The organism is Halobacterium sp. NMX12-1 (assembly GCF_040435975.1).
Lineage (GTDB): Archaea > Halobacteriota > Halobacteria > Halobacteriales > Halobacteriaceae > Halobacterium > Halobacterium hubeiense.
On sequence record NZ_CP159204.1, the window covers coordinates 928955 to 1037490 of the forward strand.

113 protein-coding genes, 7 tRNA genes and 1 pseudogene (2 of these 121 running past the window's edge) are annotated in these 108536 nt (G+C 69.5%); 62 read left to right on the forward strand and 59 right to left on the reverse strand.

The genetic code is table 11. The features are described from left to right. Positions 1-696, reverse strand: partial view of a hypothetical protein gene (locus ABSL23_RS06295; protein ID WP_059055466.1) — the 5' portion only. 210 nt of this gene lie to the left of the window's left edge; the window shows 696 of its 906 coding nt (coding positions 1-696); the start codon lies at positions 694-696; the stop codon falls past the left edge of the window. Between the two features lie 81 nt (positions 697-777). Here ABSL23_RS06295 and ABSL23_RS06300 point away from each other — a divergent pair, with 81 nt between their 5' ends. Then, a complete protein-coding gene (locus tag ABSL23_RS06300) occupies positions 778-1071 on the forward strand; it encodes a DUF6432 family protein (protein ID WP_059055468.1) in 294 nt (97 codons plus the stop codon). A 48-nt stretch (positions 1072-1119) separates the two neighbouring features. Beyond that, entirely contained in the window at positions 1120-2202 is a 1083-nt protein-coding gene (locus ABSL23_RS06305; protein WP_353635099.1) for an aminomethyltransferase family protein, read from the forward strand. On the opposite strand, the gene ABSL23_RS06310 is transcribed toward ABSL23_RS06305, so the two are convergent. From ABSL23_RS06310 to uvrA, 3 genes are all read right to left on the reverse strand, one after another. Continuing rightward, complete coding sequence (locus ABSL23_RS06310) at positions 2203-3282, reverse strand: geranylgeranyl reductase family protein (RefSeq protein WP_353635100.1); 1080 nt, start codon at positions 3280-3282, stop codon at positions 2203-2205. 39 nt (positions 3283-3321) lie between these two features. Then, positions 3322-3981: a lactate utilization protein gene (locus tag ABSL23_RS06315; protein WP_353635101.1), complete on the reverse strand. Its 660-nt coding sequence runs from the start codon at positions 3979-3981 to the stop codon at positions 3322-3324. Between the two features lie 105 nt (positions 3982-4086). After that, positions 4087-7056, reverse strand: a complete 2970-nt coding sequence (uvrA, locus tag ABSL23_RS06320) for an excinuclease ABC subunit UvrA (RefSeq protein WP_353635102.1) — start codon at positions 7054-7056, stop codon at positions 4087-4089. 96 nt (positions 7057-7152) lie between these two features. On the opposite strand from uvrA, the gene ABSL23_RS06325 reads away from it, so the two are divergent. After that, positions 7153-7728 carry a hypothetical protein gene (locus ABSL23_RS06325; RefSeq protein ID WP_353635103.1) on the forward strand — a complete coding sequence of 192 codons (576 nt, stop codon included), beginning with the start codon at positions 7153-7155 and terminating at the stop codon, positions 7726-7728. Here the strand turns inward: ABSL23_RS06325 and ABSL23_RS06330 are convergent, their stop codons facing one another. Beyond that, complete coding sequence (locus tag ABSL23_RS06330) at positions 7729-8670, reverse strand: alpha/beta hydrolase (protein WP_353635104.1); 942 nt, start codon at positions 8668-8670, stop codon at positions 7729-7731. Between the two features lie 49 nt (positions 8671-8719). Then, positions 8720-9190 (reverse strand): YbaK/EbsC family protein, encoded by a 471-nt coding sequence (locus tag ABSL23_RS06335; RefSeq protein ID WP_353635105.1) that lies wholly within the window; start codon positions 9188-9190, stop codon positions 8720-8722. 88 nt (positions 9191-9278) lie between these two features. Here ABSL23_RS06335 and ABSL23_RS06340 point away from each other — a divergent pair, with 88 nt between their 5' ends. Further along, a complete protein-coding gene (locus ABSL23_RS06340; RefSeq protein WP_353635106.1) occupies positions 9279-9476 on the forward strand; it encodes a hypothetical protein in 198 nt (65 codons plus the stop codon). A 38-nt stretch (positions 9477-9514) separates the two neighbouring features. Next, entirely contained in the window at positions 9515-9733 is a 219-nt protein-coding gene (locus ABSL23_RS06345) for a hypothetical protein (RefSeq protein ID WP_353635107.1), read from the forward strand. A 43-nt stretch (positions 9734-9776) separates the two neighbouring features. Here the strand turns inward: ABSL23_RS06345 and ABSL23_RS06350 are convergent, their stop codons facing one another. Beyond that, a complete protein-coding gene (locus ABSL23_RS06350; RefSeq protein WP_059055486.1) occupies positions 9777-10517 on the reverse strand; it encodes an SDR family NAD(P)-dependent oxidoreductase in 741 nt (246 codons plus the stop codon). Between the two features lie 60 nt (positions 10518-10577). Between ABSL23_RS06350 and ABSL23_RS06355 the strand changes: the two genes are divergently transcribed. Genes ABSL23_RS06355 through ABSL23_RS06365 form a run of 3 tightly spaced genes read left to right on the forward strand, consistent with a single transcriptional unit; the run spans position 10578 to position 12669 of the window. Then, positions 10578-11030 (forward strand): universal stress protein, encoded by a 453-nt coding sequence (locus ABSL23_RS06355; RefSeq protein WP_059055488.1) that lies wholly within the window; start codon positions 10578-10580, stop codon positions 11028-11030. 1 nt (position 11031) lies between these two features. Further along, on the forward strand, positions 11032-11643 hold the full coding sequence (locus tag ABSL23_RS06360; RefSeq protein ID WP_059055490.1) for an AIM24 family protein: 612 nt from the start codon (positions 11032-11034) through the stop codon (positions 11641-11643). A 57-nt stretch (positions 11644-11700) separates the two neighbouring features. After that, positions 11701-12669: an ROK family protein gene (locus ABSL23_RS06365; RefSeq protein WP_059055491.1), complete on the forward strand. Its 969-nt coding sequence runs from the start codon at positions 11701-11703 to the stop codon at positions 12667-12669. A gap of 46 nt (positions 12670-12715) precedes the next feature. On the opposite strand, the gene ABSL23_RS06370 is transcribed toward ABSL23_RS06365, so the two are convergent. From ABSL23_RS06370 to ABSL23_RS06380, 3 genes are all read right to left on the reverse strand, one after another. Further along, the gene (locus tag ABSL23_RS06370) at positions 12716-13375 is read right to left on the reverse strand and encodes a protein-L-isoaspartate(D-aspartate) O-methyltransferase (protein WP_353635108.1); all 660 of its coding nucleotides are present in this window, start codon (positions 13373-13375) and stop codon (positions 12716-12718) included. Between the two features lie 18 nt (positions 13376-13393). Continuing rightward, positions 13394-14053 carry an HVO_0476 family zinc finger protein gene (locus tag ABSL23_RS06375; protein ID WP_353635109.1) on the reverse strand — a complete coding sequence of 220 codons (660 nt, stop codon included), beginning with the start codon at positions 14051-14053 and terminating at the stop codon, positions 13394-13396. A 307-nt stretch (positions 14054-14360) separates the two neighbouring features. After that, positions 14361-15305: an aminopeptidase gene (locus tag ABSL23_RS06380; RefSeq protein ID WP_353635110.1), complete on the reverse strand. Its 945-nt coding sequence runs from the start codon at positions 15303-15305 to the stop codon at positions 14361-14363. A 119-nt stretch (positions 15306-15424) separates the two neighbouring features. On the opposite strand from ABSL23_RS06380, the gene ABSL23_RS06385 reads away from it, so the two are divergent. From ABSL23_RS06385 to ABSL23_RS06395, 3 genes are all read left to right on the forward strand, one after another. Beyond that, complete coding sequence (locus tag ABSL23_RS06385; RefSeq protein ID WP_353635111.1) at positions 15425-16432, forward strand: type II glyceraldehyde-3-phosphate dehydrogenase; 1008 nt, start codon at positions 15425-15427, stop codon at positions 16430-16432. A gap of 148 nt (positions 16433-16580) precedes the next feature. After that, positions 16581-16934, forward strand: a complete 354-nt coding sequence (locus ABSL23_RS06390) for an SHOCT domain-containing protein (protein ID WP_089649772.1) — start codon at positions 16581-16583, stop codon at positions 16932-16934. A 78-nt stretch (positions 16935-17012) separates the two neighbouring features. Further along, entirely contained in the window at positions 17013-17396 is a 384-nt protein-coding gene (locus ABSL23_RS06395) for an Hsp20/alpha crystallin family protein (RefSeq protein WP_353635112.1), read from the forward strand. Here the strand turns inward: ABSL23_RS06395 and ABSL23_RS06400 are convergent, their stop codons facing one another. Together ABSL23_RS06400 and ABSL23_RS06405 are read right to left on the reverse strand one after the other, a co-directional pair. Further along, positions 17397-18248, reverse strand: coding sequence for a RimK family alpha-L-glutamate ligase (locus ABSL23_RS06400; RefSeq protein ID WP_059055504.1), 852 nt, complete (start codon positions 18246-18248; stop codon positions 17397-17399). It lies immediately after the preceding gene. Positions 18249-18346: 98 nt separating this feature from the next. Continuing rightward, a complete protein-coding gene (locus ABSL23_RS06405) occupies positions 18347-18877 on the reverse strand; it encodes a 50S ribosomal protein L16 (protein ID WP_059055507.1) in 531 nt (176 codons plus the stop codon). Between the two features lie 177 nt (positions 18878-19054). On the opposite strand from ABSL23_RS06405, the gene ABSL23_RS06410 reads away from it, so the two are divergent. The 4 genes from ABSL23_RS06410 (at position 19055) to ABSL23_RS06425 (ending at position 24464) form a co-directional block, all read left to right on the forward strand. Continuing rightward, positions 19055-20278, forward strand: coding sequence for a carboxylate--amine ligase (locus ABSL23_RS06410; RefSeq protein WP_353635113.1), 1224 nt, complete (start codon positions 19055-19057; stop codon positions 20276-20278). Positions 20279-20479: 201 nt separating this feature from the next. Continuing rightward, positions 20480-21826, forward strand: a complete 1347-nt coding sequence (locus ABSL23_RS06415; RefSeq protein ID WP_353635114.1) for an LLM class flavin-dependent oxidoreductase — start codon at positions 20480-20482, stop codon at positions 21824-21826. Between the two features lie 43 nt (positions 21827-21869). Further along, a complete protein-coding gene (locus ABSL23_RS06420; protein WP_353635115.1) occupies positions 21870-23564 on the forward strand; it encodes a DUF87 domain-containing protein in 1695 nt (564 codons plus the stop codon). Positions 23565-23624: 60 nt separating this feature from the next. After that, positions 23625-24464, forward strand: coding sequence for an aldo/keto reductase (locus tag ABSL23_RS06425; protein ID WP_059055515.1), 840 nt, complete (start codon positions 23625-23627; stop codon positions 24462-24464). A 256-nt stretch (positions 24465-24720) separates the two neighbouring features. Here the strand turns inward: ABSL23_RS06425 and ABSL23_RS06430 are convergent, their stop codons facing one another. The 4 genes from ABSL23_RS06430 to ABSL23_RS06445 form a co-directional block, all read right to left on the reverse strand. After that, positions 24721-24915, reverse strand: coding sequence for a cold-shock protein (locus ABSL23_RS06430; protein ID WP_059055516.1), 195 nt, complete (start codon positions 24913-24915; stop codon positions 24721-24723). Between the two features lie 155 nt (positions 24916-25070). Continuing rightward, positions 25071-25727, reverse strand: coding sequence for an HAD family hydrolase (locus ABSL23_RS06435; protein ID WP_059055518.1), 657 nt, complete (start codon positions 25725-25727; stop codon positions 25071-25073). 136 nt (positions 25728-25863) lie between these two features. Beyond that, the gene (locus ABSL23_RS06440) at positions 25864-26235 is read right to left on the reverse strand and encodes a DoxX-like family protein (protein WP_197570642.1); all 372 of its coding nucleotides are present in this window, start codon (positions 26233-26235) and stop codon (positions 25864-25866) included. Between the two features lie 160 nt (positions 26236-26395). Continuing rightward, a tRNA-Phe gene (locus ABSL23_RS06445) sits at positions 26396-26469 on the reverse strand. Positions 26470-26617: 148 nt separating this feature from the next. Here ABSL23_RS06445 and ABSL23_RS06450 point away from each other — a divergent pair. The 6 genes from ABSL23_RS06450 to ABSL23_RS06475 all read left to right on the forward strand — a co-directional run bounded on the left by ABSL23_RS06450 (position 26618) and on the right by ABSL23_RS06475 (position 33150). Next, complete coding sequence (locus ABSL23_RS06450) at positions 26618-28255, forward strand: ABC transporter substrate-binding protein (RefSeq protein WP_059055522.1); 1638 nt, start codon at positions 26618-26620, stop codon at positions 28253-28255. 6 nt (positions 28256-28261) lie between these two features. Beyond that, the gene (locus ABSL23_RS06455) at positions 28262-29266 is read left to right on the forward strand and encodes an ABC transporter permease (protein WP_059055524.1); all 1005 of its coding nucleotides are present in this window, start codon (positions 28262-28264) and stop codon (positions 29264-29266) included. A 43-nt stretch (positions 29267-29309) separates the two neighbouring features. Next, positions 29310-30323 carry an ABC transporter permease gene (locus tag ABSL23_RS06460; RefSeq protein ID WP_059055525.1) on the forward strand — a complete coding sequence of 338 codons (1014 nt, stop codon included), beginning with the start codon at positions 29310-29312 and terminating at the stop codon, positions 30321-30323. Continuing rightward, positions 30320-31492, forward strand: coding sequence for an ABC transporter ATP-binding protein (locus tag ABSL23_RS06465; RefSeq protein ID WP_353635116.1), 1173 nt, complete (start codon positions 30320-30322; stop codon positions 31490-31492). The genes ABSL23_RS06460 and ABSL23_RS06465 overlap by 4 nt, the downstream gene beginning before the upstream one ends. Beyond that, positions 31485-32696 carry an ABC transporter ATP-binding protein gene (locus ABSL23_RS06470; protein WP_353635117.1) on the forward strand — a complete coding sequence of 404 codons (1212 nt, stop codon included), beginning with the start codon at positions 31485-31487 and terminating at the stop codon, positions 32694-32696. The genes ABSL23_RS06465 and ABSL23_RS06470 overlap by 8 nt, the downstream gene beginning before the upstream one ends. A gap of 277 nt (positions 32697-32973) precedes the next feature. Further along, positions 32974-33150 (forward strand): hypothetical protein, encoded by a 177-nt coding sequence (locus ABSL23_RS06475; protein WP_353635118.1) that lies wholly within the window; start codon positions 32974-32976, stop codon positions 33148-33150. A 76-nt stretch (positions 33151-33226) separates the two neighbouring features. Here ABSL23_RS06475 and ABSL23_RS06480 read toward each other — a convergent pair whose 3' ends face one another. Further along, entirely contained in the window at positions 33227-34279 is a 1053-nt protein-coding gene (locus tag ABSL23_RS06480; protein WP_353635119.1) for a hypothetical protein, read from the reverse strand. Between the two features lie 190 nt (positions 34280-34469). Then, a tRNA-Val gene (locus ABSL23_RS06485) sits at positions 34470-34543 on the reverse strand. Positions 34544-34625: 82 nt separating this feature from the next. On the opposite strand from ABSL23_RS06485, the gene ABSL23_RS06490 reads away from it, so the two are divergent. Both ABSL23_RS06490 and ABSL23_RS06495 read left to right on the forward strand, forming a co-directional pair. Further along, complete coding sequence (locus ABSL23_RS06490; protein WP_059055535.1) at positions 34626-35108, forward strand: DUF192 domain-containing protein; 483 nt, start codon at positions 34626-34628, stop codon at positions 35106-35108. Between the two features lie 84 nt (positions 35109-35192). Then, positions 35193-37109 carry an ABC transporter ATP-binding protein gene (locus ABSL23_RS06495; protein ID WP_353635120.1) on the forward strand — a complete coding sequence of 639 codons (1917 nt, stop codon included), beginning with the start codon at positions 35193-35195 and terminating at the stop codon, positions 37107-37109. 13 nt (positions 37110-37122) lie between these two features. On the opposite strand, the gene ABSL23_RS06500 is transcribed toward ABSL23_RS06495, so the two are convergent. Then, positions 37123-37410 carry a hypothetical protein gene (locus tag ABSL23_RS06500; RefSeq protein WP_059055540.1) on the reverse strand — a complete coding sequence of 96 codons (288 nt, stop codon included), beginning with the start codon at positions 37408-37410 and terminating at the stop codon, positions 37123-37125. 98 nt (positions 37411-37508) lie between these two features. Between ABSL23_RS06500 and ABSL23_RS06505 the strand changes: the two genes are divergently transcribed. Further along, positions 37509-38246, forward strand: coding sequence for a creatininase family protein (locus ABSL23_RS06505; RefSeq protein WP_059055542.1), 738 nt, complete (start codon positions 37509-37511; stop codon positions 38244-38246). Here ABSL23_RS06505 and ABSL23_RS06510 read toward each other — a convergent pair whose 3' ends face one another. Next, on the reverse strand, positions 38247-38687 hold the full coding sequence (locus ABSL23_RS06510; RefSeq protein WP_059055544.1) for a DUF5790 family protein: 441 nt from the start codon (positions 38685-38687) through the stop codon (positions 38247-38249). A 69-nt stretch (positions 38688-38756) separates the two neighbouring features. After that, complete coding sequence (locus tag ABSL23_RS06515) at positions 38757-39083, reverse strand: dihydroneopterin aldolase family protein (RefSeq protein WP_353635121.1); 327 nt, start codon at positions 39081-39083, stop codon at positions 38757-38759. A gap of 107 nt (positions 39084-39190) precedes the next feature. Between ABSL23_RS06515 and azf the strand changes: the two genes are divergently transcribed. From azf to ABSL23_RS06530, 3 genes are all read left to right on the forward strand, one after another. Then, on the forward strand, positions 39191-39949 hold the full coding sequence (gene azf, locus ABSL23_RS06520) for an NAD-dependent glucose-6-phosphate dehydrogenase Azf (protein WP_353635122.1): 759 nt from the start codon (positions 39191-39193) through the stop codon (positions 39947-39949). Between the two features lie 138 nt (positions 39950-40087). Then, entirely contained in the window at positions 40088-40897 is an 810-nt protein-coding gene (locus tag ABSL23_RS06525) for a M48 family metalloprotease (protein WP_082687250.1), read from the forward strand. Continuing rightward, positions 40898-41134 carry a hypothetical protein gene (locus ABSL23_RS06530; RefSeq protein ID WP_082687144.1) on the forward strand — a complete coding sequence of 79 codons (237 nt, stop codon included), beginning with the start codon at positions 40898-40900 and terminating at the stop codon, positions 41132-41134. It abuts the gene before it with no gap. On the opposite strand, the gene ABSL23_RS06535 is transcribed toward ABSL23_RS06530, so the two are convergent. From ABSL23_RS06535 to ABSL23_RS06545, 3 genes are all read right to left on the reverse strand, one after another. After that, entirely contained in the window at positions 41131-41742 is a 612-nt protein-coding gene (locus tag ABSL23_RS06535) for a DUF309 domain-containing protein (protein ID WP_353635123.1), read from the reverse strand. The genes ABSL23_RS06530 and ABSL23_RS06535 overlap by 4 nt on opposite strands. Positions 41743-41778: 36 nt before the next feature. Beyond that, positions 41779-42534 (reverse strand): PHP domain-containing protein, encoded by a 756-nt coding sequence (locus tag ABSL23_RS06540; RefSeq protein WP_059055553.1) that lies wholly within the window; start codon positions 42532-42534, stop codon positions 41779-41781. A 205-nt stretch (positions 42535-42739) separates the two neighbouring features. Next, positions 42740-42812, reverse strand: a tRNA-Arg gene (locus ABSL23_RS06545). Between the two features lie 183 nt (positions 42813-42995). Here ABSL23_RS06545 and ABSL23_RS06550 point away from each other — a divergent pair. After that, positions 42996-44414 (forward strand): single-stranded DNA binding protein, encoded by a 1419-nt coding sequence (locus tag ABSL23_RS06550; protein ID WP_353635124.1) that lies wholly within the window; start codon positions 42996-42998, stop codon positions 44412-44414. Here ABSL23_RS06550 and ABSL23_RS06555 read toward each other — a convergent pair. Next, positions 44411-44638, reverse strand: a complete 228-nt coding sequence (locus ABSL23_RS06555) for a hypothetical protein (RefSeq protein WP_353635125.1) — start codon at positions 44636-44638, stop codon at positions 44411-44413. The two genes, ABSL23_RS06550 and ABSL23_RS06555, sit on opposite strands and share 4 nt — an antisense overlap. A gap of 94 nt (positions 44639-44732) precedes the next feature. On the opposite strand from ABSL23_RS06555, the gene ABSL23_RS06560 reads away from it, so the two are divergent. Both ABSL23_RS06560 and ABSL23_RS06565 read left to right on the forward strand, forming a co-directional pair. After that, complete coding sequence (locus tag ABSL23_RS06560; RefSeq protein ID WP_353635126.1) at positions 44733-45164, forward strand: histone; 432 nt, start codon at positions 44733-44735, stop codon at positions 45162-45164. Further along, positions 45161-46168 (forward strand): histone deacetylase, encoded by a 1008-nt coding sequence (locus tag ABSL23_RS06565; protein WP_353635127.1) that lies wholly within the window; start codon positions 45161-45163, stop codon positions 46166-46168. Before ABSL23_RS06560 ends, ABSL23_RS06565 begins: the two co-directional genes overlap by 4 nt. 18 nt (positions 46169-46186) lie before the next feature. Here the strand turns inward: ABSL23_RS06565 and cca are convergent, their stop codons facing one another. Further along, the gene (gene cca / locus ABSL23_RS06570) at positions 46187-47536 is read right to left on the reverse strand and encodes a CCA tRNA nucleotidyltransferase (protein WP_353635128.1); all 1350 of its coding nucleotides are present in this window, start codon (positions 47534-47536) and stop codon (positions 46187-46189) included. A gap of 100 nt (positions 47537-47636) precedes the next feature. Here cca and ABSL23_RS06575 point away from each other — a divergent pair. Together ABSL23_RS06575 and ABSL23_RS06580 are read left to right on the forward strand one after the other, a co-directional pair. Beyond that, a tRNA-Asn gene (locus ABSL23_RS06575) sits at positions 47637-47709 on the forward strand. A 90-nt stretch (positions 47710-47799) separates the two neighbouring features. Beyond that, positions 47800-47909: transfer RNA gene (locus tag ABSL23_RS06580), tRNA-Ile, on the forward strand. A 164-nt stretch (positions 47910-48073) separates the two neighbouring features. On the opposite strand, the gene ABSL23_RS06585 is transcribed toward ABSL23_RS06580, so the two are convergent. The 6 genes from ABSL23_RS06585 to phnD form a co-directional block, all read right to left on the reverse strand. Beyond that, positions 48074-49549: an amidohydrolase family protein gene (locus ABSL23_RS06585; protein WP_059055563.1), complete on the reverse strand. Its 1476-nt coding sequence runs from the start codon at positions 49547-49549 to the stop codon at positions 48074-48076. Between the two features lie 78 nt (positions 49550-49627). After that, positions 49628-50386 carry a helix-turn-helix domain-containing protein gene (locus ABSL23_RS06590; RefSeq protein WP_353635129.1) on the reverse strand — a complete coding sequence of 253 codons (759 nt, stop codon included), beginning with the start codon at positions 50384-50386 and terminating at the stop codon, positions 49628-49630. A gap of 97 nt (positions 50387-50483) precedes the next feature. Continuing rightward, on the reverse strand, positions 50484-51278 hold the full coding sequence (phnE, locus tag ABSL23_RS06595; RefSeq protein ID WP_059055566.1) for a phosphonate ABC transporter, permease protein PhnE: 795 nt from the start codon (positions 51276-51278) through the stop codon (positions 50484-50486). Further along, positions 51278-52078, reverse strand: coding sequence for a phosphonate ABC transporter, permease protein PhnE (gene phnE, locus ABSL23_RS06600; protein ID WP_059055568.1), 801 nt, complete (start codon positions 52076-52078; stop codon positions 51278-51280). Before phnE (ABSL23_RS06600) ends, phnE (ABSL23_RS06595) begins: the two co-directional genes overlap by 1 nt. A 1-nt stretch (position 52079) precedes the next feature. Further along, positions 52080-52916 carry a phosphonate ABC transporter ATP-binding protein gene (gene phnC, locus ABSL23_RS06605; RefSeq protein WP_059055570.1) on the reverse strand — a complete coding sequence of 279 codons (837 nt, stop codon included), beginning with the start codon at positions 52914-52916 and terminating at the stop codon, positions 52080-52082. Next, complete coding sequence (phnD, locus tag ABSL23_RS06610; protein WP_353635361.1) at positions 52913-53935, reverse strand: phosphate/phosphite/phosphonate ABC transporter substrate-binding protein; 1023 nt, start codon at positions 53933-53935, stop codon at positions 52913-52915. The genes phnC and phnD overlap by 4 nt, the downstream gene beginning before the upstream one ends. Positions 53936-54268: 333 nt before the next feature. On the opposite strand from phnD, the gene ABSL23_RS06615 reads away from it, so the two are divergent. From ABSL23_RS06615 to moeB, 3 genes are all read left to right on the forward strand, one after another. Beyond that, on the forward strand, positions 54269-55102 hold the full coding sequence (locus ABSL23_RS06615; protein ID WP_353635130.1) for a hypothetical protein: 834 nt from the start codon (positions 54269-54271) through the stop codon (positions 55100-55102). Positions 55103-55184: 82 nt separating this feature from the next. Next, positions 55185-56036, forward strand: a complete 852-nt coding sequence (locus tag ABSL23_RS06620; protein ID WP_353635131.1) for a hypothetical protein — start codon at positions 55185-55187, stop codon at positions 56034-56036. 187 nt (positions 56037-56223) lie between these two features. Continuing rightward, positions 56224-57039 (forward strand): molybdopterin-synthase adenylyltransferase MoeB, encoded by an 816-nt coding sequence (gene moeB / locus ABSL23_RS06625; protein ID WP_353635132.1) that lies wholly within the window; start codon positions 56224-56226, stop codon positions 57037-57039. 12 nt (positions 57040-57051) lie between these two features. On the opposite strand, the gene ABSL23_RS06630 is transcribed toward moeB, so the two are convergent. Both ABSL23_RS06630 and ABSL23_RS06635 read right to left on the reverse strand, forming a co-directional pair. Further along, the gene (locus tag ABSL23_RS06630) at positions 57052-57930 is read right to left on the reverse strand and encodes an alpha/beta hydrolase (protein WP_353635133.1); all 879 of its coding nucleotides are present in this window, start codon (positions 57928-57930) and stop codon (positions 57052-57054) included. 40 nt (positions 57931-57970) lie between these two features. Continuing rightward, positions 57971-59035, reverse strand: coding sequence for a rod shape-determining protein (locus tag ABSL23_RS06635; RefSeq protein WP_353635134.1), 1065 nt, complete (start codon positions 59033-59035; stop codon positions 57971-57973). A 104-nt stretch (positions 59036-59139) separates the two neighbouring features. Here ABSL23_RS06635 and ABSL23_RS06640 point away from each other — a divergent pair, with 104 nt between their 5' ends. Next, complete coding sequence (locus ABSL23_RS06640) at positions 59140-59544, forward strand: hypothetical protein (protein WP_353635135.1); 405 nt, start codon at positions 59140-59142, stop codon at positions 59542-59544. Here ABSL23_RS06640 and ABSL23_RS06645 read toward each other — a convergent pair whose 3' ends face one another. Together ABSL23_RS06645 and ABSL23_RS06650 are read right to left on the reverse strand one after the other, a co-directional pair. Beyond that, complete coding sequence (locus ABSL23_RS06645) at positions 59545-60930, reverse strand: NAD(P)/FAD-dependent oxidoreductase (protein WP_353635136.1); 1386 nt, start codon at positions 60928-60930, stop codon at positions 59545-59547. Positions 60931-60988: 58 nt separating this feature from the next. Beyond that, entirely contained in the window at positions 60989-61216 is a 228-nt protein-coding gene (locus ABSL23_RS06650; protein ID WP_353635137.1) for a hypothetical protein, read from the reverse strand. 165 nt (positions 61217-61381) lie between these two features. Here ABSL23_RS06650 and ABSL23_RS06655 point away from each other — a divergent pair. Continuing rightward, a pseudogene (locus ABSL23_RS06655) lies at positions 61382-61591 on the forward strand (gamma-glutamyltransferase); the annotation flags it as partial. On the opposite strand, the gene kdgK1 reads toward ABSL23_RS06655, so the two are convergent. The 4 genes from kdgK1 to ABSL23_RS06675 all read right to left on the reverse strand — a co-directional run bounded on the left by kdgK1 (position 61588) and on the right by ABSL23_RS06675 (position 68335). After that, complete coding sequence (kdgK1, locus tag ABSL23_RS06660) at positions 61588-62538, reverse strand: bifunctional 2-dehydro-3-deoxygluconokinase/2-dehydro-3-deoxygalactonokinase (RefSeq protein ID WP_353635138.1); 951 nt, start codon at positions 62536-62538, stop codon at positions 61588-61590. The pseudogene ABSL23_RS06655 and the gene kdgK1 sit on opposite strands and share 4 nt — an antisense overlap. A 24-nt stretch (positions 62539-62562) precedes the next feature. Then, positions 62563-64566 (reverse strand): DNA mismatch repair endonuclease MutL, encoded by a 2004-nt coding sequence (gene mutL, locus ABSL23_RS06665; RefSeq protein ID WP_353635139.1) that lies wholly within the window; start codon positions 64564-64566, stop codon positions 62563-62565. Between the two features lie 40 nt (positions 64567-64606). Further along, positions 64607-67243: a DNA mismatch repair protein MutS gene (mutS, locus tag ABSL23_RS06670; RefSeq protein WP_353635140.1), complete on the reverse strand. Its 2637-nt coding sequence runs from the start codon at positions 67241-67243 to the stop codon at positions 64607-64609. Positions 67244-67312: 69 nt separating this feature from the next. Next, positions 67313-68335: an AIR synthase family protein gene (locus ABSL23_RS06675; protein WP_353635141.1), complete on the reverse strand. Its 1023-nt coding sequence runs from the start codon at positions 68333-68335 to the stop codon at positions 67313-67315. A gap of 117 nt (positions 68336-68452) precedes the next feature. On the opposite strand from ABSL23_RS06675, the gene psmA reads away from it, so the two are divergent. Continuing rightward, positions 68453-69175 carry an archaeal proteasome endopeptidase complex subunit alpha gene (gene psmA, locus ABSL23_RS06680; RefSeq protein WP_059055598.1) on the forward strand — a complete coding sequence of 241 codons (723 nt, stop codon included), beginning with the start codon at positions 68453-68455 and terminating at the stop codon, positions 69173-69175. Between the two features lie 72 nt (positions 69176-69247). After that, the gene (locus ABSL23_RS06685) at positions 69248-69595 is read left to right on the forward strand and encodes a thioredoxin family protein (protein ID WP_059055600.1); all 348 of its coding nucleotides are present in this window, start codon (positions 69248-69250) and stop codon (positions 69593-69595) included. Here the strand turns inward: ABSL23_RS06685 and ABSL23_RS06690 are convergent. Then, a complete protein-coding gene (locus ABSL23_RS06690) occupies positions 69592-70311 on the reverse strand; it encodes a hypothetical protein (protein WP_059055602.1) in 720 nt (239 codons plus the stop codon). The genes ABSL23_RS06685 and ABSL23_RS06690 overlap by 4 nt on opposite strands. A 398-nt stretch (positions 70312-70709) precedes the next feature. Beyond that, on the reverse strand, positions 70710-71336 hold the full coding sequence (locus ABSL23_RS06695) for a DsbA family protein (protein WP_059055604.1): 627 nt from the start codon (positions 71334-71336) through the stop codon (positions 70710-70712). 556 nt (positions 71337-71892) lie between these two features. Here ABSL23_RS06695 and ABSL23_RS06700 point away from each other — a divergent pair. After that, positions 71893-72669 carry an NAD+ synthase gene (locus ABSL23_RS06700; RefSeq protein WP_353635142.1) on the forward strand — a complete coding sequence of 259 codons (777 nt, stop codon included), beginning with the start codon at positions 71893-71895 and terminating at the stop codon, positions 72667-72669. Between the two features lie 45 nt (positions 72670-72714). Next, positions 72715-73416, forward strand: a complete 702-nt coding sequence (gene nucS / locus ABSL23_RS06705) for an endonuclease NucS (protein WP_059055608.1) — start codon at positions 72715-72717, stop codon at positions 73414-73416. On the opposite strand, the gene mutS (ABSL23_RS06710) is transcribed toward nucS, so the two are convergent. Further along, a complete protein-coding gene (gene mutS, locus ABSL23_RS06710; protein ID WP_059055610.1) occupies positions 73417-76002 on the reverse strand; it encodes a DNA mismatch repair protein MutS in 2586 nt (861 codons plus the stop codon). It abuts the gene before it with no gap. A 57-nt stretch (positions 76003-76059) separates the two neighbouring features. After that, the gene (locus ABSL23_RS06715; RefSeq protein WP_059055613.1) at positions 76060-76491 is read right to left on the reverse strand and encodes a CopD family protein; all 432 of its coding nucleotides are present in this window, start codon (positions 76489-76491) and stop codon (positions 76060-76062) included. A gap of 106 nt (positions 76492-76597) precedes the next feature. Here ABSL23_RS06715 and ABSL23_RS06720 point away from each other — a divergent pair, with 106 nt between their 5' ends. Together ABSL23_RS06720 and ABSL23_RS06725 are read left to right on the forward strand one after the other, a co-directional pair. Further along, positions 76598-77581 carry a carbohydrate kinase gene (locus tag ABSL23_RS06720; protein ID WP_059055615.1) on the forward strand — a complete coding sequence of 328 codons (984 nt, stop codon included), beginning with the start codon at positions 76598-76600 and terminating at the stop codon, positions 77579-77581. 32 nt (positions 77582-77613) lie between these two features. Beyond that, on the forward strand, positions 77614-79353 hold the full coding sequence (locus ABSL23_RS06725) for a DNA mismatch repair protein (RefSeq protein WP_059055616.1): 1740 nt from the start codon (positions 77614-77616) through the stop codon (positions 79351-79353). Here ABSL23_RS06725 and ABSL23_RS06730 read toward each other — a convergent pair whose 3' ends face one another. Further along, positions 79354-80010 (reverse strand): DUF2306 domain-containing protein, encoded by a 657-nt coding sequence (locus tag ABSL23_RS06730; protein WP_059055617.1) that lies wholly within the window; start codon positions 80008-80010, stop codon positions 79354-79356. 77 nt (positions 80011-80087) lie between these two features. On the opposite strand from ABSL23_RS06730, the gene ABSL23_RS06735 reads away from it, so the two are divergent. Next, complete coding sequence (locus tag ABSL23_RS06735) at positions 80088-80606, forward strand: DUF21 domain-containing protein (RefSeq protein ID WP_059055620.1); 519 nt, start codon at positions 80088-80090, stop codon at positions 80604-80606. Between the two features lie 45 nt (positions 80607-80651). Here ABSL23_RS06735 and ABSL23_RS06740 read toward each other — a convergent pair whose 3' ends face one another. The 4 genes from ABSL23_RS06740 to ABSL23_RS06755 all read right to left on the reverse strand — a co-directional run bounded on the left by ABSL23_RS06740 (position 80652) and on the right by ABSL23_RS06755 (position 85259). Further along, entirely contained in the window at positions 80652-81242 is a 591-nt protein-coding gene (locus ABSL23_RS06740) for a 50S ribosomal protein L15e (protein WP_059055622.1), read from the reverse strand. Between the two features lie 144 nt (positions 81243-81386). Beyond that, positions 81387-82364: a restriction endonuclease gene (locus ABSL23_RS06745; RefSeq protein ID WP_059055624.1), complete on the reverse strand. Its 978-nt coding sequence runs from the start codon at positions 82362-82364 to the stop codon at positions 81387-81389. Between the two features lie 79 nt (positions 82365-82443). Next, on the reverse strand, positions 82444-83853 hold the full coding sequence (locus ABSL23_RS06750; protein WP_059055627.1) for a BGTF surface domain-containing protein: 1410 nt from the start codon (positions 83851-83853) through the stop codon (positions 82444-82446). 503 nt (positions 83854-84356) lie between these two features. Beyond that, positions 84357-85259: a serine/threonine-protein kinase RIO2 gene (locus ABSL23_RS06755; protein WP_059055630.1), complete on the reverse strand. Its 903-nt coding sequence runs from the start codon at positions 85257-85259 to the stop codon at positions 84357-84359. A 340-nt stretch (positions 85260-85599) separates the two neighbouring features. Here ABSL23_RS06755 and ABSL23_RS06760 point away from each other — a divergent pair, with 340 nt between their 5' ends. After that, positions 85600-86460: a biotin/lipoate A/B protein ligase family protein gene (locus ABSL23_RS06760; RefSeq protein WP_353635143.1), complete on the forward strand. Its 861-nt coding sequence runs from the start codon at positions 85600-85602 to the stop codon at positions 86458-86460. Here ABSL23_RS06760 and ABSL23_RS06765 read toward each other — a convergent pair. Beyond that, on the reverse strand, positions 86457-86990 hold the full coding sequence (locus ABSL23_RS06765) for a redoxin domain-containing protein (RefSeq protein WP_059055635.1): 534 nt from the start codon (positions 86988-86990) through the stop codon (positions 86457-86459). The two genes, ABSL23_RS06760 and ABSL23_RS06765, sit on opposite strands and share 4 nt — an antisense overlap. Before the next feature lie 79 nt (positions 86991-87069). Between ABSL23_RS06765 and ABSL23_RS06770 the strand changes: the two genes are divergently transcribed. Genes ABSL23_RS06770 through ABSL23_RS06780 form a run of 3 tightly spaced genes read left to right on the forward strand, consistent with a single transcriptional unit; the run spans position 87070 to position 89899 of the window. After that, on the forward strand, positions 87070-87900 hold the full coding sequence (locus ABSL23_RS06770) for a deoxyribonuclease IV (RefSeq protein ID WP_059055637.1): 831 nt from the start codon (positions 87070-87072) through the stop codon (positions 87898-87900). 56 nt (positions 87901-87956) lie between these two features. Then, positions 87957-88751, forward strand: a complete 795-nt coding sequence (locus tag ABSL23_RS06775) for a methyltransferase domain-containing protein (protein ID WP_059055638.1) — start codon at positions 87957-87959, stop codon at positions 88749-88751. 56 nt (positions 88752-88807) lie between these two features. Next, positions 88808-89899, forward strand: a complete 1092-nt coding sequence (locus ABSL23_RS06780; protein WP_059055640.1) for an aminopeptidase — start codon at positions 88808-88810, stop codon at positions 89897-89899. A 222-nt stretch (positions 89900-90121) separates the two neighbouring features. Here ABSL23_RS06780 and ABSL23_RS06785 read toward each other — a convergent pair whose 3' ends face one another. Continuing rightward, complete coding sequence (locus ABSL23_RS06785; RefSeq protein WP_059055642.1) at positions 90122-90769, reverse strand: hypothetical protein; 648 nt, start codon at positions 90767-90769, stop codon at positions 90122-90124. A gap of 129 nt (positions 90770-90898) precedes the next feature. On the opposite strand from ABSL23_RS06785, the gene ABSL23_RS06790 reads away from it, so the two are divergent. After that, positions 90899-92284, forward strand: a complete 1386-nt coding sequence (locus ABSL23_RS06790) for an HD domain-containing protein (protein WP_059055644.1) — start codon at positions 90899-90901, stop codon at positions 92282-92284. A gap of 202 nt (positions 92285-92486) precedes the next feature. Further along, positions 92487-93449: a TIGR00269 family protein gene (locus tag ABSL23_RS06795; protein ID WP_059055646.1), complete on the forward strand. Its 963-nt coding sequence runs from the start codon at positions 92487-92489 to the stop codon at positions 93447-93449. A gap of 57 nt (positions 93450-93506) precedes the next feature. On the opposite strand, the gene ftsZ is transcribed toward ABSL23_RS06795, so the two are convergent. From ftsZ to ABSL23_RS06810, 3 genes are all read right to left on the reverse strand, one after another. After that, the gene (gene ftsZ, locus ABSL23_RS06800) at positions 93507-94697 is read right to left on the reverse strand and encodes a cell division protein FtsZ (protein ID WP_059055648.1); all 1191 of its coding nucleotides are present in this window, start codon (positions 94695-94697) and stop codon (positions 93507-93509) included. 2 nt (positions 94698-94699) lie between these two features. Further along, on the reverse strand, positions 94700-94867 hold the full coding sequence (locus tag ABSL23_RS06805; protein WP_058981067.1) for a ribbon-helix-helix domain-containing protein: 168 nt from the start codon (positions 94865-94867) through the stop codon (positions 94700-94702). A gap of 174 nt (positions 94868-95041) precedes the next feature. Continuing rightward, positions 95042-95557 carry a zinc ribbon domain-containing protein gene (locus ABSL23_RS06810; RefSeq protein ID WP_059055650.1) on the reverse strand — a complete coding sequence of 172 codons (516 nt, stop codon included), beginning with the start codon at positions 95555-95557 and terminating at the stop codon, positions 95042-95044. A 120-nt stretch (positions 95558-95677) separates the two neighbouring features. On the opposite strand from ABSL23_RS06810, the gene ABSL23_RS06815 reads away from it, so the two are divergent. Then, positions 95678-95751, forward strand: a tRNA-Tyr gene (locus ABSL23_RS06815). A gap of 108 nt (positions 95752-95859) precedes the next feature. On the opposite strand, the gene ABSL23_RS06820 is transcribed toward ABSL23_RS06815, so the two are convergent. After that, positions 95860-96054 (reverse strand): hypothetical protein, encoded by a 195-nt coding sequence (locus ABSL23_RS06820; RefSeq protein WP_059055652.1) that lies wholly within the window; start codon positions 96052-96054, stop codon positions 95860-95862. Positions 96055-96132: 78 nt separating this feature from the next. Further along, on the reverse strand, positions 96133-97548 hold the full coding sequence (locus ABSL23_RS06825) for a sugar porter family MFS transporter (RefSeq protein ID WP_059055654.1): 1416 nt from the start codon (positions 97546-97548) through the stop codon (positions 96133-96135). A gap of 169 nt (positions 97549-97717) precedes the next feature. Between ABSL23_RS06825 and ABSL23_RS06830 the strand changes: the two genes are divergently transcribed. From ABSL23_RS06830 to ABSL23_RS06855, 6 genes are all read left to right on the forward strand, one after another. Next, positions 97718-98191, forward strand: coding sequence for a hypothetical protein (locus ABSL23_RS06830; protein ID WP_353635144.1), 474 nt, complete (start codon positions 97718-97720; stop codon positions 98189-98191). Then, entirely contained in the window at positions 98184-98960 is a 777-nt protein-coding gene (locus ABSL23_RS06835) for an AAA family ATPase (RefSeq protein ID WP_353635145.1), read from the forward strand. Before ABSL23_RS06830 ends, ABSL23_RS06835 begins: the two co-directional genes overlap by 8 nt. Positions 98961-99650: 690 nt before the next feature. Next, on the forward strand, positions 99651-100601 hold the full coding sequence (locus ABSL23_RS06840) for a DUF4129 domain-containing protein (protein WP_353635146.1): 951 nt from the start codon (positions 99651-99653) through the stop codon (positions 100599-100601). Next, on the forward strand, positions 100601-101176 hold the full coding sequence (locus tag ABSL23_RS06845; protein ID WP_059055663.1) for a hypothetical protein: 576 nt from the start codon (positions 100601-100603) through the stop codon (positions 101174-101176). Before ABSL23_RS06840 ends, ABSL23_RS06845 begins: the two co-directional genes overlap by 1 nt. A 1-nt stretch (position 101177) precedes the next feature. Next, the gene (locus tag ABSL23_RS06850) at positions 101178-102539 is read left to right on the forward strand and encodes a DUF58 domain-containing protein (protein ID WP_256943976.1); all 1362 of its coding nucleotides are present in this window, start codon (positions 101178-101180) and stop codon (positions 102537-102539) included. Further along, positions 102536-103033 (forward strand): hypothetical protein, encoded by a 498-nt coding sequence (locus tag ABSL23_RS06855; protein ID WP_059055665.1) that lies wholly within the window; start codon positions 102536-102538, stop codon positions 103031-103033. Before ABSL23_RS06850 ends, ABSL23_RS06855 begins: the two co-directional genes overlap by 4 nt. Here ABSL23_RS06855 and ABSL23_RS06860 read toward each other — a convergent pair. After that, entirely contained in the window at positions 103015-103983 is a 969-nt protein-coding gene (locus ABSL23_RS06860; protein ID WP_059055667.1) for a MoxR family ATPase, read from the reverse strand. The two genes, ABSL23_RS06855 and ABSL23_RS06860, sit on opposite strands and share 19 nt — an antisense overlap. 101 nt (positions 103984-104084) lie before the next feature. Here ABSL23_RS06860 and ABSL23_RS06865 point away from each other — a divergent pair. Continuing rightward, positions 104085-104169, forward strand: a tRNA-Ser gene (locus tag ABSL23_RS06865). Positions 104170-104729: 560 nt separating this feature from the next. On the opposite strand, the gene ABSL23_RS06870 is transcribed toward ABSL23_RS06865, so the two are convergent. After that, positions 104730-106265: a 2-isopropylmalate synthase gene (locus tag ABSL23_RS06870; RefSeq protein WP_353635362.1), complete on the reverse strand. Its 1536-nt coding sequence runs from the start codon at positions 106263-106265 to the stop codon at positions 104730-104732. A gap of 111 nt (positions 106266-106376) precedes the next feature. Continuing rightward, positions 106377-106724, reverse strand: coding sequence for a DUF192 domain-containing protein (locus ABSL23_RS06875; protein WP_059055671.1), 348 nt, complete (start codon positions 106722-106724; stop codon positions 106377-106379). A gap of 59 nt (positions 106725-106783) precedes the next feature. Here ABSL23_RS06875 and ABSL23_RS06880 point away from each other — a divergent pair, with 59 nt between their 5' ends. The 4 genes in view from ABSL23_RS06880 to ABSL23_RS06895 are tightly spaced (at most 46 nt apart) and all read left to right on the forward strand, a layout consistent with a single transcriptional unit that may run on beyond the window. Further along, entirely contained in the window at positions 106784-107299 is a 516-nt protein-coding gene (locus ABSL23_RS06880) for a hypothetical protein (protein ID WP_059055672.1), read from the forward strand. Between the two features lie 42 nt (positions 107300-107341). Continuing rightward, positions 107342-107779 (forward strand): VOC family protein, encoded by a 438-nt coding sequence (locus ABSL23_RS06885; protein ID WP_059055674.1) that lies wholly within the window; start codon positions 107342-107344, stop codon positions 107777-107779. A gap of 46 nt (positions 107780-107825) precedes the next feature. Beyond that, positions 107826-108377 (forward strand): GMP synthase subunit A, encoded by a 552-nt coding sequence (locus ABSL23_RS06890; RefSeq protein ID WP_059055676.1) that lies wholly within the window; start codon positions 107826-107828, stop codon positions 108375-108377. 4 nt (positions 108378-108381) lie between these two features. Beyond that, a protein-coding gene (locus ABSL23_RS06895) for a DUF2070 family protein (RefSeq protein ID WP_353635147.1) crosses the window boundary here: on the forward strand, positions 108382-108536 show its start. The gene runs 1711 nt beyond the window's last position; 155 of the gene's 1866 nt are visible here — the first part of the coding sequence; its start codon is at positions 108382-108384; the stop codon falls past the right edge of the window.

Here is a 108536-nt window from a genome sequence, read left to right on the forward strand (position 1 = left end):
CGTCGACTCGTCGGTCTCGGTGGCGCTCACTTCCGCGTCGGCGTCCGCGGTCTCGGTCGCGTCGAAGCCCTCGTCCTCGCCGTCGGTGTCCGGCCACTCGCCGCGGTCGCGGTCGAGCGTCGACGCCGACTCCGCCTCGGGCTGGGATTGGGACTGCTCGACGTACTCGGTCTGCGCGCCCGAGTCGGGGTCGCTGCTCGGGCCGGCGTCGACGACTTCCGCGTCGTCCTCGACGGGCTCGGGGTCGGGGTCGGCTTCCGGTTCGGCGGGCTCGTCCCACTGGTCGCTCCCCGGCTCGTCGCTGGCGTCGGCGTCGTCGTCGAGGATGACCGCGTCGTCCTCGTCTGGCTCGCCCGCCAGCGCGTCGTCGGTCTCCATCCCGACTTCGGCCTGCTCGATGGCGTCCGAGGCAGACGTGAACGCGCCCTCGGCGGCGCCGTCGTCGGCGGTGGCTGCGGGTTCGCCGGCCGGCTCCTCGGTCGGCTCCGGCTCCGCGGTCGCGTCGCCGTTGTCGCGGCGCTGTGGCTCCAGCGACCGGACTTCCGTGTTCTCCGTGGTGACCTTCTCGGAGCCGCATCGCGCGCACTCCTTGAGCTCGCGTTCGGTCACGACCACTTCGTCGCCGCGCTCCTCGCGGTCCCGCTCGACGAACGCCTCGCCGTAGTCGTGTCCGAGCAGGGAGCACCTGAGACCCATTAGGACGGCAGTATCCGAGCCAGCGGCAAAAGACTACCGCTCGGGGATACTGCTAAGGCGCCGGCTGCCGTCGGTCCGCGTATGCACGTCAAACCCGAGTACCGCGACCGTCCCGAGACGGAGGTGGCGGTGCTCGACGCGCTCGTCGACCGGCCGGGCGAGGGGATGACGCTGTTCGAGTTGCGCTCGCACGTCGACGCGAGCATCGACGACCTGGAGGACGCGCTCGGCGCGCTGAAGGCCGACGGCCTCATCGACGCCGAGGAGACCGACGGCCGCACCGTCTTCCGGGCCGACGACCGCGTCTTCCCGGACGGCGACGAGACCGAGGAGGCCTCGATTCTGGACGAACTCCGGCGCCGCATCGGGCTGTAGCGGAGGAACCCGGTGGGTTTACCCGCGCGAGCGCCCGACCTACGGACAATGACAGTCGTCAGGGACCTCCACGAGGACCACGGCGCGTCGTTCCGTGACGTCGCGGGCCGCGCGCTCCCCGAGGAGTACGGCCGCCCGGAGCGCACGCACCGCGCGGTGCGCAACGTCGTCGGCGTCACCGAGCACGCCTTCGACGTGGTCGTCGTCACGGGCGAGGACCGCCACGAGTTCGTCGACGACACCGTCACCAACCACGTCCCGACCGAGGACGGCGATGGCGTCTATGCGCTCCTGTTGGACCCGCAGGGCCGGATTCGCGTGGACTGCTACGCGTTCGCCACCGGCGACAGCCTGCTCGTGTTCTTCCCGGCCGGCGAGGGCGAGGCTATCGCCGAGGAGTGGAGCGAGCGGACGTTCGTGCAGGACGTGGACGTGGAGTACGCGACCGACGACTTCGGCGTGTTCGGCGCGCACGGCCCGAAGGCCACGGAGAAGATTGCGAGCGTGCTCGGCGGCGCGAGCCCGCCCGAGGAGCCGCTGACGTTCGTGCGCGGTGCGATGGAGGAGGGCGTCACGGTCATCCGCGACGACGACCTCGCGGGCGAGGAGGGCTACCTCGTCGTCTGCGCGGCCGCCGACGCTGACCCGGTCTTCGAGACGCTGGTCATCCGCGGACTGAACGCCACGCCGTTCGGCCGGCGGACGTGGGAGACGCTCACGCTGGAAGCCGGCACGCCGCTGTTCGAGACGGAACTGGAAGACCGAGTCCCGAACGTGCTCGGCCTCGACAACGCCGTCGACTACGAGAAGGGCTGTTTCGTCGGGCAGGAGGTCGTCTCGAAGGTGAAGAACCGCGGCCGACCCAGCAGTCGGCTGGTTGGCCTCACCGCCGAGGACCTCCCCGAGGCGGGCGCGACAGTCACGCAGGATGGCGACGACGTCGGCGAAGTCACGCGCGCGGTCGTCAGCCCGCTTCGCGACGAACCCATCGCGTTCGCCGAAGTGAACTACGACGTCGAGGGCGGCGACGTGACCGTCGCAACCGACGACGGCGACGCGTCTGGAGAGATTACGGACCTGCCGTTCGTGGACTGTACCGGGCGCTCGGCGCGCATCCCGACCTACGAGTAGTCAGCGGAGTAGCGCCCGCAACTGTTCTGCGGAGAAGAGGCTCGTCGGCTGGTCCATGTGGACGCCGATTTCCCCCTCGAACAGCCGCATCCCCGCGCGCTGCAGCGGCTGGGGCGCGGAGTACCCCTTGCGGACGAGGTGGCCGAGTTGGATGTCCCGGCCGAGTTCGTCGCGCCACGCGTTCTCGTAGGCGGTGAGCGTCGTCGGGCGGTCGGGGTTGATTTCGCGCGCGGCGCAGTCCGCGGCCGTCATCCCGTAGAGGATGCCGCCGCCCGTGAACGGCTTCGTCTGGCCGGCGGCGTCCCCGAGCAGGAATCCGCGCGTGCTCGTGACGGTGTCCGGGGGGCCGATTGGGATGACGCCCGAGCAGCGGTGCTCGATTTCGACGCCGTAGTCTTCGACGAGCGCGTCGAACAGCGCGGGCACGTCCTCGCCGGGCGCGGCCGCCAGCCCGTACTCGACGCCGCCCTCGCCGCGGGGGATGCGCCACGCGAAGAACTCCGGGACGGTGAGGTGGACGTCCACGAAGTTCTCGTGGTCGGGTTCGGGGTCGAACGCGAGCGCGCCGTGCAGGAACTCGTCCGGTTCCGGGAGGGCGAGCGCGTCTCGCACGCGGGACCGCGGGCCGTCGCTCCCGGCGACCATCTTCGCGGTCACGTCGAACGTCTCCTCGGGGCCGCGCACAGTGAGTTCCACGCGGTCGTTGAATTCCGCGACCTCCGTGACGGTGTGTTGCTCGCGGACGTCAGCGCCCGCGTCCCGGGCGGCGTCCGCCAGCACCTTGTCCAACTGCACGCGGTCGACGGCGTTCGAGATGGCCTCGTCCTTGTAGAAGGGGTAGGCTTCGGAGTCGGCGCCGCCGAGGTGGAAGCGTGCCCCCCGAATCTCGTTCTGGAACAGCTCCTCGCGGGCTTCATCTGGAACGTACTCCCAGACGTCGAGGCTGACGTGCCCCGAGCACGCCAGCGGCTTCCCGAGTTCGCCCTGCTCGAAGGCGACCACGTCGTAGCCGCGTTCGGCCGCGCGGCGCGCGAACCGCGCCCCAGCGGGGCCGACGCCGACGACCGCGAAGTCGTACATTACCGTCGCGTACGTCGCGAGCGCGAAAAGAGGCTTCGCTTAGTATCCGAGCGTCTTCTCGACGAGCACGAGCGTCGTGCGGCCCTCGGTGCCCTCCTGGCGGTAGATGAGCTCCTTGGAGGGGTAGCTCTCGACGCCGTAGGCGTCCTGGGCGCGCTGGTTCTCGAACTCGTAGGCGTACTCGTGGAGGCGCTCGCGGGCGGCCTCGACGTCCTCGACGACCTTGTTCACGCCGGCGACCAGCAGGAGGTTCTTCGCGGCGAAGGGGTACGCGCCGACGCGGCTGCCGGAGAGGTCGGCGGCGACGAGCGCGCCGTCCTCGCGGCCGATGCCGTTGACGCTGCCGAGGAAGTAGTCGGCGGTCTGGGCGTCGCGGCGCGCGGCGTCGCGCTCCTCGTCGTCGTCGATGCTCCAGATTTCCGCGGCGAGGTTCTCCCAGTCGTGGTCGCCCTCGTCGAGGTAGTCGTCGAACCCGACTTCTTCGAGCGTCGTCGAGTGGCCGTTCATCACGGACGCGCCCGCCGGAATCTCGTCGACGAGCACGTCGAGCGCTTCGTCGGCGTCCGCGACGACTTCGACGTCGAAGCCGCTGGCTTCGAGGTTCTCGACGGCGGCGTCGAGTTCCTCGTCGGTCGGGTGGCTGTCCCAGTCGTCGTCCACGTCGACGTCGTCGACGTAGTCGGATTTCTGCTGGCTCACGTCCAAAGGATGTCGCTTGCCGGGAAAGAAGGTGCGGGCACCGGCGAGTCGCGCCCAAACGAGTAACCCGCGTGTCACCGGGTTCGCGCCGCGCTACCGCGCGGTCTAGTCGTCCTGCGCCGGCGCGGCCTGCTCGCCGGCCGCGGGCTTCTCGCGGTCACTGCGCGGGCCTTCGAGGTCCACGCGCGGGAGCTTGTCGCGGAGGTACCGTCCCGTGTGGCTGTCGTCGTTGCGCGCGACTTCCTCCGGGGTGCCGGCGGCCACGAGGTCGCCGCCGTGCTCGCCGCCCTCGGGGCCGAGGTCGACGACGTGGTCGGCGTTCTTCACGAGGTCCAGTTCGTGCTCGATGACGACGACGGTGTTGCCGCGGTCGGTGAGCCGCTGGAGCACCTCGATGAGCTTGCGCTCGTCGGCGCTGTGCAGGCCCGTCGTCGGCTCGTCGAGCAGGTAGAGGGTGTCGCCGGAGTCTTTCTTCCCGAGCTCTTCGGCGAGCTTGACGCGCTGGGCCTCACCGCCCGACAGGGTGGTGGAGGGCTGGCCGAGCTTCATGTAGTCGAGGCCGACGTCCATCAACAGTTTGAGGCGGCGGCCGAGCCGGCTGTCCGCCTCGAAGAACTCGTAGGCCTCCTCGACGCTCATGTCGAGGACGTCCGCGATGGTCGCGTCCTTGAACGTGACGTCCAGCGTCTCGTCGTTGTAGCGGGCGCCCCCGCACTCCTCGCAGGGGACGTGGACGTCCGAGAGGAAGTTCATCTCGATCTTCTGGGTGCCCTGCCCGCCGCAGGCCTCACAGCGCCCGCCCTTCACGTTGAACGAGAAGCGCCCCTTCTCGTAGCCGCGCTGCTTGGCGAGCTTGGTCTCGGCGAACTTCTCGCGGATGTAGTCGAAGATGCCCGTGTACGTCGCGGGATTGCTGCGGGGCGTGCGGCCGATGGGACTCTGGTCGATGAGCCGCACCGTCTCGACGTTGTCGATACCCTCGATGGCGTCGTGCTCGCCGGGGTCCACGGAGGTGTTGTCGTTCATCTCGCGGGCCAGCCCCTTGTAGAGGATGTCGTGCATCAGCGTGGACTTCCCGGAGCCCGAGACGCCGGTGATGGCGGTGAACGCGCCGATGGGGAGGTCGACGTCGAGGTCGCGGAGGTTGTGCTGGCGCGCGCCCTCGATGGTGAGCGTGTCCTCCCAGTCGCGGCGCTCCTCGGGCACCGGAATCTGCTCGCGGCCCGCGAGGTAGTCCCCGGTGACGGAGTCTTCGGCGGCCATCAGGTCCTCGACGTCGCCGTTCGCGACGACCTCGCCGCCGTGGCGGCCCGGCCCGGGACCCATGTCCACGACGTTGTCCGCGCGCCGCATCGTCTCCTCGTCGTGCTCGACGACGACCAGCGTGTTCCCGAGGTCGCGCAGTTCTTCGAGGGTGTTCAGCAGGCGGTCGTTGTCGCGCTGGTGGAGGCCGATGGACGGCTCGTCGAGGACGTACAGGACGCCCACGAGCCCGGAGCCAATCTGGGTGGCGAGGCGGATGCGCTGGCTCTCCCCGCCCGAGAGGGTGGAGGCTTCGCGGTCGAGCGTGAGGTAGTCGAGGCCGACCTCGGTCATGAAGCCGAGGCGCGCGCGAATCTCCTTGAGAATCTCCTCGGCGATGGTGCGGTCGCGCTCGTCGAGGTGGTCCTCCATCCCCTCGAAGTGGTCGAGGGCGTCCCCGATGCTCATCCGGTTGACTTCGGTGATGGGCGTGCCGTCCACGAGCACCGCGCGGGACTCGGGCTTGAGGCGCGTGCCGTCACACGCCGGGCACGTCGTGACGGACATGTACTCCTCGATGTGGTCGCGGGTGCTCTCGGAGTCTGTCTCGACGTAGCGGCGTTCGAGGTTCGGGATGACGCCCTCGAAGGGCTTCTCCTTGCGGCGGGTGCCGTTCTTCGTCTGCCGCTTGAACACGACGTCCTCGTCGGTGCCGTAGAGGAACGCCTGCTGGACGTCCTCGTCGAGTTCCTCGAACGGCGTGTCGAGGCTGATGCCGAAGTGCTCGGCGACAGAGTCGAGGCGCGTCTGGTAGTACGAGCGGTTGTAGCTCCACGCCTCGAAGACGTGTTTGACGGGCTTGCTCTCGTCGACGACGACGAGGTCCTCGCTGACCTCCTTCGTGTTCCCGATGCCCTCACACTCGGGACACGCGCCGTGCGGGCTGTTGAAGGAGAACGAGCGCGTCTCGATTTCGCTGATGTCGATGCCGCAGTGCGTACAGGCGAGGTCCTCGCTGAACTCCACGACGAAGCGCTCGTCGTCGTCCTCGTCGGCGAGGTCGCCCGTCGAGCGCGCGGTCGCGCCGCCGAGTTCGAGGTCCTCGTCGGCGTCCGGGACGATGACCTTCAGGACGCCGTCCGCTTCCTCTAAGGCGGTCTCGACGCTGTCGTTGATGCGCGAGCGGGCGTCTTCGCTGACCGCGACGCGGTCCACGACGACGTCGATGGTGTGGTCGTAGTTCTCGTCGAGGTCCGGGTCGTCGTACGCGAGGTCGTAGGCTTCGCCGTCGACCTCCACCCGAGAGTACCCCTCGCTGACGAGCTCCTCGAAGAGCTCCTCGAAGGCGCCCTTCTGGTCGCGCACGACGGGCGCCGCGATTTTCGCCTTCGTGCCCTCGGGGAGTTCGAGGATGCGCCGCACCATCTGCTGGGCGGACTGCTCGCCGACCTCGCGGCCACACTCCGGGCAGTGCGGGACGCCGACGCGCGCATAGAGGAGGCGCAGGTAGTCGTGGAGTTCCGTGACCGTCCCCACGGTCGAGCGGGGGTTGTTCGCGGCGTTCTTCTGGTCGATGCTGATGGCCGGCGACAACCCCTCGACGGACTCGACCTGCGGTTTGTCCATCTGCCCGAGGAAGTTCCGGGCGTACGCCGACAGGCTCTCGATGTAGCGGCGCTGGCCCTCCGCGTAGATGGTCTGGAAGGCCAGCGACGACTTCCCCGACCCGGAGAGGCCGGTCACCACGTTCAGCGCTTCGCGTGGAATCGTCACGTCGAGGTCGTCGAGGTTGTTCTCCTCGGCCCCGCGGACCTCGATGTAGTCGTCACTCATTGAGCGTCTAGTACCGCGCGAATCGGTGAAGGTCTGTCGGTCGCGGCCACCGTGCGAACCCTTTTACTGGAAGGCGACGCAGCCGAACGCACACGGATGCCCTCCACGTACGACATCTCCACGGTCGCCCTCGACGACGACCGCTACGAGGTCCGCCAGTCCCTGATTCGGAACAAGTACGCCGTCCGCGACAGCGCCGGCGACGTCGTCCTGCGCGGCAAGCAGAAGATGTTCAAGATGAAAGAGGAGTTCCCGTTCGTCACCGGCGACGGCGCGGACGCGTTCACCGTGAAGGCCGGCGGCATCGTGGACGTCGCGGGCAACTACGCCATCACCGACGCCGGCACCGGCGAGGAGGTCGTCGTGCTCGACGAGGACTTCTCGCTGTTCGTGGAGAACTGGACGGTCCGGGACCCCGAGACGGGCGCGGCGCTGGCGACGATTCGCTCGAAGAACAGACTCCTCTCCGCGCTCCGTCACCTCGTCGGCTTCGCGAACCTCGTCCCGAACCGCTACGAGATATTCGACGCCGACGGCGACCACGTCGGCGACGTGCGCGGGAAGTTCTCGCTGCGGGACGCCTACACCGTCACCATCGACGACGCCAGCGACGTGCCCAAGGAGGCGGTCGTCGCGGCCGCCTGCGTGCTCGACGCGCTCGAAAACGAGTGACTACGCGGCGTCGAACGCCTCGCGGAGGTCGCCGGCGACGTCCGCGACCGCGTCGTGGGCGCGGTCGAGATCCGGGTTCGAGAGCATCGTCGCGAACCCGTGAATCATCCCCTCGTACTCGACGTGGCGCGTGGGCACGCCGTCCGCGACGAGCTGGTCGGCGTACCGCTGGCCGCCGTCCCGGAGCGGGTCGAAGCCCGCGGTGAGCACGGTCGCGGGCGCGACCCCCGAGAGGTCGCAGGCGTTCGTCGGGTCGCCGTAGGGGTTGCGCTCGTGAATCTCGGAGCCGTAGTAGCACTCCCGGAACCACCAGAGGTCGTCCTCGCTGAGCACCTTCCCGGCGTGCTCGCGGACGGAGTTCTGGTCTTCCTCGATGCCGACGCCCGGGTACAGCAGGTACTGGTAGTCGACCTCGGGGCCGTCGCGCTCGGCGGCCATCAGCGAGACGACCGCCGCGAGGTTCCCGCCCGCGGAGTCACCGACGACCGCGAGGTCGCCCGTGCCGGCGAGCGCGTCGGGGTTGTCCGCGGCCCACTCCAGCGCGGCGTACGCGTCCTCGACGGCCGCCGGGAACGGGTGTTCGGGCGCGAGCCGGTAGTCCACGCTCATCACGACGCAGTCGCTCTCGCGCGTGAGGTGCCGGCAGAACAGGTCGTGGGACTCGACGCTCCCGAGCACGAACCCGCCGCCGTGGTAGAACACGACCGTCGGGAACGGCCCGTCGCCCTCGGGGCGGTACAGGCGCACGGGGAGGTCGCCCGCGGGCCCGGGAATCGTGCGGTCGACGACGCGCCCGACCTCCGGGGGGTTGCGATTCTGCCACCAGCTCGACGCGCGCTCCAGCAGCCGGAGCGGCCGCGCACCGATAGTCCGCAGCGACACCGGGAGCTTCTCGCGGCGTTCGAGCACCGCCCGCGCCTGCGGGTGCAGTCGCTCGTCCATACGTGACAGTCGCGTGACCGCAGCAAAAAGGTCGGGCTGCCGGCAGCCCTCACTCCGCGACGTCGACGGCCTCCGCGCCCGCGAGGTCTCGCAGGCGCTCGGGCTCGATTGGCCAGACCGCGGTCGGCGTGCCGGCCGCCGCCCACACCTCGTCGTGGTCGAGCAGCGTGTCGTCCAGCAGGACGGGCACGTCCGTCGCGTGGCAGATGGGCGGCACGCCGCCGATGCTCCAGCCCGTCGCCTCCTTCACCTCGTCGGCTTCGGCCATGCGCGCGTCGCTGGCGTGCCGGTAGACTGCGACCGTCGCGAGGTCCACGCGGTTCGCGCCGCTCGTGACGACGACGACAGGCTCGTCGTCGGCGACCACGACGATGCTGGACGCAATCTGTGCGACGTCGCAGCCGACCGCGTCGGCCGCGTCGGCAGCCGTCTTCGTCCCCTCGTCGAACTCGTGGACGTCCACGTCGACGTCGTACTCCTCGCGCGCCCGCTCGACGAACTCCGCGGCTCGCTCGTGCATACGACAGTCGGTGACTGAGTGCGAGCGCAAAGGTGTATCGCTCCGCGCAACCGGGTGGGTTCTTCCGTGCGAGCGCGGTAGTCGTCGTATGCCCCCGCAGTCGAACTCCGTGCTCGCCCGCCTGCTCCCGGTCGCCGGGACGGCCTACCTCGCGTACCTCGCGACGCGACCGCCGCCCGCCCGCTGGGTCGGGCTCGGGTGTCTGGCCGTCGTCACGCCGTTCCTCGCCGGCTGGGTGCTCGGGAACGTCTTCGGCGTCGGCCCGTGGAGTGGCGACGACGAGTGACCGAAAAGACACTTACTCTGTCACTTCCAACGGAAGCTATGCCCTCGTGGGACGGCTTCACGACGTGGCTCGAATACGAGTTCCTGCTGTTCAAGCTCGTCGTCGCGGGGAGCGTGCTGTTCTGGGTCGGGCGGACGCTGCTGCGCGCCGTCGACGACAGTTCCCTGACTCGGGGAACCGTTTTCCTCTACGGCTCCGCGGCATTGCTCGCCGCGAGCGTCGCGCTCGCGTGGTGGCTCGGCCGGGAATCCGCGTGAACCGCTCGCTTCGCTCGCGGATGCTCGCGAACGCCGGACGCCGTTACACGTCCTCGGGCAGCCACCCGCCATCGACTTCGACGTTCTCCCCGGAGATGTAGTCCGAATCCTCGTCGCAGAAGAACCGGACCGCCTGCGCGACGTCGTCGGTGGAGGCCCAGCGGCCGCGGGGGGCGTCCTCGGGGAACTCGTCGGAGGTCTCGACGACGTACGGGGAGACGGCGTTGACGGTGATGCTGTCGTCTTGGGTGTCGGCGGCGAGCATCCGCGTGAACATCAGTACGCCCTGCTTGGCGGCGAAGTACGGGAAGTTCTGCGGGGAGACCAGCCCCTTCTCCGAGGAGGCGTAGCCGATGTTGACGATGCGACCCCACTGCCGGGCGCGCATCCCGTCGAGCGCGCGCTTCGAGCAGAGGTACGTCCCCGTGAGGTTCGTGTGGAGGACGCGGTTCCACGTCTCGAAGTCGACGTCCTCCCAGTGGGCGGGCGCGAAGTCCCCGACGTTGTTCACGAGCACGTCCACGGTCCCCAGTTCGGCTTCGGCGGCGTCGAAGATGGCGTCTACGCCCTCCGGGTTCGTCACGTCGCCCTGCACGGCTGTGGCGGCCGGCGCACCGTGTTCGCGGGCGTCGGCGGCGGTCTCGCGCGCGGCGGCGTCGCTGCTGTAGTAGTGGACGGCGACGCTGGCGCCGCAGTCAGCCAGCGACAGGCAGAGCGCGCGACCGAGCCCCTTCGCGCCGCCGGTGACCAGCGCGGTGCGGTCGGTCAGGTCGGGAGCGAGCATGCCTCGTACTCGCCGACCGCACGGGATATTCTTATGGGGTTGCCCGAACACGCCGGAGACATGGCTATCCAGAACCTGCTGCTCGCGGTCGGTCCGAGCGACGACGAGCGAATCGAGCCGATGGCGCGCACCGCCACGGACATCGCCGGGCCGGCGGGCGCGACGGTGACGCTCGCGCACGTCTTCACGCGCGAGGAGTACGAGGACACAGCCGACCGCCTCGGCTTCGGGCCGGACGACGAGGTGACGCCGGACGTCGTGGCGCGCCGCCACGCGACCATTCGCGACCTCGGCGACCAGCTCGACGACGCCGGCGTCGACTACGACGTGCGCGGACACGTCGGCGGCCACGGCGAGAGCATCGTCGAACTCGCGGACGACGTGGACGCCGACATCGCGGTCGTCGGCGGGCGGAAGCGCTCGCCGACCGGAAAGGCCGTCTTCGGCAGCACCGCCCAGACCGTGCTGCTGTCGGCGCCCTGTCCCGTGACGTTCGTGCGCAGCGACCACTGAGATGGACGCGACCGTCGAGGACGGCGCGGGCGGGCTGCTCGTCGTGGAACTGGACGGCGGAGAATCCTTGCTCGCGGCGTCCGGGTCGCTGGTGGACTACGCCGGGCGGCTCCGCGTCGAGCGCGCTCGCGAGGGCGTGCTCCGGTCGGTCGCGAATGCGCGCCAGCGCCAGCGCACGCCCGTCCGCGTGACCGCCGACGAGGCGACGACCGCGCGGTTCGGGCCGTCCCACCACGGCAGCGTCGTCGCCGCCGACCTCGACGGCGAGGGCGTGGCGGCGACGCGGGAGGCGTTCGTCGCGGCGACCGGCGACGTCCGCGTGGGTGCCGACCGCGTGGGGGACGCGCCCGCCCGCGGCAGCGGGCTCTTTCTCACGACTGTCGCCGGGGACGGCACGGCGTATCTCGCGGGCCGCGGGCGCGTCGAGCGCGTGACCGTCCCCGACGGCGAGCAGCGCGTGGTCGCGGCCGCGAACGTCGTCGCGTTCGACGCGGACGCCGCGGTCTCCGTGGAGCGCGTCGGCGCCGTCGAGGACGCCGCGTCCGTCTGTCGGATTCGCGGGCCGGCGGCCGTCTGGACGGCGACGCGGCCCGCGCCGGGCGCGACGAACTAACGCGGCCGCGAGTGAAAACTGTGCAGTTAAGTGCCGGGGCGCCTCCATTCGAGGTAGATGCCGTACTACGTCGGCGTTGACCTCGGCGCGACGAACCTGCGCGCCGCCGTCGCGAACGACGACGCGACCGTCCTCGCCACCGACAAGCGGCCGACGCCCCGCGGGCCGACGGGGATTCAGGTCACGGAAGCCGTCCTCGACGCCGTGCGCGCGGCCTGCGAGGACGCCGGCGTCACCCCCGCCGAGGTGCGGGCCGCCGGCATCGGCAGCATCGGCCCGCTGGACCTCGCGGAGGGCACCATCGACGGTCCCGCGAACCTCCCGGACTCCGTGGGGACGGTCCCGCTCGTCGGCCCGATTTCGAACCTCATCGACTCCGAGCGCGTCCACCTCCACAACGACACCGTCGCGGGCGTCATCGGCGAGCGCTTCCACGCCGACAGCAACCCCGACGACATGGCGTACGTCACCATTTCCTCGGGCATCGGCGCGGGCGTCGCCGTCGACGGCGAAGTGCTGGAAGGCTGGGACGGCAACGCCGGCGAACTCGGCCACATGCTCGTCGACCCGCAGGGCCGCCGGACCTGCGGCTGTGGCCGCGACGGCCACTGGGAGGCGTACTGCTCGGGGAACAACATCCCCGAGTACGCCCGCATGCTCGCCGAGGAGGATCGCGGCGTCGAGACCGCACTCCCGCTGGACGACGCCGACTTCTCCGCGAAGCACGTCTTCGAGCACGCCGGCACCGACGAGTTCGCCAGCCACGTCGTCGACCAAGTGGGCTTCTGGAACGCGATGGGGGTCACGAACCTCGTGCAGTCGTACGCGCCCCTTGTGGTCTACGTCGGCGGCGCCGTCGCGCTCAACAACCCCGACCAAGTGCTTGCCCCCATCCGGGAGTACATCGACGAGAGCGTGTTCAACAACGTCCCCGAGATTCGGCTGACGTCGCTGGGCGACGACGTCGTGCTCCACGGCGCGGTCGCCTCTGCCATCACTGGTGGGACCGGCGAACGCACGCGATAATCTTCTCTGACTTCCGCTCTCTCCCGAGAATCGTGTTCGGAGTGTCCTACTCGCCGCCCTGCATCCGCACGAACCGCACGGGGCCTTCGTCCGATTCCACGAGCCCGCCGTCCTCGTTCTTCTCCGCGCGGACGAGGCGCTGGCTGGCGTCGCCAATCGGCCCGACCAACCGACCGCCGTTCCGCACTTGCTTGACGACCGCGTCCGGGAACTCGGGCGCGGCGCACGTCAGATACGCGGCGTCGTAGGGCGCGTGCTCGGGCCAGCCGTCGTGGCCGTCGCCCTGGCGGACTGCCACGTCGCCGTAGCCCGCGCGAGCGAGGTTCTCGCGCGCTCGTTCGGCGAGCGCCGCGACGTACTCAACGGAGTAGACGCCCTCGGCGCCGACGAGTTCGGCGGTGACCGCGGCGTGGTAGCCACAGCCCGTCCCGACTTCGAGCACGCGGTCGTCCTCGCGGAGGTCCAGTTCGTCCGCCATGATGGCGACGACGTGTGGCGCGCTGACGGTCTGGCCCTCCCCGATTGGGAGCGGGCGGTCGTCGTACGCCGCGTCCCGCTGGTCTACGGGGACGAACTCGTGGCGCGGCACCGCGCGAATCGCGTCCGCGACGCGCTCGCTGACGTTCGGCCGCTTGGCGAGTGCGTCCGCGAGGTCGTCGCGCTCGCTCGCGAACTCGTCGTCAGAATCAGGTTCCTCGTCGGTCATGGCTCCGTAGTCAGTCGGTTACCAGGGGGACCAGGCGCCGCTGGTCTCGTCGTCGCCGTACACGCGCTTGACGTCCTTCGCGAACACCACGTCGCCCTCGTCGCCGAGCTTCGGGAACTTGTAGCTGTCAATCGCGTTCTCGCGGACGTGGATGCCCGTGACGGTGAACGCCTCCTCGCCGAACTCCTCGGTCTCGCCGACCGCGAACTCGTAGTCGCCGGGGACGTGGACCTCGATGCTCCGGCTGCCCTCCTCGCTGTCCTCCTTGGGGTTGATGGTGACGTCCACGCTGACGTTGCCGACGTCGCGCGCCCACACCGTGTCGATGTCGGCGCCGTCCGCGCGCGTCGTGCGGTCCTCCGGGCCGACCTCGATGCTGGTCACGCGAACCTGCGCGATGACCGCCTCGGTCTCGACGACGAACTCGTCGCCCTCGTAGACGGTCTCCTCGGGGTCGAACTCCGCGGTCCCCGTGAAGGACTCGCCGTCCTGCGAGACGACGACGTCGACGCTGACGGTGGTCTCCTCTTCGACGGGCTCTTTGTGGACGTGGCCGCAGTCGGTACACTTCACGGTCGCGTTCCCGCCACCCGTGGTGAGTACCTCGTGGACGGTTTCGAGGTCCGGCGAACACGACGGACACTCGAAGGGGACGTGCTCCCCGACGTTTTCGCTCATGGTGGCGTATAGCGGCCCCGTACGTAAAAGACCGCGGAGTTGGGGTTTTGAAAGTAGGGTCGTTTTTCTCTGCTCTTCGGTGTCGATGCTTTCTCGAAAGCCCCGGCGGGCTCGACGGCTGCGACTCGCTGCGCTCCTCGCTTCGCTGCGGTGCTTGCGTCGTCTCGCTCGTCGAGCCCGCCGCCCCTTTCAGTCCCGGAAGACTCACTGCGTTCGTCTTCCGACCCTCGCGAACGCGGAGCGTTCGCTCAGTCCACCCGCTACTGGGTGGTCGGTCGGCTGTAGCTGTCGGTCGTCCAGTCCGGAGTTACGGACTCGGCAGTTCGACTTCTTCGCCGTCGGCGAAGACCGTGGGCTCCCGGATGATGCCGTCGAGGTGCAGCGGCGCGTCGGTGTCGCCGCCGATGCCGGCGTCGTCGCCGATGGCGATGTGGACCGTCCCCGCAGCCTTCTCGTCGAGGAGGACGCTCCCGACGAGTTCGGTGACGGCGACGTTCGTGCCGATGCCGAGTTCCGCGAGGTTGTAGGCGTCCTCGCCGACCTGCTCGCTGGCGGCTCCGACCTGCTCGCGGACTTGGTCGTCCGAAATATCGGTCACGAAGCCGTCCTCGACCTCGAAGCGGAGCTGGTCGTCCTCGCCGAGTTTCCCGTGGGGCATCATCGTGCCGTCCACGACGTACGTCCCGTCGGCGGTCTCGGGGGAGACGAACACCTCGCCAGCGGGGAGATTCGAGAAGTCGCCGGGCTCGTGGACGATGCCGGTGTCGTCGCGCCACTCGCGGGCGCCCGGCTCGAACGTGATGTCCGTGCCCGCGGGCGTGGTGACGCGGAGTTCGTCGGCGTCCTCGACCTGCGCGAGCACGTCCTCGCAGTGCTGGCGGATGGTCTCGTAGTCGGCGTCCAGTCCCGTGGTGAACACGTCCTCCGTGATGCCGGGGAGGGTCGCGCCGCGGGCGCCGGCGTCGTTGGCGGCGCCGCGAGCGCGCGTGTGACTCAGGCTCTTCGTCGTCGGCGCGAGGAACACGTCCGCGTCCTCCATCGCAGCGGCGACGGGACTCGGCGGCTCCTCGCCGTGCTGGTCGCCCGGCGGATAGCGCAGCAGCGTCGCGTCCGTAATCTCGCTGGCGACGTCGTACAGCGCCTCGCCGATTGGCTGGCGCTTGTCGTCCGTCACGATAACGCAGGACTCGTCGGCTTCGAGGCCGAGGCACTGTTCGACGGCGGTCTCGGCGGCCGCTCGCAGGTCGGTCATAACTGGTCGTTCTCGCGGCGCCGCGTTAGGTCTTGTTGCTCGCGTCTCCGGGATTCACTCGCGTCGCGGTAAATCGGTCCTGCGAAACGGTTAACCGCCGGGCCGTGACAGTTCTGGGTATGATTCGCGTCGGCATCAACGGCTACGGCACCATCGGGAAGCGCGTCGCAGACGCGGTCCGCGACCAGCCCGACATGGACGTCGTCGGCGTCGCCAAGACCAGCCCGAACTACGAGGCCGAACAGGCAGTCGAGCGCGGGTACGACCTCTACGCAGCCATCGAGGACCGCGCGCACAAGTTCGCCGAGGCGGGCATCGAGACGGCCGGCCTCGTCGACGACCTCGTCGCGCAGAGCGACGTCGTCGTGGACGCCACGCCCTCCGGCATCGGCGCGCAGAACCGCGCGCTCTACGAGGAGTACGACACGCCCGCCATCTACCAGGGCGGCGAGGACGCCGACGTCGCGGACGTCTCGTTCAACGCGCGCTCGAACTACGACGACGCCGTCGGCGCCGAGCACGTGCGCGTCGTCTCCTGTAACACGACCGGGCTCTCCCGGCTGCTCGCGCCGCTCCGCGAGGCGTACGGCGTCGAGAAGGTGCGCGCGACGCTCGTGCGCCGCGGCGGCGACCCCAGCCAGCCGTCTCGTGGCCCCATCAACGACGCGCTCCCGGACCCCATCTCGATTCCGAGCCACCACGGCCCCGACGTCCAGACCATCTTCCCCGACCTCGACATCGACACGCTCGGGCTGAAGGTGCCGACGACGCTGATGCACGTGCACGCCATCAACGTCACGCTCGCCGCCGAACCCGACGCCGAGGAAGTGCGGGAACTGCTCGGCGAGCAGTCCCGCATCACGGTCGTCGACGAACACCTCGGCATCGAGGGCACCGGCCAGCTCAAGGAGTGGGCGCTCGACCGCGGCCGTCCCCGGGGCGACCTCTGGGAGAACTGCCTCTGGGGGGAGTCCGTCACGACGGAGGGCAGCGACTTCTACTGCTTCCAGGCCATCCACCAGGAGTCCGACGTCGTCCCCGAGAACGTGGACGCGATTCGCGCGGTCACCGACAGCGCCGACGCCGCCGAGTCCGTCGCCACCACCAACGACAGCCTCGGAATCTGACCGGCCGGCCGACTCCACTTCTCGAAACAATCTTCGACGGCGGCTGAACACTCACTCGTTAACCAAGTGGGCGTCCCGAACTTTCGGAACTGAAGGAAAACTGGGGTAAGTCGTCCGCGCGTATCTTCACGCACGGAGGTGTCCACGTATGCTACGACAGTACTCGACTCGTCGTCTCGTCGCCGGCGCGCTCGCGGTGACTGCCACGGCCGTCGCAGTGCCCGCGCTCGCTGCGGGATTCGGGGGCGCTGCCGCGCCGATGCACCGAGCAGCTGGCGGACACGCGATGGGCGGGCACGCGATGGGCGGCGGCTGGCTCGGTGGCCCGGTGTGGTGGCTGGTCCTCGTCGGCGTCGTCGCCGTCGGGCTCCTCGCCCTCACTCGCGGCGATTCCGGCGACGGCGACGACGCGCTGGCGGCCGCCCGCAGGGCGTACGCCCGCGGCGACCTCACGGACGAGGAGTACGAGCGGCGCCGTGAGGCCCTCCGCCGCGACGACTGACCCCGTCCACAGCCGCCCGAGCGGCCCAAAACTCACACAGTCCGAACGCTTTTCCAGCACGCGGCCTAACCTCGGGGTATGAGACGCGACGACCGGGACGACCCATTCGACGACATCTTCCGCGAGATCGAGCGGATGATGGACGAGATGATGGACGGCACGAACGGGTTCGAGGGCGACCAGTCCGGCTTCTCGACGGACACCCACGTCGACGTCCACGAGACCGACGACGAGGTCCGCGTCATCGCCGACCTCCCCGGCGTCAAGAAGGAGGACATCTCCGTGCAGTGCGACGGCGAGCAGGTCACTATCAGCGCGAGCAGCGACCTCCGCGAGTACGACGAGCGCATCGGCCTCCCCGGCCCCGTGGACCCGCGCTCGGGGGCCGCGAGCTACAACAACGGCATCCTCGAAGTCACGTTCGAGCGCACCGGCGAGTCGACGAACATCGACGTCGAGTAGCTACTGTTCTGCCGTCCGTTCGACGAGCGCCGCGAGCCTGTCGTAGAATCCCTTCTCGTATTTTTGTTCGTCGTCGATGGTCGGGCGCGCGTTCGTCTCGTTGACGACCGCGCGCTCGTCGGTCACGAGCACGTCCACGCCGAGGAAGTCCACGTCCAGCGCATCGGCCGCGTCCACCGCGAGTTCTCGGAGTTCGTCGGGCAACGCGACGCCCGCGGCGTCCGCGCCGCGGTGGACGTTGTGCTTCCAGCCGTCGGGCGCCGCGCGCCGGACGGCGCCGACGACCTCACCATCTAAGACCATCACGCGGTAGTCCGCGGCTTCGGGCAGGAATTCCTGAATCAGGTAGGACTTGTCGCCGGTCGCACGGTAGTCGTGGACCAGTTCGAGGTAGTCGGTGACGCCGTCCAGCGAGTCCGCGTCGTGGACTTTCGTGACGCCGACGCCGCGCGTCGTGGAGTTCGGCTTCACGACGACGGGCGCGTCGAAGGCCTCGAACGCCGCCCGAACCTCGTTCTCGTCGGCGGGGTTCGAGACGTACACCGTCTCGGGGACGGGCACGCCGGCGTCCGCGAGCGTCGCCAGCGCGCCGGCCTTGTTCCGGGAGCGCAGCACGGCCGCGCGGTTGTTCACCCACGGCACGTCGAGGAACGCGTCCACGACGCCGCCCTCCATCAGCCGCCCCGGGAACACGAACCCCGCGTCGAAGCGCGCGGGGTCGAACGGCGGGTCGGCGAGGCGGGTGACGTGCTCGCGGACGGAGACGTGCTCTGCGCGAATCCCGCGCTCGGCGAGCGGCTCGCGCATCCGCTGGAACGTCTCCGCGTCGTTGGCGACCGCCAGCCCGAGCATACGCTGGCGTCGTCGCTTGAGGACTAAAAGACGCCGGTCGGCGCCGAGAAGCCGGTGCCGCGGCTACGCGACGGGAAAGCCGGAGAGAAGCGGCCGGATTACCGGACCAGCAGTTCTTCGCCGCGCTCGACGTTAATCTTGCACGGCGGCGTGATCTTGTTGTAGGCGCGGCGGAACGCCTCCTTGACTTCCTCCGCCTGGTCGACGTCGCAGTACGCGGTGAACAGCTGCTCGCCGGGGTAGATGCGGGCCGCGGTGCCGACCGGGACGCCGAACGCCTGGCGCATCCCGTCGGAGACGCGGTCCGCACCCGCGCCGGTCGCCTGCTTGTTCTCCCGGATGATCTGGTGGGGGAACTTGCGGAGCTGCATCTTGTAGTTGCCCTCGCCGAGTTCCTTGATGAGGTGGCGGTTCGCGGAGAGGCGCGCGGCCTCAAGCGAGCCGTGGCGGAGCTGACACTCCTCCTCGGGGACGAGGCTGATCTGGACGGGGTAGTCGTCTGCGTCCGCCTGCAGGTCGCCCATCTGGTGCTGTGCAATCTTCGAGCCCGGAATGCCCGTGACGTAGTCGCGACGGGTGTACGACGGCTTGTCGATTTTCCGGTACATGGAGGCCGGCTTCTCGGACATAGTTACTACTGGGGTCTGACGGCCAGCGCGCGAATAAAGGCTTCGAACCCGTTCCGTCGCCGTGCCCGCCGTTGCGCCTCTGACGACGCCGCGGATGCAGCTCCGCTTCCCTCCCGGATACCGGCGGACGAGGACGGGAATCCGGCCGCTTTAGCCGCCCCGCCCACAAGCCAGCCCATGACCTTCCACGAGTTCGAGGACCTCCGCGACGCGCTCGCGGACGCGGACTTCGACCGACCGCCAGCGTTCGTCGCGAACGCGCACGTCACGGGCGTCTCCGTCGCCCGCGCGCTCGACGCCCACGGCGTCCCCGTCGTCGCGCTCGACCGCTCCGGGGACGGCGCCGCGCCGCCGTCGAACGCCGTCGACTACGCGGGCCGCGTCACGTACCCCTTGGACGACGAGGACGGCTTCCGCGAAGACGTCGAAGAGCTCGCCGCACAACTGGACCACGAGCCGGTCGCGTTCGGCTGCATGGACGAGTGGGCGCTCGCGTTCGCCGAGACCGAACCGGAGGGCGTCCGCCTGCCGTTCGCCGACAGCGAGACGATGGACGCCGTCCTCGACAAGAGCTCGCTCTACGAGACCTGTGAGGAACTCGGCGTCCCCTACCCCGAGACGTACCGGCTCTCCGAGGTCGACCCCGACGAGGCCGCCGACGAACTCGGCTTCCCGCTCGTAATCAAGCCCGCGCGCAAGCGCGAGTTCGAGGAGGCCGTCGGCACGAACGTCATCGAGGTCGCGGACCGCGGGGAGTACCGTGACGTCGTCGAGATAGCCCAGGAGACCGGCATCGAAATCATGGCTCAGGAGAAGGTACCGGTCGCGCGCGGCGAGGACCACTCGCTGGCGTCCTACGTCCCCGAGGACGGCGACCCGCTCGCGGTCGTCGGGAACGCCCGCGTCCGCGCGCCGCTGGGCTACGGCACGTCCTGCGTCGTCGAGCGCGTGGACGAGCCCGAAATCGAGGAGCGCGCGCTCGCGGTCATCGAGGAGGCGGGCTACCACGGCATCAGCGAGGCCGAGTTCGTCTACGACCGCGACCGCGACGAGTTCGTCCTCCTCGACGTCAACACGCGCCCGTGGAAGTGGATTAGCATGCCCGTGCAGGCCGGCGCGAACCTCCCGATGGCCGCCTACGCCGACGCCACCGGCGCCGACTACGAGCCCGACCCCACGAACGACGCGCGCTGGCTCTCGCTGGAGGACTACCTCCCGCTGCTCGCCGGCGGCGACCTCGCTGACGTGCTCTCCACGGCCGACTGGGAAGCGCTCGTCTCCGGCGACTTCGAGACGAGTGGCGACCTCACGACCGCCGTCTACCGGCCCAGCGACCCCGCGCCAATCGCGCACCGCCTCGACGTCGAGTTCGGCGGCCGCGACTACTACTGCTCCTGCTGAGATTCAAGTGCGAAGCCGGGACCACTCCGGCGCGTGACCTGACTGCTGCCCGGCGCGGTTCCGCGGGAGTGCGACGACCCGCGTCGGCTGTCCCCGTCGCCTGTCAGCCCCGACTCGGCGAGGCTTGCCGCTCTCCCGGACAACACCACGCCAGCGTCGTGACCGGCCGGCTTAAACGCCTCATTCCCCTACCAGCGCGCAATGACCGACCGGATGCGGCTGAACCTCTTCACGATGAACTCCGTGGAGCACGTCTCCGTGGGGTCGTGGCGACTCCCCGGCGACCAGTCCCACCGCTACAGCGACCGCGAGTACTGGACCGACGTCGCGCGCACCGCCGAGCGCGGCGGCTTCGACGCCGTCTTCTTCGCGGACGTCCGCGGCATCTACGACGTCTACAGCGACGACCGTGAGACGGCCGTCGAGAAGGCCGTCCAGACGCCGTCGAACGACCCAGCGTACCTGATTCCCGCGATGGCCGAGGTCACCGACGACCTCGGGTTCGCCGTCACGAAGTCGACGTCGTACAACCACCCCTACCAGCTCGCCCGCGAGTTCTCCACGCTCGACCACCTCACGGACGGCCGCGTCGCGTTCAACATCGTCACCTCCTACCTCGAATCTGCGGCGGCCAACCTCGGCTACGACGACCGCATGGACCACGACGAGCGCTACGACCGCGCCGACGAGTTCATGGACGTCCTCTACAAGCTCTTCGAGGACTCGTGGGACGACGACGCCGTCGTCCGCGACCGCGAGTCGGGCGTCTTCACCGACCCCGAGAAGGTCTCGGCCATCGACCACGAGGGCGAGCACTTCGAAATTCCGGGGCCGCACGGCGCCGAGCCGTCCCCCCAGCGCACGCCCGTCCTCTACCAGGCGGGCTCGTCGGACCGCGGCCGCGAGTTCGCCGCCGAGCACGCCGAGGCCGTCTTCGTCAGCCAGCCCTCCGTCGAGGCCGTCGAGGACTACGTCGCGGACCTCCGCGAGCGCGCCGCCGACCACGGCCGCGACCCCGACAGCCTCGCGTTCTTCCCCGGAATCGTCCCCATCGTCGGCGAGACCGAGGAAGTCGCGGAAGCCAAGTACGACGCGTACACGGATGCCATCGACACGGAGGGCGTGCTCGCGCTGCTCTCCGGGTTCGTGGACATGGACCTCTCCGAGCTCGACCCGGACCAGAAACTGGAGCACATCGAGACCGAGGCGATTCAGGGCGTCGTGAACGCGTTCACGGCCAACGACGACCGCGACTGGACGGTCCGCGAGGTCGCGGAGTTCGCGGGACTGGGCACCACCTCGCCCGTCGTCGTCGGGACGCCCGAGCAGGTCGCCGACGAGTTCCAGTACTGGTTCGAGGACGTCGGCGTGGACGGCTTCAACGTCAAGGAGGTCGCCCGGCCCGACAGCCTCCGTGACTTCGTGGACCTCGTCGTTCCCGAACTCCGCGAGCGCGGGCTGCTCCGCGACGAATACGACGGCGAGACCCTCCGGGAGACGACGTTCGGCCGCCGCGGGCTCCCCGACGGCCACCCCGGCAGCCGGTAAGCGAGGACAACGGTTTTCTCCCCGGCTCGCGTGGCACCCAGCGATGGCAGACACCGCAGCGGACGGCGACCAGCGGATTCACGTGGGGGAGACCGCGGACGGCGACCGGCTGGAGTTCCCCATCGTGGAGATGCTCACCGGCCGCGGGTTCGTCACCGGGAAGTCCGGGTCCGGGAAGTCCAACACCACGAGCGTCGTCGTGGAGGAGCTCCTCGAAGCCGGCTACCCCGTGCTCATCGTGGACACGGACGGCGAGTACTACGGCCTCAAGGAGGAGTACGAGCTCCTGCACGCGGGCGCCGACGAGGAGTGCGACATCCAGGTGAGCGTCGAGCACGCCGAGAAGCTCGCGCACCTCGCCTTGGAGGAGAACGTCCCAATCATCCTGGACGTCTCCGGCTACCTCGACGACGAGGAGGCCGACGACCTGCTCCGGGAGACGGTGCGGCACCTCTTCGCGAAGGAGAAGAAGCTCAAGAAGCCGTTCCTGCTCGTCGTCGAGGAGTGCCACGAGTACATCCCGGAGGGCGGCGGCGTCGGCGAGACGGGGAACCTCCTCATCAAGGTCGGGAAGCGCGGCCGCAAGCACGGCCTCGGCGTCGTCGGCATCAGCCAGCGCCCCGCGGACGTGAAGAAGGACTTCATCACGCAGGCGAACTGGTTGGTGTGGCACCGGCTCACGTGGGAGAACGACACCAAAGTCGTCGGTCGCATCGTCGGCAGCGACTACGCCGACGACGTGATGGACTTGGGGGACGGCGAGGCGTTCATCCAGACGGACTGGAGCGACGACATGGTCAAGCGGGTGCAGTTCAAGCGCAAGCGCACGTTCGACGCGGGCGCCACCCCCGGCCTCGACGACTTCGAGCGCCCCGACCTGAAGTCCGTCAGCGGCTCGCTGATGGAGGACCTCGGCGAGATTACCGACCGGAAGGAACAGGAGCAGAACCGCATCGAGGAGTTAGAGTCGAAGCTCGAGAACCGCGAGGAGCGCATCGCGGAGTTGGAGTCCGAGCTGGAGACCGCTCGCGACGTCTCCGCGGCCGCCCGGAAGATGGCGAACGCGCTCGCGCACGGCGACGGCTCCCCGCCCGAGAGTTATCAGGCGACCCTCCAGACGAAGAACGAACACATCGACCGACTGGAGGAGCGCATCGACGAACTCGAAGCGAAAGTCGAGAGCGGCGTCGCCGCTGACGAGTCCGCGAGCGAGGACGACGGGGACGCGCCCGAGGAGCGCTCCGACGCCGACGCCGACACGGAGCCCGCTGTCGGGAGCGGCGACGAGCCCCGGGACGCGCTCGTGGACGCCGTCCAGGACCGGCTGCGGCGCCGCGGCGAGCGCAGCAAACTCCAAGACGCGAGCGACGACGCGGACGTGACGCCGGACGACCCCGCGGGGCCGGCGGCCGAGACGGTCGTCGACCTCCTGCAGGCGCCGCCGGTCGTGACGCGCGTGAACGCGGCGCGCCGCGACTCGAAGTGCAACGACGACGCCGCGTGGCGCGTCGTCTCCGAGCTCGCGACGAATCCGGGCGCAAGCGCGCACGACCTCGCGGCCGCAGCGGGCATCGACGTCGAACCCGTCCACACACTCCTGCGGGAACTCCGCACCCGCGACCTCGTCGCGCGCGACGACCGCACGTACGCGTTCAACGCCGACCGGATGCGCACGCTCGTCGAACACGACGACCCCTCGAAGCCGCGGACGGAACTGCGCGACCAGTGGGAGCCCTGACTGCCGGCGGACGAGTCCGTTTCACCAACATCTTTGCGACCGGCTGTTGACGGCTCGCGTATGGCAACGGAGAACGACAGCGACACGTTCGACATCGGCGGCGAACTGACAGTCCACCGGCTCGGGTTCGGCGCGATGCGCGTCACCGGCCCGGACGTCATCGGGTCGCCCGACGACGAGGAAAACGCCCGCGAGGTCCTCCAGCACGCCGTGGACCTCGGCGTCGACTTCGTGGACACGGCGGACTCCTACGGTCCCGGCGTCAGCGAGCGCCTCATCCGCGAATCCGGCATCGCCGAGGACGCCGTCGTCGCCACCAAGGCGGGCCTCCTGCGGAACGCGACCGGCGACTGGATTCCCCACGGCGACCCCGACTACATCAAGAACCAGGCGCTGGCCTCGCTCGACCGGCTCGGCGTCGACTCCATCGACCTCTACCAGTACCACCGCCCCGACCCCGACACGGACTTCGAGGACGCCGTCCACGCGTTCGCGGAGCTCAAAGACGACGGCCTCGTCGACCACGTCGGCCTCAGCAACGTCTCCGTCGAGCAGCTGGAGACCGCCCGCGACATCGTCGACATCGCCACCGTCCAGAACGCGTACAACGTCGTCGACCGCGAGTACGAGGACGTCCTCGAAGCCTGCGAGGACTACGACATCGGGTTCATCCCGTACTTCCCGATGGGCGGCGGCGACCTCGGCGAACAACAGGACGACCTCGAAGCCGTCGCCGCGGACCACGACGCCACCGTCCGGCAGGTCGCGCTCGCGTGGCTGCTCGACCACTCGCCCGTGACGCTCCCGATTCCCGGGACGTCGAGCATCGACCACCTCGAAACGAACGTCGCCGCGAGCCACCTCGACCTCACGGCCGAGGACCGCGCGCGACTAGAGTAGCCGTCGGCGCTCAGCGGTACCGCGCGACCGCTGCGACGACTACCAGGAGTGCGCCGGTCACGAACGTGCCGGGAATCGGCAGGACGAACAGGAACGCGCCGACGGCCAATCCGAGTGTAGATGTCCGCACGCGTCGCTAGTCGGGCGTCACACTGGTACGCCTTGGGGCGGCAGAACGCAGTCGCTACGTCGTTTTTGGAATAGTCGAAAAATGATTCGTCCTGTCCAGCGTCAGCGACGCTGGCCTATCACCGAATTACAGCCGAGTGAGGTTCGTCGCGCGGGGGCCCTTGTCGGCCTCCTCGATGTCGAACTCGACTTCCTGACCTTCCTCCAGGTCCGGGCCGCCGATGTCTTCCATGTGGAAGAACACGTCCTCGTCCGCGTCGTCAGTCTCGATGAATCCGTAACCGCCAGTGTCGTTGAAGAAGTCAACCGTACCGGTTGCCATTGCAACCACAGAGAAGCGCCGCTCGTTGATAACCTTTGTGGCACGCGACGACCCCTCCCGAGGCGGACGGTCCGCCCGCGAGAGCCGCGGAGAGTCCCTCTCGATGCGTCGCTATCGCTGGTCGAGACGGGCGTAGCCGTCTCGGTCGCGGCCGGTCAGTCGATGATGTCGTGGAGGTCGCTCAGGCCGTCGATCTCCCACGTCGGCCAGACGTTCAGCTCCCAGTCGCGGCGGTGGGGGCGCCGGATGAACGCCGAGTCGATGCCCGCGTTCTCCGCGGCGCGCACGTCGGACTCGTTGTCGCCGACGAACAGCGCCGAGTCCGCGTCGAGGTCGGCGAGCGCGCGGTCGATGTAGTGGGAGTTCGGCTTCCGGCGCTCCAGGCTCTCTATCGTCGGCTCGCGCCCGTAGGCCGCGCCGAACAGGTCGTCGACGCCGAAGTGCTCTAACACGAAGTCGACGGTCGCCTGCTGGTTCGAACTCACGATGCCCATCGAGACGTCCAGGTCGTGGAGCGTGTCGAGGTCGTCGTAGAGGGTCTTGCGGCCCTCGCGGACTTCCTCGTACTGGGCTTCCGCGGCGGTCTGGTCGCGCGTCGGCCAGAACTCGCCGGGTTTGAGCCCGTAGCGGCTACAGACGTCGCTGACGGTCTTCGGCGTCGCGCCGATGGTCATCTCCTCGATGTCGTCGGGGTCGGGGTCGGTGACGCCGAACTGCTCGAACGTGTCCTCGGTCGCCGCCTGCAGCACGTCGTACCGCGTGCGGCCGACGAGGACGCCGTCGTTGTCGAACACGACGGTGTCGTAGGTCATACCTCCTCTTGGGGCGACGCACTGATAAACGTTTCAGCGCCGAGACTGCCCGTTCGTCCGGCTGACCGTCGGCGTACGCGTCCGTTCCCGGACAACTGTCCGCGTTCTACCACTCGTCTCCTCGCCGGCGCGGGGTTCACGTCTCCGGCTCGGCGTCGGGCCGCGCGTGCCACCACGCCCACAGCACGAGCACGCCCTGGAACGGGAGCCGCGCCCACGCTATCGCGCGCGCCACGCCCTCCATCCCGTCGGGAGCCAGCTCGCCCGCCACGTCGTCGGTCACCGTGTAGACGTTCGCGGGGAACACCGCCACCAGCAGCGCCACGATGCCCCACGCCGACAGCCGCCGCGTCCGCTCGAACAACACGCCAACGCCGAGGACGACCTCCGCGACGCCCGAGACGTAGACGAGCGCCCGCGGCCGCGGCAGCGACGACGGCACCACTCGCTCGAAGGACGCCGGCGCGAGGAAGTGCAACGCGCCCGTGACCACGTACACCGCCCCCATCGCGTACCGCAGCGGCCGCTCGAACCGAGTCAGCGTGTCTCGGAGACTGGTCACGGGTCCAGCGACGGCTACCAGCCACATAGTGTTCCGGCCGGTGCCCCCTCGAACGTGAACCACGGCGTCCGTCCTGTTTGGCTCGGAACGACACGTAGAATCGGGATGCCGCCTCCCCGATTTGAACGGGGGACAGCTCGATCTTCAGTCGAGTGCTCTCCCAGTCTGAGCTAAGGCGGCGCGCATCTTGTTGGATGTAGACGAGGGGAAAAAGGATTTCGAATCGCGAGCGCCGGTCGGGTCGTTGTGCGGCGCGTCACGGGTCCGGATGCGGCAATTCCCGCCCAGGCATTGGATATAAACGTTCGGAACCGTGACCCTATTTGGTATGTCAGGTAGTCGCAATCAAACTGACTCGTCGCGGCGCGAATTCCTCGCCGCCACGGGAACGACCGCCGTCTCCGTGGCGTTCGCCGGCTGCTCGTCCGACCAGACCGGCGACGAGACGGCGACCGAGGCGGCAACCGAGACTGACAGCGGCGCAACCGAGACCACCGAGGCCGACAGCCAGTCCGAGGAGTTCGAGGTGTCCATCACGCAGGGGACGATGCCGACCACGCTGGACCCCCACGACCACCGGGACATCCCCACGGACATCACGATGCTACAGGCCTACGAGGGGCTGTTGAGCCGGACACCCGAGGGCGAGATTACGGCTATGCTCGCGACCGACTGGGAGCGCGTCGAACCCGGCCACGTCCGCTTCCAGATCCGGGACGGCCCGACGTTCCACAAGACGGGCAACGACCTCACCCCCGAGGACGTTGCGTACACCATCAACCGCATCGTCGACGACGAAGTCGGGTTTACCAGCCCGCAGGCCGGCCAGCTCGACGGCGTCACCGGCGCGGAGGTCGCCGACGGCGAGCGCGCAGTCGATGTCTACTCCGACGGCTTCAACCCCATCGTCTTCTCCGAGTTCGCCATCTACTGCGACATCGTCGAGAAGGCGTGGGTGCAGGACAACGAGAAGTCCTACGTCGCCCAGAACATGAACGGCACCGGGCCGTTCGAGATGACCGACTTCCAGCAGAACCAGTACGTCGAGTTCGAGCGTTACGACGACTACTGGCAGGAGCCCGCCGATGTCACCCGGCTCACCATCGACAGCGCCTCCGACTCGGGCGTCCGCGTCAACCAGCTCGTCGCGGGTGAAACCGATCTCGTCGTCAACGTCCCGCCGCAGTCGTTCTCCCGCGTCGAGGACGCCGATGCCTCCGTCGAAGCTGTCGGGAGTACGCGCGTGCTCTACAACGCCATGAAGGCGACCGTCGAACCCTTCTCGTCGCCGCAGTTCCGGCGCGCGATGAACTACGCCATCGACCTCGAGACCATCATCCAGAACGCCCTGCAGGGCGCCGGCGGCCAGACCGGCCAGCCGACGCTGGAACCGTTCTTCGGCTACAACGACAGCATCGACCCCTACCCCTACGACCCCGACGAGGCCGAGCGGCTCGTCGAGGAGAGCGGGCACGCCGGCGTCTCCATCGAACTCCACACGCCCGCCGGCCGCTACCTCAAGGACCTCCAGATTGCGCGCTCGGTTGCGGGCATGATCGACGAGCTGCCGAACGTCTCCTGTGAAGTCAATCAGCGGACATTCTCCACGCTCGCCGGCGAACTCACGGACTCGGACATCACCACCGGGCCGGATTTCTACCTCATCGGCTGGGGGAACGCAACGTTCGACGCAAGTCAGACCATCAGCCCGACGCTGACCAGCGACGGCTCGCTCACCTCTTGGAAGAACGAGGACCTCGACCAGATCATGTCGGACGCCGACAGCACGACCGACCCCGACGAGCGCGAACAGTTCCTCCAGGAAGCCAACCAGCTGTGTCACGACGAAGCGCCGTGGATCTTCCTGAACCGCCAGTACAGCGTCTACGGAGTCTCGGACCACATCGAGTGGACCGCGCGCAACGACGAACGAATCGACGCCTACGCCATCAGTCCCGCGCAGTGACGACCAATGGGGTATCTCCGCTTCCTGGCGAAGCGCGCGGTCCAGGGCGTGTTCGTCGTTTGGGCGGTCGTCACGGTGGTGTTCGCGCTCCGCTACATCACGCCCGGCAGCCCCGTCGACTTCATCGCGCCACTGGATGCCGGCCCCGATCTCCGCGAGTCCATCGCGGAGTCGTACGGGCTCGACGAGCCGCTGTACGTCCAGTACGGCGACTACCTATGGGATCTCGCACACCTCGACATGGGGCAGTCGTACGCCCGCGGTACCAGCGTCGGCGCCGAAGTCGTCGGCGCGCTCCCCGTGAGCCTCGAGCTCGCGCTCGCAGCGACGGTCGTCGCCATCGTCATCTCCATCCCGCTGGGCGTCGTCAGCGCAGTGAACCATCACCAGCCCTCCGACTACGTCGCGACGACGCTGTCGCTGGTCGGCATCTCGACGCCGAACTTCTGGCTGGGCGTGATGCTCGTGCTGTTGCTCGCCGTGCAGTTCAACGTCTTCCCGACCAGCGGCCTCGGCGAAATGAACGGCGAGACCGTGTTGTTCGCAGATGCCGTCCGACACCTCCTGCAGGGCGAGACCGCGTGGATGGTCGAGTGGCTCGCCCACATCACCCTTCCTGCAGTCACGCTCGGCACGTACTTCACAGCGCTCGTGACACGGCTTACGCGCTCCGGCATGCTGGAAGAACTCGGGGAGAGCTACGTAACCGCGCTGCGCGCGAAGGGACTCCCGGAGTCGCTAGTGCGCTACCGGCACGTGCTGAAGAACACGCTCATCCCCATCATCACGGTGCTCGGCCTCCAGCTCGGGACGCTCATCGGGGGCGCCGTCATCACCGAGCGCGTCTTCGACCTCCCTGGGCTCGGCAGCCTGCTTATCGAGGCTATCAACCAGCAGCAGTGGATGATTCTGCAGGGCTGTCTCATCGTCATCAGCGCGGGGTTCGTCGTCGTGAACACGGTCGTCGACGCCCTCTACGCGTACGTCAGCCCGGAGGTGGCCGTGGAATGACCGCCGGCGTACGGCCGGCCATCCGCGCCGTGGGGTGGTCGCCATGATCTCCCCGCGCACGTGGCGGAACCTCAAGAAAGAGTTCCGTCGGAGCGCGCTCGCGAAAGCCGGTGTCGGGCTGTTCGGCGTCATCGTCGTTGTGGCGGTGTTCGCGCCGCTGCTCGCGCCACACAACCCGACCGTCCAGCACCTCGACCAGAAGTTCCTGCCACCGCTGGGATTCAGCGCGATGCGCACGACGTCGTCCACGCAGATGGTCAACGGCTCCGTCGAGGTCGTCCAGAACACCACCTACGTTAGCGCGACGCCGACATACCCGCTCGGCACGAACGAGCTCGGGCAGGACGTCCTCTCGCGGGTCATCTACGGCGCGCGGACGTCGCTACTCGTCGGCATTCTCGGTGTGCTCGTCGCCGCCATCATCGGCGTGCCCGTCGGCCTCGTCGCGGGCTTCTACGGCGGCTCGGTCGACGACGCGCTGATGCGGCTCGCCGACGTCATGCTGGCGTTCCCGTCGCTGGTGCTGGCGGTCTCGTTGGTCGGGCTGTTCGGCACTGTCACCGTCCAAGTCCCCGACCCGTGGGTGGCGCTCGGCATCGCGCCGAACATGCCGGCGACGTTTACGATACCGGGGACGGTCGTCATCGTCGTCGGGCTCGTGAACTGGGTGTGGCTCGCGCGCATCGCGCGCGGCGAAGCGCTAACTGTCTCCGAGGAGGAGTACGTCAAGGCCGCGCGCAGCATCGGCGCCAGCGACGCCCACGTCCTCCGCAAGCACGTGTTCCCGAACGCGCTCACGCCGATTCTCGTGCTCGCGACGACGCAGGTCGCAGCTATCATCCTCCTGGAGAGCTCGCTGTCCTACCTCGGGTTCTCCGGCACCACGCTCTCGTGGGGCTTCAACATCCAGAACGGACAGGGCTTCCTCGCGGAAGCGTGGTGGATTGCGACGTTCTCCGGTATCGGCATCGTGCTCGCGGTGATGAGCGTGAACTTCCTCGGCGACTGGTTCCGCGACGCCCTCGACCCCGGCGTCGAGGGGGAGGGCGGCGTATGAGCGACGACCTGCTCCGCGTCCGGAACCTCTCGACACGCTTCTTCACCGAGGACGGCCAGGTGAACGCCGTCGAGGACGTCTCCTTCACCGTCCGTGAGGGTGAAGTGTTCGGCATCGTCGGCGAGTCCGGCTCCGGGAAGAGCGTCACCGCGCTCTCCCTGCTGGACCTCGTGGAGTCGCCGGGCCGCATCACGGACGGCGAAATTTGGTACCGGAACCCCGAGGTCGCGGACACCTACTCCGGGGAGTTCGTCGACGGCGACTTCGTCGACGTCGTTCGTCTCCCCGAGTCGGGGCGGCGCTCGCTGCGCGGGCCGTCGTTCTCGATGATATTCCAGGACCCGATGACGAGCATGGACCCGTCGGTGACCGTCGGCGAGCAGATTGCGGAAGCCGTCGAGGTTCAGCGCCGCGCGAGCGCGAACCCGCGGTCGACGCGCTCGCGCACGCAGGGGTACGGCCTCGGGTCGCTGCTCGCGGACACGCTCGTCCCGACCCGCGGGTACGTCTCCGACGAGGCTTGGGATCGCGCGGTCTCGCTGCTGGAGGACGTCGGCATCCCCGACGCCGCCGACCGTGCCCACGAGTACCCCCACGAGTTCTCCGGGGGGATGCTCCAGCGCGCGATGGTTGCGCAGGCGCTCGCGGGCGAACCGGATCTGCTGGTCGCCGACGAGCCGACGACCGCACTGGACGTCACGATTCAGGCCCAGATTCTGGACCTGCTTGAGGATGTCCAGGCCGAGCGCGACACGAGCATCGTGCTCATCACACACAACCTCGGCGTCATCGCCCGGATGGCCGACCGCGTCGGCGTGATGTACGCCGGCGAAATCGTCGAACGCGGCACGCTCGCGGACGTCTTCGACGATCACGTCCATCCGTACACGCGCGGGCTCGTTGAGAGCGTCCCGGACATCGACGACCCGGATCCCCGCCTCGACCCCATCGAGGGCAACGTTCCGAGCCTCCTTGACGAGGAGATGGGCCAGCGGTGCTACTTCGCGGACCGCTGCCCGAAAGCCATGGAGGAGTGTCTGGAGAAGCCCGCCGAGTTCGACGTGGGCGGCGACGAGCACGCGGCGAAGTGCTACCTCGCCGACCACGAGTACGCCGAGTCGCGGGCGCTCTCCGCGGACCACTTCGAGGAGGTGGCCGCCGATGAGTGACCCACTGTTGTCGGTTGAGGACCTCCAGAAGTACTACTACGAGCGCGACTCGCTGCTGGACACCCTGTTTCGCCGCGAGCCGACCGCGGTACGGGCCGTCGACGGCGTAAGCTTCGACGTTTACGAGGGCGAGACGCTCGGCCTCGTCGGCGAGTCCGGCTGCGGGAAGTCCACGACCGGTGAGACCATCCTGCGCCTCCGGGACCCTACCGGGGGGACCGTCAAGTTCGACGGCGCCGACGTCGCCGCGCTCTCCGGGGACGCGCTCACGGAGTTCCGGCGCCGCGCGGGCATCGTCTTCCAGGACCCCTACGGGAGTCTCGACCCGCGGATGACCGTTGGCGAAATTGTCCGCGAGCCGCTCGACGTCCACGACATCGGCACGCCCACGGACCGCGAGGACCGCGTCCTTGAGCTCCTCGAGCGTGTCGGCCTCTCGGCCGACCAGTTCGACCGCTACCCCCACGAGTTCTCCGGCGGCCAGCAGCAGCGCGTCGGCATCGCGCGGGCGCTGGCGCTGGAGCCGGACTTCCTCGTGCTCGACGAACCAGTGAGTGCGCTCGACGTGAGCGTGCAAGCCCAGATTCTGAACCTGCTGGACGACCTCCAGGAGGAGTTCGGGCTGACGTACCTGTTTATCGCTCACGACCTCTCCGTGGTGCGCCACATCTGCGACCGCGTGGCGGTGATGTATCTCGGGGAAATTGTGGAGACGGGTGCCGTCGAGGACATCTTCGAGCGCCCTCAGCACCCGTACACGCGGGCGCTGCTGGAGAGCGTGCCGCGCCCGGAGACAGCGGAAGCCGACCGCGAAATCGCGACGCTCTCCGGGGACGTTCCCTCGCCCCGCGACCCGCCGTCCGGGTGTCGGTTCCGCACGCGGTGTCCGGCCGTGATTCCGCCCGACGACCTCGACGTCGAACAGGCCGCGTTCCGCGCGATTATGGACGCCCGCGACCGCCTCGACCGCGGCGAACTCGACGCCGCCGACATCGCGGCCGCGAACGACTGGCACGACCACGTTCCCCACGACGTGCCCGACGCAGCCGCCGACGCGCTCGCCGACGCGTTCGGTTCGCTCGCCGACGGCGACGAGGCCGCCGCCCGCGACCGCCTCCGCGAGACGTTCGAGACGGTCTGCGAGCGCGACAACCCCGCACTCCCCGACGAGGGCGCCGGCGCCGCCTGCCATCTCGTCGACTGACGCGGCGGCCGCCCTGCCCGGCCACAAGTGTAAACTTGGGGACGTTAGATGCGCTGGGCATGGAGGAACTGGCCGCGCAGGTCCGCGACGCGCCCACGACGAGCTCTCGGGTGGCCTCGTCGGCGTCAGCTACTACGACGAGGACGGCGTCGGCCACGTCTACCGCAGCGAGTGGGCGAACGAGAAGTACGACCCCGAGCAGGTCGACGACATCGGCCGGGGCATCCAGCTCGGCGCGCTCGGCTACGGCTCGCTGGAAGCCCGGCAGGACCAGTCCGTGCACGCGACTGTCCACGTCTACGACGACATGCTCGGCGTCGCGCTCCCCATCTCGCAGGCGAGCGGCGTCGCGTTCGCCCCCGACCGCGAAGCCGACTACGACCTCTACGACGCCGTCCGCATCGCCGAGGACGTTGTCGAAGCGTCCCCGGTCGAACGGCCGGAAGTAACGTAGCCCGAGCACTGCCGGCGGCGAGCCGGACCTGCTGTCGTGTCGTCGTTCGAGGTCCTCCTATCGGAGCGCCCGTACGCTACGACGCTACAGGAGCGCTCCAGCGGCCGGTGGTCGCCCTCGCCGCGGGCCGCGATTCGTTCTCGATGGTTCCGACGTACGTGTGGAGTTTCGCGGGGCCGCTGTCGTTCGCGTACCCGTTGGCGAGCAACAGGTACCGGCCGTCCTCCAGTCGGACGAGCGAGGGGTCGCCGATGCCGTAGTCGTCGCTGGCGCCCGCTGTAGCGGAGTGTGGGGCGACGGCGGGCTCGTCGAGCTGCACGAAATCCGAGTAGGTATCGTCGTTGACCCACACGGAGACGTTGTAGCGCGGGTGGTGCGGGTCGTAGTCGCCGAGCACGTACAGGCGGTCGTCGTGCTCGACGATGTCGAAGTCGCCGACGCCGTAGCCGTCGGGCGCCGTCCACACGGGCGGGTAGACCGTCCAGTTGGTGACGCCGTTCGGGCTGACGGCGTGCCCGATTTTCTTCCCCGAGTAGCCGGCAGCGTTGCCGTACTCGTAGTAGACGTGGACCAGCCCCGTCTCCTCGTCGTAGTACGCGCCGAGGTCGCGGAACCCGGTGTTGTCGTTGCGCACGGTCCAGTCGTCGGCCGGCAGCGAGTCCGCCGTGTAGACGTTGCTGTTCCCGTAGACGAGGTACCGGCCGTTGACCGAGATCAGCGAGTCGAACTCGAAGCGGTCCGCGAGGTAGTTGTCGTCGACCAGCTGCCAGCTGTCGGGCTTTGTTGGCGTCTCGGAGCGATAGAGGTTCGGGTCCGTGTCGGTGCCGACGACGAGGTAGTGTGTCCCGTTCGCCTCTGCCAGCATCGGGTCGTGGCTCTCGAACTCGAACACCTGATTGTCGGGCTCCGGCCGGTCGAAGTCCACGCGGAACCCCGCTGTCTCCGGCGGCGGCCCCTCGGCGCCCATGGGAACGTCCTTCTGGGGATGGTCGGCCGTATTGAACAGTTGTTGCCCGTACTCGACGACCGGTCGAGTGGCGGCGAGCTGCCCCCCGCCCGAAGCTAACACCACGAGCACGGTCACGGCGAGCAGCGTTCCGCTCCGCAGCTTCGACGTCGAGAGCGGCATGAACGTGCCCGGATCGTATCTGCGACAGTCGGAAATGCGTTGTGCCGGTGACCGCGAGCCGTTCGTGGCTCGGGTGGATTCTCACTGTTGGAAGGCGGTTGTCTCGCTTCGCTCGGTGTTGCGTCTTCCAAAGTTCGACCTGCCCTCACACTTACTTCGCTCCTCGCATCCGCTCGTCGCAGAAGATGAGTGGGTTCGGGCGGATTCGAACCACCGACCTCGGCCTTGTAAAGGCCGCGTCATAACCAACTAGACCACGAACCCGCGTTTCGAGAGAGTCGCGCCGCGGCCTAAACGGTTTCCTTTCGGCGGAACGCCCAAACCGCGGGCGGTCGTAGCCGCGGGTATGTACGGGCGTACGCTCGCGGTCGTCTGTCTACTCGTCATCGCCGGCTGCGCGGGGTTTCCCACCGGTGGCACGTCGACGTCGGGCGCCACTACCGATACGGGAAACGGGACACAAGTGTTCGTCGACGACGAGAGCGGCACCGAACTCGGAAACGTTACTGTCGAGGTCGCAGACAACTGGTCGGACCGCCGCACGGGCTTGAGTGAGCACGAGTCCCTCGGCCCGAACGAGGGGATGCTGTTCGTCTACGATAGCGAGGGCAGCCACACGTACGTGATGCGCTCGATGTCGTTCCCCATCGACATCGTTTACATCGGGGCCAACGGCCGCATCACATCGATTCACCACGCGCCCGTCGAAGAGGACAACGAGGACCTCACGGGCTACGACGGCGTCGGGAAGTGGGTACTCGAGGTACCGTACAACTGGACGACCGAGCATGGCGTCGAGGTCGGCGACCGCGTCCGCATCGAGGACTGAGCGGACCGCGGTCGTGCGACCGCAAGCGGATGTTTCGATTCGTAGGGAAGTGCTTTTGACGGGCCGACACTTCTCCCAACGAGAATGAGTACAGCGACAGAAGACGACGACCCCTTCGAGGAGCAACGCGAAGAGGTCGACAACGCGATGTACCGCCTGTTCGACGTGTACGGGCGGGACAACTGGGTGGCGGCGCTGGTCGGCGTCGTCGCCAGCATCTTCGCGCGCGTGCTCGACCTCATCCCCGCCATCATGCTGGGGTACGCCGTCGACGCGCTCACCGGCGACGCGGCCTTCCTGCCGTTCCTCCCGGCGTCGATGCGGCCCAGCACCGAGACTGGCGGCCTGTACGTCGCCGTGGCCGTCATCGCGGGCGCGTTCCTCGTCGGCGCGGCGTTCCACTGGCTGCGCAACTGGGGGTGGAACTCCTTCTCCCAGCACATCCAGCACGCGGTCCGCACGGACACCTACGACAAGATGCAGCGCCTGAACATGGACTTCTTCGCCACGAAGCAGACCGGCGAGATGATGTCCATCCTGTCGAACGACGTCAACCGCTTGGAGCGGTTCCTCAACGACGGGATGAACTCCGTGTTCCGGCTCTCCGTGATGGTCGTCGCCATCGGCGTCGTCCTGTTCACGTACAACTGGCAGCTCGCGGTCATCACGATGCTGCCGGTGCCCATCATCGCGTGGTTCACCTACCGCTTCGTCAAAGCGATTCAGCCGAAGTACAGCGACGTCCGCTCCTCCGTCGGCCACCTGAACTCCCGGCTGGAGAACAACCTCGGCGGCATCCAGGTCATTAAGACCTCGAACACCGAATCCTACGAGTCCGAGCGCGTCGAGGGCGTCTCCCAGGAGTACTTCGACGCGAACTGGGGCGCCATCACCATCCGCATCAAGTTCTTCCCGGCGCTGCGCATCATCTCCGGCGCCGGCTTCGTGCTGACGTTCCTTGCGGGCGGTTACTGGGTGCTCGTCGGCCCGCCGCCGCTGATGTCGGGCTCCCTCTCAGCGGGGGAGTTCGTCGTGTTCATCCAGCTCAGCCAGCAGTTCGTCTGGCCGATGGCCCAGTTCGGCCAAATCATCAACATGTACCAGCGCGCGAAGGCGTCCAGCGAGCGCATCTTCGGGCTGATGGACGAGCCCTCGCGCATCGAAGAGAATCCCGACGCCGCCGAACTCGACGTTGACGACGGCGAGGTCGTCTACGACGACGTCACCTTCGGCTACGACGACGACCCCATCGTCCAGCACATCGACTTCGAGGTCGAGGGCGGGAACACGCTCGCGCTCGTCGGGCCGACCGGCGCCGGCAAGTCCACGGTCCTCAAGCTCCTGTTGCGGATGTACGACGGCGACGAGGGCGAAATCCGGGTGGACGGCCAGGACATCTCCAAGGTGACGCTGCCGAGCCTGCGACGCCACGTCGGCTACGTCAGTCAGGACACGTTCCTGTTCTACGGCACCGTCATGGAGAACATTGAGTACGGCACCTTCGACGCCGACCGCGAGGACGTCGTCGAGGCCGCGAAGGCCGCGGAAGCCCACGAGTTCATCACGAACCTCCCGGAGGGCTACGACACGAAAGTCGGCGAGCGCGGCGTGAAGCTCTCTGGTGGGCAGCGCCAGCGCATCGACATCGCGCGCGCCATCCTCAAAGACCCCGAGATTCTGATTCTCGACGAGGCGACCAGCGACGTGGACACGGAGACGGAGATGCTGATTCAGCGCAGTCTCGACCGCCTCACCGAGGACCGTACCACGTTCTCCATCGCCCACCGCCTCTCGACCATCAAGGACGCGGACAAGATTGTCGTCCTCGAGGACGGCGAAATCGTCGAGCGCGGCACCCACGCGGACCTCCTCGCCGAGGACGGCCTCTACGCGAACCTCTGGGGCGTGCAGGCCGGCGAAATCGACGAGCTCCCCGACGAGTTCGTCGAGCGCGCCGCCGAACGCACCGCCGACGTGGACGTCGACGAGTCCGAGGACTGACGCTCCACTTTCTTCAGAAGCTCTCTTGGTTCCCTTCGCCGGCGGACGCGCCGCGGTCCGTGTAGTCGCGGCGACCGACGGCTTCGCCGCCGACGCCGTCCTCGATGGTTTCGACGAGGTCTACGTGGCTCTCGAAGCGGTCGTCGTCGACGCGCCCGAGCGCGGCTTCGACGGACTCCTCGCCGCCCGCGAGGTCGAGTTCGTAGTCGCCGTACGCCTCGACGACGCGCTCCCGGTCCACCGGGTACGTTTCGTCCCGCAGTTCGGCTTCCAGTTCGTCCAGTCTGACCGTCTTTCCCATGCCTCTGCCGTGGGCGGCCCCCGTCAAGCGCGTTGTGGCAGTCTGGGGTCACTCGCCGGAGGGCTAGCCTACAAGTGAGGGCGCGCGTTTGGTCGCGTATGCGACTCGCGGACGCGACCTGGACGGACGCCGACGAACTCGACACGGACCTCGCCGTGCTCCCCGTCGGCAGCACCGAACAGCACGGCCCGCACGCGCCGCTCGGCACCGACCACGTCACCGCCGAGACCGTCGCCGAGACCGCGGCGTCGAACTACGACCGCGAGGTCGTGGTCGCGCCACCGCTGACCGTCGGCGTCTCCGAGGAGCACCGCCAGTTCACGGGGACGCTGTGGGTCTCCCCGGAGACGTTCCGCGCGACCGTCCGCGACGTGACCGAGAGCCTCGCGAGCCACGGCTGGGACCGCGTCGTCGTCGTGAACGGCCACGGCGGCAACGTCTCCGCGCTCGGCGAGGTCTGCCAGCGCGTCACCCGGGACGGCGACGCGTACGCGGTGCCGTTCACGTGGTTCGATGCCGTCGGCGACCACAGCGACGACATGGGCCACGCCGGCCCCCTCGAAACCGCGTTCCTCCGGCACGCCCATCCGAAGCTCGTTCGCGAGGACCGGGTGGACGACGCCCGCGAGGGCGCCAGCGACCACTGGGGGGAGTGGCAGTCGCACGCGAATCTCGCGGTGGACAGCGCCGAGTTCACGGAGAACGGCGTGGTCGGCGACCCCACTGAGGGCGACGCCGAGCGCGGCGAGGAACTGTTGTCGCTCGCCACGGACGCTCTCTGTGACCTACTAGACGCGGTGGCGGACCGCGACCCGAGCCGGCCGCCGCACAAGTAGCTACTCCTCGGCTTCCTCGTCGCTCTCGTCGTCTCCGTCGCCGTCGCTTCCTTCGTGGGCGTCTTCGAGCGCGGAGCGCAGCGCCGGCACCGTGGACGCGAGTTCGCCGACCTGCTCGCGCGCGGTCTCGATGTCCCCGAGCACGTCCTCGACGGCGTCGATTTCGGCCTCCAGCTCGTCGGCGTCCTCGAAGGCGTCCGCGCGCTCGCCCACGACGAAAGCCTTCTTCGCGTCCCGGAGGTGGGCTTCGACGTCCTCGACGTCCAGCGCGGAACGGAGCGCGTTCAACACGCCGAGCGTGTTGTCCGCCTCGACGTCCCACACGTCGTCGGCGTCCGGTAACTCGGCGCGAGCGGCGTCGAGCGCTTCCTCGACGTCCGCGCGCATCTCCTCGGCGGCCTCGCCGAACAGCTCGTCGTCGTCCAGGGATGACTGGCTCATGTCCCGTGATTCGCCCGCGTCCGGCTTAAAAGCCCGCCCCGCAGTGGACGTGCACGCGGCTCACTCGCCTCACTCCACGCTCGCCAGTTCCATCAGCGGGTAGCCGTCCTGCATCGCCATCTCCGCGACGACCTCGCGGCCCTCGTAGTCCACGACGAGTTCGACCTCCATGTACTCGCCCGTGAGTTCGGTGTAGCCGTGGTCGGTGTCCAGTTTCTCCGTGAGAATATCGACGGTCACGCACTCGCAGAACGGCTGGTTCTCGATGGACTCCTCGATTGCGGTCTCCAGACTCGGCGCGCTTTCTGGGCCCACGGGCGTCCCCGCGAACTGGTGGTAGAGCGCGCCGAACTTGATGCCCGCCTCGAAACACGCCTGCTGGGCGTCGGATGCCATACCGGACGCTCGGCCGGCCGCGGCTAATCGTTGTCGCCTCCCGGCCGGCCGCGGCCGCCGCCGGAACCGCACCTTTCATTGCGGCGCTCGTCCAGACTCTCAATCGAATGGACGAGCCGGTTCTCCTCACGGGTGCCGCGGGGCGCGTCGGGCAGGCCATCCTCGACGGCATCGGCGACGACTACGACTGGCGGCTGTTCGACCGGGAACCGCCGACCGGGGACACCGACCACGAGGTCGTCGTCGGCGACGTCACCGACGAGAACGCCGTCCGCGAAGCCGTCGCCGGCGTCGGCGCCGTCATCCACCTCGCGGGCGACCCCCGTCCCGAAGCCCCGTGGGAGAGCGTGCTCCGGAACAACATCGACGGCGCGCAGACCATCCTCGACGTCGCCGTCGAGGAGGATGTCGAGAAGTTCGTGTTCGCGTCCTCGAATCACGCCGTCGGCCACTACGAGCCCGAGCGCAAGCCCGACCTCTACCGCGAGCACGACGACTTCCACCTCGACGGCACGGAACTCCCGCGGCCCGGCAACCTCTACGGCGTCTCGAAGGCCGCCGGCGAGACGCTCGGCCGGTACTACCACGACGAACACGACCTCTCGTTCGTCGCCGTCCGCATTGGCAACCTCACCGTCGGCCACCCGCCCATCGACTACGAGCGCGGGCAGGCGATGTGGCTCTCCCAGCGCGACTGCGCGCACCTTTTCGACTGCTGTCTCTCCGCCGACTACGGCTACGAAATCGTCTTCGGAATCTCCGACAACGACCGGAAGTACTACAGTCTGGAGCGCGCCCGCGAGGTCTTGGGCTACGACCCGCAGGACAACTCCGCGGAGTGGGACGGAGACGAGAAGGTCGTCTGACCGCGCCGCCGCGGCGCGTCGCGGGATTGTCGCGTAATCGCCGGAAAGCAGTAGCTTCGCGGCGTGACACGTTGAGGTGGATTTATACGTGTGAGTGAACAAATCTCCCGTATGCGACACATCGGCCTCAAAGTCCGGATGGCGATTGTCGGCGCCATCCTCTTCGCGTTCTACTCGGTGGCAGTGGCTGCCGCGTGGTTTTTCTTCGGTCAGAGCCAGAGCATCCTCGCGCTCGCAATCGTGGGCAGCGTCCTGCTCGTCGGCGTCCAGTACAAGATCGGGAAGTGGGCGGCCCTGCGGAGCGTGGGGGCCGAAGACATGGACGAGCGGGAGTACCAGCAGATTCACCAGTTCGTCGAGAAGGTCTGCCGCGACCGGAATCTGAAGAAGCCGAACCTGAAGATTGCGAGCATGGGCGTCCCGAACGCGTTCGCGGTCGGCCGCCGCGGCAACGGCACGGTCGTCGTCTCCCGCGAACTCATTCAGTTGCTGGACCGCGACGAACTCGAAGGCGTGATCGCCCACGAGTTGGCTCACATCGACAACCGCGACGTCGTCACGATGCAGTTGGGGCAGGGCATCGCGTCGATCGTCGGCATCGTCGCGCAGTATATTGTTCTGTTCACGGGTGACAACGACCTCGCGGACTTCTTCCTCGCGATTGTGGTCGGGAACATCGTGCAGTTCTTCGTGATGCTGTTCGTGCTCGCCATCTCGCGGTACCGAGAGTACGTCGCCGACGCCGACGCCAAGCGCATCATCAACGGCGGCGACCCGCTCGCCCGCGCCCTCGAGAAGATTTCCGAGGGCAACAAGCGCGCTCAGGACTCGAAAATCGACGAGAACGTGAACGCGCTGTGCATCTTCGGCGAGGACCGCGGGCTCCTCCAGAAGCTCGTCTCCACGCACCCGCCGACGGAGAAGCGCATCGAGCGCCTCCGCTCGTAGATGGCCGGGTTTCGCGAACTCCTCGCGGTCGTGCTTGGCGCCGCGCTCGGGCTCGCGATGATTCTCGCGCCGCGAGCGGCGCTCCGGCTCTCCATCTTCATGGGGCCGAACCGCCGCCGCCGCGGCGACTACGGCACTGACGAACCCATCCCCGACTGGTGGGCGTGGCTGGTGCGCGCGCTCGGCGTCGCCTGTCTCGGCGTCGCCGGCCTCATCGCCTACCAGACGTACGCCTAATCGAACAGTCCCGCCACGTCTTCTTCGCGTCGCTGCCGCCGCTGCACGTGCTGGCGCAGCCGCGTCGCCACGAGCGCGCGCTGCTCGGTCTCGGTGACGAAGTCACAGAGCAACACGCCGAACTCGTTCAACTCCCCCTCTGCGAGCCCGTCCCGAGCGTACTCCGCGCTCTTCTCCACGAACGCCTCGTCGTAGCCGAGGTCCTCGGCGAGCGCGACCGCGGCCTCGACGCCAGCCGGCGCGTCCAAGTCGTCCAGCGCGAGCGCCCGCCCCTCGTAGGTCAGCGTCGCCGGCGCCGCGCGCTCGATTCGCTCCGGGTCGCTCCCGAGCGCCTTCACGTACGCCCGAACGGTATCGACGTTCACGCCCCGGTAGTCTGCGGGGAGGTCCGCGAGGTACTCGCTCGCGCTCTCGCAGAGCCCGACCGCGCCCGTCCAGTTCCGGTCGCGGGCGTGATGAATGGCCGCTGAGAACTGGATGAGGCCGTGGAGCAGTCGCTCGTCGCGTCCGTCGTCGAGCGCCAGCCACTCACGCTCCCACGCGTCGTGGGCGGCGTGGTAGCGGCCGGCGTTGTGAATTGCGATTCCCGCGCGCAGCGCCGCGTCCATACCACGGGTTCGGCCGCGGGACGCAAACGCGTTTCGTCAGGCGCTGTCCATCGACGCCGGCCACGGGCTGACGTACGGCAGGCGCTTCGTCAACAGGTACGCGCTCTTCCGCACCGCGCCCTTCGCGTACTGGCGCGTGCTCCGGTGAATTGGCGTGCGCTTCCCCCGGATGTCCGTCTCGCCAGCGCGCAGCGCCGCCAGCACAGTCTCGGTCGGAATCTCGCTGGCCGGCGTCCCCGGGTCGATCTCGGGGAGCGCGACCTCCGTGTACGCCCGCCCGACGTTCCGAATCGAGTGCGCGTCGCTGGCGCCGAACCGCGGGTACTCGTGGCGCTGTGCGAACTTCCGCGCGCGCCGGTTCCGGTAGCCCGTGAACACCATCGAGTTGTACACCTCGATGCCGTCGCACTCCCCGAGGTTCCGCCGCCGCACCCCGTGGCGGCTCCGCTGGAACGGATGCGGGACGACCGCCACCCCGCCCTGCTCGCGGATGCCGCGCACCGTCGCCTCGAACGACTGCCCGCGCTCCGGGCGCTCCGTGACGCCGATGGCGAGCACGTGCCCCGCCGCCGTCGACACCTCCACGCCCGGAATCCCCACCAGCCCGTACTCCGGCGCCAGCTCCGCCGCCCGCAGCGACTCCTCGATCTCGTCGTGGTCCGTTATCACGACCCCGTCCAGCTCGATGTCGCTGGCGTGCTCCAGGATGAGCTCCACGGGCTCGTTGGCGTCGTACGACCCCTCCGAGTGGACGTGCGGGTCGATTGCCAGCACCGGCCGGTCCTCGCTCATACCACCCCCGTACTCGGTCCACCGCTAAGAACTTCGTGCCCGGAACGTCCGGACGGCGATTCGAACCGGGAGAGTCGTTCCGGTTCGCCTCGCGTCGCACGGCTGTACGGGCTGCGACTCTCCTGCTCAAATCGCCTTGACGTTATCACGCGGTTACGCCGTGAGCGACACGGGCGTCGCTCACGGGCGTAGTGTGAAGAGAGAGCGTCCGGACGGCGATTTGAACGCCGGTCCCTGGCTCCGCAAGCCAAGAGGATAGTCCACTACCCTATCCGGACTCACTCTGTCGTAGCCCGGACTTACGTAAAGCGGTTACGATTCGGGGTGCGCGCGGAGGCCGTAGATTCAAACCGGAGCGGGCGCCACCCCGTCGCGTGCCATCGATGACCGACAGACGGAGACGGCGTAATTCGGCAAGGACAACGCTTATGCGCGGCTCGCGTCTGGAGTGAACTACGATTATGGGCGACGACATCGAGGACGTCTACGGGGACCTCGACACCGACGTGTCCCTCGAGGAGTTCCGGGACGCCGTCGAGTCGAAGGTCGAACAGATGGGCGGACTGGCCGACGAGGAGACGGCCGCCATGCTCATCGCCCACGAGCTCGAGGACGGCGAGGTCAACGGCGTCGCCGACGTCGAACCGGAGATGGACGAGGTGAAGTTCATCGCGAAGGTGACCAGCATCGGCGACGTCCGGACGTTCGAGCGCGAGGACGACGACGAGAACCCGGAGGGCCGCGTGGTGAACGTCGACGTCGCCGACGAGACCGGCAGCGTCCGGCTGTCGCTGTGGGACGAGCAGGCCGAGGGCGCCAAAGAGGAACTGGAAGTCGGCGACGTCCTCCGCGTGAAGGGCCGGCCGAAGGACGGCTACAACGGCATCGAGGTCAGCGCCGACCAGGTCGAGGTGGACAACGAGGAGGACGTCGACGTGCAGGTGCAGGACGAGTACCGCGTCGAGGACCTCTCGCTGGGCATCTCGGACGTGAACCTCACGGGCGAAGTCCTCGGCACGGAGGACGTGCGGACGTTCGACCGCGACGACGGCAGCGAGGGGAAGGTGTCGAACGTCGTGCTCGGCGACGAGACCGGGCGCGTGCGCGTCACGCTCTGGGACGAGCAGGCCGAGACCGCGACCGAACTTTCGCAGGGCGAGGTCGTCGAAGTCGTGGACGGCTACGTGCGCGAGCGCGACGGCAGCCTCGAACTCCACGTCGGCGACCGCGGCGCGGTCGAACCCGTGGACGCGGACGTCGCGTTCGTGCCGGACACCACGGCCATCGAGGACCTCGAACTCGACGACGTGGCGGACATCGCGGGCGTGATTCGCTCCGCGGACCCCAAGCGCACGTTCGACCGCGACGACGGCAGCGAGGGGCAAGTCCGGAACGTGCGCGTGCAGGACGACACGGGCGACATCCGCGTCGCGCTGTGGGGCGACAAGGCTGACCTCGACATCGGCCCGGGCGACGAGGTGGCGTTCGTGGACGTCGAGATTCAGGACGGCTGGCAGGACGACATCGAGGCCTCCGCGGGCTGGCAGTCCTCGGTCATCCCGCTCGCCGACGGTGCGACCACCGGCGAGGACGGCGACGATTCGGGTAGCGGCCCGACCGGGCTGTCGGCGTTCGAGGACGGCAACGACCCGAGCAGCGACGACACTGACGACAGCTCGTCGAGCGAGAACAGCGACACCGACGACGGCGAAGAAGTCGAGTTCACGGGCGTCGTCGTACAGGCCCAGAACCCCGTGATTCTGGACGACGGCGAGGAGACCGTGAGCGTCGAGACGGACGCGGACGTCACGCTCGGGCAGGAAGTGACCGTTCGCGGACTGCTGCAGGACGGCCGCCTCCGCGCCGAGGAGCTACACTAGTCCCACTCGGCGTCGTCCGGGTGGTTGTCCGCGTTCGTCCCCTCGCGGGCTTCCTGGTAGCGCTCCTCGTCTTCGTGGTCGATTTCCTCTTCGAGCTGCTCCTCTCGGTACTCCCCGTCGGCGGCCCGCCGTTCCTCGACGACCTCCTCCGCTTCCTCCTCGTTGGCGTCGACCTCCTGGTCGGCGACTTCTTCGGCGTTCGCCTGATGCGGGTTCTTTGCCATACACTCACACGGTTCGGGCGGAGTACGCAAATGCGTGGTGGCGGATTCCGTCCCAACGGAAACAGTTAAGCGTGCAACAGCCACGCATTGACGCATGAGCGTCGAACTCCCGTTCGCGCCGGTCGACACCATCATCCGGCGACACGCGGGTGACTTGCGGGTGAGCGCTGACGCGGCCGAGGAACTCGCGCGGCGCATCCAGCGCCGCGGCGCGTCGCTCGCGCAGGACGCCGCCGAACACGCCGCCGGCGACGGCCGGAAGACCCTGATGGCGGCGGACTTCGGCGTCGAGACGGTGCCCGACGCCGACGACCTCACGCTGCCGGTCGCGCCCGTCGACCGCATCGCGCGCCTCGACCTCGACGACCGGTTCCGCGTCTCCAAGGACGCCCGCGTCGCGCTCGCGGACCTCCTGGAGTCGTACGCCTCCGACGCCGCCGAGGGCGCCGCCGTGCTCGCCGAGCACGCGGGCCGACGCACCGTACAGGCCGAGGACGTCCAGACGTACTTCCAGCTCGTGGAATGAGATTCGGGTTCAGCGAGACGTGTCTCGCGCACGACCCGGGGCCGCGCCACCCCGAGAGCCCGGACCGCCTGCGCGCCATCAAGCGCGGGCTCGCGAAGCGCCACAGCGTCTCCTACGAGGGCGCGACGCCCGCCACCGAGGCCGACGCCGCGGCGGTCCACGACCCCGACTACGTCGCCGAGATTCGGGAGTTCTGCGAGTCCGGCGGCGGCGACTGGGACCCCGACACGACCGCCTCCGAGGAGACGTGGCCTGCGGCGCTCGCCAGCGCGGGCCTCGCGAAGGACGCCACGCGCGCGGCTGTCAACGGCGCGGCCGGCCGGAACACGCCGTTCGCGCTCGGCCGGCCGCCGGGCCACCACGCGGTCTACGACGACGCGATGGGCTTCTGCTTCCTGAACAACGCCGCGGTCGCCGCCCAGTACGCCCTCGACGACCTCGGCGCGGAGCGCGTCGCCATCTTCGACTGGGACGTCCACCACGGCAACGGCACGCAGGACATCTTCTACGACCGCGGCGACGTCTTCTACGCCTCGATTCACGAGGACGGCCTCTACCCGGGCACGGGCGACGCAGACGAGCACGGCGAGGGCGACGGCGACGGCGCGACGCTGAACGCGCCGTTCCCCGCTGGCTCCGGGGACGCGGACTTCTGTGCGGCGTTCGACGAACTGCTCGAACCCGCCATCACCGACTTCGACCCCGACGTATTCCTCGTGAGCGCGGGCTTCGACGCCCACCGCCACGACCCGATTTCGCGGATGCACGTCACCACCGAAGGCTACGGCCTGCTCGCCGACCGCGTCCGGACGCTGGCGGACGCGACGGACGCGGCGCTGGCATTTATTCTCGAAGGCGGCTACAGCCTCGACACGCTCGCCGACGGCATCGGCATGGTCCACGAGACGTTCGACGGCCGCGAGCCCGTCGGCCCCGACGACGACGTCAGCGACGACGTCCGCGACCTGCTCGACGACATCCGCGCCTCCCACCCCGCGTTCTGACTCGGCCGAACCCCGGCCTCAGACGGTCGGTTCGAAGTATTCTGCGAGTTCCGTCCCGAAGCCGTCGGCGAGCGCCGCGACCTCGTCGCCGGCGAGCACGTCGTAGTCGCCGGCTTCCACGATGGACTCGACGTGCGCGCCGAGCGCGACTTCCCCCAGTTGGTCCCGGACGAACTCCTCGGCGGTCGTGACCTCGCGCTCGCGCTCGACGACGTACCGGTCGCCGTCGAGGAACGGGCCGGCGGCGTCGCCGTCCGCGTACTTCTCGTAGAACCCCTGCGCGTGCCCGCCGACGTGGACCGGCGGCCCCTCGTGGCGCTCGACCGCCGGGAGTTCGCTCACCGACAGCTCCGCGAACAGGACCGCGCGGTCGTCGGCCCACGTCGCCGCGCGCAGCACCTCGAACCCCTCGATTTCGAGGCCGCGCACGAGCCCGTCCCGGGAGCGGTACAACTGGGGGTAGAGTTGGTCTTCCACGAGGTCCGGCGCGTCGAAGACGACCGCCAGCGGCGTCGTCCCTCGCGCTTCGACGTGCTCGCGGACCGCGGCCGCGTCGAGCGGGTCGGGCGTCGTCGGCTCGAACACCGACTCGTCGGGGTCGGCGAGGAACTCGCGGGCGTGGTGCTGGACGCGAGCGACGTTCTCCGCGGAGACGACCGCGGCGACGTTGCGCTCAGGGTCCGTCGGGTCCACGACCACGAGCGGGTCGTCGAACTCCGCTTCGGCGTGGTCCTCGGGGTCCAGCACGACCGGCGGCGCCCAGTCCCGGATGGCTTCCAGCGTCGCCCGGAAGCCGCCGTACTCCAGCACGAGCAGCTCCGTGAGGTACCCCGAGAACCCCTGTGTGCGGAGGTCGCTGCCGTACGCGCCGATACCTTTCAGGAACTGCTTGAACAGCCGCACGTCGCCGGCGTCCGCGTCACTCAGGCGCTGTTCGAGGTACGCGTTGTGGAACGGCGTGCGGTCGACCGCCGACTGGATGTCGGTGGCGTCCTCCAGCCGGTAACAGGGCACGAGGTCAACGTCGTACCCCTCGAAGGACCCCTTCACGTAGGGGTGTTCGGCGTACTCCTCGCGGCCCGCCGGCAGCACCTCGTTGCCGACTTCGAGCCCGTACTCCTGCAGTTGCTCGCGCGGCAGGTCCGCGGGGAACCGCACGAACAGGTCGATGTCGCGGTCGCCCGCCACCCACGTTCCCCGGGCCGTGCTCCCGACCTGCAGCACGTCCGCCTCGACCGGCAACTCCGCGATGGCCTCGCGCGCGCGGTCGGCCAGCCGTTCCGCGGCCTCGGCGAGCGCGCGCCGCTCGTCGGGCGTCGGGTCAACGCGCTCGCGGACGGCGTCGAGAACCCCCTCGAAGTCGCTCATGCGGTCGAATTCGCGCGGCCGCGCCTAAGCCGTGTCGATGCCCGAGCCTGCTGGCGAAACGAAAGCCATTTCAAAACGCACCGGGTAGAAACGGGTGCGAGCCGCCATAGCTCAGTTGGTAGAGCACCTGGTTGTTACCCAGGTTGTCCCAGGTTCGAGCCCTGGTGGCGGCGTCCTTCTACTGTACTTACTCTCGTAGTCTTGGCTTCGCTGTCGTGGAATCCCGACAGGCTAAAGGTTCGGCCACGGGAAGCGGTGTGCGAGGGGCCTTAGCTTAGTCTGGTTCAAAGCCCCCGGCTCATATCGGCGTCCGTCCGCGTGGCGGGTGTCGTGGGACACCGGGTGAGCGGTGGTTCAAATCCGCCAGGCCCCACTTCTCTGTAACGCCGACCGCCGAGCGCTGTCTGCGCGAGGCGTCGGCAGGAAGTGAATGCGGGCAGCGGATTTGAACCCGGGAGCGCGAGCGTCAGCGAGCGCTCACACGGTTCAAATCCGCCAGGCCCTACGTCGCGAGAGACAGCGAATCCGCCAGCCGCTCTAGAGGTCGCTCTCCCGCATGATGCGGCGGCCGGATGCTTCGAGGCGGTCGAGGTGGTTCTGCGCGGTGGGGTTGTGAATCAGCCCGTTGCGCTTGACGACGTTGCCGTCCACGAGGACGGTGTCGACGTTCTCGATGCCGGACTGGAAGACGACCGTCTCGACGGGGTTGTGGGAGGCGGCGGTGTTGAGGTCGTCCGTGTCGATGACGGTGATGTCCGCGCGCTTGCCGGGCGTGAGACTCCCGATTTCGTCGTCGAGGCCGAGCGCTCGCGCGCCCTCGATGGTCGCGAATTCGAGCGCGCGGTGGGCGGTCAGCGAGACGTCCTGAATCTGTTCGTTCGCCTCGACGGTGGGCTGGTTGTCGAGGCCGCGCTGGACCTGCAGCGCCATCCGGTTCTGCGTGAACATGTCGTCGCTGACGTTCGAGACGATGTCCACGCCGACGGAGGGAATCGCGCCGGCGTCGATGGCGTCGCCGAGCGCGGGCATCCCCATGCCCATCTGGAGTTCGACTTCGGGCGTCGTGGAGACGGAGCCGCCGGACTCGCCGATGAGCTGGAACTCCTCTTCGGTGAGGCGGTTGGCGTGGACGTAGTTGAGGTCGTCGCCGAGCAGGCCGAGTTCGTCGAGCTTGCTGACGCCGCCCGGGCCGAGGGACCCGATGTGCATGGAGGCGGGAATCCCGATTTCGCGCGCGAGTTCGATGTCCTGCGTGACGACTTCGTCCGTCGAGTAGTCGGGGCCGCGAATCCCCATGCCGAGCGTGAGCAGGCCGTCCTCGCTGGGGAAGCGCTCCTCGTGGAGCCGGCGGATGTCGTCGGGGTGGGGTTCGTCGCTGTTGCTCCACCACGTCGCGCTGTCGTCGCCGGGCGGCCCGTGGACGAACAGCGAGCGGATGCCGGCGTCCGCGAGCCCGTCGATGGCGCGGTCGGTGTGGTCGGGCGTGTTCGCGATGTGGAACCAGTCCAGGACGGTCGTCGTCCCGGCGTTGAGCTGCTGGACGGCGCCGAAGAGGTTGCCGAGGTAGGCGTCCTCGGGCCGGTAGTGGCTGCTGATTTCGCCGAGCATCTTCTCGAGGTACTCGAGGAACGTCCAGTTGCCGGCGACGCCGCGCACGCCGGACTCCCACGTGTGGAGGTGGGCGTTGACGAACCCGGGGACGACGATGGAGTCGCTGGCGTCCACGACGTCCGCCGCGGGCGCGTCGATGTCGCTTCCGATGGCGTCGATTTCGCCGTCCCGGACGAGGATGTCGGCCTCGTCGAGGACGCCGCGCTCGGGGTCGACGGTGACGACCGTGCCGTCCTGAATGAGGACCGTGTTGCTCGCCTGCGCGCCCTCGTCGCCGTCGTCGCTGCCGCGGTCCATCACGGCGCTCCCGACGGACGCGAACGAGACGCCCGCGAGCGTCGCGCCGCCGAGCTTGAGGTAGTTGCGTCGCGAGACTTCCGTGCCGTCTGCGTCGTTCGCCATTACGGTGTCTCGTAGCGGCCGGACGCGCAAAGCGCCTCGTTCGGTACATTCCGAACGCGTCCCCGCGCCCGCGCCGGATTAGTCGGAGCTGGTCACCAGCGGCGCGGGGTTCGACGGCGGCGTGCCGTCCCGGAGGTACGCCTTCGCGAGCCACGCCTCGGCCTGCGTGATGCGGTACTGCAGGGTCGAAGTGGGGATGTCCTCGGCGCTCGCAATCTCTTGGAGGGACGCCTGCCGGGGCTGCTCGTAGTAGCCGTACTCGACGGCGAGCTCCACGGCTTCGCGCTGCTCGGCCGGCAGGTCGGTCGGGGTCGGGTCGCGGTCGGGCCACTCGGGGGCGTGCTCGACGCGGTCGAGTTCGAGCGTGAGGCCGTCGCGGAGGTTGCGTTCGAGCTCCTCGTAGACCTCGCTCATCGCGGCGTCGTCGGCGGCGAGAATCTGCCAGCGGTACGCGTCCCCCCGCTGTTTCGCGTGCAACAGGAGGCCGTCGCCGAGGTACTCCGCGGCGAGGTAGGGGATGGAGCGACACCCCTCGCCCTCGGACTGCCGGGAGTAGATGACGCGGCCGTTCGGCTGGGACTCCAGCGTCTCGTACTCGAAGTCCATCTCGCAGCCGCCGATGCCCCGCAGGCTCGAACACCGCGAGAGCCGGTCGAGCGCGCGGTCGTACTCCGCCAGCGCCTCCTGCGGCCCCGAGACGTTGTCCACGCGCCACATCGTGTTCCCGGTCACGTGACACGACCGCGTGTACGACGACAGCCCCGGATTCCGGATGAACACGTCGACGAGGTCGTCGACGCCCTCCTCGTAGGTGACGGTGAACGCGAACTCGCGCATACGTCGCCTCCGGTCGCGGGCGGGATGAGTGCTCGGTTGTAATGTGCCAACTCCGCGGGGCGGCGGTCCCGCCGGGAGCGGCGTCTCCCGGTTTGGGTCACCGTATCAGCCGTCGGGCGTACGCGGAGATGCCCTCGCTGGCGAGCACGACCGCGAGGATGACGAGCAGTATCGTGGAGACGGACTGCCACGCGAAGGCGTTGACGGCGCGGAAGAGCTGGACGCCGATGCCGCCCGCGCCGACGAACCCGAGGATGGTGGAGTCGCGGACGTTGATGTCCCAGCGGTACACCGACAGCCCGACGAGCGCGGGCTTGACCTGCGGGAGGATGCCGTAGAGCAGGACCTGCGCGGCGGAGGCGCCGCTGGCCCGCACGGCGTCGACCTGCCCGAGGTCGATCTCCTCGATCTCCTCGCCGAGCAGCTTCCCGAGGAAGCCGACCGACCGGAACGCGATGGCGACGGCGCCGGCCAGCGGCCCGCTCCCGAAGACGACGACGAAAATCAGCGCCCAGACGATGGTGTTCACCGACCGGCTCGTCGTCACGACGATCTTCCCCAGCCAGTAGGTCGCCCGGTTCGGCGTGGTGTTCTCGGCGGCGAGCAGCGCGACCGGCACCGCGAGCACGAGCGCGCCGGCGGTGCCGAGCCCGGCGATGTGCAGCGTCTCGACGAGCGGGTCCACGATCTCGGGCGCGTACGCGACGTCCGGCGGGTACATCCGCGAGAGCAGGTCGTTGACCTCCCGCGGCACCGTCTCCGCGGCGACGAGGTCCACGTCGAGGAACCGCCACGAGCCGACGAGCACGACCAGCGCGAGCAGCCAGCCGGCGAACCGGCCGAGGCGTCGGCGACGGTCGAACCGCCGCCACGCCCGGGTCTCGCTGGACATCACTGGTACCTCCGTCGGACGACCGCGCTCGTCCCCTCCGCGACGAGCACGACCGCGATTATCGCGACCAGAATCGCTGCGACGTACTGGTAGTCGTAGCGGTTGAACGCCGTCAGCAGGACAGAGCCGATGCCGCCGGCGCCGACGATGCCGACGATGGTCGACGTGCGGATGTTGATGTCCCAGCGGTACACCGACAGGCCGGCGAACCGCGGGATAATCTGGGGGACGACGCCGTACAGCAGCGTCTGGACCGGACCGGCGCCGCTCGCGCGGACGGCGTCGACGCTGCCCATGTCGATGTCCTCTAAGTCCTCGGCGAGCAGCTTCGAGAAGAACCCGACGGTCTTGAACGTGATCGTGATGATGCCGGCCAGCGGCCCGAGGCCGACCGCCTTCACCACGAGGATGGCGACGATGATGGCGTTGAACGCCCGCGAGACGGAGATGAACCCGCGGTTGAGGTAGTACAGCGGCTTCGGCGAGAGGTTCTCGGCGGCCATGAACGCGATGGGGACGCTGAGCGCGATGCCGGTCGCCGTCGAGACCATCGCCATCGCGACGCTCTCGAACATCTTGTCGACGATTCGCCGGGTCTGACGGGGCGTGGCGTCCGGCGGGAAGAAGTCCCCGAGTAGGGTCGCGCCGCGGCCGACGCCGTCGACGACTCGCGGGACGTTCAGGCCGACGCCCCACGCGGACCACGCGAAGAAGGCGACGACGGCGACGTAGACGCTCCACTTGACTTCGCGGCGACCGAACACGGTCGGCCGCTCCCACGTTCGCTCGCTGGCCGCCATCTCACGTCCCTCCGGGGAGCGAGCGGTCGGGCTCTTCGAGCACGCCGGCGTCGCGGCCGTCCCGGGTCTGCTCGGGCGTCTCGACGCCGTCCGCGTCGCCGGCGCCCCGGTAGATTCTGTCGAGGACGCGGTCGTCGACGTCCGCGGGGACGCCCTCGAAGACAACGTCGCCGTCGTGGAGGCCGACGACGCGGTCCGCGTAGTCGAGCGCGAGGTCCACCTCGTGGATGTTGATGAGCACGGGGACGTCGCGCTCGGCCGCGATGTCCGTGAGCAGCCCCATCACGGTGTTCGACGTCTCGGGGTCGAGGCTGGACGTCGGCTCGTCGACGAGCAGGATCTTCGGCTGCTGGATGACCGCGCGCGCGATGCCGACGCGCTGGCGCTGGCCGCCCGAGAGCTCGTCGACGCGCTTGTCCTCCATCCCGTCGAGCCCGACGCGGTCGAGTATCTCGTAGGCGCGCTCGACGTCCTTGGGCGGGAAGTCCCGGCGGAACGCGCGCCACGTCGAGACGTAGCCGAGCCGTCCCGTGAGGACGTTCTCCATCACGGTGAGCCGCTCGACGAGGTCGTACTCCTGGAATATCATCCCGATGTCCCGTCGGGCAGACCGGAGCTCGTCGTCGCCGAGCGCCGTCAGCTCCGTGCCGTCCAGCTCGACGGTCCCCGAGGTCGGCTCCGTGAGCCGATTGATACACCGGACGAACGTGCTCTTGCCCGCGCCGCTGGGCCCGATCATGGCGACGGTCTCGCTGCCCTCGATGGAGAGGTCGACGCCGGTCAGCGCCTCGTCGCCGGAGGCGTACGTCTTTGACAGGTCGGTCACGTCCAGCGTCATTCGCTGAGTGCGGTCTCCGTGTACTCGACCCCGTTGTACCGCTGGATGACCATGATGTTGTACCAGTGCTTGCGGTACTCGATGGGGACGTACTCGCTGTAGCCGGTGCGCTCGGCGTACGCGGTGTCCGAGAAGTCGCTGTCCAGCCACGCGGCCTCGATGCCCTCGACGATGTCGGGGTGGAGGTTGTACCGGTAGGCGACGGGGCCGTTCGGGAACGGGTCCGACGCCCAGACGACCTTGAAGTCCTCGAAGCTGAGGTTGCTGTCGCCCTCGACGGTGTCCTTGAAGCAGGTCGAACAGATGGGGCCGGCGTCGTAGTCGCCGGCGGCGATGCCACGGGTCGTCTGGGAGTGGCCGCCGGAGAAGTTCACCTCGTAGTCCTCGCCGGCGGTCACGTCGAACTGCTGGTCGAACAGCGCCGACGGCGCCTGGTGGCCGGAGTTCGACGCGGGTTCGGCGTGCGCGATTCTCACGTCGTCGTCGGCGAAGTCCTCGATGCTCTGGACGTCGCCGGCGTCCGCGCGGGTCGTCGCGAACAGCCGGTAGCCGAACGCGCCGTCGGGCGCGATGCCGGCGGTGAACGGGACGGCGCCGGCGAGGTTGACCGCGAACGCCGTCGTCCCCGTCGAGAAGTTCGCGATGTGCGCGCGCTCCGAGCGCATCGCCTCGACGGACGCCGCGTAGCTGTTCACGCGGTTGTACTCGACGGGCTTGCCGGTCTCCTCCTCGATGCGGTCGAACACCGCTTGGAAGTCCTCCTCGTAGCGCCCCTCGACGTCCTCGCTGGGGCTCTCCGTGAACACGAGCGTGTCGGGGTCGAGGTACTCGCTGTCGTCCTCCGGGGGCTCCCGGACGGGGTCGCCGTGCGGAACCTCCTCGACGTCTCGGTTCCCCATCCGTTCGAGGTCCGCCTGCGTGCCGCGCTCGAACCCCGACTCGATGAGCGGCGCCGACAGATAGTTGTTCTCGCTCCAGTTCGGCGCCTCGGGGTCGAAGGCGCTGTCGTCGGCCAGCAGCGGGTCCTCCCCCGAACTGCCGCCACCGCCCCCGCCGCCGGTGATGTCGTTCGTGATTCCCGTACAGCCGGCCAGTCCGGCCGCGAGCGCGGTCGCAGACCCTTTCAGGAAAATCCGTCGACTGCCGTTGGTGTCCTCGGGCATCGCGTAGTGCGAGGCCGAACCACCACTTGTACTATTATAATATTGATATTTCCGCGGTCGTTCGCCTCTACACCGGGGCCGTGGGGAACTGACCGCTCGATAGGGATCGTAGCGGTACGGTCGCCTATGTAGCCGCACCAAGCGCTCATAGCGAACGGTTTCCGCGGGCCGTCCGTTCCCGACGCCAGCATGGGTCGCTCGCTTTCGGCCGCCGTCGACGCGCTCCGGGAACCGGCGTACACCGGACGGAACCGCTGTCGCCCCTGTACCGCCCTCAACCTCGTTCTCGTGGCCGCTGCGGCGGGACTGGCCGCGTTGCGAACGGTCGCCGCCGGCGTCCTCGTCGCTGCCGTCGGCGTCGTCGCCGTCTGGCTCCGGGGCTACGTCGTCCCCGGGACGCCGCGGCTCACACGGCGTTACCTCCCCGACAGCGTGCTGGCCGCGCTCGGGAAGCGCCCGCGCGACCGCGGCTTCGAGAGCGCAGCGGGCGCCGCCGCCCTCGACGCGACCGACCCGACGGCGTCGCTCGTCGAACTCGGCGTCCTCGACGACGCCGACCCGCCGTCACTCGCGCCGTCGTTCCGCTCGCGGTGGGCGGCGACCGCCGCGTCGCTTTCGGCGTCCCCCGCGGCGGTGCGGCGCGCCGTCGCCGACACGCTAGCGGCCAGCGCCGACTCGGTCGCGGTGTCGTCCCGCGAGCGCGGTGTCGCCGTCACCGTCGACGGCGACTGGGCCGGCGAGTGGCCGTCCCGGACGGCGCTCGTCGCGGACCTCGCGACCGAGCGCGTGCTCGCGGCGACGGCGTGGACCGAACTCGACCGCGTGCAGCGGGCGAGCCTAGCCGCGAGAGTCCGGGCGGTCGCCGAGCGCTGTCCCGTCTGCGGCGGCACGACCCGGGTCGCCGAGGACACCGTCAAGTCGTGCTGCCGCGAGGCCGACATCGTCGCCGTCACGTGCCTCGATTGCGAGGCGCGGCTCGCGGAGTTCGAACCGTCGCGGGACGCGTTCGCCCCGGGGCGGTGACGCGGCGAGACTCCCGACCACCACGAAGACCAATATAGCACTCCTAGCAGGCTTCTATACGAGCGGCGTCGAAACCGCGCTCATGCCACAGTCTGTCTCTCGGGGGCACGGGACCGCCGCGACCACCGGCTTCGAGGAGTGGATTCCCGACGCGCGCCGCGCGCTCCGCCGCGAGCGGCGCATCCTCCGCACGGAAGCGGACGCGCTCGGGACGTTCTGCCGCCGCCTCGACGCCATCGACCCGGACGCCGCGGCCGCCGAGTCAGTGTCCGGCCGGAACGCCGCCGGGACGCTCGCCGACCGCGGGCACACCGAGCGAGCGGAGAGCCCCGCCAGCGCCGCGATTCGGGACGCGTACGTCGAGACGGTCATGGACACGCCCCACTACGACAGCGAGTACGGGGACGGCTACTGGGAGAGCGTCGCGTCGGAGTTCGGCGCGGAGCTGGCGGTGGCGCTCCGGCAGGCCGCGCGCGTCACGCCGCTGCTGCGCGACCAACTGCTGGCCGCGGCCCGCGAGTCCAAGCGCAGCCGCAAGCACCTGCTCGCGGACCTCGCCGACGAGGCCGACGCGCTCGACGACGGCGAGCGCGCGCTGTCCGCCGTCCACGAGGACCTCGCGGCGATTCGGTCGCGGCCGTTCTACGGCTGTCCGCCGCGCGAACTCCGCCGGCTGCTCGCGGACCTGGACGCCCTCGAAGCAGAGTGCCAGGACCTCGCGGTCCGCCGGCAGGCCGACGACCTCGAACCGGAGACCGTCCGCGTCCCCGGGGGGTCGGCCGCCCCGGTCAACGAGTACCTCTACCAGTCGCTTTCCTCCTCGCACCCGCTGTTGAGCGCAGTCGGGCGCGTCAGCGACGACGTCGTCACCACGGCCCGGCGAATCCGGCGCGTGCTCTCCGCAAACTCGGAAACGGCCGAATACGATGGATAGGGAAACGCTCCCGGGAGTTAGGCCGTCCCTACCGCCCGCGCTCCGACCTGACAAGACATTTACCGAGGGAGTCGGTATGAGCCACTGCCGGGTAGGGGTACCCGTAGTTCTTTCGTCGCCGCGCCCGCCAGCGGCAGCGCCGTCCGACGAGTAAACGCTTACCCGCGCGCGCGCCGTCACTTCCGGTATGACCGGCCTGAATCTCGATCCGGTGCAGCTCGACCGCTACTCGCGGCACATCATCATGGACGACGTCGGCGCCGAGGGGCAAAAGCGCCTGCTCGACGGCGACGTGCTCGTGGTGGGTGCGGGCGGTCTGGGCGCGCCGGTCATCCAGTATCTCGCGGCGGCGGGCGTCGGCCGGCTCCGCATCGTCGACCACGACGACGTCGAGCGCTCGAACCTCCAGCGGCAAATCATCCACGCGGACGCCGACGTCGGCCGCGCGAAGGCCGAGAGCGCCCGCGAGTACGTCGAGGACCTCAACCCGGACGTGGACGTGGACGCACACGTTACTCGACTCGACCAGGACAACGTCGCGGAGTTCCTCGACGGCGTCGACTACGTGGTGGACTGTTCGGACAACTTCGCGACGCGGTACCTCGTCAACGACGCCTGCGTGCTCCGCGGGATTCCGTTCAGTCACGCCGCCATCTACCGCTTCGAGGGACAGGCAATCACGTACGAGCCCGGGAGCGCGTGCTACCGGTGTCTGTTCCCGGAAGCCCCGCCGGAGGGGACGATTCCCGATTGCGCGACCGCGGGCGTCCTCGGCATCCTCCCCGGCACGATGGGCTGCATTCAGGCGACCGAGTGCGTGAAGGGCTTGCTCGACTACGGCGAGCGCCTGACCGGCCGCCTGCTGTTCTACGACGCCGGTGACATGTCCTTCGAGATGGTGCCGGTCGCGAAGAACCCCGACTGCCCCGTCTGCGGCGACGACCCCGCCATCGACTCCGTCGCGGACGTCGAGTACGTCGAGGGCTGTACCGTCCCGTCGTAACTCAATCGCCGCTCACGCCTCGTTCTCGGCCGCCCAGCCGTAGACGTCGCGCGCCTCCTCGACGATTGGCCGGAAGTGGCCGGCGTTTTCGTAGACCGCGAGGTCGGCGTCCGGCACCGCGCTGGCGACGCGCTCGCCGGCCGCCAGCGGGACGTTCGCGTCCTCGCGGCCGTGGAACACGCGCGTCGGCACGGTGACGTCCGCGAGGTCGAAGTCCCAGTCGCCGTAGAGCACGCCGTAGTCGGTCGCCAGCGGCGTCGTCCCCTGACGCAGTCCCTCGCGGAAGTCCGCCAAGAGGACGCGCCCGCTCTCGCCGCGGCGCGGGTCCGCGAGGTCCGCATCGGCGTCCCCGACCACGTCCGTGAACGAGTCGGCGCTCGCGACGGCGCGCGCCATCAGCCAGACGAGTGGCCGGCCGAACTGCGGGGACACTCTGGATGCGGACGCCAGCGCGCGCTCGAAGCCGAGGTCGCCGCGCTCGCTGCCCGGCGGGCCGACCCCGGAGACGACCGCGCACCGCGACACGCGCCCGGGCGTGTGCGCGGCGCACGCCAGCGCGTACGGCCCGCCGCCGGAGAAGCCGACGACGCCGTACTCCTCGACCCCGAGTTCGCTGGTCAGCGCCGCCACGTCGCCCGCCCAGTCCGCGAACGTCTGGCCGCGCTGGCGGTCCGAAGCGCCGAACCCCGGGCGGTCCGGCGCGATTACTCGCACGCCCGCCTCGGCGGTCGCGTCCGCCCCGAGCCGGCCGGAGATTCGGGACCCCGGCGTGCCGTGGCAGAAGACGACCGGCGCGCCGTCGGGGTGGCCGTACGTCGCGTACGCCAGCGTGCGGCCGTCGGGCAGCTGTACCTCGTCGGTCGGTGCGTCCTCGCGCAAATCGGGGACCATCCCGTTCGGGTGGTTCTCGCCCGCCGAGAAAAGCGTTGTCTCAGTACTCGTTGAGCTCCACGAGCCGGCCGGCGATGCGGTGGGCGCCCCGGGCGGCCGCGGTCGCCGGGTCGTCGGCGGTCGTCGCGGTCACGTCGCGTTCGAGTTCCTCGCTGAGGCGCTGCTCGAACTCGTCGACGACGCCCGGGATGCAGGCCATCCCGCCCGTGAGCACCACGGGGTTGTCGAGGGCCTGCTGGTAGATCTTCATGTAGTCGTTGGCGAGCTCGGGCATGAAGACGTTCGCCACCTCGTCGACCGCGTCGTCGACGTACTCGTCGACGGCGTCTATCACGCTCTCCTCGATGGTGAACTCGTAGGTGCCGCCGCCGGGCTGCTGGATGATGTCGCTGAACGGCTCGTAGTCCAGGAAGTCGGCGTGCGTCTCCTTGTACTCGCGGGCGGTCGTGAGGTCGATGTTCACGCGGCCCTGCGTCTCCTCCTCGACGTAGTTCGCGATGCGGCGGTCCACCTCGGTGCCCGTGATGGCGCCCGTCGAGAACGGCGCGAGCTGTTCGCCGCGGCGGTACGCGCACGCTTCGAGGTTCGTCGAACCCATGTTCACCGCGACGAACGTCTCCTCGATTGCTTCGAGGCCGTCGCCGAGCGCGGGCACCGCGCCACAGAGCGACTCGGGGTACGACCGCACCAGCCGCTCGCCGATGGGGCCGTCCTCGATGATTTCCGAGAGCCGCTCCAGCCCGACGTCGTTGTCGATGGTCGGGATGGCGTACACGACCACGGAGTCCTCGGGGAGGCCGTTCGAGCGCGCGAACTCCTCGAGGAAGGTCTTCGCGAGGTCGGTGGTCTCCTCGTCCTCGGGGAGCCCCGACCGGAGCATGTAGCGCACGCGGTCGGGGTACTCCGTGGCGGCTTCCTCGCCGTAGAGGACGTGTTCCTCGCCGGTGAGCGCGTCCTCGTAGGTCGCCAGACAGGTGAGCGTGCGGACGACGTTCGGGTCGTTGGCGTCCCCCGCGGAGACGACCGTGCGGGTGCTGCCGACTTTCACCCCGAGGGCGGCGGGCTGTTCGTCGAACTCGGCGCCATCGCTCTCTGACTCGGACATGTGTCACCGTTCCAACGGAGCACCTATAACTCTTGTAGGCCCGTCCTCCCGGGAGGTGGGAACGCCGCCCGTAGCTTTTTGCCGGTCGTGGCGACACCTCACGTATGGGCAACGACAGCGACCTCGACGAGGAGTTCGTCAACGAGCTTGTCAGCGTCTGCCGGACCGCGGTCGGCGACCGCCTCCGCAGCATCACGTACTTCGACACCGCCCACGAGGAACAGCTGTACCTCCGCGACGACCTCGAGCCCGGCGCGAACATCGTCGGGTTCGCGAACGCCGAGCGCAACGGCTTCACCTCCAAGCGCGTCTATGAGGACACCGAGCTCGGCGACTACCAGTTCACGATTCGCGCCTTCGAAGACGGCTACCTCACGCGCGTCATCCACGGCTACCACGGCGCGTTCGTCACCACGGACCGCCTGCCGACCGAGCGCTTCGAGGACCTCGCCAGCGCCGTCGACAGCGTGCTCGCGGAGTACGACACCGCGTGGCTGCGCCCCGACTGACTACAACTGGCCGGCGGTCTCCTGGAACAACCCGTCCAGAATCTCGGGCGTCGTCGGGTGGTACGCTCGGTCCGGCAACTCCCGGACGTCCATCTCCGCCTCCAGAATCACCTGCATCGTCTTCGCCATCGCGTCCGCGTCGTAGTGGAGGCCGTGGTAGCCGAGGACGGTGCCGTCGTCGGCGTCTACCACCAGCCGCGCGGTCCCGCGGGAGGCGACTTTCGCTCTGAACACGCCGTCGTCGCTGGCGTCCCGCCGGGCAGTCACGACCTCGTGGCCTTCCGCGCGGGCTTCGTCGGCCGTCAGGCCGAGCGACGCGAACGGGTAGACGCCCGCGCCCGAGAACATCACCTTGTGCGGGAGCGGGTTGTACTCCTCCAGCGGCTCGCCGGCCTCCAGGTGGCCGACGTTTCGGCCCGCGAGGTACCCCTCCTCTTTGGCCGTGTGTAACAGCATCCGGTCGCCGACGGCGTCCCCGACGACGAACACGCGGTCGTCGTCGTCGGCCTGCATCGTGTCCCCGACCCAGCCCGTCTTCGGGGAGAGTGCGGTTCGCTCGATGCCGTCGGGGAACGACGGCTCGCGGCCCGTGAACAGGAACAGCTGGTCGCCCTCCGCGACGGAGCCGTCGTCGAGGTGGACGCTGACGCCGTCTTCCATCGCCTCAACGCGCTCCTCGCGGACCTCCGTGCGGATCTCGACGCCGAACGCCTCGCGGTACAGCTTCAGGAGCTCCTCGCCGAACGACGGGTGATAGTCGTCCAGCGGCCGGTCGTCGTGCTCGACGACCGTGATATCCATCCCCGCCGCCTCCGTGAGATACGGGACGAGTTCGAGGCCGACGTAGCCGAAGCCCATCACCACCCCGGAATCCGGGAACTCCGTTGCATCGAGGACGTCTCGGCTCCCCATCCAGTCCACGTCGTCGATGCCCGGGAGGTCGGGGACGTTCAGCCGCGACCCGGTCGCCAGCACGACGTAGTCAGCCTCGATGCGCTCGCCGCCGACGTCCAGCACGCGGTCGCCGACGAACTCCGCGGTCTCGTGGTGGAACGTGACGTGCTCGCGCTCCGCGAGGTCGTGGACCGCACCCCGGCGGTGCTCGGCGTACCCGAGGACGTTGTCGTCTTTCCGCTCGACGACCGCGCTCAGATCCACGTCTGGGAGGTCCCCGACCAGCCGGTCGTCGTGGCGGGCCTGATAGCGGTGTGCGGCCGCCGACAGCACCTCCTTCGACGGCATGCAGCCCCGGAGGATGCAGAGCCCGCCGCCCGGCTCGCCGTCGTCGACGAGTGTCAGTTCCACGTCCGCCGCGGCCAGCTCCTCGGCGGCCGCGACGCCCGCGCTCCCGTACGCCCCGACGACGACTACGTGTGGTCGCGCCATGGTGGAGCCGACGGCCGCCCGCGAGAAAGAGCTTCGGCCCGGAGCGACCCGCGCCGACTTACTCGTACTCGCCGCGGTCGCCGATGCGGGGATCGTTGTTCTTCTTCCGGCTCGCCCCCATCGCGCCGAACCGGTCCTCTTCGAGCCACTCGTAGCTGTAGCGCTGGTCGATGCCGTGCTGCCACGGGACGAGCACGGCGTCCTCCCAGTTCGCGCGTTCGAGGTCGACGTACGCGTCCGCACGTACGTCGGCCGCCTTCTCCGAGGGCCCGAAGTTGTTCTCCACGCGTCTTTCGCGCGGCCGGCGGCGTCGCCGTTGTCCTCCGTCCAGTTCATGTAGGCTTCGCCGTCCGGCGTAATCGTGTTCCGCGGGTCCACCAGCGCGGTGAACTTGTCCGCGTCCGGGTAGCCCGCAATCCGGCCCGACGTGTACAGCTCGAAGTTGCCGTTGCGGCCGCGCTAGCGCTACCGCGCGGACGGCGCGCTCGCGGTCGAACCGCACTTCGACTCCGCGGTCGCCGTGAAGCTCTCTTGGAAGGAACACGATGTCGAACTGCTCACCAGCGAGCTGTTCGGCGGCGCGCAAATCGCCAGAAACGACGGCGGCACGTTGTCGGCCGCCACGGAACCGCGCAAGGACGGCAACGCGCAGGGCTATTAGCGGTTTATCGCCGCGCCGTCGCCCGCCAGCACGTCCTCGACCTCCTCGCGGGTGACCAGCGCCGTGTCACCCGGCATCGTGCGCTTCAGCGCTGCGGTCGCCGCGCCCCACGCGAGGGCATCGGGCACGTCGCCGCCCTCGACGCGGCGCGCGAGGAACCCGCCGACGAACGCGTCTCCGGTCCCGATTGCGTCGTGTGTGTCGGCCTCGAACGCCGGCTGCTCGTAGACCTCCTCGTTGTGGACCGCGAGCGCGCCGTCCGCGCCCCGAGTTACGACGACCGTCTCGAATCCGAACTCCGCTGCGAGGTCGCGCCCGATGTCGGCGGCGTCGCCCTCGCGGGCGAGCACGTGTTTGGCGTCGCGCTCCGCAGTCACGAGCACGTCCACGTCCGGGAACAGCGTCTCCAGTACGTCGCGGGCTTCCTCGGGCCCCCAGAGCTTCGCGCGGTAGTTCACGTCCAGCGCCGTCGTCGTCCCCGCCTTGTTCGCGCGCTCCAGCAGTTCGGCGGTCGTCCCCGCGAGCGTCTCCGAGAGCGCGGGCGTGATGCCGCTCGTGTAGAAGTAGTCGGCCGCGTCGATTCGGCCGGTCGCCAGCTCGTCGGGCGTCGCGGTCGTCACCGCGGCGTTCGCGCGGTCGTAGACGACGTTCGTCCCGCGGGGATCGCCCGCGTGTTCGAGGTAGTACGTTCCCTGTCGCCCGGTCTCGCTCCACGCCACGTCGGGTTCGGTGCCCTGCGCGCGCAGCGTCGCGGTCACCTTCCGCCCGAGCGGCGACTCGGGGAGCTTCGACAGCCACGCGGTGTCGGCGCCGAGCCGGCCGGCGTTCACGGCGACGTTGCTCTCCGCGCCCGCCGCGCGGAACTCTAACTCGGTCGCGCGCTCCAGTCGCTCCTGTCCGGGCGGCGAGAGCCGGAGCAGGGTCTCGCCGAACGTCACGAGGTCCATACCCCGCGGTACGACGCCCGGGGTTTAGTTCCCGCTGTCTTCCCGCCGCCGCCCGCCGTGCCCGGGGTAGTCCCGCTCGAAGCGCTGGGCGAGCTCGTCGGCGTCCACGCGAATCAGCGTCGGCCGGCCGTGTGGGCACGCGTACGGGTTCTCGCAGCCGTCCAGCGCGTCCAGCAGCGCCACCACCGACCCCTCGGTCAGCGACGTGTTCCCCGTCACCGCGGGCCGGCACGCGAGGTCCGCGAGCAGGTCGTCGGCGGCGTCGCTCACGGGGTCGTCGCCCGCGTCCGCGAGGAAGTCCGCGAGCACGTCCCGCGCCAACTCGGGGTCGAGGGCGTCCGCCAGCACCGCTGGAACCGCCGTCACGCGCGCCGTTCGCTCCGACAACTCCACGTCGAACCCGAGCGCGCGCAAGTCGTCGATTGCCGCGTCGAACACCGCCGCCTCGCCCGCCGTCAACTCCAGTTCTACCGGCGAGACGAGCGCCTGCGACGCGCCGCCGACCTGCTCCTGCAGGCGCTCGTAGTGGACGCGCTCGTCCGCAGCGTGCTGGTCGACGAGCACGAGGCCGTCGTCGGTCTCCGCGACCACGTACGTCTCCGCCAACTGGCCGAGCACGCGCATCTCGGGCAGCGAGTCGAAGCCATCGCCCTCGTCGGCTCCGTCGCCGGCCGGCGCCGCGAGCCGCGCGTTCTCCGTCGGCGCGTCGAACGACGAACTGGTGCTCGCGCGCTCGCCGGCGCTGTCGCTCGTCGTCGTGTCCGCGGCCGGCTCACTCGTGCTCGGCTCCCGCTCCGCGCCGCTCGGCTTCCGCTCGGTCGACTCGGATTCGGTGTCCGCCAGCGAGTCCGTCACGCGGCTCTGACGCTCCGCGCTCTCCACGGCGACGTCCGCGGACGCGCTGGACGTGTCGGCCTCGCGCGTCGCTCCTTCTGCGGAAGCCTCGTTCTCGCCGCGCTCGCCCGCCGGCGAAATCGTCGCGTCCCCGGGCTTGGACGCGCCCCGCGGCGCCTGCGAGCGCACGATACCGGCGTCCAACAGCGCGTCTCGCACGGCGTCCTCGACGGCCGCCTGCACGCGGTCCTCCTGCTCGAAGCGGACCTCCATTTTCCGCGGGTGGACGTTGGCGTCCACGCCCTCTGTCTCCACGAACAGCACCGTGAACGGGTAGCGGTCGCTCGCGAGCTGGCCGCCGTAGGCGTCGAGGACGGCCTCGCGGAGCACCGAGTCGCGGACCGACCGGCCGTTCACGTACGTCGCGAGGTACTCGCGGGTCGAGCGCGTCGTCTCCGGCTCCGAGACGTAGCCGTGGACGCGCTCCACCGGGCCGTCGGGCGTCGCGTCCACCGGGACGAGCGACTGCGCGACCTCGCGGCCGTACACCGACAGCGCCGCGTCCCGCACGTCCCCGGTTCCGGTCGTCGCGAACACCTCGCGGCCGTCGTGGGTCAGCGAGACGGCGACTTCGGGGTTCGCCAGCGCGTACCGCGTCACCGCGCGGTTGACGTGCGCGAACTCCGTCGCCGGGCGCTTGAGGTACTTCCGGCGCGCCGGCGTCTCCGCGAACAGGTCCGCGACCTCCACCGTGGTTCCGGCCGGCCGGCCAGCCGGCCGCACGTCCCCGGCGTCGCCGTGTTCGACGGTCAGCGTCGCCCCGGAGTCGCCCGCGTCCCGGGCGCGCGTCGTCACCGTCATCCGCGAGACGGAGCCGATGGTGTAGAGGGCTTCGCCCCGGAAGCCCAGCGTCGCCACCGCGTCCAGCTCGCTGGCGTCGCTGAGCTTGCTCGTCGTGTGCTGGCGGACCGCCGCCTGCAGGTCCTCGCCGGTCATCCCGTGGCCGTCGTCGGCGACCACGATTCGGTCGCGGCCGCCGCCCTCTACGGTGACGTCGATGCTCGCGGCGCCCGCGTCGAGGCTGTTCTCCACGAGCTCCTTGACCACGCTCGCGGGCCGCTCGACGACCTCGCCCGCCGCAATCTGGGCCACCGTCGCGTCGTCCAGCTCCCGCACGCGGTCGCCGTCGGTCATACTCGCCGGCAGGCGGCCCGCGCGTATCAATCCCGCGCTGCTACTCGTCCAGCCGCCGCTGCCACTCCTGCACGCGCGAGAGCAGTTCCACCGGCGGCGTCTCGTTCACGTCCACGTCCCGGAGGTCGTCCAGCACCTCGCGGGCCTCGGAACCGAGGCCGTCTGCCTCGCCGCCGTCGGCCGCGCTCTCCGTCCCGGTCGCCGGCTGCGATTCCGCGCCCGTCTTGACTTCGCCCGATTCGAGGTCGAACACCGCCTGCACCGGCTCGCTTGCGGAACCCCGGGCTTCGACGGCTTTCTCGTCTCGGAGGCGGTCCAGCACCTCCCGCGAGCGGTCCACCACGGGGTCGGGGACGCCCGCGAGGTCCGCGACGTGGACGCCGTACGAGCGGTCGGTCGCGCCGTCTCTGACGGTTCGCAGGAACGTCACGTCCCCATCCCGTTCTTCCGCCGCTACGTGGACGTTCGCGACGTCGGCGAGGTGGTCCGCGAGCGCCGTGAGTTCGTGGTAGTGGGTCGCGAACAGGGTCTTCGCGCGCACCTCGTTGTGCAGGTACTCTGTGGCTGCCCACGCAATCGAGATGCCGTCGTAGGTCGCGGTCCCGCGCCCGACCTCGTCCAGAATCACCAGCGAGCGCTCGGTCGCGGCGTGGAGGATGCGGCTCAGTTCCTGCATCTCCACCATGAACGTCGAGCGGCCCTGCGCGAGTTCGTCCAGCGCGCCGACGCGGGTGTAGATGCCGTCTACGAGCCCGATTCGGGCGCTGTCTGCGGGCACGTAGCTCCCGACCTGCGCGAGCAGGACGATGAGCGCGACCTGTCGCATGTACGTGGACTTCCCGCTCATGTTCGGCCCCGTGACGACGAGGAACCGCCGGCCGTCGCCGAATCGGGCGTCGTTGGGCACGAACTCGGTGGTCTGCTCGACCACGGGGTGGCGCCCGCCCTCGATTTCGAGGTCGTCGCCGTCCACGAGGTCCGGGCGCACCCAGCGGTTCGCAGCGGCGTGCTCGGCGAGGCTCGCGAGCGCGTCCAGTTCCGCGAGCGCGCGGCCGACGCGCTGGAGGGCTTCCGCGCGCTCGCCCACCCACTCGCGGAGGTCGTCGAACAGCTCGTACTCCAAGTCGGCGCGCTCCTCCTCGACGCGCAGAATCCGACGCTCGCGCTCCTCTAACTCCTCGGTGGTGTACCGTGTGGAGTTCTTCAGCGACTTCACCTCCCGATACTCGTCGGGCACCGCGTCGGTCTCTGACTTCCCGACCTGTACGTAGTAGCCGTCGGTCTTGTTCCGGTCGACCTGCAGGTGCGTGATGCCGAGTTGGTCCTTCTCGCGGGACGCCAGCCCGTCCAGCCACTCCTCGTGCTCGCGGGCTTCTCGGAGTAGTTCGTCCAGTTCGTCGTCGTAGCCCTCGCGCAGGAGGCCGCCCTCGCGGAGCGTCTTCGGCGGGTCCGCCGCGAGCGCGGCGTCCAACTCGGCGCGCACCCCCTCGGCCGCCTCGCGGTCCACGCCGTCCAGTACCTCGCTCACGGGCGAGGCCGCGAGGTCCGGGTCGGATTCGAGCGCGTCCGCGGCCTCCGGGAGCGCCGCCAGCGTCTCCCGGATTCGGAGCAGGTCAGTCGCGTCCGCGCGGCCGCCGGCCGCCCGGCTCGCGAGCCGTTCGAGGTCGTAGACGTCACCGAGCACGTCTCGGAGCGCGTCCCGCGCGAGCGGCGCGTCAGCGAGCGCGCCCACGGCGGCTTGCCGACGTTCCAGTTCCGCGCGGTCCCGGAGTGGACGCGTCAGCCACGCCTGCAGCCGCCGACCGCCAGCAGCGGACACTGTGTGGTCGAGCGTCGCGAACAGCGAGCCCTCTCCATCTCCGCCCATCGTCGCCGTGAGTTCGAGGTTGCGCTGGGTCGTTGCGTCCAACTCCACGTGGTCGTCCGCGCGGTACGGCTGGAGCCGCGTCAGCGACGCCAGCACGCCCGCGTCCGTCGCCGCGACGTAGTCGATTGCCGCGCCCGCTGCTCGCGCTGCCGGACTGTCACTCGCGACGCCGAGGCTGTCGAGCGCTCCGTCGCCGAACTGCTCGCGCACGCTGTGGGCGGCCTTCCCGGGCGCGAACGACGCCGCCTCGTGGAGCGTCAGCGTCGCGTCCGCGCGCTCCCGGAGTGCCCCGAGGAAGTCGTCGTCGCTGCGCAACTCGGGACCGGGAAGCACTTCCTCGGGGCTGAAGCGGTGCAGTTCCGTCAGCGCGTCCGTCTCCGTCTCGGCGTCCGCGACGTGGAACTGGCCGGTCGTCACGTCCACGAACGCCAGCCCCCACGTCTCGTCGCGCACGACCGCCGCGAGGTAGCGGGCGTCCGCACCGGTCACGTCAACGAACGTTCCCGGGGTCGCGACCCGGGTGATTTCGCGCTCGATGTCGTCGGTGCCGTCCTCGATTTGGTCGGCGACGGCGACCCGGTAGCCGCGCTCGACGAGCGTCGCGACGTACGGCGTCAGGTCGTCGACAGGCACGCCCGCCATCGGGTACGACGACCCGTGCGCGGACTTCTCGGAGACCTGCAGGTCGAGGACGTCCGCGACCGTGCGCGCGTCCTCCGCGAAGAACTCGTAGAAGTCCCCGACCTGCATCGCCAGCAGGTCGGCATCCGTCTCCTCCTTGAGGTCGAGGAACTCCTCGACTATGCCCATGGCTGGTTCCTCGCTCGCATCGTCGGAACCTCGCCGCGCGCCGCAAAGAACCCTCCGGACGCCGCCCGCCTACTCACCCCAGAATCGCTCGCGGCCGGTCTCGTAGGCGCCCCACAGCGGGTCGGATTCGGGTTCCGCGAGCGGGGCGCCGTCCACGGTGACGCGCTCGTTGTCCGCCGCCCCGACTTCCCCGACCTCCGCGGCCGGAATGCCCTCGCTTTCGAGCGCCGCCAGCACCGCGTCCACGCTGTCGGGCGCGACGGTCGCGACGACGGTGCCCTCGCTGGAGGTCGTCCACGGGTCGATGCCGAAGTAGTCGCAGACCTCGCGCACGCCCGGGAGCACGGGGACGCGCTCGCGCTCGACTGCCAGCGAGACGCCGCTGGCGGCCGCGAGCTCGTGGAACGCGTTCGCAAGCCCGCGCTCGGTCGCGTCGTGCATCGCCGTCACCTCGCCGGCGGCCGCCGCGGTGAGCGCGTCCCGGACGGGGCTGACGTCCTCGAAGCGCTCGCGGGCGGCCGCCGCGGCGTCGGCGTCGATTGGGAGGTCGTCGCCGAACAGCACGCCGAGCACGCCCGTCGATTCGATTGCCGGCCCCTTCGTGACGACGACGCGGTCGCCGGGTCGTGCGCCCGTCGGCACCACGAGGTCGTCGGGGTCGCCGATAGAGAGCGCGGTTGCGCCGCCGACCGTCGGGAACGAACACCCCTCGTAGGTGCCCGTGTGGCCGGTCGTCAGGCTCGCGCCCAGCTTCTCGGCTTCCCGGTCGAAGACGTCCCAGATGGCGTCGAACGTCTCCGTGCTCGTGTCCGGCGGGAGGTTGAAGTCCACCGCGAGGTGCGCGGGCGGCAGGCCGGAGAGTGCGACGTCGCTGACGCAGATGTGGAACGCGAACCACGCCGCCCGCTCGATGCCGAGGTCGCGCAGCACGAACACGGGGTCGGTCGCCATCGCGACGACGCGGTCGCCGACGTCTACGACGCCGAAGTCCGCGCCGTACGTCGGGCCGAGCCGCACGTCCTCGCGCTCGGCGCCCGTCCGCCCCGCGACGTGCTCCTCGAAGAACCGCCGGCTCGCCTTCCCGGAGTCCATACTCGTTGCTCGCCGCCCCGCCACAAGTACCCCGGCGGTTCTGGTGCCGCTCGGCACCCCCTGCCGAAAGTCAAAGCCCTTTACGTGAGCGCGGCTTACATTTGGTCAACGAAGACAATGCAGGGTCAGAACCAACAGCAGGCCTACGACCGCGGTATCACGATCTTCTCGCCGGACGGCCGCCTCTACCAGGTGGAGTACGCGCGGGAAGCGGTCAAGCGAGGCACCGCCAGCATCGGCGTCCGCACCGAGGACGGCGTCGTCCTCGTCGTGGACAAGCGCACCCGCTCGCCGCTCCTGGAGGGCTCCAGCGTCGAGAAGCTCCACAAGGTCGACGACCACGTCGGCGCGGCCAGCGCCGGCCACGTCGCCGACGCGCGGAAGCTCGTCGACCACGCGCGCCAGCAGTCCCAGGTCGAGCGCGTGCGCTACGACGAACCCATCGGCGTCCGCACGCTGACGAAGGAGGTCACCGACCACATCCAGCAGTACACGCAGGTCGGGGGCGCGCGCCCGTTCGGCGTCGCCCTCCTCGTCGCGGGCGTCTCCGACGGCGAACCCCGCCTCTTCGAGACGGACCCCTCCGGCACCTCCAACGAGTGGAAGGCCGTCGCCATCGGCTCGGACCGCTCCGCGATTCAGGAGTTCCTCGAAGACGAGTACGCCGAGGACCTCACGCTCGACGAGGGCGTGGACCTCGCGCTCCGCGCGCTCAGCGAGGGCCGCGACGACGAACTCTCCGCGGAGGGCGTCGGCGTCGCCACCGTGGACGCCGACTCCGCGCTGTTCCGCGAACTCGAGACCGAGGAGACCGCCGAGTACCTCGACGCCCTCGAATAAGCTGCCCGGCGGGCGTCGGCGAACGGCGCCCCCGCAGCAGTCCTTTTCCGCGCTCGCACCCTACATTTCTGCATGAGCACACAGTCACGACCGAACGCACAGAAGCCGATTCGCGTCGTGGACGGCGAACAACTCCGCGACGTCCTCGACAGCCACGACCGCGTGCTCGTGGACTTCTACACGAAGGGCTGCTCGCTCTGTCAAGCCATCGAGCCAGTGCTGGGCAACGTCGCGAAAGCCACGGGCATCACGGTCGCGATGGTCAACCCCGGCGACGACATCTCGCTCGTGGAGGAGTGGGACATCACGAGCGCGCCGACACTCGTGCTCGTCGAGGACGGAGAAGAAGTCGGGCGGCTCGCAGAGGGATTCAAGGGTGGCGACGACATCGAGGCGTTCCTCGACGAGCACCTCGACTAGTCGTCGCTGGCTGCCTCCTCGGGGACGTCGCGTTCGGTGACGTCCGGGAGGTGGGGGTCGCGGTTCGGGTTCCGGCCGAACGCCGGCAGCCCGTCGTCTAACTGTTCTTTCAGCACGCGGCGCAGCCGATTCAGGCTCGTCTTGTCGAGGCCGTGGCGCTCGGCGAGCGCCGCGAACGCGGGCTCGTCGGTGACGTCGTGGCTGCGGTACCGCTCGTAGAGGTCGTTCATGCGCTCCTGGGAGAGGTCCGCGGGGTCGAGGTCGTCGATGCCGAAGTACCGGCGCCGGTCGACGTCGACGACGTGGCGGATGACCACGAGCGCGACCTTCTCGATGGCGCGCTGGCTGCCGAACTCCGTGAGGTCGATTTCCCCCATCACGCCGAGCGCGACGTCGCGCTGCCACGGCGTCACGTCCACGGCGTTACACAGCGCCTGCGTGGTGCGCAGGCGGTCGAGGTAGTGGGTGCGGCGGCTGTGGCCCTCGGTCGCGGTGTGGCGCTCCTCGTGGAGCCGCCGGACGCTCTCCGAGAGGTCCGCGTCCGGGGACTCCGCGCGCCCGATGACGGTCGCGCTCGGGGAGACGACGCCCCACTTGCGGACCGTCGTGTCGCGCTGGGCTTCCGCCCGCGAGAGCGCGCCCGAGCCCGGCCGGTGTTCGACGCGGCGCTCCTCGCGCGTCTCCCAGCGAATCTGGTCGCCGCCGTCGGCACTCATTAGCGGTACCTGTGGCCTCCCGCGGTTTAAACTCTCGGCTGGCGGCGCCGTCGCTGTCGAACGTAACTCCCCGAGAAGTCCTTCGTATCTAGCTCTTGTCGCCAGAAGCACTTAAACGAACGACGCGCTGGTCGCTCGGCGGAGTGTCGAGCAGTCACGACGGCGCCGCGGCTACGAGGCGTAGCGCGCTGAGAAGCTGTTCGTATCTACGCCTTGTCGCCAGAGACACTTAAAGAGAATCTGCACGGCTCGCCGCTCGCGAGTCGGAGTTGGACTCCGCAGACAGCCGCGACTGGTCGGCGAAGTGCTCGGGAGAAGTCCTTCGTATCTATCCCTTGTCGCCAGAGATACTTAAATCAGGTTCGCGCGTCGGCTGACTGCCGACAGCCCGCTCGCGCTTACGTGCCTTCGACGAGCCGGCGGAGCTGGGACGGCGGGACGGCGCCGCGCGCGCCGTAGCCGTCGTACGCGAACGTCGGCACGCCGCTGATGCCCTGCTGTTGGGCCTCGCGGAACTTCGCGCGGAGTTCGTCGTGGTACTGCTCGGTTTCGACGACCTCCCGAATCTCGTCGGGGTCGAGGCCGACGTCCTCGGCGAGGTCCGCGAGCACGTCCACGTCGCCGATGTCGCGACCCTCCTCCCAGAGTGCCTCGAAGATGGCGACGTCGAAGTCCAGCCACTGCTCGGGGTGCTCGTCGCTGACGTACAGGGAGGCGGCCTGCGCGTCCAGCGAGTCGACCTCCCCCGAGAAGTCCATCTGCATCTCGTCGGCGCCGTACTCCTCCTTGAGGCGCTGGACGTTCTCGCGGGCCTTCTCGAAGTACTCGTCGTCCTTGCCGTCGTCGACGCTGTGGTCGATTTCGCCGTCCGGCCCGCGCTTCTGCGCGCGCAGGTCGAAGGGCTGCCAGTCGATGTCGAGTTCCTCCTCGCGCTCTGCCTGGTACTCCGACAGCGACTGCCGCCCGAGGTAGCAGAACGGGCAGACGTAGTCGGAGTACACCGTGATTTCGTCGGCGTCGCTCATCGCCGTCCGGTAGGACGCGCACGCCGAAAAGACCCCTGCTGGCGGGGGTTCCCGCTGGGGCCGCGACGACTGACGAGCCGTCGGCTCCGCGGTCGGTGTCGCCGAGAAGTCCTTCGTATCTATCCCTTGTCGCCAGAGACACTTAAACGAGGTCCGCGCTCGCCGCGCCGCCGACCGCTCGCGGGAACGACGGCGCCACGGCTACGAGGCGTAGCGCGCTGAGAAGCGCTTCGTATCTGTCCCTTGTCGCCAGAGGCACTTAAAGCGAGAGCGCGCTGCCGCCCGCGGAGAAGATGTTCGGCGAAACGGCTTCCGTTCACCGCCAGCACCGACTACGTGCGCGGCTGGTGTCCCCTCGTGGCGGGTCCGCCGCGACGGCCAGCCCGCAGTGGTCTAACGTCCGATGGCGAGTCTTCGATTCTCGCGCGCCGGCCGGTGGTGCCGGTCGGCGCGCTTCTCCGACGCGGCCAGCCCGCGTGACACGCTCGTCCTCGCCGGCGAGCGCGGGTGACAGGCAGCCACGTGCTTTTTGCCGGTGGCGGTCGCGGGTTCGCCCGTGACGGACTTCGACCTCGACCTCGCGGTGGCCGGCGACGAGATTCGGTCGTTCCTCGCGAGCTACCTCGACGCCGCGCCCGCGGACGGCTACGTCGTCGGCGTCAGCGGCGGGCTCGACTCCGTGCTCGCCGCGCACCTGCTCGCGGACGCCGTCGGCCCCGAGCGCGTCACGGGCCTCCTGCTGCCTGCCGACCCCAGCGACCCCGAGAACGTCGAAGACGCCCGTGCGGTCTGCGAGCGACTCGGGGTGGCCTACCGCGAACACGACATCCAGCCCGTCGTGGACGACGTCACCGCCGCGCGCGACGACCTCTCGAAGACCGCTGTGGGGAACGTGCAGGCGCGCGTCCGGATGGTCCTGCTCTATCAGGCCGCCAACGACGCGAACGCGCTCGTCGTCGGCCCGAACAACCGCTCGGAACTCCTGCTGGGTTACTTCACGAAGTACGGCGACGGCGCCGCCGACGTCGCGCCGCTCGCTGACGTCTACAAGACCGAGGCGTACGACCTCGCCCGCGAGGTCGGCGTCAGCGATGACGTCGTCGCGAAGACGCCCACGGCGGAACTCTGGGAGGGGCAGACCGACCCCGACGAACTCGGCGCACCTTACGAGGTCATCGACCCGATTCTGCACGCGTACGTCGACGAGGACCGAACAATCGAGGAGACCGTGGAGGCGACCGGCGCGGACCGCGAGACGGTCACCGAATTCGTCGAGCGCTACGAGGCCTCCACGCACAAGCGCGAGCGCCCGCCCTCGCCCGGCGTCCGGTAGCGTCGCATCCGCGCGCTTTTTCCCGTCCGTTGCCTACTCGCTGCCGTGACCCGCGCGCTCTCAGCCCCCGACGCCGACCGCGCCGCCGCCTTCGCCGCGGACGCCCGCGGCGACGGCCTCGCGGTCTCGCTCGTCGGCGAGTGCGCCACCGAGTTCGAGGGGCGCGCCGAGCGCAGCCTCCCTGCGGGCGTTCGGAGCGTCCTCTGGAAGCCCGACGACACCGTGCTCGTCCACGGCGCGACCGGCCGCGACCCCGACGCGTGGGCGACCGGCGGTAGTGTCGCCGTCGAAGCAACTGACGGTCGTCTCGAACTCCGCTGCGGCGACGGCGACGCCGCGGACGCGCTCACCGTCCGGTTCGACTCGGTTCAGCACGCCGCCGCATTCGACCCCGCGGATGCCGACGCCGAGGTTTCCGGCACCGAGTCCGACCTCAAGGAGCGCGTGCTCGCCGACCCCGACCTCGTCGAACCCGGCTTCCAGCCGCGCAGCACGGAGCGCGAGACGCCCGCCGGCCCCGTGGACGTCTACGGCCGCGGCCGCGACGGCGCCGTGGTCGCCGTCGAACTCAAGGCCCGCCGCGTCGGCCCTGCCGCGGCCTCACAGCTGGAACGCTACGTGAACGCGCTCCGCCGCGACCTCCACGCCGACGCCGACGTGCGCGGCGTGCTCGTCGCACCCGAAATCACGGAGAAGGCTCGCCGCCTGCTCGCGGAGAACGGGCTCTCCTTCTCGCCCGTCGAGTAGTCAGTCGAGGTCGCGCTTGAGGTCGTTCAGGACGTTCAGCGCCTCCACGGGCGTGAGTTCCGCGACGTTCACGTCACGCAGCGTCTCTTCGACGGCCGACTCGTCGTGGTCGCCGCTGTCTGCCGTCCGCGCCGGCTCCGTCTGCTCCTCGCTCGCGTCCGCGTCCACGTCTGCCGCGTCGAGGAGTTCGCGGGCGCGCTCGACGACTGCCTCGGGGACGCCCGCAGTTTGGGCGACCTCGACGCCGTAGGAGGCCGTCGCCGGCCCCTCCCGCACTTCGTGTTGGAAGGTCACGCCCTCCTCGTTCCGGGTTGCGCCGAAGTGGAGGTTCACGGCGTCCGCGAGGCGCTCTGCGTCCGCCGTGAGTTCGTGGTGATGGGTCGCGAACAGCGTTGTCGCGCCGAGTTCGTCGTGGACGTACTCGGTGACGGCGCGCGCGATGGCCAGGCCGTCCGTCGTGGAAGTCCCTCTGCCGACCTCGTCCAGCAACACCAGCGAGTCCTCGGTCGCGGCGCGCAGAATCGAGGAGAGTTCGGTCATCTCCACCATGAACGTCGAGCGCCCGCCCGCGATGTCGTCGCTGGCGCCGACGCGCGTGAAGATGCGGTCGACCACGCGGAGGCGCGCGCGCTCGGCGGGGACGAAGCTCCCCGCCTGCGCGAGCAACACGATCAGGGCGACCTGGCGCATGTACGTGGACTTCCCGCTCATGTTCGGGCCCGTGACGACCGCGACCCGGCGTTCGGGCGTGAGGTCGGTGTCGTTCGGCACGAACCCGGCCTCCGTGCGCTCCACGACGGGATGGCGGCCGCCCTCGACGTGGATGCCGTCGCCGCCCACCTCGGGGCGCGCGTAGTCGTGGCTCGCGGCGACTGTCGCGAACGACGCCAGCGCGTCCACGGCCGCGACTGCTGCCGCGGTCGCCTGCACGCGCTCGGCCTCCTCGGCGACCCGATTGCGGACCTCGCGGAACAGCTCGTACTCGAGGTCCTGGGAGCGCTGTTCGGCGCGCACGATGTCGTCCTCGCGCTCCTTCAGCTCGGGCGTGACGAACCGCTCGGAGTTCTTCAGCGTCTGCCGGCGCTGGTAGTTCGCCGGCACCGAGTCGAGGTTCGGGTTCGTCACCTCGATGTAGTAGCCGTGGACCGCGTTGTGCCCGACCTTCAGCGAGTCGATGCCCGTGCGCTCGCGCTCCTGTTCCTCCAAGTCGTCTATCCACCGCTTCCCGGAGCGCTCGGTCTCCCGGAGGTCGTCCAGCGTCTCGTCGTAGCCGTCGCGGATGACCCCGCCCTCCGTGAGTTCCTGGGGCGGGTCCGGGACGATGGCCCGCGAGAGCAGGTCCCGAATCTCGGGGAGGTCGTCGAGACTCGCGCGCAGGTCGCGGAGCTTCTTGCTGTCCGCGTCCGCCAGCAGGCCGCGAATTTCGGGCACCACGTCGAGCGTGTCCTTCAGCGCGCGTAGGTCCCGGGCGTTCGCGCGGCCCCGCGACACCCGCGAAATCAGGCGCTCGACGTCGTAGACGTCCCGCAGGTGCTCGTGCAGTTCCTCCCGCGTCAGCGGGTCCGCGAGCAGTTCGCCGACCGCCTCGTGGCGCGCCTCGATTTCCTCGGCGTCGGTCAGCGGCCGGCGCAGCCAGTCCGTGAGCGTCCGCCGGCCGAGCGCGCACGCCGTCTCGTCGAGCACGTCCACGAGCGCGGTGCCTTCCGCGCCGTGGACGCTGCGCTGCTCGAACACCTCCAGACTCCGCAGCGCCACGGCGTCCATCTGGAGGTACTCGCGGGGGTCGTACCGCGTCAGGTGGTTCAGGTAGTCCAACCGGTCGCCGTCCTCCCCACCTCGGGTGTACTCGGCGTAATCGAGGAGCGCGCCACACGCCGCGACTTCGGCGTCGCCGGCGAGCGCGTCCACGCTCCCGAAGTACGCCGCCACGGTCTCCGCGGCGCGCTCGCCGTCGAACGCCGCGTCCTCGTACTCCGCGACGAACGTGCCATCCTCGAAGCGCTCCGCCGCCACGCCCGGTCCGGTGACAAGTTCTGCGGGCGCGAACCGCCCCAGTTCGTCCCGTACGCGCGCCGCGTTCGGGAGGCTCGTCGCGTAGAAGTCGCCGGTCGAGACGTCCAACAGCGCGAGGCCGAAGCCGCCGTCGTCGTCGGCCGCGACCGCCGCGACGAAGTTGTTGTCGTCGCCCCCGAGCAGTTCGTCCTCGGTCAGCGTCCCGGGCGTGACGACCCGGGTGACAGCGCGCTCGACGACCCCGGTGACCTCGTCTGGGTCCTCGACTTGGTCGGCGACCGCGACCCGGTAGCCCGCGTCAAGCAGGTCGTCGATGTACGGCTCCGCGTTGTCGATTGGCACGCCCGCCATCGGGTACTCGCCCGTGGAGTCCTCGCGGGCGGTCAGCGTAATCTCGCAGATGCGGGCGGCCGCCTCCGCGGCCTCGCAGAACAGCTCGTAGAAGTCCCCGACCTGGAAGAGCACGAGCGCGTCCTCGTAGCGCCGCGTGAGCTCGAAGTACTGGCTCATCATCGGCGTCAGGTCACCCTCGCTTTCGGCCATCTTCTCGGGTGGGCCGAGCGCCGCGTCCATGCACGAAGGCAACGGGGTGGCGGCTGTTATGCTCGTCGGTCAGCGCTCCGCTTTCGGTCAGAGCAGGCCGGCGAGCACGAGCAGTGCGACGCTTACGACGGCCGCGGCACCGAACCACGGCGTCGCGTCGTCGGCTGCCGACTGGACGTCGTGGCCGGCGGTGAGGCGACTCGTCGCGACGTGCGCCAGCCCTGCCAGCACCAACCAGAGCCCGGTCATCCCCACGACGAGATGGCCCCGCGAGGAGTTCGCGAGCGCCTCGAACGTGTAGAGGTTGCCGGCGAGGTGGCCGCCGGTCAACAGCATCGCGGCGACGCTGGCGACGCTGAGCTTCGTGAATCGGTCGGCAATCCACTCCACGGGCGCGGCGTCCAGCACGCCGCGGCGCGCGGCGGGCACGACGAACAGTGCGACGGCGAGCGTGCTCCCGGTCCACGCCGCGCCGAAGACGACGTGGACGACGCGGGCGGCGGCGATGTCGAAGTCCATCGTCTACGGGTTCGCACACGACCGGAAATAACGCGTCGGTCTCCTGACGGCACCGTCCCGACCGAGTCTGCCGGGGCCTAAGTGCCAGTAGCGCGTCGGCGGACGCGTGCGCACTGACCGCATCCTCGTCGCCGGCGAGACGCTCGTCGACCTGTTCCCCTCGGGTGCCGGCGACCTCGCGACCGTGGAGGGCTTCGTCCACCGCGCGGGCGGCGCACCAGCGAACGTCGCGGCCGGGCTCGCGCGCCTCGACAGCCCGCCCGAACTCTGGACGCGCCTCGGTGACGACGCGTTCGGCGCGTACCTCCGGGATGCGCTCGCCGACCGCGGCCTCGACGGCGAGTTCGTCGTCGCAGGCGACGCCGCCACCGCGCTCGCGGTCGTCAGCCCGACGCCCGACGGCGACCGCTCGTTCACCTTCTACGAGAGCGACACCGCCACGCTCGCGTTCGAGGCCGGGACTGTCTCCGACAGCGCACTCGCCGACTTCGGCTGCGTCCACGCCGGCGGCGTCGCGCTCGCGAACGACGCGGGCTGCACCGCCACGCTCGACTTGCTGGAGCGCGCCCGCGACGCGGATTGTCTGGTCTCGTTCGACCCGAACGCGCGCCCCGACCTCTGGGACGAGCCGGACGCCGCCGGCGACGCCGTCCGCGAGGCGCTCGACCTCGCAGACCTCCTGTTCTGTAGCCCCGACGACCTCCGGCCGCTCGGCCTCGCTGAGCGCGTTCGGAGCGAGCCAGCGGCCGTCGCCGCCGACCTGCTCGACTACGGCCCCGAGACGGTGTTCCTCACGCGCGGCGGCGACGGCGCGACGGCTGTCGCCGAGTCGGCGGACGGCGAGCAAGTGACGCGCTCCGCTCCCGCGTTCGACGTGGACGTCGTGGACACGACGGGCGCCGGCGACGCGTTCACGGCCGGCGCGCTCGCGGCGTACGAGCCCGGAATGGGCGGCGACGCGCTCGGCGACGCGCTCCGGTACGCGAACGCGACCGCGGCGCTCACGACCACCGAGACCGGCGGGATGGCCGCGCTCCCCGACGACGCCGCGGTCCGTGCGTTGGTCGAGTGTGCGTCGGAATCCACGTAACGCTTTACCCACGCGGTCGCCCACTCGCAGGTATGCGATTAGAGGAGTTCTGGGGGGTCGGCCCGAAGACCGCCGACAAGCTGGAGACCGAGCTCGGCGTCCCCGACGCAATCGACGCCATCGAATCCGCGAACGTCCGCGCGCTCGTGGACGCCGGCATCTCGCGGGGACGGGCGACGCGCATCCTGCGCCGGGCGAACGGCGGCGAGGGGATGGACGCGCTCGCGACCGACGACGCCCGCGCCGTCTACAAGGAACTGGTCGCGCTCGCCGCCGACTACGCCGTCACGCCCGGCGCCGCGGACCGGATCCGCGTGCGGACGCCGCTGACCGACCGGGACGCGATGCGCGAGCGCCTCGACGACGTGGAGGCCGCGCGGGAGACGTGGGCGCGCCTCGACGGCGAGACCCAGCAGGCCGTTCTCGACACGTTCGACGCGCACGACGACGCCGGGGACACCCAGCGCGCGGCCGTCGAGACGGCGCTCGCCCTGCAGGACGCCGTCAGCGAGGACTCGGGCGTGTTCGCGTCGGTCACGACGCTCGACCGCGACGCGCTCGAAGACGCCGCAGAGGCGCTGCGCTACCTCACCGGCGACGGCGTGGCGGCGGGCGCGGACGCCAAACTCGACCGGCTCCGGGAGCGCGCCGGCGACCTCGAACGCCTCGAACGCGACACCTTCGACGTGCTCGAAGACGTGCGCTCGCAGGGCGTCGAGGGCACCGACGAGTTCCGGGAGGCGTTCGTCCAGTACGTCGCCAGCGAGGCCGGCGTCGAACCGCGCCGCGTGCGGTCGGCGATGGCCGCCGACGCCGCCGACGCCGCGGACTTCGTGAGCACGACGCTGCGCGCGCTCGCCGACGACGTCCGCGAGGACGAACAGGACCGCGAGGACGAGGTGGCCGCCGACCTCCGCGGCGCTATCTCGACCGCCCGCGAGGAAGTGGACGCCGCAGTCACAGCCGTCAGCGACCTCGCGGTCGACGTCTCGCTGGCGCGGTTCGCGGAGGCCCACGACCTCACGCGCCCCGAGTTCGTGGACGCGGACGCCATCGCCGTCGAGAACGCGCGCAACCTCTCGCTGGCCGCCGAGGCCGGCGACGTCCAGCCGGTGACGTACGCGGTCGGCGACCACTCGCTGGACCCGCCGAACGGCGACCGCGTCGCCGTGCTCACGGGCGCGAACTCCGGCGGGAAGACGACGCTGCTGGAGACGCTCTGTCAGGTCGCCGTGCTCGCCGCGATGGGGCTGCCCGTCCCCGCCGACCGCGCCGAACTCGGGCCCGTGGACGCCATCGTCTTCCACCGGCGGCACGCGTCGTTCAACGCGGGCGTCCTCGAAGCCACGCTGAACTCCGTCGTGCCGCCGCTGGCCGAGGGCGACCGCACGCTGATGCTCGTCGACGAGTTCGAAGCCATCACCGAGCCCGGGAGCGCCGCCGACCTCCTCCACGGTCTCGTCACGCTCACGGTCGACGAGCAGGCGCTGGGCGTGTTCGTCACCCACCTCGCCGAGGACCTCGAACCCCTGCCGGACGTCGCGCGCACCGACGGCATCTTCGCGGAGGGCCTCAGTCAGGACCTCGACCTGCTCGTGGACTACCAGCCGCGCTTCGGCACCGTCGGGAAGTCCACGCCGGAGTTCATCGTCTCCCGGCTGGTCGCGGACGCCGGGGACCGCGCCGAGCGCGCCGGCTACGAGACGCTCGCGCGCGCCGTCGGCGAGGAGGCCGTCCAGCGCACGCTCGCGGACGCCGAGTGGTCCGAGTAGTCAGACTCTGCCGGCCAGCGGCCCCACGTCGGCGTACTCGGCCTGCCAGTACCAGATGAGCGGGACGCCGACCGCCGTCGGCCACAGCCACGCGACGACGTCGGGGACCATCCCGAGGTTGACCACCGAGACCGCGGTGACCGTCGCGATGTACCCGCCGACCATCCGCGAGAGGTGGCCGACCAGCCACGAGCGGTCCGCGCCCCGCCAGTACGCCCGCAGGTCGCTGGCGCCGAGCGCGCCGCCGATGCCGCCGAATACGGCCATCACGACGCCCAGCGAGTCCCCGGCAGCGACGAGCGTGACGCCCCACGCGCCGAGCGCGACGCACGCAGCGACGACCGCGACTGCCGCCGCCCAGTCCACCGCCGCGGGGTCGTCGCTCGGCCGTTTGCGAGCGAGCTCGCGGTACCCCGAGAACGCGAAGTAGCCGCTGAACACCGCGACCAGCAGGAGGAACGCGCGGAAGAACGTCGGGTCGAGCGCGAACAGCGGGAGCACCGTCGCGACGACCACTGCCATCGCCGCGACGTAGACGCGGCCCGCCTGCCGGTGGCGGCGCCCGCCCTTCTCGGTCGCGAGCGCGACGCCGCCGGCGACCAGCGCAGCGACGCCCGCGGCGACGTGCGTCCAGAGCGCCGCCGTCTCGACTGTCATCGCGTAGACCGTTCTCCCGCCGGTGCATAAGCGTTCCCGCACCAACGCCTTAGTGGCTGGTCGCCCTCGCCGGTCTCATGGCACTGGACCTCTCCGTACTCCCGTCGCTGGCCGCGGTCGCCGTCCTGCTGGCGGTGTCGGCGTACTTCTCCAGCACGGAAATCGCGCTGTTCTCGCTCACCGACGAACGAATCGCCGCCCTCGCGGGCGAGGACGAACGCGGGCCCGAGCTGAAGCGGCTCCGCGACGACCCACACCGGCTGCTCGTGACGATTCTCGTCGGGAACAACGTCGTCAACATCGCCGTCTCCAGCATCCTCACCGTGCTGCTCGTGACCTACCTCCCGCCCGAGCTGGCGGTCGTCGGGACGACGCTGGTCGCCACGTCGCTGGTGCTCGTCTGCGGGGAGATTCTCCCCAAGTCCTGGGGGCTGGCCAACGCCGAGTCGTGGGCGCTCACCACCGCCCGCCCGCTGAAGTACATCGCGCTCGCGCTGTGGCCGCTGGTCGCGTTCTTCGACGCGATTACGCGGCGGCTCGCCGGCGCGACCGGCGGCAGCCCCCACATCGAGCAGGAACTGTTAGAGGAGGAGTGACGGCGCCGCCGCTGGGCACCGAGAAAGAACGGAAAAGTTGCGACGTTACGACTTCCGGCGCTTGCCGGCGTTCGTGCTCGGGCGGAGGTGTTCCGCGCCCTTGCCGCGGGTCTGCAGGCCGCGAGCGCGCTGCCCGGCGCTGGTCTTCCCGTGGAAGACGCGACCCTGCTGGCTCTCGTCGCAGATCCAGTTGAGGTCGTCGTCGTTCTCGATTGCGCCGTGCTCGGGGTCCAGCAGAATCACTTCGAACCACTTCTGCGAGCCGTCCTCGCCGACCCAGTAGGAGTTCAGCACGCGGAGGTTGACGTACTTCTTGGAGGCACGCTCCTCGGCGATGCTCTGGAGGTTCTTCGCGCGACCGATGCGGTTGACGCCCTGCCGCTTCGTGCGGCGCCCAGCCTTGAACCGGGACTTCCGGGCGGTACCCTTCCGGACGCTGACCCGCGCCACGACGACGCCCTGCTTGGCCTTGTAGCCGAGTTCGCGGGCCTTGTCGAGGCGGGTCGGGTGATCAACGCGGACGATGGCGCCCTGCTTGCGCCAGTCCTGCTTGCGCTGCCACTGGAGCTCGGCGAGCTTCCCGTCGTCGGGGTCCCGCCAGGCTTCCTTGATGTGGGAGTAGAAGCTTCGTGTCATGTGTTGTCCGCGGGCGTTGGGTGGTTCAACTCTCGGTCGCCCGAGAATCACATTCCGTCCCGACTCGCGTCAGGAGCCCGCTGGAGCCCGCTCGCCAGCGAGTTACCCGACGTTCGTCGCGGCGGGGGTTAAGAACTTCGAATCCTACTCCACGTCGAAGTCGAGGTCCGCGCGTTGGAAGCGCAGCCCGGGGCCGTCAGCGCGCTCGACGAGCGTCGCCCCGTCGAACTCCGCCGGCACCGAGAACACCACGACTAGCCGGCCGGACTCCCCGGGCGCTGCGGTCACCGCCGCGCGCTGCTGCTGGAACTGCTGGCTCGCGTTCTCGAAGCGCTGGTAGCCGTAGTTCGTCCCGTTCACCACCAGCGCGAAGTTCTGCTGCCTGACGACGACCTGCGAGTCGCCCGCGGTCACGTTCAACTGCACGACGACGAACGTCTCGCCCTCCGGCGGCTCGTAGGTATTGGCGTCCGTCTGAATCTCGTCCTGCACGCTGACGTCCCACTCCGCGCTCGCGGTCGTGTTCTCGTCGGCGGCCATCGAGAACGCCGTGAACGCGGGCCCGGCGTCGCCCCCGCCACCGCCGCCGACGAACGGCACGAACCCCAACAGCGTGGGGCCCGCGAACACGGCCGCGAGCACGACGACGACCGCGACCACGATGGGGACGACCGGGACGCCGCTGGGCACGCCGCCCGGAATCGGCGGGCTCGGGACGTTGTCCAGCAGGGACCCGCCGTCGCCGTCCGTGAACTGCTCGACGAGGCCCTCGGCGCCCTCGTCGCGGACCGACGACGCCAGCTCGTTCGGGTCGAGGAGGTGGACGTCGCCCGCGTCCGCGGCGCTCCGCGCGCCGGTCGTGAACCGGCCGCGGGTCGCCATCACGCGCACGTCCACGCCCTTCTTGTCGCAGAACGCCGCGAAGTCCTCGACTTCGGAGGCGCCGATCTCGGTGTCCTCGCTCGGCCGGACGCCGATGAGCCCGCGCTTGCCGTTGTCCTTGTCGCCGCCGACGAGGTACGTGCCGTCGTCGTTCTCCGTTACGGACGTCGACCAGCCCTTCTCCTCCCAGAACGCCGCGAGGAACCGCGGGAACTCCGACGCCGGCATCTCCTCGAACATCACGCACCCCTCGCGGTCGGACGCGTACTCTGTCTCGTCATGCAGTCCCCAGGTGTATCGTAATCACCACGGCGCCCCCTCATAAACGGTCGGGTCCGCGGCGCGCCGCCAACAGCAATCCCGCGACGACCGCGAGCAGCGTCGTCGCCGGCGACAGCGGCACGAAGCCGCCCGACGACCCGTTGTTGTTCGCGACCGGCGCCAGCGGCTCCTCGTCGTTCACGCGCAACTCGGGCTGTGTCGTTGCCGCCGTCGTCGCGACGGTCGTCGTGTTGTTCTCCGGCGGCTCTGTCGTGGTCGCCGTCACGGCGGGCGAGATGACCGCGGTGTCCGCGACGGGCGACGACTCGTTCCCGTAGTTGGGGTCGGTGTCGTCCAGCACGCCGTTGCCGTTGGCGTCCGCAATCGCGGTCGCGGTCACGTTCGTCGGCCCGTCCAGCGACCCGTTCAGCGCGACGTCCACGCTCCCGTTGGTCGTCTGCGGGAACGGCCCCGCGGTGCCGACGGTCGTGTCGTTCGCGGTCAGCCGCAGGAACCCGCCCCGCGAGAGCGTCACGTGCTCGACCGTCACCGAGCCGTTGGACACCGTCTGCGAGGGGAACAGCAGTGACGCGTTCGCCGCGGTCAATCGCACTATGTGGCTGCTCTGATCTTCGTAGTTGCGCACCCACAGCGGGAACTCCGTCGGTCGGTCGGCGTCCGAGAAGTTCAGCGTCGTCCCGAAGGTTCCGTTCTGTGCGACCTCGACGTTGTTCTGCCAGAGCCGGGGTTCCGGGGGCTCTTGGAGCGCGCGCACGTTCAACGTCGTCCCCGGAAGTAGGTTCGTTCGCCCCGAAATCTGAATCTCGTCGCCGTCCCACGGCGCGAGCGTGTACCCCGGCTCGGCGTCGAGCGTGAACGACGGCTCCACGATTGTCACCTGTTCGGCCGCTAACGTTCGGTCCTCAGAGAACAGCGCGTTGTCGCTTGCGTCGACGCGCAACTCGAACCCGTACGTGTGGTTCGACCCGACGCCGAGCTCCACCCTGCTGGTGTCCCAGAGCAGGGCGAATTTTCCGGTCCCCTCTCCGAACTGTGCGGCGACACGCAGTTCCGACCCGGTGTACGTCTCCGCGTCCGTGTTCGGCTCGGGATCGAGTTCCCCGACGCGTACCTCGACCCCCTCCTCGGCCAGCCCGTCGACAGTCACGTTGCTCTCGAACGGGGCGTCGTACCCGGTCCCGTTCGTCTCGAGGACGAGTGCCGCGTAGTCGCCGACGACGATGTCTTGGTTCCCGCGCCCGATCTCCTCGTGAGTCTGGACGTCGCCGAGGGCGTTATCGGTATCGTTGCCCCCGAAGTAGTCCCCGGGAAGCCCGCCGGTCTCGGCTGCGAGTTCGGTGTTCTCCCTGACGACGAGTTCGCCGTACGCCCACGTATCGCCCTCGATGGAGACCTCCAGCGTGTACGTCCCCGGTTGGATGGCTTCCTCAAGCGGGGGGTCGTTCATTCTTGCCGCTCCACCGGAGATAAACTCGCCTGCCCGTCGATTAGTGGGTGCGTGTCGAGCTCGACCGTACTCGACCCGCTGCCGTTCAGGGCAACATCGACTTCGAAGCCACCCCCGGAGATGGTGGGGTTCGCGGGCGACGAATGCTCGACCGCTATCGAGGCTGTTTCCCCTCTTGTTATCGTGTAATCCCCGACGGACGCCGACTCCTGTGTGTGGTTGCCGAGACTGCTGTCGCTCCCGCGAGTGCAGTGGCGAGGACAACGAGGGTGGTGACGACGGGGGCGAGGCGTGTGCGGTCCATGCCGATTGCAGTTCGCTCAACCCTTTCCCGCGGTCGTATAAATACCGTTGGATGTAGAGTTAGATACCGGACACGTTCGTGCGCCGCGAGGAACTTTCGCCGCGCTAGAACAGGATTCTATATCGCCAAATAAGATTTACTGGCGTCACGCGGGGAAGTACAGCCGCTGGGGAATCTGTGCGCGAGCGACGCGAACGCGTCAGAATTCGGTGACGGAGCCGAACGAGCCGTCCGCGACCGCGTCCGCGACCGCTGACTCCTCGACTTCGGGGACGTCGCTGGGGTACTTCTGCTGGAAGTAGCCGACGATGTTTCCGACGTCGCGGTCGAGGAGTTCGCGCGCGTTCTCGTGGTCGCTCGGGGTGGCCTGCGGCCAGTCGAACAGCGTCACGCCGTCCTCGCTGACGAAGACGTTGTACTCGCTGATGTCCGCGTGCACGTAGCCCGCCTCGTAGGCGGTCGCCATCTCCCGGAGCACCAGGTCGAGGACGCCGCTGGCCTGCTCGGGCTCCAGTTCCGCGCGCGAGAGCTCCACGCCGTCGATGCGTTCCATCACGATGGCGTGGCGGTTCTGGTCGACCGGCCGCGGGACGTTCACGTCCGGGTACAGCGTCTCCAGGGCGTCGTACTCGCGCTCGGCGGCCTTCCGTGCGGTGTACTGCCAGGACGTGTGCTCCTTGTCGCTGGTGTAGTCGCGACCGCGGTGGACTTCCCGGAACTGCGTGTAGCCCTCGCGGTGGAACTTCAGCGCCATCGGGCGGAACGACTGCACCTCGTAGACGTCGCTCTCCTTGCCGACGCCCAGCGGCGACCCGAACCCCTCGACGGTGTCTCGCTCCGCGAACGCGTGCAACGCGAGGGCGTCGTAGCCCGCGAACGTGAGCTGGACGCCCTCGTACTGGATGGTCTTCCGTTCGAGGAACTCCAGATCGAGCATGCGGTCCAGCCGGTAGTCGACCTCCTCCTGTGTCAGCCGGGAGAACTCCGGGAGCTTCTCGCGGCTGACCCACTCGGAGAACCGCATTCCGTGTTCGACCCCGGAGAGCAGGTGGAAGTCCTCCGGGTCGAGGTCCGCCATCTCGGCGGCGACGTTCCGAACCATTCACCGGAGATAGCGGGCCGGCAGGTAAAAGCTACGCGCCGTGCGGCGAACGCCGCTTCACCGGAGTTGTCGTCCCAGTAGCGTGGTGCGTCCCGCGAGAATTTTGGTGGAAAGAAGCGATTCGGCGACTCTGTGGCCTTCTCTGGATGGTATTCTGTGTTCTGCGAAAATGCAGCCATACGCACGATAAATCATATACCACGATATAGAAGATTCCCGGTGCGGCCGTTCGCGCCACGAGTTCGGCCACAGATTGCCGCGTCGCTCGGTGCGCTCGATGGACACACCGGGCGACCTCCCAGACGCACGGCTTTTTGCCGGCGGCCGCGAACCGCGTGGTATGACGCTGGCCGACCGCGAGTGGCGACTGATTCCCGAGGAGGCCCGCGACGGCCCGATGCAGATGGCCTTAGAGGAGGTCGCCGCGGAGACGGCCGCCGACGGCGGGCCGCGCACGGTCCGCGCGTACCAGTGGTCGCCGTCCACGCTGTCGATGGGGTACCGGCAGGACGCCGCTTCCGTCGATTGGGACTTCGCCGATCGGGAGGGAATCACCGTGACGCGTCGGCAGACCGGCGGCGGCGGCATCTACCACGACGAGTTCGCGGACATCTCTTACAGCATCGTCGCGCCCGCGGACGAACTCCCCGGCGACCTGATGGACTGCTACGAGGTGCTCTGCGAGCCGATTCTGTCGGCGTTCCACGCGATGGGCGTCGACGCCGCGTTCGTCCCCGAGGAACACCCCGCGATTCACGAGTCGGCGTGCTACCTGCGCGCGCTCCACCCCGCCCACGACATCGCCGTGGACGGCCGGAAAATCAGCGGGAACGCCCAGTACCGCACCCGGGACGCGGTCATCCAGCACGGGTCGCTGTCCTACGACCTCGCGCCCGACGCCCACCTCGGCGTGTTCGCCGACCCGGGCGTTGGGAAGACGACAGCGTCGTCTTCCCCAGCCCATCAGAACACGGAGTATTCTGAGGACATCGACGCCGACCGGTTCCGCGAGCGCGTGACGAGTATCCGCGAGGAAGCCGGCATCAGCCGCGAGGAAGCGGTGTCGGCGCTAGAGGACGCGCTCGCCGAGTGGTGCGATGCGGCAGTCGGCGAGTGGACCGACGACGAACTCGAAGCGGCGCGCGAACTCGCCGACGAGAAGTACGCGACCGACGAGTGGACGCGCGAGCGGACCGCTTAGCTGAACCCGAACGTCTCTGTCTCGCCGCCGACGTGTTCCTCGACGGCCTCCCGAATCTCGGCCAGCGGCGGCTGGTCGCGGGTCGGGTCCAGCGGGTGCTCGCCGATCCAGCGGTACCGGACGACGCCGTCGGTGTCCACGAGGAACACCGAGCGCTTCGAGCGCGGCAGCAGCTTCAGCGCGCGGTACGTGACGCCGAACGCGTCCGAGACGGCGAGGTCGGTGTCGGCGTACAGCGGGAAGTCGATGTCGAGGTAGTCGATGAACCGCCGGTGGGTCGCCACGCGGGACTTGCTCGCGCCGACCACGCGCACGTCCTCCGTGGACGTGAACCAGCCGTAGTCGCGGAACGAACACCACTCGTTCACGCAGTCCGGGCTGAAGTCGTTCGTGTAGAAGACGACTAGCACGGGCCGGTCGGCGTAGAGTTCCGACAGCGCTGTCTGTTCGACGCTGTCGTCCGGCTGAACGAGTGGTGCCGCCACGTCGGGCACCTCGTCCCCGACGCCGAGCGCGTCCCCCCGAGTCATACGGTGACAGGAGCGCTCCCGCAGCAAAGGTGTTGCGACGCTTCGAAGCCTCTTTGCCTCCCGGCGCGAACGACAGCGTATGCGAGTAGGCGCACACGTCTCTATCGCGGGCGGCGTCGACAACGCCGTCGAGAACGAACTGGACGTCGGCGGGAACTGCGGGCAAATCTTCACGCACTCGCCGCAGGTCTGGCAGGACCCGAACGTCGGCGACGACGAAGCCGCCGCGTTCCGGGAGGGCACTGACGAACACCTCGACAGCCCGTGGGTCATCCACTCGTCGTACCTCGTGAACCTCTGCACGCCCAAGGACGACCTCCGCGAGAAGTCCGTGGACAGCATGCAGAAGGAGGTCGACGCCGCCGCCAAGCTCGACATCGAGTACGTCAACGTCCACCTCGGCGCGCACACTGGCGCGGGCGTCCAGCAGGGCCTGGACAACGCCGTCAGCGCGCTCGACGAACTCGATATTCCCGACGGGGTCACCGTGCTCGTGGAGAGCGACGCGGGCTCGGGCACGAAGCTCGGCGGCGACTTCGAGCACCTCGCGTACGTGCTGGAGGAGTCCGCCCATGACCTCGGCGTCTGCGTCGACACCGCGCACGCGTTCGCCGCAGGCTACGACCTCTCGACGCCCGAGGCGGTCGCGGAGACGCTCGCGGAGTTCGACGACGTCGTCGGCTTCGAGCACCTCCACTGCGTCCACCTCAACGACTCGAAACACGACTGCGGCACGAACAAGGACGAACACGCCCACATCGGCGAAGGCCTCATCGGCGAGGAAGGGATGGACGCATTCGTCAACCACGACGCCATCACCGACGTGCCGCTCGTGCTGGAGACGCCCCACGAGGACGGCCGCGGGTTCGCGTGGAACATCGAGAAGGTCAGAGAGCTGCGGAACAACTGAGTTCGGCTTGCAGGAGGACCCCGCCGCTTTTGCCGACCCCGGTTTTCAGTGGAGGTGTGCGCCGATTCAGCGCCGACTACCTCGAGGAGACGCGCCGCGGGATGTGGGCCGAGCGCGACGCGCTGGACGCGCTCCGGCTGGGCAGCCGCGAGCGGATTCTCGACGTGGGCTGTGGGACGGGCGAACTCACGGCCGTGTTCCGCGAGGAGTCCGACGCCGAGGTGCTCGCGCTGGACGCTGACGCCGACCTAATCGGGCACGTCGCCGCCGACGAACGCCTCCTCGGGGACGCGACGCGGCTGCCGCTCAGCGGGGGCGTCTGCGACCTCGTCGCGTGTCAGGCGCTGCTCATCAACCTCTCGGACCCCGTGGCCGCGGTGCGGGAGTTCGCGCGCGTCTCCTCGGACCTCGTGGCGGCCGTCGAACCGAACAACGCCGCCGTCACCGTCGAGTCCACGGTCGCGAGCGAGCCGCCGCTGGCGGCGCGCGCCCGCGACGCGTATATCGAGGGCGTGGACACGAACGTCTCGCTGGGCGCGGACGCCGCGGACTGCTTCGAGGAAGCGGGACTGGTGGACGTCTCCACGACGCAGTACGAGCACGTGCAGGCCGTCCAGCCCCCGTACGGCGAGGCTGCGCTGGAGGCCGCCGCGCGCAAGGCGACCGGCGAGCGGCTCGCCGAGCAGCAGCCGACGCTCGCCGCGGGTGGACTCTCCTCGGACGCCTACGACGCGCTGCGCGCGGAGTGGCGCGAGATGGGGCGGGAGGTCGTCGCACAGATGCGCGAGAACGACTACGAGCGCGTCGAGACCGTGCCGTTCTACGTGACCGTCGGCCGCGTCCCCGAGTAACTGCGGTGGGTTTCCGGTTCTCCGAGCTTTATTCGCGTCGGGGATGATTTCGCCGTATGGACGACAGAGTCCGCCGCCACGCCGAGATTCTCGTCGACGACTGCGCCGACGTCCAGCCCGGCGACATGGTCCAGATTCGCGCGTCGAAGGAAGCCGAAGACCTCGTCGTCGCGCTCTACGAGCGGCTCGGCGAGGTCGGCGCGCGCCCCACCCTGACGTGGGGGCTGGCGCGCGCCGCTCGCGCGTACAACCGCGCGATGGACGTCGACGATTACGAGACGAAGGCCCACGAGCTCGCCGCGATGGAGGAGACGGACGTCGTCTTCCTGATTGGCGGGAGCGGGAACGCCTTCGAGAGCAGCGACGTGCCGCCGGAGAAGTCACAGGCCGCGAGTCGCGCGCGCGGCCCGATTCTCGAAGAGCGACTGGGGAAGCGCTGGGTCATCACTCAGCACCCGACGCCCGCGGCCGCCCAGAAGGCCGAGATGAGCACGGCGGCCTACGAGGAATTCGTCTACGACGCAATCAACAAGGACTGGGACGAACAGCGCGAGTTCCAGTCCCAGCTCGTGGAGCTCCTCGACCCCGCCGACGAGGTTCGCGTCGTCTCCGGGGACACCACGGACGTCACGATGAGCGTCGCCGGAATGGACGCCGCCAACGACTGGGGCACGAAGAACATGCCCGCGGGCGAGGTGTTCACGTGCCCGGTGCCGGACAGCGTGGAGGGCGAGGTGCTGTTCGACAAGCCGCTCATCCGGGCTGGCAAGGAGATTCAGGGCGCGTGGCTGGAGTTCGAGGACGGCGAGGTCGTGGACTTCGCCGCCGACCAGAACGAGGACGCGCTGGAAGGCATTCTGAACACCGACGAGGGGTCGCGCCGGCTCGGGGAGCTGGGAATCGGGATGAACCGAGACATCGACCGGTTCACGTACAACATGCTGTTCGACGAAAAGATGGGCGACACCGTCCACATGGCCGTCGGCGGCGCCATCGAGGAGTGTGTCCCCGAAGGCCAGCCGCTCAACGAGTCCGCCACCCACGTCGACATGATCGTGGACATGAGCGAGGACTCCTACATCGAAATTGACGGCGAAATCGTCCAGCGCAACGGGACGTTCAAGTTCGAGGACGGGTTCGAGGAATAGCGTGGTTCGGAACGAACGAAGTGAGTGAGAACCACGGCCAACCGAACGGCGAACGAAGTGAGCCGTGAGGACGGTTTCGTGGACCAGTAATCGCCTACTGCAGTTTCTCTTCGGGTCCGGGGCTAACAGGCGGCACTGAATCCGGCTGGGACTGCCGCACTCCCGCCTCCCCCAGCCGGCGAGTCGTCAGGTCACGCGCCGGGGTGGTCCCGGCTTCGCACTTCAAACTACGTCGCCGCGGACGGTCGCGCCCTCTGCGCGCTCGCGGCGCGCTTCCACGGCGTCGGCGGCGACTTCGGCTTCCTCCTCGTCGGCGCCGAGCATCTCCAGCGCGCCCGCGAGCGTCGGGAAGACGAGTTCGCCGTCCCGGAGCTTCTGGAAGGCGTCGTCGCTTCGCTCGCCGTCCGCCCACAGGCAGACGCCGCGGGGGTCGAGGACGTTCTCGTAGGTTTCGGTCGCTCGCGCGCCTTCGAGGCGCTGGGTGACGTTATCCTCGAAGCCCGCGTTACACACTTCGAGGTGAATCGGCTCGTCGTCGTCCACGAGGTGCGCGCCGAGGCAGCGCTCGGGCGCGACGTGGCCGCTCTCGTTCGCGCGCAGGAACTCGGGGTGGTCGTCGGCCCACGACGCGCGCACGGTCTTTCCGACACCTTTCACGCCGTACTCGCGCTCGAACTCCGCGGCGCGGTCGGCGTCGTCCCCGCGCATCAGAATGTCCTTCGTGAGGTAGACGTCCAGTCGCTCGACGGGGTCGAGGCCGAGCGCGACGTCGCCGTACACCCAGATTTCGCGCACGGGGACCGGCATCTCCTCGCTCGCGACCGTCTCCACGAGCGCCTCCACCCGGTCGACGGCGGCAGTCCTGTCCATCGCGTGTCCGTAGCCCGCGAACGCCGAAAACGGTTCCGCACGCGCCCGTGTCGGGAATCGAAAGACCGACCCGCACCGAGCCCCTACGACGGGTAATTCGGGTCGGTCCGCTCGGACCGACGGTACACCATGCCAGCTACGCAAATCAAAGACCCCGTCCACGGCTACGTCGAACTCGAGCAGCCGCTCGTCGACAACGTCCTCGACCACCGCGCGTTCCAGCGACTCCGCCACGTCCGCCAGCTCTCGGCGACCTACCTCGTCTACCCGGGCGCGAACCACACGCGCTTCGAGCACTCGCTGGGCGTCTATCACCTCGCGCGCACCGTCTTCGAGAACCTCCGCGAGCAGTCGTACTTCTACCGCGACGCCACCACCGCGGAACTCGACGATATCCAGCGCACGCTGGAGTGCGCGGCGCTCCTCCACGACGTCGGCCACCCGCCGTTCAGCCACCTGGGCGAGCGCTTCATCGACACCGACGACCTCCAGCAGCGGCTCGCCGACCGCGGGCTCCACGACGCGTTCGCGGACGCCGGCGTCGGCGACGCGCCGATTCGGGAGGCATCCGCGCACGAACTCCTCGGTTGTCTCATCGTCCTGAAGGAGTTCGCCGACGGCCTCCGCGAGATGGGCGTCGACCCCCACGACGTCTGCGCGCACATCCTCGGATACAGCCTCGAATACGAGCGCGGCGGCCGCTGGCAGCACGGCGTCGCCGCCCAGATTCTGCACTCGCCCATCGACGTCGATCGCCTCGACTACATCACGCGGGACAACCAGATGACGGGCGCGGACGTGCTCAGTTTCGACACCGACCGCATGGTCGGCTCCTACACCGCCCACCCCGAGGAAGGGCTCGCGCTCTCGGACAAGGCGCTCTCGACCATCGGCAACTACCTCGAAGGCCGCATCGCGGTGTACATGTGGGTGACCCAGCACCACAAGTCCGTCTACGCCCACGTCCTCCTCAGCGAACTCCTCGACGAACTCGCCGCGCTCGCCGACGAACCGCCAGTCACCGCCGACGCCGTACTGGACGACGAAATCGACGACAACACGCTCATGGAGCGGTTGCGCGTCGCCGCCAGCGAGCACCCCGACTCCACGCTCGCCGCGCTCTACGACCGCTTCCGGGCGCGCCGCTTCCCCGAGACCTGCTGGAAGCACCGCATCGCGTACGCCGACCGCGTGGACGCGGACTTGGACGCGTTCAGCGACTGGCTGGTCGCCCACGCCGACCGCCTCGAAGCCGACCTCGCCGCCGAACTCGGCGTCCCCGACCACGAGGTCTGGGTCGAGCAGTCCTACGTCCCCGAGTACGAGCCACAGGACCTCGAAGACATCCCAATCGCGTACGGCGGCACCACCCGCTCGGTCGGCGACTGGGGCCTCTACGGCGAGCGCGCGTTCGACCGCCCCATCCCGTTCGTCTACGTCCCCCACGGCGTCGAGACGGAAGCCACCGGCACGCTCGTCGACTGGTTCCACGCCAAGCAGTACGAGCAGGCGTAACGCGGCCGTCCCGCTGCGTTTCCCGTCGAACGCGCTTCTGACGCTGAATCAGGCTAAGTCACCGCTCGCGCTTCTCCGCGACCGATTCCGTGTCCCAGATTCTCGCACAGCAGCCGATTTGCTATCCCGAAATAGGATTTACGCGCCGCGGTGGTTCGGTGAGACGTAACGGTGAAACGCCGGCGCTGCCAACGCGTACGTAATGGATTGCACCAAGTGCGACCGCGAGGCCGTGATGCACGCGGCGTACTCCGGCGCGCACCTCTGCGAGCGCCACCTCTTCGAGAGCGTCGAGCGCCGCGTGCGGCGGCGCATCCGCGAGGACGACATGCTACCCGACGACGCGACGCCCGAAGACCCCGAGACGTGGGTCATCGGGCTCTCCGGCGGGAAGGACAGCGTCGTCCTCACGGACATCATCGAGGAGACGTTCGCCGAAGACCCCCGCGTGGAGTTGGTCGCGCTCACCATCCACGAGGGCATCGAGGGCTACCGCGACGAAAGCCTCGCGGCCTGCGAACAGCTCACCGCGGACCGCGACGTCCGCCACGAGGTCGTCACGTACGCCGACGAGTTCGACGTCGAGATGGACGACGTCGTCGAGGACGACCCGATGGACATGGCCGCCTGCGCGTACTGCGGGGTGTTCCGCCGCGACCTCCTCGCGAAGTACGCCGAGGCCTACGACGCGGACAAGCTCCTCACCGGCCACAACCTCGACGACGAGGCCGAGACCGCGCTGATGAACATCCTCGAGGGGAACGTCGAGCAGGTCGCCAAGCACTTCGACGCCAGCCTCGGGCCGTTCGACGAGCGCACGCCCAAAGACGAGATGATTCCGCGCGCGAAGCCGCTCCGGGACGTCCCCGAGAAGGAGGTCGCGCTGTACGCCCAGCTCCGGGACCTCCCGGTCCACATGGAGGAGTGCCCCCACTCCAGCGAGGCGTTCCGCGGCGAGATTCAGGACCTCCTGCTGAAGTTAGAGGAGAACCACCCGGGCACGCGGCACTCGATTATGGCCGGCTACGAGGAGCTCGCCGGGCTCGCTGCCGACCAGTACAGCGACGAGGACGCGGACGTCGGCGAGTGCGAGGAGTGTGGTGCGCCGACGACCCGAGACCGGTGTCGGAAGTGCGCGCTGGTCGAAGCGGTAAACGCAGTCTGAGAGCGTGCGACACCGCGGCTCCGCGGGCGAACGCTGACTGCAAAAGAACCGGGACGGTTACCGGATGACGTCGAGGCCGTTGTTCTTCTCGACCTCTTCTTTCCCGCCGTCGGAGTGCGCGCCGAACTCGCCGGTCGAGCCACCGCTGTCGTCGACGGCGCGCTGCTTCGCGTCGGCGTCGACGTCCTTGAGCTCCTGCCGGGACTTGTCGGCCTGCTTCTGCGTGCTCGGGCCGAGCACCTGCGCGGACTGCACGCCGGTCATGATGGCCATGACGCGGACCTTGCCCTTGTAGTTCTCCTGGATGCGCGCGCCCCAGATGACGTTCGCGCTCGCGTCCAGCCGCTCGGTGATGTTGTCCGCGATACCCTCGGCCTCCTTCAGCGTGAGGTCCGGGCCACCCGTGATGTGGACGAGGCCGCCGCTCGCGCCGCGGTAGTCGACGTCCAGCAGCGGGTGGTTCATCGCGTCCTTGACCACTTCGTTGGTCTTGTTCTTGTCCTGGGTCTCGCCCACCAGCATCACCGCGACGCCGCCCTGGTTCATGATGGCGGTCATGTCGGCGTAGTCGAGGTTGATGAGGCTGGGCTGGGTGATGGTCTCGCTGATGCCCTTGACGGTCTCGGCGATGATCTGGTCCATCACGGAGAATGCCTTCCCGATGGGGAGGTTGGGCACGTAGTCGAGCAGCCGGTTGTTGTCGAGGACGATGATGGAGTCCGCCTCGTCGCGGAGCTTCTCCAGTCCTTCCTCGGCCTTGACCGTGCGGGCGCGCTCGACGTTGAACGGCGTCGACACCATGCCGACGACGATTGCGCCCTGTTCTTTCGCGATTTTGGAGACGACGGGCGCGGCGCCTGTACCGGTGCCGCCGCCCATCCCGGCGGTCACGAACACGAGGTCCGCGTCGCCGAGCACCTCCTTGATGGTGCCCTGTGCCATCTCGGTAGCGCGCTCGCCCATCGAGGGGTCGCCGCCCGCGCCGAGGCCGTTCGTCAGGGACTTCCCGACGAGAATCTTCGTGTCGGCCTCGATCATCTTGAGGTGCTGCTTGTCGGTGTTGATGGCGACCGTGTCGGCGCCCTCGACGCCGATGTTGTACAGCCGGTTGACGGTGTTGTTGCCCGCGCCGCCCGCGCCCACGATGACGATTCGCGGGTCGCCGAACTCGTCGCCGTCGCCGCTGGCGTCCATCTCGCGTTGCTCGGCTTCGGCGTTGTCGAGGGCGTCCTGAACGATGTCCTGCATCGTTACACCTTCGCCCAGCTGTTCGTGCTGGTCTGCTCGGTTTGTTCGTCTATCATCTCACGGACGGCAGACCGGATCGCCTCGCTGCGATTCGGGAACTTGCCCCGTTCGACCATCTGTTCGACCTCGTCGATCTGCTGTTTCGGAATGCGGAGTGTCACACGCTCCATATTTGGTATCCCCGTTGTGGTAAGACGGCGTTCGACCGCGAGTGTGTCTTACAGAATCGTTCGGCGGGTCATAATCCCGCGCCGTCGTGCGATTCGGTGTAAGACAACCGTCTTACGTACCACTACCCACAGCGTGGCAACGTATATAATTAACGGCGGATGTAAACAAGTGTCTTACCGGTCGAGCGCGTCCGCCGACGCGGTCCGCCGGCCGCAGTGCGGACAGAACGACCAGTCCGCGCGCACCTCGTCGCCGCACTCGCAGAACACGCGGCGGGTCGCCTTCTCGCCGCAGTTCGGGCAGAACACGTGGTCGTCGGACAGCGACTCTCCGCACTGGGCGCAGCTCTGCTCGCGGCTGCGGTCGCCCGCACGTCCACCGCCTTCGCCGTGCGCCGGCTCGCGACCCGGCGCGCGCTGGTCGTCGCGGCGCGGCTCCGCGCGCAGCCCGTCGGCGGTATCAACCGTGATGCGCACGTTTACGTCGCGCTCGCGGCTCCGCACGCCGAGTCGCCGCTCGACGAGTTCGTCGACGCGCTCGGCGACGACGTCGTCGATGCTGTCGTCCGCGTCGGACGCCCCGTCGAGGTGCGCGCGCAGCGCCTCGCGCATGACCTCGCTCTTGGACTCGTCGAGGTCGTCGACGGCGTCCACGAGGTCGTCGTCCGCGCGGAAGGTAATCTTCGACATCTCCGTTCGGTAGTACGTACCACCGCCGGGGACTTCAACCCACCTCATGCGTCTGACGCGCGTCGTCCGTTCCCGAATGGTAACCCTTAAATCCGAACCACGGCCTACGAACGAGTGCATCCGCCCTTAGCTCAGACTGGTAGAGCAGTCGACTGTAGATCGACTTGCCCCCCGTTCAAATCGGGGAGGGCGGACTTCCTCTCGTCGTCTACTCCACGAGACTCGAACGCGTCGTCGCGCGGTCGCGGGTGACGGGTCCTCAGTTCTCGTTTACACTAGCCCACCACAGCTCGGGGACCGCGTCAGCCGCCCGCGCTGGGCGTGGCGCCGCGTGCGCGCAGGCCGGTGTGGATGGCCGGCGTCGCGAAGAAGGCGGAGGTGACGCCAAGCAGGGAGGGGACGACGACGCCTCGAACGGGCGGGAAGAGAGCGGTCAGGGCGAACGTGGCGAGGAAGACGACCCACCCGCCACAGATGACACACGCTTCGTGACGCATACACGCAGTCACATCATGGAGAACACATAAATAGGCCGTCGTGTTCTCACGCCCTGCGACGGGGCTGGCGGTCCGCGCTCAGTCGTCGCCGACGTCCGGCGGCTGGTGGGGCGTGCTGCCCGTGGAGCCGGCGACGTTCTCGCGGAGGTCGGCTTCGATGGCTTCCAGCGTGCGGCCCTTCGTCTCGGGGACCAGCGAGTACGTGAACACGAGCGCGACGGCGCTGAAGACGCCGAACAGCCAGAACGTCGCGGAGGGACCGACGCTCGCGGTGAGAATCGGGAACGACAGCGATACCGCGAGGTTGGCGGCCCAGTTGGCGACCGTCGCCAGTCCTTCCGCGGAGCCGCGGACGGACAGCGGGTAGATTTCGGAGATGAGCAGCCAGAAGACGGGGCCGAGCCCGACCGCGAAGAAGGAGATGTACAGCATCAGGCAGACCGTCGCCGCGATGCCGAGCACGCCGGAGAGCCCGGGGAGGTAGAAGATCACGCCGAGCCCGGCGAGCGTGACGGTCATGCCGCCGGTGCCGACGAGCAGCAGCGGGCGGCGGCCGACGCGGTCCACGAGGCTGATGGCGACGACCGTGATGGCGACGTTGACGGCGCCGATGCCGACCGTCGCGAGGATGGACGCCGTGCTGCCGAAGCCGGTGGACTCCAGAATCGTCGGCGCGTAGTACATCACCGCGTTGATGCCCGTAATCTGCTGGAGGACCGCGAGCCCGACGCCGACGACGAGCGCGGGTCGGAGCCACGGCGCGAGGAGGTCGCGGAGGCTGGTGCCGGACTCGCGTTCGACGGTCTCCTCGATCTCCGCGAGTTCGTCGTCGACGCTCCCCTCGCGGGTGCGTTCGAGGACGCGGCGGGCGTCGTCGGGGCGCCCGTGGCTGAACAGCCAGCGCGGGCTCTCGGGCATCTTGAGCACGCCGACCGCGAGCACGACGGCGGGCACCATGCCGGCGCCGAGCATCCACCGCCACGCGCCGCCGTCCGCGAACGCGTAGTTCACGAAGTACGACGAGAGGATGCCGATGGTGACCATCAGCTGGTGCAGCGAGGTGAGGCCGCCGCGAATCTTCGGCGGCGCGATCTCGGAGATGTACAGCGGGCCGACGACGGAGGCGAAGCCGATGGCGACGCCGTCGACGAGCCGGCCGGCGACGAGCACGGGGACGTTGGGCGCGACCGCCATCAGGAACGACCCCGCGAAGAAGACGACCGCGGACAGCAGGATGAGCTTTCGGCGGCCGATTCGGTCTGCGAGCCGTCCGCCGAGCATCGCGCCGGCGGCGGCGCCCGCCATGGCGCCGCTGACGACGATGCCCTCGACGAGCGGCGAGAGGCTGAACGTGTCGTTGATGAACAGGATGGCCCCGGAGATGATGCCCGTGTCGAAGCCGAACAGCAGGCCGTTGAGCGCCGCCATCGCGGCGACGACGTAGACGAAGCGGGATTCCCCTCCGAGGGTCTCGATGGAGTCTGTGAGTCCCATCGTTGTGTAATGGATTTTTACTACACCTATAAAAAATTCTTCGGGATTTCCTGCGTGCCGGCAACGTCCGAGACCGCCCCCGACGACTACCTGTATTCGGAGTTAGCTGAGCGGAATTTTCGACGAATCTCCCGAAAATATTTGGCCGGGTAGCGCGGAAACACCGCACGTGACACACGTAGTCGCGGGCGACCTCCGGCGGCCACTCGCCGACGCGCTGCCGGACGACGTGGTGACAGTCGACGCCGCGGCAGTCCGCGACAGCGTCGCCAGCGACGACCCGGCCGTCGTCGTCGTGGACGCAGCCACACTCGCCGACCCCGCCGCCGCCGCCGTGGACGACGTCCGCTCGACCACCGACGCCGCGGTCGTCGCCGTCGGCGCGACGACCCTCGACGCCGACGTCGCGTGCGCGGCGACCGACGAAGCGGCCGTCGCGGCCGCCGTCGAGCGCGCCCGCCACATCGCCGCCTACCGGCGCTCGGTGTCGGACCTCTACGAGGCGTGTCGCGAGCGCGCACTCGGCCGGCCCGACGAGGACGTCCGCGAGCGCCGACAGTCCGCCGACGACCAGTTCGCGTCGCTGCCCGACGACCGCGAGGCGTTCGCGGCTGCGCTCCGCACGGAGGCCGACGATGGTTGAGGCGTTCGCCGTCGCCTCCGGGAAGGGAGGCACCGGGAAGACGACGAACACGCTCGCGCTCGGGATGGCGCTCGCCGAGGACTACGACGTGACGGTCGTGGACGCCGACACCGGGATGGCGAATCTCCTCTTCCACGCCGGACTCGCGGACGTGGACGTGACCCTCCACGACCTCCTCGTCGCGGACACCGACGCCGCGGTCTCGGACGCCGTCTACGAGCGCTACGGGATGCGCGTCGTCCCCTGCGGCACGGGCCTGGGCGACTTCCGCGCGGCGGACCCGGCCCGACTCCGCGACGTCGTCGCCGTCCTCGCCGCCGACACGGACGTCCTCCTCTTGGATTCGCCGGCGACGCTGGCGAGCCGCAGCGCCGTCCTCCCCATCGTCCTCGCGGACCGCGCGGTGCTGGTCGTCCAGCCGACGATTCCCGCCATCTCGGACGCGCTCAAGGTCCAGGAGTACGCGACGTCGTACGGCACGGGCGTCGCGGGCACGCTCTACAACAAGGTCCAGGACCCCGAGGCGGTCGAGCGCGTCGCCGCGAAGTCCGGCCGGTACTTCGAGGGCGAGACGCTGGGAACCGTCCCCGAGGCCGAGGCGGTCCGGGCCGCGCGCCCCTCGGCGTCGCCGAGCCGGCCTTCGACGTTGGCCTCCCAGATGCGGGACTTGCACTCGTCGATGAGTTCGTCGTCGCCGGGGAGGCGGTCGGGTTCGCGGACCGCGTACTTGGTGTCGAAGGCGTCCCGGCCGAGCACGCGCTCGCGGTAGACGACCACCGGGACGTCGAAGTCCCTGAAGGGGACGGTGTAGCGGGCGACGCGCTCGGAGAGGAAGCGGTCGAGGTGCGGCGGGTCGGTGGGCAGGTCGGTGACGGCGGGCGCGTACTCGCTGGTGTGCACCACGAGGGAGTCGGCCGCGGCGTCCGCGACTTCGACGCCGTCGTCGAGCGCGAGCGGCGTGAGGTCGCCGAGCCCCCGGAGGTCGCAGAGCACGTGGAACTCGACGCGGCGGCGGGCGGCCCGCGAGCAGTCGGTGAGGCGCGCGACCACGCGGCGGTGTTTCTCCCCGAGGCCGGCGGCGACCCGTTCTCGCGTCCCCTCCCGGGTGCGCGGCCGGGCGAGGTGGGCGTCCGCGAAGTAGTCGGTGACGCGGGCGAGCGCGGTCTCGTCGCCGGTCCCGAGCGGCGGCGTGCGGACGTCGTAGGTGAACTCGACGTCCCGCTCGGCGACGGTGACGACGACGCCGGGGTGGACTTCGTACTGGCTGCGGACTTCGGGTGCGTACCACGCGTCCGTGTCGTCCGGTGGCACCGGCGACGGCACCGCGTGGTCGGCGCGTGCGGATATTACGAGCTACTGGTTCGTTACTAAATTTAAACTTTCACGATTCACACCAAATACGGGTGCGGCGAGTGAACTGTTCGCAAGACCTATACTCCGGACTTCGTAAACGCCGCCAGTGGACCGTAATCGACGCGCCCTCGTCGTCGCCCTCCTCTGCGTGGTCGCGGTGTCGTTGGCGGCCGCGACGCTCGCGAACCCCCAACAGCCCGCCGGTGGCACCGGGTTCGGCGACGGCGGCTCGGACCCCAGCGGCACCGCCACGCAGTCCGGGGACGGCGGCGACGGACTCGACAATCCGACGCCGGCCGACGGTACGGGGCCGCTCGCCCTCCAGCCAGCCTGTGTCCCCGCGCTCGCGTCGCCGGGCGTCGGTTTCGCGCTCCTCGGGTTGGCGCTGTTGCTCGGCTTCGTCGCGTACCGCCGCGACGGCATCGTGCCCGCGGTCATCGTCGTGTTCGTCACGTCTACGGTGCTGTTCCCGGCGTGGTTGCTGGTCAGCGCCTGTGGCGACTTCGGGACCGACTCGCCCACCGACAGCGGTCTCATCCCCGAACTCCCGTCCGGGCCGTCCGCCGGCGGCCAAGCCGGTAGCGGGGGCGGCAGCGAACTGCTGTTCTCGCCGCCGACCGTGCTGCTCGGCCTGCTCGCGGTCGCCGTGCTGCTCGGCTTCGTCGCGTTCCGCGCGACCGGCGACGACGAACCGCCCAAGCGCGAGCCCGTCCCCGAGCCGGCGTCCGAATCCGACGACGAGACGCTCGGTGCGCTCGGCAGCGTCGCCGGCGACGCCGCCGACCGCATCGCCGCCGACGCCGACGTCGAGAACGAGGTGTACCGCGCGTGGCGGGAGATGACCGATCACCTCGACGTCGCCAACCCCGAGACAAGCACGCCCGCGGAGTTCGCGACTGCCGCCAGTGACGCCGGGATGGCTCGCGAGCACGTCGACGAGCTCACCCGCCTCTTCCGGTCGGTCCGGTACGGCGGCGCCGAGGCGACCGAGGACCGCGAGCAGCGCGCGCTGGCGGCGCTACGCGCCATCGAGGCCTCCTACGGGGGTGACGAGTAGTGCTGCGCCGCGTCCTGCTCGCGCTCGGGGTCGCGTTCACCGCGCTCGGGGTCGCGGTCGCGGCCGCGCCCTCGATTGCGACGACGTTGCGACTGCCCGACGTGCCCCGGCTCGTCGTCGCCGTGCTCGCGGTCGTGTTCGCGCTCGCCACTCACGCCGCACGGAAGGCGGTGGACTTCCGCGACCCCGACGAGGCGGCCGTGCGCGCGTCCGGCCTCGAAGACCGCTACGAGCCGCCGCGGCCCGGCGCCGAAATCGACGCGGAACTCGCGCTCGGCCCGCGGGACGGACCATCGAGCGCCGACTCCCGCGTCCGCGAGCGGTTGCGCCTGCTGGCGGTGCGCGTGCTCTCCGACGCCGAGGGGTGGTCCGAGGACGAGGCCCACCGCCGCCTCGACGACGGGACGTGGACCGACGACCGCACCGCCGCCGCGCTGTTCTCCGAGGACGTCGACCCGGCTGCGCGCCACCTCGTCGCCTCGTTCGCGGGCATCGAGTCCACCCGCGAGCGCGAAGTCAGGCACGCGCTCGCCGAACTACAGCGCCGCTCGGGCGCCGGCGTCGGAGGTGACTGACGTGGGCGCGACCACCGCGGAGACCGCCGACGCCTCGCCCGACGCGGACGGCGCGCCCGACGGCGATTCCGAGACGGAGGTGGCCACGGCGCTCGCGGACGTGACGACGCGGGAGACGAACCGCTGGCGCGGCGTCACCGCGCTCTCGCTGCTCGCGGCCGCGGTCGGCACCGCGTCGGGGTCGCCCACCGCGCTCCTGATCGCGGTGCTCGGCGTCGCGTACGCCGCCTACGGCGCGCTGTTCGCGGCGCCGTCGCCGTCGCTTGCCGTCGAGCGCACGGTGCACGCCGACGACCCCGAGCCCGGCGACGAGGTCGAAGTGACGCTCTCCGTGACGAACGACGGCGCGTTCCGCCCCGACCTCCGCGTCGTCGACGACGTGCCCGCGGGCGTCGAAGTGGTCGACGGTTCGCCCCGGCTCGCGACCGCGCTCCGCGCGGGGAAGACGGCGACGTTGCGGTACACCGTCGAGATGCGCCGCGGCGAACACGACTTCGACGCGGTGCAGGTCAGGGCGCGCGACCTCAGCGGCGCCCGCGAGAGCGAAGCCACGGTCCACACGGCGTCGACGGTCGCGTCGGTCCCGCCGCTCCCCGAGCTGTCGTCGTTCCCGCTGCGCGAGCAGACCGTCCAGCGCGTCGGCCGCGTCCCCACCTCGCAGGGCGGGTCCGGCGTGGAGTTCCACGCGAGCCGCGAGTACCGGTCCGGGGACCCGCTCTCGCGCGTGGACTGGAAGCGGCTCGCGCGCACCGGCGACCTCTCGACGGTGCAGTACCGCGAGGAGCGCGCCGCCACCGTCGTCGCCGTCGTGGACGGCCGCGACGCCGCACACGTCGCCGACGCGGACGGCGAGAACGCCGTCGAGTACGGCGTCGAAGCCGCGGGCGCGGTCTCGTCGGCGTTGCTGGACGCGGGGAATCGCGTCGGCGTCGCCGCGTTCGGCCCGCACTGGGAGTGGCTCGCGCCCGGCTCCGGCCGCGACCACCGCGCCCGGCTCCGAGACGCGCTCGCCCGCGGCCGGGGGTTCGCCGCGCGCGAACCCGACCGCCGGTTCCTCGGCGCGCTCGTATTCCGCCGGCTCCGCAAGCACCTCCCGGCGGACGCGCAGGTCGTGTTCTGCTCGCCGCTCGCGGACGACGACGCCGCCGAGTACGTCCGCCGCCTCGAAGCCGGCGGCAACCCGGTGACGGTGGTGTCGCCGGACGTGACGGGTTCGGAGACGCTCGGCCAGCAGGTCGCGCGCGTCGAGCGCGCCACCCGGATTCGGTCGCTGCGGCGCGCGGGCGTCCGCGTCGTCGACTGGCCGGCCGACGAGTCGCTCCCGGTCGCCGTCGCCACCGCCACCCGGGGGTGGTCACAGTGAGCGAGTTCGACGCGCGCCCGCCGTCGCTGGCGGTCGTCCCCGCGACCGTCGCCGCCGCGCTCGTCGTGCTCCCGGTCGCGGCGGGCTCGACTGTCGGCCTGGTGTTCGCCGGGCCGGGCGCCGCGGCCGTCGTCTACGGCGCCCGCGACGCCGCCCGACGGTACGTCACGCTCGGCGGCGCGCTCGCGTTCGTCGGCGTCGCCGTCGCCGCTGCCACTGGCCTCCCGACCGCGCTCGCGCTCATCGCGGGCGTCGCCGCGCTCGTCGCCTACGACACCGGCGAGCACGCCGTGTCGCTCGGGGTCGACGTCGGCGCGGACGCGCCGGTCGCGCAGTCCGTCGCCGTCCACACCGCGGGCAGCGTCGCGGTCGCGTCGCTGGCCGCCGGCGTCGGGTTCGGCATCTACCAGTTCGGCCCCGCGAGCCTCCCCGTGACCGGGCTGGTCGCATTGCTGTTCGCGGCCGTCTTCCTCGCCTACGCGCTCGGCGACTGACCCTCCGCGGTCGGCACCGGCACCGAGTCGAGCACGTCGGCGACGACCTCGCGCTTGTCCGTGTTCTCGACCGCGGCGTCCGGCGTCAACACGAGCCGGTGCGCGAGCACGTTCGGCGCCAGCCGCTTGACGTCCTCCGGGACGACGTACTCGCGGCCGCGGAGCACGGCGCGCGCTCGCGCCGTCTCGAAGAGCCGCTGGGTGCCGCGCGGGCTCACGCCCACTTCGACGCGGCGGTCTTCGCGCGTCTCTCGCGCCACTGCGACGACGTACTGGAGGAGGTCGTCGTCCATGCGCACGTCCTCGGCGACCGCGCGCACCGCCTGCACGCGCTCGGCGTCGAGGACCGGTTCCACGCTCGGACTCCGCGAGGACCGCCCCGCGCGCCGTCGGAGGAGTTCCAGTTCGCCGGCCTCGTCCGGGTAGCCGATGCCCGCCTTCGCGACGAACCGGTCCATCTGGGCCTCCGGGAGCGGGAACGTTCCCTCCTGCTCGACCGGGTTCTGCGTCGCGATGACGAAAAAGGGCTCCGGCAGCTCCATCGTCTCCCCGTCGATGGTCGCCTGCCCCTCCTCCATCGCTTCGAGGAGCGCGGCCTGCGTCTTCGGCGGCGCGCGGTTGATTTCGTCCGCCAGTAGCACGTTCGCGAACACCGGCCCGGGCTGGAACTCGAACTCCCGGGACTTCTCGTTGAACACGTGCGTCCCCAGCACGTCCGCCGGCAGCAGGTCCGGCGTGAACTGCACGCGGCTGAACTCGAGGCCGAGCGCGGTCGCGACGCTGCGCGCGGTCAGCGTCTTCCCGGTGCCCGGCACGTCTTCGAGGAGGACGTGGCCGTCGGCCAAGAACCCGACGAGGACCGTTTCGAGGAAATCGCGGTCGGTCACGACCGCGCGCTCGACTTCGCTCAGGACGGCGTCGCACTCCTCGCTCGCAGCGGTGACGTCCATGGGCGTTCGTGCCACCCGCCGCGTTTAGTGGTATCGGTTGACACGAACTCGCTCCCGCCAACCGTAATCCCTAAATCCGACAACGGCGTTCTCCCGAACGAGCCGAGGTAGCCTAGCCTGGCCAAGGCGGTTGCTTCGAGAGCAACTGTCCTCACGGACTCAGGAGTTCAAATCTCCTCCTCGGCGCTTCTCACTTACGTCACCGCCGAGCGACTGTACTGTCGCGAGGCGTGACGCGTCGTGGACGCCGTGAGATTTCGAACGAGAGTAGTCGCAGCCGGCGAGCGAAGCGAGCCGGACCGTCTACTCGTTGTTCAAATCTCCTCCTCGGCGCTTCTCCGAGCACACCGTCGCGGACCTCCGGGTCCGCGACTCGCGCAGGAATCGCGAACGATCGGGAGATTTGAACCCTGCAAGACGCAGCACGAACTCAGTGAGTGACCGTCTTGCTCCGGTTCAAATCTCCTCCTCGGCGTTTTCACGGAGCTACACCGAGCAGCGACGCGACCGTTCTGCTGCAGGTGGGTTCGACGCTTCCTCGAAAGCCCCGGCGCGCTCGGCGTCTGCGACTCGCTGCGCGCTTCCTTCACTCGCTACGCTCGTTCAGTCCAGTGCTTGCGTCGTCTCGACTGCCGACCGCGCCGCCCTTTTCAGTCCCACCCTGTGTTAGAGCGGTTCAGCTAATCGGGCCGGCTCTGAGAATCCAGTAGCGTGGTTCGAAGCCCGGGGAGGGTTTCGAACCCGGGTCAGTCGGCGGCCGTCGTCGCCTCTTGCTCGGGCAGGAGGCGATCGAGGGCGTCGACGACGGCGCTGACGCTGGCGGCGGTGATGTCGCTGTCGCTGGCATCGACGGTGACCGTGCGGTCGCCGCGGGAGACGGTGACGTGGACGGTGACGACGGCGTCCGTCCCACCAGTAATGGCGTCGACGTGGTACTCGTCGAGGCGGAAGGTGACGTCGCCGAGGGCGTCGCGGACGGCGGCGATGGCGGCGTCGACGGGGCCGCTGCCGGTGCCGGCCGCGCTGTGCTCCTCGTCGTCCACGCGCAGGCGGACCGACGCCGTGGGGGTGCCGCCGCCGCTGGCGGCCGTGAGGTCCAGTACTTCGACGCGGCGCTCGCGGTCGCCGCCCTTGACGTCCTCGGCGACGGCGAGCAGGTCGGCGTCGGTGACGCGCTTGCCGCGCTCGCCGAGTTCGTTCACGCGCTCGACGACCGCGGCGAGTTCGTCGTCGCTGACCTCGACGTCGTGTTCGGCGAGGGCAGCGCGGACGCCCGCGCGGCCGGCGTGCTTCCCGAGGACGAGCCGGCGCTCGCGTCCGACCGCCTCCGGGGAGTACGGCTCGTACATGCGGTCGTCCTTGAGCGTGCCGTCGGTGTGGATGCCGGACTCGTGGGCGAACGCGTTCTCGCCGGAGACTGCCTTGTTCGGCGGGAGCGGGACGCCCGTGGCCTCGGCGACGGTCGAGGCGAGGTCGTAGAGGCGCTCGGTGTCCAGCGGTTCGATGCCGTAGCAGTGCCAGAGCGCGACCGCGACCTCTTCGAGCGCGACGTTGCCGGCGCGCTCGCCGACGCCGTTGACGGTGGCGTGGACGAGGTCCGCGCCCGCGGAGACGCCCGCGAGCGCGTTCGTCACGGCGAGCCCGAGGTCGTCGTGGGTGTGGACGCTCACGGGGCCGTAGTCCGCGACGGCGTCCACGAGCTCGTAGACGCGCTCGGGGCTGGCGTGACCGACGGTGTCCGCGACGCAGAAGCGATCCGCGCCCGCGTCGGCGCTCGCTTCCGCGAGGTCTGCGAGGAACTCGTCGTCGGCGCGGGAGCCGTCCTCGCCGATGACTTCGACCCAGAGGCCGTGGTCGGTCGCGTACTCCACGAGCTCGCGGGTCGTGTCGAGGACGCTCTCGCGGGTGGTGCCGACTTTCCCCTCGACGTGGCGGTCGCTGGCGGGGACGACGAGGTTCACGCCGTCGACGTCGCACTCCATCGCGAGGTCCACGTCGCGCTGGATGCCGCGACAGAAGCTCGTGACCGTCGCGTCCAGGTCGAGGCCGGTGACGCGGCGCATCGTCTCGCGCTCGCCGGCGCTCGTGCACGCGCTGCCGGCTTCGACGACGGAGACACCGGTGTCGTCGAGCTTGCGCGCGATGGTCGCCTTCTGGTCGGCGGACAGCGAGATGCCGGGGGCTTGTTCGCCGTCGCGCAGCGTGGTGTCGAGGAACTGTACGTCGGGTGCGCCGCCGTCGAGAGCGGCAGGGAAACTAGTGCCGGAGAATTTCTCGGCCAGCCGCCGTGAGGCGACTTACTCTATCCTCCGTGCCGGTGTGGTCCGACATGGTGTACGTGTGTTGGCGAGCCGCACACGTTTGAAGGTGTGGGGTGTGACAGTTGTTGCCTGTCAGTCCGACACCCACACGCGGTCGCCGACGCGCACGTCGTCGGCCGCGCCCGCCGGGAGTTCGACGAGCGTGTCGCAGCGCGCCTCGCCGCGGCCCGTCCACGCCGAGAGCCGTTCGACGCGCTGGACTTCCTCGTCTTCTATCCAGACGGCGTCGATGGCGAACGGCACGAACAGCATGTGGACGTCGCGGCTGGCGGCGCCGTCGAAGTCGAAGACGAGCGCGTAGTCGTCGGGAATCGACAGCCGGAACATCAGGCCGCGGGTCTGCGCGAACAGCGAGTCGGCGACGTCGACGTCGGACGCGAGCGTCCGGGCGTCGCCGTCGCGTTCGTGGCGGAGGTGCACACCCGGAGTCGGCGGCGGGCAGCGAAAAGCGTTACCCCGTCCGGTCGCTACGCCGGGGCGTGAAGAAGACGCCGACCGGGACCGCCGTCGGGGTCGACGACCCCTACGACCACGCCGGCGTCTGCGACTACGCGACCGACGACGGGAAGTGCCGGTACGCCTTCGAGCACGGCCAGCACGACCCCGAGTTCGCGGCCGAGCGCCGCGCCGACGACTTCCGGTGCCCGGTCGCGGACGGCGACTGGGAGTGGGCGGACTGCCCGCACTACCGGTGCCGGCAGCGCGACCGCGAGTGCGCGCGTTGTGGGCTCGAAGAGCGCCGGCAGGCCCACGACGACGAGCGCCCGCTCCTCGAGGAGCACCACCTCGCGTACGACGACAGCGAGGACGTCGGCCACGAGATTACCGTCTTCCTCTGCCGGTGGTGTCACGCGAAGGTCCACGACTCGTGGGCGCGCATCGACGACGACGCCAGCCCCGACCCCGAAGCCATCGCGGCCGCGGAGGGCCGCCGCAGCGAGGAGCGCTCCGAACTCTCCTTCGACACCGCCGCGGAGCGCTTCGACGGCGAGTGAGCCGCCCCCGACTGCTAACTGCCTCCGCCCCGAAGGTGTGGTATGAACGATACGCCGTTCCACCTCGGCCACGTCCACCTCAAGGTCCGGGACCTCGACCGCGCGGTCGCGTTCTACGAGGACGTCTTCGACCTCGAACTCACGGAGACGGAGGGGCGGTTCGCGTTCCTCTCGTGGGGCGAGCACCACCACGACGTCGCGCTGCAAGCGGTCGGCGCGGACGCTCCCGACGCCGGCCGCGGCGTCGGCCTCTACCACGCCGCCATTGAGGTCGATACCGAGCCCGGGCTGGGCGACGTCTACGACGAGCTCTGCGAGCGCGGCGTCCCCTCGACGCCCGTCGACCACGGCATCAGCAAGGCGCTGTACTTCTCGGACACCGCCGGCAACGGCCTCGAAGCGTACGTGGACGCGCGCGACGACCGCGACCTCGCCGAGTGGGACGGCGAGAACCGGCGCTTCGACCCGTCGGCGCTGTAACCGTGAACGAGTGGGTTTTTAGTCGGCAGTCGTGTACCCCGGCCTAATGACACGCATCCTCGTCGTCGACAACCACGGTCAGTTCACCCACCTGGAGCACCGGCTGCTCCGGGACATGGACGGGGTGGAGACCGAGACCGTCGACAACACGACGCCACCGGCGGAGCTCGACGCCGACGGCCTCGTGCTCTCCGGCGGCCCCGACATGGACGACGTCGGGAACTGCCCCGAGTACCTCGATCTCGACGTGCCGATTCTGGGCATCTGCCTGGGCATGCAGCTCATCGCGACGGAGCTCGGCGGCCGCGTCGAGTCCGGCGACTACGGCGGCTACGCGGACGTCGACGTCGAGATTCTCGACGACGACGACCCGCTCGTGGGGTCGCTGGCGCCCGAGACCCGCGTCTGGGCGAGCCACGCCGACGAGGTCGTCGACGTCCCCGAGGGGTTCACCCGCACCGCCCGCAGCGACATCTGCGACGTCGAGGCCATCGCGGACACCGACCGCGACCTCTACGGCGTCCAGTGGCACCCCGAGGTCGCCCACACGGAGGAGGGCGAAGCGGTCTTCGAGAACTTCGTGCGGGTCTGCGAGTAGGCCGATGACGGAGGCGCAGGGCGAACTGGCGAGCCTCTCGAAGTACATCTTCCGCGCGCCCCGGTGGTACACGACGGTTGCGCTCTCGCTGGTCATCGCGGCGCTGGCGGGCGTCGCGGCCTTCGACAGCCAGTACGTCCTCGAGGACGCGTGGCAGGG

Coding starts and splice junctions, on each gene's coding strand:
- ABSL23_RS06300 (WP_059055468.1), top strand. CDS start 778: ATGCACGTCAAACCCGAGTACCGCGACCGTCCCGAGACGGAGGTGGCG.
- ABSL23_RS06305 (WP_353635099.1), top strand. CDS start 1,120: ATGACAGTCGTCAGGGACCTCCACGAGGACCACGGCGCGTCGTTCCGT.
- ABSL23_RS06310 (WP_353635100.1), bottom strand. CDS start 3,282: ATGTACGACTTCGCGGTCGTCGGCGTCGGCCCCGCTGGGGCGCGGTTC.
- uvrA (WP_353635102.1), bottom strand. CDS start 7,056: ATGAGTGACGACTACATCGAGGTCCGCGGGGCCGAGGAGAACAACCTC.
- ABSL23_RS06325 (WP_353635103.1), top strand. CDS start 7,153: ATGCCCTCCACGTACGACATCTCCACGGTCGCCCTCGACGACGACCGC.
- ABSL23_RS06330 (WP_353635104.1), bottom strand. CDS start 8,670: ATGGACGAGCGACTGCACCCGCAGGCGCGGGCGGTGCTCGAACGCCGC.
- ABSL23_RS06335 (WP_353635105.1), bottom strand. CDS start 9,190: ATGCACGAGCGAGCCGCGGAGTTCGTCGAGCGGGCGCGCGAGGAGTAC.
- ABSL23_RS06340 (WP_353635106.1), top strand. CDS start 9,279: ATGCCCCCGCAGTCGAACTCCGTGCTCGCCCGCCTGCTCCCGGTCGCC.
- ABSL23_RS06345 (WP_353635107.1), top strand. CDS start 9,515: ATGCCCTCGTGGGACGGCTTCACGACGTGGCTCGAATACGAGTTCCTG.
- ABSL23_RS06350 (WP_059055486.1), bottom strand. CDS start 10,517: ATGCTCGCTCCCGACCTGACCGACCGCACCGCGCTGGTCACCGGCGGC.
- ABSL23_RS06355 (WP_059055488.1), top strand. CDS start 10,578: ATGGCTATCCAGAACCTGCTGCTCGCGGTCGGTCCGAGCGACGACGAG.
- ABSL23_RS06360 (WP_059055490.1), top strand. CDS start 11,032: ATGGACGCGACCGTCGAGGACGGCGCGGGCGGGCTGCTCGTCGTGGAA.
- ABSL23_RS06365 (WP_059055491.1), top strand. CDS start 11,701: ATGCCGTACTACGTCGGCGTTGACCTCGGCGCGACGAACCTGCGCGCC.
- ABSL23_RS06370 (WP_353635108.1), bottom strand. CDS start 13,375: ATGACCGACGAGGAACCTGATTCTGACGACGAGTTCGCGAGCGAGCGC.
- ABSL23_RS06375 (WP_353635109.1), bottom strand. CDS start 14,053: ATGAGCGAAAACGTCGGGGAGCACGTCCCCTTCGAGTGTCCGTCGTGT.
- ABSL23_RS06380 (WP_353635110.1), bottom strand. CDS start 15,305: ATGACCGACCTGCGAGCGGCCGCCGAGACCGCCGTCGAACAGTGCCTC.
- ABSL23_RS06385 (WP_353635111.1), top strand. CDS start 15,425: ATGATTCGCGTCGGCATCAACGGCTACGGCACCATCGGGAAGCGCGTC.
- ABSL23_RS06390 (WP_089649772.1), top strand. CDS start 16,581: ATGCTACGACAGTACTCGACTCGTCGTCTCGTCGCCGGCGCGCTCGCG.
- ABSL23_RS06395 (WP_353635112.1), top strand. CDS start 17,013: ATGAGACGCGACGACCGGGACGACCCATTCGACGACATCTTCCGCGAG.
- ABSL23_RS06400 (WP_059055504.1), bottom strand. CDS start 18,248: ATGCTCGGGCTGGCGGTCGCCAACGACGCGGAGACGTTCCAGCGGATG.
- ABSL23_RS06405 (WP_059055507.1), bottom strand. CDS start 18,877: ATGTCCGAGAAGCCGGCCTCCATGTACCGGAAAATCGACAAGCCGTCG.
- ABSL23_RS06410 (WP_353635113.1), top strand. CDS start 19,055: ATGACCTTCCACGAGTTCGAGGACCTCCGCGACGCGCTCGCGGACGCG.
- ABSL23_RS06415 (WP_353635114.1), top strand. CDS start 20,480: ATGACCGACCGGATGCGGCTGAACCTCTTCACGATGAACTCCGTGGAG.
- ABSL23_RS06420 (WP_353635115.1), top strand. CDS start 21,870: ATGGCAGACACCGCAGCGGACGGCGACCAGCGGATTCACGTGGGGGAG.
- ABSL23_RS06425 (WP_059055515.1), top strand. CDS start 23,625: ATGGCAACGGAGAACGACAGCGACACGTTCGACATCGGCGGCGAACTG.
- ABSL23_RS06430 (WP_059055516.1), bottom strand. CDS start 24,915: ATGGCAACCGGTACGGTTGACTTCTTCAACGACACTGGCGGTTACGGA.
- ABSL23_RS06435 (WP_059055518.1), bottom strand. CDS start 25,727: ATGACCTACGACACCGTCGTGTTCGACAACGACGGCGTCCTCGTCGGC.
- ABSL23_RS06440 (WP_197570642.1), bottom strand. CDS start 26,235: ATGGGGGCGGTGTACGTGGTCACGGGCGCGTTGCACTTCCTCGCGCCG.
- ABSL23_RS06450 (WP_059055522.1), top strand. CDS start 26,618: ATGTCAGGTAGTCGCAATCAAACTGACTCGTCGCGGCGCGAATTCCTC.
- ABSL23_RS06455 (WP_059055524.1), top strand. CDS start 28,262: ATGGGGTATCTCCGCTTCCTGGCGAAGCGCGCGGTCCAGGGCGTGTTC.
- ABSL23_RS06460 (WP_059055525.1), top strand. CDS start 29,310: ATGATCTCCCCGCGCACGTGGCGGAACCTCAAGAAAGAGTTCCGTCGG.
- ABSL23_RS06465 (WP_353635116.1), top strand. CDS start 30,320: ATGAGCGACGACCTGCTCCGCGTCCGGAACCTCTCGACACGCTTCTTC.
- ABSL23_RS06470 (WP_353635117.1), top strand. CDS start 31,485: ATGAGTGACCCACTGTTGTCGGTTGAGGACCTCCAGAAGTACTACTAC.
- ABSL23_RS06480 (WP_353635119.1), bottom strand. CDS start 34,279: ATGCCGCTCTCGACGTCGAAGCTGCGGAGCGGAACGCTGCTCGCCGTG.
- ABSL23_RS06490 (WP_059055535.1), top strand. CDS start 34,626: ATGTACGGGCGTACGCTCGCGGTCGTCTGTCTACTCGTCATCGCCGGC.
- ABSL23_RS06495 (WP_353635120.1), top strand. CDS start 35,193: ATGAGTACAGCGACAGAAGACGACGACCCCTTCGAGGAGCAACGCGAA.
- ABSL23_RS06500 (WP_059055540.1), bottom strand. CDS start 37,410: ATGGGAAAGACGGTCAGACTGGACGAACTGGAAGCCGAACTGCGGGAC.
- ABSL23_RS06505 (WP_059055542.1), top strand. CDS start 37,509: ATGCGACTCGCGGACGCGACCTGGACGGACGCCGACGAACTCGACACG.
- ABSL23_RS06510 (WP_059055544.1), bottom strand. CDS start 38,687: ATGAGCCAGTCATCCCTGGACGACGACGAGCTGTTCGGCGAGGCCGCC.
- ABSL23_RS06515 (WP_353635121.1), bottom strand. CDS start 39,083: ATGGCATCCGACGCCCAGCAGGCGTGTTTCGAGGCGGGCATCAAGTTC.
- azf (WP_353635122.1), top strand. CDS start 39,191: ATGGACGAGCCGGTTCTCCTCACGGGTGCCGCGGGGCGCGTCGGGCAG.
- ABSL23_RS06525 (WP_082687250.1), top strand. CDS start 40,088: ATGGCGATTGTCGGCGCCATCCTCTTCGCGTTCTACTCGGTGGCAGTG.
- ABSL23_RS06530 (WP_082687144.1), top strand. CDS start 40,898: ATGGCCGGGTTTCGCGAACTCCTCGCGGTCGTGCTTGGCGCCGCGCTC.
- ABSL23_RS06535 (WP_353635123.1), bottom strand. CDS start 41,742: ATGGACGCGGCGCTGCGCGCGGGAATCGCAATTCACAACGCCGGCCGC.
- ABSL23_RS06540 (WP_059055553.1), bottom strand. CDS start 42,534: ATGAGCGAGGACCGGCCGGTGCTGGCAATCGACCCGCACGTCCACTCG.
- ABSL23_RS06550 (WP_353635124.1), top strand. CDS start 42,996: ATGGGCGACGACATCGAGGACGTCTACGGGGACCTCGACACCGACGTG.
- ABSL23_RS06555 (WP_353635125.1), bottom strand. CDS start 44,638: ATGGCAAAGAACCCGCATCAGGCGAACGCCGAAGAAGTCGCCGACCAG.
- ABSL23_RS06560 (WP_353635126.1), top strand. CDS start 44,733: ATGAGCGTCGAACTCCCGTTCGCGCCGGTCGACACCATCATCCGGCGA.
- ABSL23_RS06565 (WP_353635127.1), top strand. CDS start 45,161: ATGAGATTCGGGTTCAGCGAGACGTGTCTCGCGCACGACCCGGGGCCG.
- cca (WP_353635128.1), bottom strand. CDS start 47,536: ATGAGCGACTTCGAGGGGGTTCTCGACGCCGTCCGCGAGCGCGTTGAC.
- ABSL23_RS06585 (WP_059055563.1), bottom strand. CDS start 49,549: ATGGCGAACGACGCAGACGGCACGGAAGTCTCGCGACGCAACTACCTC.
- ABSL23_RS06590 (WP_353635129.1), bottom strand. CDS start 50,386: ATGCGCGAGTTCGCGTTCACCGTCACCTACGAGGAGGGCGTCGACGAC.
- phnE (WP_059055566.1), bottom strand. CDS start 51,278: ATGTCCAGCGAGACCCGGGCGTGGCGGCGGTTCGACCGTCGCCGACGC.
- phnE (WP_059055568.1), bottom strand. CDS start 52,078: ATGGCGGCCAGCGAGCGAACGTGGGAGCGGCCGACCGTGTTCGGTCGC.
- phnC (WP_059055570.1), bottom strand. CDS start 52,916: ATGACGCTGGACGTGACCGACCTGTCAAAGACGTACGCCTCCGGCGAC.
- ABSL23_RS06615 (WP_353635130.1), top strand. CDS start 54,269: ATGGGTCGCTCGCTTTCGGCCGCCGTCGACGCGCTCCGGGAACCGGCG.
- ABSL23_RS06620 (WP_353635131.1), top strand. CDS start 55,185: ATGCCACAGTCTGTCTCTCGGGGGCACGGGACCGCCGCGACCACCGGC.
- moeB (WP_353635132.1), top strand. CDS start 56,224: ATGACCGGCCTGAATCTCGATCCGGTGCAGCTCGACCGCTACTCGCGG.
- ABSL23_RS06630 (WP_353635133.1), bottom strand. CDS start 57,930: ATGGTCCCCGATTTGCGCGAGGACGCACCGACCGACGAGGTACAGCTG.
- ABSL23_RS06635 (WP_353635134.1), bottom strand. CDS start 59,035: ATGTCCGAGTCAGAGAGCGATGGCGCCGAGTTCGACGAACAGCCCGCC.
- ABSL23_RS06640 (WP_353635135.1), top strand. CDS start 59,140: ATGGGCAACGACAGCGACCTCGACGAGGAGTTCGTCAACGAGCTTGTC.
- ABSL23_RS06645 (WP_353635136.1), bottom strand. CDS start 60,930: ATGGCGCGACCACACGTAGTCGTCGTCGGGGCGTACGGGAGCGCGGGC.
- kdgK1 (WP_353635138.1), bottom strand. CDS start 62,538: ATGGACCTCGTGACGTTCGGCGAGACCCTGCTCCGGCTCTCGCCGCCC.
- mutL (WP_353635139.1), bottom strand. CDS start 64,566: ATGACCGACGGCGACCGCGTGCGGGAGCTGGACGACGCGACGGTGGCC.
- mutS (WP_353635140.1), bottom strand. CDS start 67,243: ATGGGCATAGTCGAGGAGTTCCTCGACCTCAAGGAGGAGACGGATGCC.
- ABSL23_RS06675 (WP_353635141.1), bottom strand. CDS start 68,335: ATGGACTCCGGGAAGGCGAGCCGGCGGTTCTTCGAGGAGCACGTCGCG.
- psmA (WP_059055598.1), top strand. CDS start 68,453: ATGCAGGGTCAGAACCAACAGCAGGCCTACGACCGCGGTATCACGATC.
- ABSL23_RS06685 (WP_059055600.1), top strand. CDS start 69,248: ATGAGCACACAGTCACGACCGAACGCACAGAAGCCGATTCGCGTCGTG.
- ABSL23_RS06690 (WP_059055602.1), bottom strand. CDS start 70,311: ATGAGTGCCGACGGCGGCGACCAGATTCGCTGGGAGACGCGCGAGGAG.
- ABSL23_RS06695 (WP_059055604.1), bottom strand. CDS start 71,336: ATGAGCGACGCCGACGAAATCACGGTGTACTCCGACTACGTCTGCCCG.
- mutS (WP_059055610.1), bottom strand. CDS start 76,002: ATGGACGCGGCGCTCGGCCCACCCGAGAAGATGGCCGAAAGCGAGGGT.
- ABSL23_RS06715 (WP_059055613.1), bottom strand. CDS start 76,491: ATGGACTTCGACATCGCCGCCGCCCGCGTCGTCCACGTCGTCTTCGGC.
- ABSL23_RS06725 (WP_059055616.1), top strand. CDS start 77,614: ATGCGATTAGAGGAGTTCTGGGGGGTCGGCCCGAAGACCGCCGACAAG.
- ABSL23_RS06730 (WP_059055617.1), bottom strand. CDS start 80,010: ATGACAGTCGAGACGGCGGCGCTCTGGACGCACGTCGCCGCGGGCGTC.
- ABSL23_RS06735 (WP_059055620.1), top strand. CDS start 80,088: ATGGCACTGGACCTCTCCGTACTCCCGTCGCTGGCCGCGGTCGCCGTC.
- ABSL23_RS06740 (WP_059055622.1), bottom strand. CDS start 81,242: ATGACACGAAGCTTCTACTCCCACATCAAGGAAGCCTGGCGGGACCCC.
- ABSL23_RS06745 (WP_059055624.1), bottom strand. CDS start 82,364: ATGTTCGAGGAGATGCCGGCGTCGGAGTTCCCGCGGTTCCTCGCGGCG.
- ABSL23_RS06750 (WP_059055627.1), bottom strand. CDS start 83,853: ATGAACGACCCCCCGCTTGAGGAAGCCATCCAACCGGGGACGTACACG.
- ABSL23_RS06755 (WP_059055630.1), bottom strand. CDS start 85,259: ATGGTTCGGAACGTCGCCGCCGAGATGGCGGACCTCGACCCGGAGGAC.
- ABSL23_RS06760 (WP_353635143.1), top strand. CDS start 85,600: ATGACGCTGGCCGACCGCGAGTGGCGACTGATTCCCGAGGAGGCCCGC.
- ABSL23_RS06765 (WP_059055635.1), bottom strand. CDS start 86,990: ATGACTCGGGGGGACGCGCTCGGCGTCGGGGACGAGGTGCCCGACGTG.
- ABSL23_RS06770 (WP_059055637.1), top strand. CDS start 87,070: ATGCGAGTAGGCGCACACGTCTCTATCGCGGGCGGCGTCGACAACGCC.
- ABSL23_RS06780 (WP_059055640.1), top strand. CDS start 88,808: ATGGACGACAGAGTCCGCCGCCACGCCGAGATTCTCGTCGACGACTGC.
- ABSL23_RS06785 (WP_059055642.1), bottom strand. CDS start 90,769: ATGGACAGGACTGCCGCCGTCGACCGGGTGGAGGCGCTCGTGGAGACG.
- ABSL23_RS06790 (WP_059055644.1), top strand. CDS start 90,899: ATGCCAGCTACGCAAATCAAAGACCCCGTCCACGGCTACGTCGAACTC.
- ABSL23_RS06795 (WP_059055646.1), top strand. CDS start 92,487: ATGGATTGCACCAAGTGCGACCGCGAGGCCGTGATGCACGCGGCGTAC.
- ftsZ (WP_059055648.1), bottom strand. CDS start 94,697: ATGCAGGACATCGTTCAGGACGCCCTCGACAACGCCGAAGCCGAGCAA.
- ABSL23_RS06805 (WP_058981067.1), bottom strand. CDS start 94,867: ATGGAGCGTGTGACACTCCGCATTCCGAAACAGCAGATCGACGAGGTC.
- ABSL23_RS06810 (WP_059055650.1), bottom strand. CDS start 95,557: ATGTCGAAGATTACCTTCCGCGCGGACGACGACCTCGTGGACGCCGTC.
- ABSL23_RS06820 (WP_059055652.1), bottom strand. CDS start 96,054: ATGCGTCACGAAGCGTGTGTCATCTGTGGCGGGTGGGTCGTCTTCCTC.
- ABSL23_RS06825 (WP_059055654.1), bottom strand. CDS start 97,548: ATGGGACTCACAGACTCCATCGAGACCCTCGGAGGGGAATCCCGCTTC.
- ABSL23_RS06835 (WP_353635145.1), top strand. CDS start 98,184: ATGGTTGAGGCGTTCGCCGTCGCCTCCGGGAAGGGAGGCACCGGGAAG.
- ABSL23_RS06860 (WP_059055667.1), bottom strand. CDS start 103,983: ATGGACGTCACCGCTGCGAGCGAGGAGTGCGACGCCGTCCTGAGCGAA.
- ABSL23_RS06885 (WP_059055674.1), top strand. CDS start 107,342: ATGAACGATACGCCGTTCCACCTCGGCCACGTCCACCTCAAGGTCCGG.
- ABSL23_RS06890 (WP_059055676.1), top strand. CDS start 107,826: ATGACACGCATCCTCGTCGTCGACAACCACGGTCAGTTCACCCACCTG.